A 113,927-nucleotide genomic window follows, 5' to 3' on the forward strand; every position below is an offset into this window, starting at 1 on the left:
AGACTTGATCCAAAGCCAGACCAAACGAATTCGCGATCGTGCCGACCGATACGCCATTTCGCATAATGTATATTATGTCAGAACAACGTCTTCAGGAGCATCAGTTCAAACCATTGCGTACGACAACCCAGTCAAAGCCGTCAGATGGCCGCAGTAATACATGTAGAACGCTCTACCCGTCCGCGGGATGGCCCATGACAGGTAAGCCAAACCTGCAACCGGCAGCGCAAGCAGCGGCCACAACGTCCGGTTCACCAAGCACAAGAGCACTAGCGGGATCACCAAGAGCACGACAACCGACACTGCCCTTGGCCATCGCCAGCCCGCTGGATTGCGCCAGAACAGCCAGGCACCGAGTACAACAGCCAGCCCGTTCCACCGATAGTCAACCAGGTAAGGTGCCGGCAACAGGCAGAACGCCAACACAATCCATTTTCGTTCTTCGATCGCACGAATACAGACAGCTGCCAATGCGAAGGACAAGAGAATATTGAGCGGCAGTGCCCGATTGAATGCGATCGCCGCAATCGGTGTCGCAACGAGTCCCCACAGGAACAAGCGCTTGATCAACTTGGCGACATCAGCACCCGGCTGCGCCAAATTGTAGGCAAACACCAGTGCGAACAATGGAAATGCCACCCGGCCTAGTTCTGCAATGACCGGCATATAGCCCAGGTGCAAAATCTTCAAGGTGTGGTCGCCTGTCATAAACAGCAGCGCGAGCCACTTCACCAATTCACGGCCTCCGCTTGTCATGCTATCCCTCCTTGTTCGACGACGGCTCGATGAGCTAATGCGGATTTACTGATCAACTTATCTAACTCTGGAGCTGCCAGCAGTTCTGCAGCACCGGTCACCAATCCCAGCCATTCTTTGCAGCCCTGCTATCTCACAGCCCCATTGTCTTCCTGCAACTCCCGCTTGAACGGCACATCCGGTGGCGGCCTTGCGATGGCTGGCTGATCGTTGAGATTCGGGTCGCTCAGGCCGCAGCCGCCGCCGAATTGCAGCACAGACACCACGCAGCTGATCTTGGTCGTGGTGCCGGGAATGGGAATTTCGATCTTCTTCAATCCGCGCCGCACCCATTCCTGCAACAACGTCTGGTTCGGCATCCAATACTTGTCCAGCGACGTCGGCGTGTAACCGTAGGGCGGCCGCTTGAGCCAGGTGCCGCCTTGCGCAATCTGGTCACGCGTCCAGGTGTCGGTATCGCTGCCAGGCGGGCCGCGATCGCCAGCGCCATTGCCGGCCTCGCCACCGGCAGCAACCCGCACGCTGCCGTCGTTGTTGAACATGCCGTCGCGTTTGCCATCGGCACCGGTTGCCTGCCCGGGACGGTCGCGGGTCGATTTGCTCCAGTCGTCCGCGTTGGCCGCCACATCCCATCCGCCACTGCGATCAACCGGTTTCGGGCCGGCACCGCTGCTGGCCGCCGGCTTGCTGGATGCAGCGGCCGCTGACGCCGGTTTCGCAGATTGCGCAGCCGTCTGCTGGTTTGTCTGATTAGCGGCTGACGGCGCGCTGGAAGGTGCCGGCGCCGCAGGCGATATGGGGGCCGCCGCAGCCGAAGGCGTCTGCACGACTGCCGGTTGCGCCGGGGGTGTCTGCGCCGGCGTCGGCTGTGGCGCCGGGTCCGGCACGTTCGGCAGCTCTGCAGCACGCACCGCCAACTCAGGCATGCGAACCGTGGGAACTACCTCACGTGCACGCACGGTGGGCGCGGTGACCCTAGCCTGTTCGGGCACGACGATCTCGCGCTCGCGCACGGTGGGTGCCGCGGCAGCGCGCACGGCAACGGCCGCAGTCGGTTGCTGCAGTTCGCGCACCTGTGGCCGCTCGGTCACCGTCTGGATCTCGCGCTGGCGTACCTGTGGTGCAGCCGGCTCGATCGGGCGTGGCGCCACAGTGATGGTGGGCGGCGGCGGGACGACGAAATCCGTGGTCGGCACCGGTGTTTCAGTCACCTGCAGCGGCGATTCCAGCGTGACCTGCGGCACCTGCACACGGATCTGCGGGATATCGGGCGTACTGGGTTCCGCCGCCGCAGCCACAACAGGTTCGGGCGCGACGTCCGGCACGTCGGCTGCCGGCTCCACTGGCTCGGCCACTGTGGATGCGGTGCTTGCCGGCGACGCTGCTGCTGACGACGCGGCTGCCGCAGATGCCGCCGCTTGCTGAGCGCCAGATGCCGCTGTGGCTGGCGCAGCGTCCGCGGCCGGCTCGCCTTCGCCACCGCCCTGATCTGCGGCGCCCTCGCCTACATAGGTCAGGCGCACCCGGGCCTCATCGCCCTGTTTGGTGTCGTCCGGGGCCCAGCGCACGCTGACCACCCACAGCAACAAGGCGATAAATCCCAGGTGGATCAGCCCACTGCCGAGTACCGCACCCCAGTGCAGCGGGCGCTCGTCGCGCGGGCGCGGGTCCCAGTGTTGCCACCACAGGCTGCGGAATGCCTGGAACGGACTCAGTCTTCCTGCCATGCCGTCTCGAGGTCGCGGCGCAGGACGCGCCAACAGCGCGTCCGTCAGTTGGTCGTCATCAAACCGTGCTGGCGTACCCAGCCGCCCCCGCATCCAGATGCCCCAGCCATAGGGCAACCCAGTCCGCCGATCCAGAATGAGCTTGCCCGGCATGCGCGCCAACAGCGCCTGCAGGAGATCGGCAGCGGTTGTCACCGGTGGTGCGGAATCAGGCCGCGCTGTCGCGCGGAATGTAAGGCGCGTCGCCGGTGGCGTGATCGGTCGCGTCGCGCACGGCAATCACGCCGGGCACGCGCCCCATCAAGGTCTTCTCGATGCCCTGCTTCAGGGTGACATCGGCCATGCCGCAGCCGTGGCAGCCGCCGCCGAAGCGCAGCAACACCACGCCCTCGGCCGAGACTTCCTGCACCGCGACGCGCCCGCCATGCGAGGCCAGCTGCGGGTTGATCTCGTTCTCTACCACCCAGCGCACGCGCTCCACCATCGACGCCGACTCGGCCGGTGCCTCGCCCTTGATCTTGGGCGCCTTGATGGTGAGCTGCTGGTTGCCGGTGGACTGGGTGACGTAGTCGATCTCGGCGCCATCCATCCACGGCACACTGGCGGCCACCACATACAAGGTGAAGCCATCGCAATCGATGGCCCATTCGTCGCCGGACAAGTCGGCCGGCTCGGCGAACTCGAGTTTGGCGTCTGCACGCGGGGTGCCCGCGTCCACCGCGCTCAGGCGCACGCCCATGCCGGGCACACCCTCGCGCTCGATGAGCTTGCGGAAATAGGTCTGGGCTTTGTCGGATATCTGGATCATGCGGGTTATTCTACCGCTCAATGCGCCCCCGCTCATGGAACACCGTGATCCTGGTGGGTGCTTCTGTTCGCCAATTCGCGAGGCCGCCTGTCATGACCGATCTCATCCCCCTGGAACAGGCCCATTGCCTGCCCCGCAAGGGCAGCGACCACAAGCTGGGCGAAGCCCACCTGGCCGAGCTGTTGCCCCAGGTCCCCGGCTGGGAGCTGGCCGAAGCCGGCATGGCCATCACGCGCACATTCCGCTTCGCCGACTATTACCGCACCCTCGCCTTCGTCAATGCGCTGGCCTGGATCGCACACCGCGAAGACCACCATCCGGATTTGGGCGTGCATTACGACCGCGTAGTGGTGCGCTATTCCACCCACGACGTGGGCGGGCTGAGCGAGAACGACTTCATTTGCGCGGCCAAGGCAGCTCAGCTCTTCGATCAAGGAATCACCGCATGAACCAGTATCGCGCCCTGCTTGCCGGCCTGTGCGTCGCCGGCGCCCTCGTCGGCTGCGGCAAGCCATCGCAGGAGGCCGCCACGCCCGGCGTGGCTCCCACCGAGTTGGCCGCCCTGAAGACGCCCCCGCCTGAATACTCACCGCAGCTGGCCTGTGCAGGAATCGGTGGCAAGACGGTGCTGCGTGTGGTGGTTGGCCCGCAAGGCTCCCCTACCGATGTCACCGTCGCCCAGAGCAGCGGCCAGCCGGTGTTGGATGAGGCGGCGCAGACGCGCGTGCGCGAGTGGCAGTTCAAGGCCGCCACCCGCAATGGACAGCCGGTGCCGCAGACCATCCAGGTGCCGGTGGACTTCAAGCCGCCGGTCCCCAAGCCTGACGAATGCTTCGCCATCGAAGAGCGCGCCCGCCGCGGCGGCTGACCACCACGCATCCATCATCGCGCCATGGCCATCCTGCAGCAGCGGATGGCCGAGCGCAGACACGCGCAGCTGAACTCGCCACGCACTCCGCCGGATCGCCATTCTTTTCGACGAGGTCGTTGCGTCAATGCTTGAAGTGTCATCGCACAATGTCTGGACCGCGCTTGCGGTTACTCTTGCCGCCGGCCTGGCGACCGGCCTGGGCAGTCTCATGGCCGTCTTCGCCAAGAAGCCCAACCCGCGCCTGCTGGCCTTCGGGCTGGCATTTGCCGGCGGCGCCATGGTGTTCGTGTCGCTGTCGGAGATCCTCAACAAGTCGATCGCCTCGTTCTCCACCGCCTACAACGACAAGCTCGGCTTCACCTACGGCACGCTGACCTTCCTGGGCGGAATGCTGCTGATCATGGTGATCGACCGCCTGGTGCCTAATCCGCACCAAAGCCTGTCCACCGACGACCCGCAATTTCGCGACGACAACCGCGCCTACATCCGGCGCGTGGGCCTGCTGACGGCAGTCGCCATCACCGCGCACAACTTTCCCGAAGGCCTGGCCACGTTCTTCGCAACGCTGGAAAGCCCGGCGGTGGGCATGCCGCTGGCGTTCGCCATCGCCATCCACAACATCCCCGAAGGCATTGCCATCGCCGTGCCGGTGTATTTCGCCACGCGCAACAAGTTCTATGCGTTCGGGGCGAGCCTGTTGAGCGGCCTGGCCGAGCCGATCGGCGCGGGCATCGGCTACCTGCTCCTGTCCAGCGTGCTGTCCGAGGCCGTGTTCGGAGCGGTGTTCGGGGTGATCGCCGGGGTCATGGTGTTCCTCGCGCTGGACGAGTTGCTGCCTGCCGCCAAGCGCTACGCACAAGGACACGAGACGGTCTACGGCCTGGTGTCGGGCATGGGCACGCTGGCGATCAGCCTGGTGTTGTTCCGTTATGCGGCACCTTGAGCCTGCAGCCAATTGCCAGTGCTGATGAGTGCTGCCCTGCCCCACAGCTGCCTGGTCTGCTGTTACAGGGATGCAGCGATGCCCGATACATCGCGCCAAATCGGCGCGCGCCTGACGTGCCCACGCGAACTCACGCGAGGCGCGTTCTAGCCAAGACCCACGAGAGAGGCACCGGAGGCAGCTACCGGGCTAGACCTGCTAGCCGTTCCTCAGTGACAGCGGGGGAATGGACCTCAGCATTTCATGCCGCCGCGTTTGCCATCCCGGGGCAGCGAAAGATCTGACGTTGAACCCGAAGGGTGCGCACGCGCCGCGCATCAAGCACGACGCGTGCGTACTTTCCCGTGCCAGCGAGGAACTATCGCCTCTTGCGAAGCCGCGACTCAACCCAGCCGATCCAGCGCCTCAGCCAACTCCGGCGCCAACGGTGCGTTGAGCACATACGGCGTCTTGCCGTTGTCCAGCGCGAACTCCAGCGAGGCGGCATGCAGGAACAGGCGGCGCAGGCCGACCTGGTCGCGCAGGCGCTTGTTCACCTCGGGGTCGCCGTATTTGTCGTCGCCGGCAACCGCATGACCGAGGTGCTGTGCATGCACACGGATCTGGTGGGTGCGCCCGGTCTCGATGCGTACCTCACAGTAGGAATGCCCGCCGCGACGCTCCAGCAACCGGAAGTGGCTCAGCGATGGCTTGCCGATTGCATTGACCTGCACATGCCGCTCGCCGCCCTGGCGCAGGCCGATGTGCAGCGGCGCATCCACACTCATCACCCCGTCGGGCATCCGCCCTACCAGCAGCGTGAGGTAGCGCTTGGTGATGCTGCGCCCGTCCACCCTGTCGTCTTCGCGCATCAAGGCCTGCAGCTCGGTCAGCGCTGAACGCTTTTTGGCCACGATCAATAGGCCCGATGTATCGCGATCCAGGCGATGCACCAGCTCCAGCGTCTGGTTCGGACGCAAGGCGCGCAAGGTCTCGATCGCCCCGAAGCTGATCCCGCTGCCGCCATGACTGGCCACGCCGGTAGGCTTGTTGAGCGCCAGCAGGCGCGCATCTTCGAACACGATGGCCGCTTCCAGCCGCGCCTGGAACGCCGATGGCGGCGCGGCCTTGTCGCCCTCTTCGGTGAGACGCACCGGCGGGATGCGCACTTCTTCCCCACCCTCCAGCTTGCGCTCGGCCTTGGCCCGCCCGCCGTTCACGCGCACCTGCCCGCTGCGCACCAGCTTGTAGATCAGGCTGCGTGGCGCGCCCTTCAATTGTCCCAGCAGGAAATTGTCCAGCCGCTGCCCAGTGCGGTCTTCCGGAACTTTGAGAATGCGCACGCCCACACGGTCGGCGGGAGGCTTGGGGGGCTGGGGGTCGGTCATCCGGCTCTTTATTCTGTTACACTCGGCGAGCGAGATAAGGGTTTGATTTCGTTGGAAGTTGATTGGCCAGAAGCCTGACTTCCGATGATTCCGGCACAGTGCGCAACCACCGCCCCCGGGGCGGCCATGTTAGCGGCTCACCGGCCTACCCGGCCATCGCCAGCGGTTTTTGGCCGTTGCGCTGAACATGTCCCGTGCGCTGTCCCGGTTGTCCGGACGCAGCTGCCGGCCCTGAAACACCTATAAAAAACTTAAGAGAAGCGCTCCCGCGGCCTGCCGTGGTGTTGCAGCGCTGGAAACCCTAGCCAGGCCTGTCCGCGCGTTGCGCGAAAGGCCGGCGACCCGTTCCAGAGGCGAAACGTCACGGCGTTCCGCGCGGTAGAGCGCGCGAGGAACGCAACAATGAAGCGAATGCTGATCAACGCAACGCAGGCCGAAGAGCTGCGCGTGGCGATTGTGGACGGCCAGACCCTGTACGACATCGACATCGAACAGCCGTCCAAGGAACAGAAGAAGTCCAATATCTACAAGGGTCGCATCACGCGGCTCGAGCCCTCGCTGGAAGCGGCGTTCGTGGACTATGGCGCCGAGCGCCATGGATTCCTGCCGCTGAAGGAAATCTCCCGCGATTACTTCCAGGCCGGTGTCGACCACAACAAGTCGACCATCCGTGAGCTGCTGCGTGAGGGCCAGGAAGTGGTGGTCCAGGTCGACAAGGAAGAGCGCGGCAACAAGGGCGCCGCCCTGACCACGTTCATCTCGCTCGCCGGCCGCTACATGGTGCTGATGCCCAATTCCCCGAGCGCCGGTGGCGTCTCGCGTCGGATCGAAGGCGAGGACCGTGCCGCACTGAAGGACGCGCTGGACAAGCTCGACATCCCCGACGACATGGGCGTGATCATCCGCACCGCCGGCGTCGGCCGCGATGCTGAAGAGCTGCAGTGGGATCTGGATTACCTGCTGCAGACCTGGAAGGCGATTGCCGAAGCCGCGCTGAGCAAGCCGGCGGCGTTCCTGATCTACCAGGAGTCGCGCCTGATCATCCGCGCCCTGCGCGACTACCTGCGCGCCGACATCGGCGAAATCCTGGTCGATACGCCGGAGCTGTATGCCGACGCCCAGGAGTTCATGCAGCAGGTCATGCCGCAGAGCCTGCGCAAGCTCAAGCACTACACCGACGATATCCCGCTGTTCAACCGCTTCCAGATCGAGTCGCAGATCGAAGGCGCCTACGAGCGCAATGTGCGCCTGCCGTCGGGCGGCTCGATCGTGGTCGACCAGACCGAAGCGCTGACCGCCGTCGACGTCAACTCCTCGCGCGCCACCAAGGGCAGCGACATCGAGGAAACCGCGTTCCAGACCAATCTGGAAGCGGCCGAAGAAGTGGCGCGCCAGTTGCGCCTGCGTGACCTCGGCGGTCTGGTTGTCATCGACTTCATCGACATGGCGTCCACCAAGCACCAGCGCGAAGTGGAAAACAAGCTGCAGAACGCGCTCAAGTACGACCGTGCGCGCGTGCAGCTGGGCCGGATCTCGCGCTTCGGCCTGATGGAGATGAGCCGCCAGCGTCTGCGTCCGAGCCTGGGTGAGTCCAGCCAGATCGTGTGCCCGCGTTGCGACGGCCATGGCCGTATGCGCAGCGTGGAATCGCTGTCGCTGTCGATCATCCGCGTGGCCGAAGAGCACGCCATGAAGGAGAACACCGGGCAGGTGCTGGTACAGGCTCCGGTGGAGATCGCCAATTACCTGCTCAACGAAAAGCGCAGCGCATTGCGCGAGATCGAGCAGCGCCATGAGTCGCCGATCATCATCGTGGCCGACGAGCAGCTGCATACCCCGCATTACGAAGTCACGCGCCTGCGTGAGAACGAGCTGGGCGAAGACAGCGGCAAGCCGAGCTATCAGCGCGGCACGCCGCGCAAGTTGCCGGTGCATGCGCTGACCAAGGCCCAGTTGAATATCCCGGTCGCGCCGGCGGTGACTTCGATCAAGCCGAGCCAACCGGCTCCGGTGCGTGAAGAGGCCCCTGCCCCGGTCGCCGCGGCGCCCGCCACGGCGCCGGTGGTGGCACTGCCGCTCCCCGCACCGGTCACCGGCGTGGTGGGCTGGTTGAAGCGCATCTTCGGCGGTGTCGATGCTCCGGCGGCAGCGCCGGAAGCGTCGCAGCAGCAGCGCCCGCGTCAGAACGACGCCGCGCGTGGCAACCGCAATGATCGCGGCGAGCGTGGCGGACAACGCCGCGATGCACGCAATGGCAATGGCGGTCAGCACCGCGGCAATGGCGGCAATGGCAGTGGCAACGGCGCCAACAAGGAGCGCCGCGACGAGCGTCGCCAGCCGACCGCGCCGCAAACTGGCAGCCAGCCGCAGCAGCAAGTGCAGGTGGCCAAGCCAGCGCGCAACGAGCCGCAGGCGCCCAAGCAGCCGCAGCAGGGTCAGCAACCGAAGCAGCCAAAGCAGCAGCAAAACCAGCAGCCGCGTCCTCCGCGCCAGCAGGATGGTGCGCCGGCTGAAAAGCAGCAGCGTCCCGCACGCCAGGACGATGCAGCAGTGGCACAGGCCGTGACCGCGACTGCGGCGACCGCCACCACCGCAAGCGTGGCAGCGGCCATTGCCGATACCGCCGCGCCGGTGTCCAGGACGGTGCCAACGCACGAGACCGACGCCGCACATCCGGTCGACATGACGGTGACGCCCGCCGCCTCCGAGGCAACTGCCGATGCCGCCGCCGAGGGCCATGCCCAGGACGCACCGGCAGGCGATGACGGCGCCAATGGCGAGGGCGGAAGCCGTCGCCGTCGCGGCCGTCGCGGTGGTCGCCGCCGTCGTCGTGGTGCAGGCGCCACGGGTGAAGGTGGGACCGGAGCGGATGGTCTTGAGTCCGATGATCTGGACGGCGATGCCGACGGTGATCTGGATAGCGACAACGACGATGCCGGTACGCCAGCACCGACGTCGTCCGCGCCACGCGCCGGGCAGCCCGAGTTCGACTTCGATGACGATGCCGGCACCCCGCCCGCTCGGGCCCAGGCAAAGGTTGAGCGCAGCCCGGAGCAGCAGACGCCGGTGACGCCACGTCTGGTGCCGAAGGAGCGAGCCGAAACGCAGCCGCCGGCTGATACGGCAGCGTCAGCTGCACCGTCCGTCGACAGCGCACCGACTACCCCGCAGCAGCCGGTGATCACCGCGCAGTCGGCACCGGTTGCCTCGCCCGAAGCCGCCGTGTCGTCGCAGGCGGAATCCTCGCAGGCAGCGTCGCAGAAACCCGCTGCAGCACCGCACGCCGCTTCGCCATCGATCGAGGCTGCGCCGGCACAGGAGCAGCAGCGCGCTCCCGTGCAGGACGCCCCGCGTGTTGCACCGGAGGCAGCGGCTCCGGCTGCGGCAGCGGTGCAAAGCGTTCGTCCTGAAGTGACTGAAGCCGTCTCCCCGGTGCAGCCTGCAGCACCGACGCAGCCTGCCGCGACAGCGTCGGTTGAGCCGTCGCCTGCAGCGCAGGTCACGCCGGCGCCCGTTGCGCCGGCCGAAGCTGCCGTGGTCACGGTCACGGTCACCGCACCGCATGCCGAACCGTCCAGCACGGCCGGCAAGGCCGTGGATGTCGCAGTGACCTCGACCGCCGCGGTTGCGCAGCCGGCCACCGACACCGCGCCAGCGGCGCCGGCGCGCAAGCCCTACGCGCCGGTGCAGACCACCCTGCTCGATGCGTTGGCTCCGCAATCGCCGCAAGCGGCAGCTCCGCAGGCTCAGGTCGAGACTGCTCCGGCAGCCAAGGTAGCTGAGCACTCCACGCCGGCCGCTGCTGCGGCGCCTGTGGCTGCGCAGCAACCTGCAGAGGCACGGCAGCCGACGGTGGTCGTGTCGGAAGCGTCCAAGCCGGCGGCGCCGTCTGTTGACGCTGCTGATGCAGCGGACGACAAGGACGACACCGAGGCCGCAGCGTCGAAAGACGATGCCAACAAGCCGCGTAGCGATCACTGATCGTTACGCGTGACTGACGCTGTCCTGGGCAACCCGGATGGTGGCGACAAAAAAAGCGGCCTTCGGGCCGCTTTTTTTGTGTCATCAACTGACAGTCGCAAACTGCATGGAGTTTGCAGCTGCCTGGTACGCGAATTCAAACTTCGACAGGTATTGCCCATTACCGCTTCGATCAGACCGCGCCTTGAGCGTGTCGAGAAACCACGTCGCCGTTGCCACATCGAACAAACAGAAATTCAGCGCTGTGATCAGACCGGCGAGTACCTGCACCGTCACCGCGTCGGTGAGCATTCGATCAATAGATCTGCGGCTTTACGCGTCTGCCGCTCCAAAGCCCTGTAGCTCCACAGAACGACAGCGCTCCAGGACGCTAAGCGCAGAGCACAACCAACGCTCTACCACTCGCACCAGCACAGGAACACGCCAGCCCATCTCTCAATGACTTTCCATAAAGCACGTACGTTCAAACGCGGCGCGACCACCTAAGTGAAGCGCCACGAATTGCCTCTCGATTGATCAGCCATACACCGCCGACAACACCACATCGCCTCAGCGGCGGCATGCGTTCACAGCGTACGTGCGGGATCGGTCAGGCCGTATTGATTGGCCAGTCGCGCCAGGGCGATGTTGTCCTGGATGCCGACCTTTTCGAACAGGCGCGCCTTGTGGGTATTGATGGTCTTGGCGCTGAGATTCAGGCGCTTGGCGATGTCTTCCTGTCGTAGGCCCTGCGTCAGCAGCAGCGCGACCTCAAGCTCACGTGGCGACAGCGCATCGAAGGGCGAACCGCCGCCTTCCAGGTTGGACAGCGCAAGGTTCTGCGCGATGGTGTTGCCGAGATAACGACGGCCCAGCGCCACTTCACGCAAGGCGCGCAGCAACTCGTGCGCGTCGCCGCCCTTGCCGACATAGCCGAACGCACCGGCTTCGAGCAGCCGCTTGGGCAGCGGGCCATCTTCCAGCACCGACACAATGATGACCCGCGTGCCGTAGTCGCCTTTGACGATGCGCTCGGTGATCTCCAGCCCGCTGACTCCCGGCAGGTGCAGATCGCATAACACGATGCCCGGCTTGAGCTGGCGAATCTGCGGCAGCGCCGCTTCCCCACTCTCTGCTTCGCCCACCACTTCAATGTCCACTTCCTTGGACAGGATCATCTTCATGCCGGTACGCACGAGTGCATGATCGTCGATCAGAAAAACTCTGATTGTCATCCGTGTAGTCCTCGCTGTGCGGCTGGCTGGTGCAGCCTAGCTCCGTGAATAATTCAGGGCAAGCTCGATGCGACGTATTACGTGGAAGTTAGACGCGTGTATTGCGCCAGATCCCGGCAAACCCGCGCTCAACGCGTGCTGTGCCGCGCTCCACGTGACCAGCATCGTGCCGTGACGCTTGCGTTGCAGACATCGGACAATACAGTCGTGCCCGGTCAGATTTTCCCTGCGTCTGCGCACGCTGCGCCTTCGACCAACGGACGGAGTTCCGCATCGAGGGCCACGCGCTCATCGAACACGAAACACCGCCCGTTGTAGCCCTCACCACCAACGTCCTCGAAGTACCCCAGGATGCCGCCTTCCAGCTGCAGTACGTTGTCCATGCCCTCGGCATGCATCCACAGCGCAGCCTTTTCGCAGCGGATGCCGCCGGTGCAGAAGCTCACCACCGTGGCATCGGCGAGCGCTGCACGGTGCGGCTGCAATGCCTCGGGCAGTTCGGTAAACTTGTCGATCGGCAACGTGAGTGCGCCCTGGAACGTGCCATACGCCACTTCCTGGGCATTGCGGGTATCCAGCAGCACCAGCGGGCGGCCGTGATCGTCGTGCCCCTGCTGCATCCATTTCCGTAGCATTGCAGGCGCCACCGACGGCGCGCGGCCTTGCAGCGGCGAGGCATCATCGCGGCGGAAGCTGATGATTTCCGGCTTGACCTTGACCTTGAGCCGCGCGAACGGTTGCTCGGCGCTATGGCTGTATTTCACGCGCATCTGTGCAAAGCGCGCGTCTGCATGCAGCCAGGCATAGAAGCCTGCGATCTGCTCGGCATCGCCGGCCAGAAACAGGTTGATACCTTCTTCGGCCACCAGCACCGAACCCTTCAGCGCACGCTGCTGGGCGCGCTCCAGCACGCTGTCCGCCAGCTGTTGCGGGTCTTGGATCGGGGCGAACTGATAGGCAGCGGTATTGGTGATCATGGCGCTATTTTAAGCCCGATCCGCTGCGGCAGGTTATCCGCGCAACAACAGGAACGGCAGCAATACCAGCGAGGCGATCACCAACATGCCGACCAGGGTGGCCAGCACGAACAATGGCCGCCGACGCAACAACGCGCCGAAGGTTTCCGCGGTCCCCGACGCCAGCGCCTGCTGCCGCTGTGCACGCGCATCAGCACCGCGCCGGGCCTGGTACGCATCCATCAGTGCCTTGGCTCGCGGATAGTCCGCATCCTCGCTAAGCCAGATGCCGCCGGCGGAAATGCCCCAATTGCTGGGGCGCGTTTCGTAGGTCTGCACCAGGTTGTCGCGCATCAGTGCCCGCACGTCGTCAGCTTCGTCGTCGGGGACATTGCGTAGGTTGAGCAGCAGTTTTGCCATGACGCGATGATAGCGGGAGCCAGGTGCGATAATGCGCGCCTCACTCCTGTGGATCACGCCATGCGCCTCTTTTTGACGCTTTGCGCCGCCCTGTTGCTGGCGAGCTGCGCCCCTGCCCTGCCCCCGTCCGGTGGCACCATCGCCGCGTTCGAGCGGATCGATCGCACCGTCGGCACTGGCACCGAAGCCACGCCCAATGCGTTGGTCACCGTGCACTACACCGGCTGGCTATACGACGAGAAGGCGGCCGACAAACACGGCAAGAAGTTCGACAGCTCACTGGATCGCGCCGAGCCGTTCCAGTTCGTGCTGGGTGGCCGCCAGGTCATCCGCGGCTGGGATGAGGGTGTGGCCGGCATGCGCGTCGGCGGCAAGCGGACCTTGATGATCCCGCCGGAGTTCGGTTACGGCGACAAAGGTGCCGGTGGGGTCATTCCGCCGGGCGCCTCGCTGGTGTTCGACGTCGAACTGCTTGGCGTGCAGCCGCGCTGAGCACGCACCTCATGACCGATGCAAACACACCGCGGCTCGCGGTGATTGGTGGCGGCCCGGCCGGCCTGATGGCGGCCGAGGTCGCACGCGCCGCCGGGCTTGCTGTGGATCTTTATGAAGCGAAGGGGTCGGTCGGGCGCAAGTTCCTGATCGCCGGCAAGGGCGGCTTGAACCTGACCCACTCCGATCCGCCGCCTGTCTTCGCACAGCGCTATCGCGAACGCAGCACCGAGGTTGGGCACTGGCTGCAGGCGTTCGACGCCGAGGCACTGCGCGCGTGGGCGCGCGACCTGGACGTGGAGACCTACGTTGGAAGTTCTGGCCGCGTATTTCCGATGGACCGCAAGGCCGCTCCACTGCTGCGCGGCTGGGTGCGACGACTCAAAGAACAGGGTGTGAGTTTCCATGTGCAGCATCGTTGGCTCGGCTGGGATGACGGTGGTGCGCTGCGCTTCGCCACACCAACCGGCGAGCAGGCATTCGCGGCCGATGCGGTGATCCTGGCGCTGGGTGGTGGCACCTGGCCGCAGCTGGGATCGGATGGGCAATGGGCACCCCTCCTTGAGCAGCGCGACATCGCGGTGGCGCCACTGCAGCCGGCCAATTGCGGCTTCGACATCGCATGGACGCCGCATTTTGTGCAGCGCCACGCCGGTGCGCCATTGAAGGCGGTAGTTGCCCAGTGGCAAGGGCGCGATGGTGCGACACAGGCGCTGCAGGGCGAATGCGTGATCACCGCAACGGGAATCGAGGGCAGCCTGATCTATGCGCTGTCGGCGGACCTGCGCACGCAGATCCAGACACACGGCACGGCGACGCTCTGGCTCGACCTGGTACCCGGCCGCACGCTGGAGCGGCTGCAGGCGGATCTGCAAAAGCCGCGCAACGGGCGCAGTTTCAGCGAGCACCTGCGCCGCCAGACCGGCATCGATGGCGTCAAGACCGCGCTGCTGTTCGAACACTTGGGCAAGCAGGCCGGCGATGACCTCACGCGCGTTGCGCAGACGCTCAAACAGCTACCGCTGCGTTTGCTGCGGCCACGGCCGTTGGCGGAAGCCATCAGCACGGCCGGCGGCGTACGTCTGGAGGCACTGGATGCGCAGCTGATGGCGCGTGCGCAACCGGGTGTGTTCTGCGCCGGCGAAATGCTCGACTGGGAAGCACCAACCGGCGGTTATCTGCTGACGGCGTGCTTTGCCAGCGGTCTGCGCGCGGCGCAGGGCGCGGTGCAGTGGCTGCAACGCGGCGCTACAGCCGAGCGTTGACCGACGCGCGCGGCCACACCGATTTGACGTCATAGAACACCGCGCCCGGCTTGCCGAGTGCGGCGATGCGCTGCGCATCGTAGTCGCGGTACTGCGCATGCGCCACCGCCAGGACCACGGCATCGTAGGCGCCCTCTTCCGGCGTCTCGCACAGCTGCACGCCGCCGTGGCGCAGCGCGTCTTCGGGATCGGCCCACGGGTCGCAGGTATCGACCTGCGCGCCGGCGACCTGCAGCAGCTGCACCAGCTCCAGGGCACGGCTGTTGCGTAGATCCGGGCAGTTCTCCTTGAAGGTGGCGCCGAGCACCAGCACCCGCGCCTGCGGTGGTGCAATCCCTTGCGCCGCGAGCAAGCTGCAGACGCGCTCGGCCACGTGACGGCCAACCCGATTGTTCACCTGCCGCGCGGTGTGGATCAGATCCGGGTGGTAACCCACGCTCTCGGATTTGTGCAGCAGGTAATACGGGTCCACACCGATGCAATGCCCGCCGACCAGACCGGGCCGGAACGGCAGGAAATTCCACTTGGTCCCGGCGGCTTCGAGCACATCGAGCGTGTCGATGCCGAGCTTGTCGAAGATCAGCGCCAGCTCGTTGACCAGCGCAATGTTGACGTCGCGCTGGATGTTCTCCACCACCTTGGCCGCTTCGGCCACGCGGATCGATTCGGCGCGCCAGGTGCCGGCCGTGATGATGCTGGCGTAGAGCGCATCCACCGCGTCGGCGGCGTCGGGTGTGGAGCCGGAGGTGATCTTGCGAATGTCGCGCAGCCGCCGCTGCCGGTCACCCGGGTTGACGCGCTCGGGGCTGTAGCCACAGAAGAAATCAGCATTGAACCGCAGCCCGGAGGCTTCTTCGAGCAGCGGCACGCAGACTTCTTCGGTGGTGCCGGGGTACACCGTCGATTCGTAGATCACCAGATCGCCTGGCTTGAGCGCAGCGGCAATCAACACGGTGGCACTGCGCAGCGGTTCCAGGTCCGGCTGTTCGAAACTGTCGATGGGCGTGGGCACGGTGACGATGAAGATCGTGCAGCCCGCAAGTTCTGCAGCGTCGGCGGTGTAGCGCAACTGCCCTGCAGCGGCGAGTTCTGCATCGTCCAGTTCCAGCGTGGCATCGTGGCCCTGCTGCAACTGCGCCACGCGCTGGGCATCGATATCGAAGCCCAGCGTGTCGCGCCGCTCACCGAACGCGACGGCCAGCGGCAGGCCGACGTAGCCAAGCCCGATGACGGCAATGTGCGCCTGAAGCGGGTCGAACGGCGGGGTGCGGGACATGCGGTTCCTTCGATCATGCGCGGCACGGCACCGCGCGCCAGTGCGGCGGCAGCATAGCGCAGCCGGCAACCGCCCGGTCAGCCGCTTTGCACGCGATGGAGATTCACAATCGCCCCGCAATCAGGCACGCTATCGGTCTGCCCGGGTGGCGAAATTGGTAGACGCAAGGGACTTAAAATCCCTCAGCCGCAAGGCTATGCGGGTTCGACCCCCGCCCCGGGCACACTCCCCCACGCCATCAGATTGCTTTGGAGTAGCGCACGTCCTGCTGCGAAGGTTGCAGATAGCGGTCAAAGCACATGGCAGCCAGGCGGACCAACGGCCACCCTGTTGCGGTGACATCAACGCACAGCCCGCGCACCTCCACCAGGCCATCGGCGGCAAGCACCTCCAGCGCAGCCAACGCGTCATCGAAGCAATGGCGCGCATCGCACTGGTGGCGTTGCGCCACGGCGGCCAGATCAACACGTCCGCAGCACAGTAAGGCCTGGATGACCTCCGCACGTAGCAGGTCGTCTGCACTCAGTTGCATCCCGCGGCACACGGGCAAGGCACCGCGATCGACCGCCGCTTCCCACGCAGCCAGTTCGCGTGGATTCTGGCTGTAGCTGTCGCCAACATGGCTAATCGCACTGACGCCCAAGCCGATCAGATCGGTATCGGCATGCGTGGTGTAGCCCATGAAATTGCGCTGCAGATCGCCGCGCCGTTGCGCGATCGCCAGGTCTTCGCTGGGAAGCGCGAAGTGATCCATGCCGATGTACTGGTAGCCCGCCGCCGACAACGTACGTACGGCGAGCCCGAGCAGCGCCAGCCTCTCTTGCGCGGAAGGCAACTCCTGCACATCGATCTGCCGCTGCGCCTTGAACACATGCGGCAGGTGCGCATACCCGTAGATCGCCAACCGATCTGGTCGCGCCGCCAGTACGCGGTTCAGCGTACGCGCGAAGCCCGCCTGCGTCTGCCGCGGCAAACCGTAGACCAGATCCACGTTCACCGAGGCGATGCCTGCCTGCCGACATGCAGCGATGAGTTCCAATGTCTCCTGCTCGCCTTGACGGCGATTGATCGCCGCCTGCACGTCCGGATCGGAATCCTGGATGCCTAAGCTGACCCGGTTGAATCCCAGCTGCGCCAGCGCGGCAATGTCGCCTGATTGAACAGCGCGAGGATCCAGTTCGATCGAGATGTCGCGACCGGGATCGATACTGAAACGAAAGATGCGACGCAGGCCATCAAGCAAGTCGCCAAGCAGCGCAGGCGAGAGAAAATTGGGCGTCCCGCCACCCAGATGCAGCTGCACGACCGTTCGACTGCGCTCCAGATGCTCGGCGGCGCTGGTCGCCTCGCGGAGCAGGCGCGCGACATAGGCCTGCCCCTTGGTCGCGTCGCGCGTGATGATCCGATTGCAGCCGCAGTAGAAACAGGGACTGCTGCAAAACGGCACATGCACGTACAGCGATAAGGCGCGCCCAGGGCGCTGATGCTGCGCGCGCAAGAACGCCGCCTGCAAATCCGTGGCACCAAACCCGGGCTGGAAGTGCGGCGCAGTGGGATAGGAGGTGTAGCGCGGGCCTGGGCGGTCGTAGCGTTGCAACAACGCGTAATCGAAGTTCCAACGGGCATGCGCGGCAGCGATATCGGGTTCCATGCGCGGAGCGTGCCGTACCTGCGACAGAGGCACCTTGATCAGAATCAATCTATCGTGACGTGGCGCAGGGAGTGGCACGTCCGCTGAAATCACGTTTGCCCTGCAGCGCTGTCAGCGTGTGGTGCAGCCAGCTTGCATGGCAACTGGCACATGGTTCATACCGTGCCAGTGCACAGCGCAGTGAACTTTGGATCCCGCAGTGTGCAATTGCATCGCCGCCGCTGCGCGACGCGTAGCTTATCCACGCCACGTGCAACCCAAATAAAAAAGCCATGGACCGTAAAGTCCATGGCTTGAATTTGGAGCGGGAAACGAGACTCGAACTCGCGACCTCAACCTTGGCAAGGTTGCGCTCTACCAACTGAGCTATTCCCGCGTGGAGCGATATTCTACAGCTTGTCACCGTTTTGCGCTAGCCCTATCGCCGCGTCGGAGGCAGGGAAAACACACACGATGTGGAGGCCTGGGCCGGAATTGAACCGGCGTACGCGGATTTGCAGTCCGCTGCATAACCACTCTACCACCAGGCCGAAACATCAAACCCAAGGCATCCTGCCCTGAAACAACACGACCCCGCGCACGGGGCCGCGTTTACATCTTGGAGCGGGAAACGAGACTCGAACTCGCGACCTCAACCTTGGCAAGGTTGCGCTCTACCAACTGAGCTATTCCCGCTTGGGAGGCGAAATTTTACAGTGAACGGGATAGCTGTCAACTGTTGCTTTCGACTTTTTTCGGTTTGTTGGTAATCGCGGCCTTTTCATCGGCACGCAAACTTGGCCATGCGGCCTGCAGATACTGGAAACCCGACCACAACGTCAGCAACGCGGCGATTGCCAGGGTCCAGTAACCCGCCTGGAAGATCAGGTTGCCCAGCCAGATTTCATGCGTGGGCATCTGCCCCGGCGTGACCGAATACAGCAAACAGAGCAACGCGACCATCTGTGCGGTGGTCTTGACCTTGCCGATCATCGCCACGCGCACCTTGGCACGCTGGCCGATCTCGGCCATCCACTCGCGCAATGCAGACACCGCGATTTCGCGCCCTACGATGACCGCCGCCCAGAACGCCATCCACGGCGTGGGATGCCCTTGCACGATGAGGAACAACGCCACGGCGACCATCAGCTTGTCGGCCACCGGGTCCAGAAATGCGCCAAACGCCGAATACTGGTGATAACGCCGCGCGACCCAGCCATCCAGCCAGTCGGTGATCGCGGCCAGGGCAAACACACCGGCCGAAGCGAAATTGGTCCACTTGTACGGCAGGTAGAACACCACGACCAACACCGGGATCATCACGATCCTCAGCAGTGTCAGCCACGTGGGGATGGTCAACTTCATTACGGACTCGACTCGCCTGCCGCATCGGGGAGCGCCAGCCCGTGCAGGTTAGCGTAGATTCGCGCGGCGAGTGCGGCATTGACCCCCTCCACCCGCGCAATCTCCGCTTCGCCGGCCGCCTTGAGACCGACCAGGCCGCCAAAATGCTTGAGCAGGCTGGCGCGCCGGCGTGGCCCGATGCCGGGAATATCTTCCAGCTTGCTGGTCATGCGTGCTTTCTGGCGACGTCCACGGTGGCCGGTGATGGCAAAACGGTGCGCTTCGTCGCGAACCTGCTGAATGAATTGCAGTGCCGGCGATGCGGCGCCGGGGCGCAGCTCGCGGCCATCGGCCAGGATCAGCGCTTCGTGCCCTGCCCTGCGCTCTTCGCCCTTGGCCACGCCGACCAGCAACACATTCTCGATTCCCAAATCCGCCAATGCGGCCTGGGCCTGCGCCAACTGGCCGGCGCCGCCATCGATCAGCAACACGTCGGGCAGCACGCCGTTTTCTTCCACCGCGCGACGGAACCGGCGCTCGATCGCCTGGCGCATGGCGGCGTAGTCGTCGCCGGGGGTGATGCCGGAAATGTTGAAGCGCCGGTACTGCCCACGCACGGGGCCGCTGGCGTCGAAGACCACGCACGAGGCCACCGTGGCTTCGCCCATGGTGTGGCTGATGTCGAAGCATTCCACACGCTTGACCTGCTCGGCCAGGCCAAGCATCTCGCGCAAGGCTTCGCTGCGCGCGTGCTGCGCGCTCTGGCTGGTGAGTTCGGTGACCAGGGTCAGCTGTGCATTGCGGCTGGCCAGCAACAGGTAGCCGGCACGTTCGCCACGCACGTTCCACTTCAGCGCGACCTTGTGTTCGGCCGCGGCACTCAATGCCGCCTCGATCAGCTCGGCGTCGGGGATCGCGCGGTCCAGCAGAATCTCGCGCGGCGGTGCATGCTCGGCGTAGTACTGCGACACGAACGCGGCCAGGATTTCCTCGGCGCTGTCTTCGCCGTTGGTCTTGGGAAAGAACGAACGCGTGCCCAGGTTGCGCCCGTCGCGGAAACTGAGCAGCAGCACGCAGGCCTGGCTGGATTGCGTGGCGCACGCCAGCACGTCCAGATCGGCGGCGCGCCCGTCCACGTACTGGCGGTTCTGCATGCTGCGCAGCGAGGAGAGCAGATCGCGCAGACGGGCGGCACGCTCGAATTCGAGCGCCTCGCTGGCCTGCTGCATCGAGTGCATGATTTCTTCGCCGAGCTGGTCGCTCTTGCCTTCCAGGAACATGGTGGCGCGACGCACCGCTTCTTCGTAATCCTGCGCCGCCACCAGATCCACGCACGGCGCACTGCAGCGTCCGATCTGATACTGCAGGCACGGCCGCGAGCGATTGCGGAACACGCTGTCCTCGCAGCTGCGCAGCTTGAACAACTTGTGCATCAGGTTGAGCGTTTCGCGCACGGCGGTGACGCCGGCATACGGGCCGAAGTAGCGCCCGTTCACCGCGCGGGGGCCACGGTGCAGCGCAATGCGCGGCCAGTCTTCGCGGGTCAGCAACACGTAGGGATAGCTTTTGTCGTCGCGCAGCGACACGTTGTAGCGCGGCGACAACGACTTGATCAGCTGGTTTTCCAGCAGCAGCGCTTCGGCCTCGCTACGGGTGACGGTCACGTCCATGCGCGCGACCTGCGACAGCATCGAAGTCAGGCGTGCGTTCTTGGGCGTGCCGTTGAAATAGCTGCCCACGCGCTTGCGCAACGCGCCCGCCTTGCCGACATACAGCAGGCTGTCGTCGGCCGCGTACATGCGGTAGACACCGGGTGCGGTGCTCAGGCGGGCGGCGAAGGCCTTCCCATCGAAATCAGCTTGTGGCCTTGCGCTCATTCGTCTATCGAAACATCACTCAATGCGCCTGTTGCCAGGTCGTAACGCAGCACGGCGTGCGCGTCGGTTTCGGCGATCCACACCGCGCCGCCGGCAACGGCCAGCCCGGCCGGGCCATGCAGGCGCCGCGGCAGGGCGACCGTGGTCAGCTCGCCGCCGCCCAGGCGCAGGCAGCGCAAGCGGCCATTGCCGGTATCGGCCACCCACAGCATCGGCGAATCGGCGGCCAGTGCGATTGCCTGCGGAAACTGCAGGCGCGCGGTACTGCGTGGGCCATCGTCTTCACCGAACTGCCAGGTGCCCTGCCCACCAACCAGGGTCTGCACCAGGTCGCCACGCAATTGCATGGTGCGGATCGACGACCCCAGCCCATCGCAGACGTAAGCCACCTGCTGGACCGCGGCCAGGCCTGCCGGCTGTGCGAAAGCAGCGAGATGGCCGCTGCCGTCGCGGATTTCAAGGGAGCCGGTGCCGGCGCGCGCGCTCAGCGCGGCGCGGCCCAGGTGATAGCTCCAGATGCGGTTGTCGCCGGCCATCGCGATCAACAGCTGGTTATCGGCAACCGCAAGCCCTTGCGGGTAGTTCAGCGGCGACGCGCCCGCACTGGCTAGCGGGCCTTCGATCGGCTCGCCGCTGCGCCCGGTGCCGCACAAGGTGTCGACCTGGCCGCTGCGCAGGTTGATCCGCCGCAAGGCGTGGTTGCCCGTATCCGCCACATAGAGTTCTTCGCGCTCGAGCGCCAGGCCCTGCGGGCGTCGAAATGCCGCTTCGCCCACGCCGCCATCGATGAGGTCGGCATTGCCGTGGCCGAACTGACGCAGCACGCGGCCGCTGCGGGTGCATTCGAGGATGCGGTGGTGCCCGGTGTCGGCGATGTACAGCCGGTCTTCGGTCGCCGCCAGGCCGGTGGGGAAGCGCAACGCCAGGCGCGGCTCGGGGTCGCGCTCAGCCACGCCATGCAGATCGGCATCGGACGGCGGCGGCTGGCCTTCGCACAACGCGGCCAGTGCCTTGTCGAGATCGCCGGTGACACCGACCAGCCGCTGCCGCTCGCGGCCATAGGCGTCGAGCAACACCAGGGTGGGCCAGGATTCGATCCCGAAACGGCGCCAGGTTTCCCAGTCCTTGTCGAGCAGGATCGGCGCACTGACGCCATGCCCACGCAACTGCTTGAGCGAGCGCTGCGGCATGCGTTCGCTATCGAAGCGCGGCACCTGCACCACGATCACCTGCAGCCGGCCGGGGCTGCGCGCCTGCCAGTGCGCAAGCTCGGCCAGCCGCTCCGCGCACCACACCGAGCTGGCATTGACGAACGCCAGCACGAGCGCGCGGCCGCGATGCTCCTGCAAGGTGGAGGGCCTGGCGTTGAGCCAGGTGGGAAATTCCGGCAGTTCCTGGGTGAGCTGGGCAGTCATGCAGTGATTATGCCCAAGCCCGGTCAGCCGCGGGTGAGTCTGGCCACGGTCTGGCGCGCGGCGGTATCGACCAGCCGCCAGGCCAGTTCGAACTCCTGCTTGCCGCCGGTGTACGGGTCGGGGATATCGCTGCGCTCATCCACGCCGGCCCACGGCAACCACAGCGCAACCTTGTCGCGCAGCGATGCAGGTGCAAGCCGCTGCAGATCGCGCAGATTGCTGGCGTCCGCACACAGCAGCCAATCGAAGCGTTCGAAATCGGCCAGCTGCACCTGACGCGCGCGCAATTCTGAGATGTCCACGTCGTGACCGCGTGCGCAGCGGATGGCACGGGCGTCCGGTGGTTCACCGGCATGCCAATCGCCTGTGCCGGCCGAATCCACTTCCACACGGCGTGCCAGCGGTGAGGCGTCCAGACGCGCGCGCAAGGCGCCCTCGCCCATCGGCGAGCGACAGATATTGCCCAGGCAGACGACCAACAGCCTCATGCAGACGCCAATTGCGCTTGCGCGCGCTGCAGGTCTTCCGGCGTATCGATGCCGGGTGGGAACTGCTCAGGCGTCAGCGCCACCGCGATGCGGTAGCCGGCTTCCAGCACACGCAGCTGCTCCAGCGATTCGATGCGCTCCAGCGTGCCCGGCGGCATGGCTGCGAACTGCTGCAGAAACCCAGCGCGGTAGGCGTAGATGCCGATATGCCGCAGCCAGTGATTGCCGGCCGGTACCGCATCGCGCTGGCCAGCAAAACTGTCGCGATGCCACGGAATCGGCGCACGGCTGAAGTACAACGCATCGCCATGGGCGTTGCGCACCAGCTTCACGACGTTGGGATCAAACAGGTCGTGCGCGCTGTCGACCGGCGCGGCGAGCGTGGCCATCTCCGCGCCGGAGCGCTGCAACACCTGGGCCACTGCACGAATGCCGGCAGCCGGTGCGAACGGTTCGTCGCCCTGCAGGTTCACCACACAGGTGGCCGCATCCCAGCCGGCAATCCGCGCGCACTCGGCCAGCCGGTCGGTGCCGGACAGATGCACGCTGCTGGTCATCGCCACGCGCACGCCGGCCAGGCCCTGGATGGCCTCGGCAATGCGCGCGTCGTCGGTGGCCACCCACACCTCGCGGGCACCGGCCGCCAGCGCACGGTCGGCCACGTGCTGGATCATGGGGCGATCGCCGATCAGCTGCAGCGGCTTGCCGGGCAACCGGGTGGAGGCATAGCGCGCCGGTACGGCCACCACGAAGGCGCTGGACGCGTCGTCCGACGCGATGGGAGACGCTGCAGAAACTGGTTGCACGGTGTCCTCGCTGGTTGGAAAGGATGGAGGCTGCATCGACCGGCGGTTATCTCGCTGCTGCCGAGGCGCGGCCGACGCCGTCAGGCGTCGGAATGGCGGCTGGCCAGTTTGTCGAGGCGATCGAGCAGACTCACCCAGAAGGCCGCCGGCAGCTCGGCCTTCAACGGCACGCTGTAGAGCCACTCGTCGGCGAAGGGCCGACACTTCACCGCGTCCTTTTCGGTCATCAGCACCGGCAGGCGGCTGCCGAAGCTGAAGTCCTGCGCGCGGTAGACATGATGATCGGGAAACGCATGCGGCACCACGCCGATGCCGCGTGCGCGCAGCATCGCGAAAAACCGCTCCGGGTGCGCAATCCCGGCCACGGCATGCACGCGTTGCCCAGCCAGCGAGGCAAGTGGCCGTGCACGTTTGCCATCCATGGGCTGCACGCTGTCGATGCTCAGACGCATCTGCCATTCGCCGAACCCGGCATCGGTATCGGCCACTGGCGTGGCGACCGCCGGTACCACTGCATCGCTGCCCTGGCCCAGATTCACCACGCGGAAATCGCACTCGCGCGCACGCGCTGCGGGTTCTCGCAATGGCCCGGCGGGCAGCATGCGTCCGTTGCCATAACGGCGCTGGCCGTCGACGACTTCGATTTCGACATCGCGTGCCAGCCGGTAATGCTGCAGCCCGTCGTCGCACACGATGATGTCGCAGCCGGCCTCGACCAGGGCACGCGCCGCGGCCAGACGATCAGTGTCCACGCGCACGCGCGCGCCGGTTTTCCAGGCGATCAGCACCGGTTCGTCGCCGCCGAGTGCTACTGGCGTGTCCGCATCGACCCAGCGCGCAGTCCCGGCGTCATCGCGGCCATAACCACGGCTGGCGACACCCGGGGTCCAGCCGGCCTGCTGCAGCCGGCTGACCAGGGTGATGGTGAGTGGCGTCTTGCCGGTGCCGCCAGCGGTGACGTTGCCGATCACCACCACCGGGACCGGCACGCCATGGCGCTTCAACCAGCCGCGCCGATACAGGCTGCGGCGCACTGCGGTGACCGCGCCATACACCGGCGCGAGCATGCGGGCCGGCAGCGGGATGGGCGTGTTGTCATACCAGTAGCCCGGCGTGCGGGCGCCGCGCTTGCTCATGCCTGACGTTCGCGAAACTGCATGCCGTGCAGGTGCGAGTACAGCCCGCCCAGCGCGAGCAGTTCCTGATGCGTACCGCGTTCGACGATGCGGCCCTGGTCCATCACCAGCACCTGGTCGGCATGCTCGATCGTCGACAACCGGTGCGCGATCACCAAGGTGGTGCGGTCCGGCATCAACTTGTGCAAGGCGTCCTGCACCAGCCGCTCGGATTCGTTGTCGAGTGCGGCGGTCGCCTCGTCCAGGATCAGGATCGGCGCGTCCTTGAGCATCGCGCGTGCGATCGCCAGACGCTGGCGCTGGCCGCCGGACAGGCGCCCGCCCTTGGTACCCACGTGCGACTGCAGGCCCTCTGGCAGCTGCGAAACAAACTCCATTGCATTCGCGCCCTGGATCGCGCGCTCCAGTTGCCCGGCATCGCACTGGCGCATTTCGCCGTACGCCACGTTCTCGGCGATGCTGCCGTCGAACAGCATCACCTGTTGGCCAACCAGGGCAATCTGGCGGCGCAGATCGGCCAATGCATAGGCCTGCACCGGGTGACCGTCGAGCAGGATCTGCCCGGACTCGGCCTCGTAAAAGCGTGGAATCAGCTTGATCAGGCTGGATTTGCCGCTGCCGGAGCGGCCGACGATCGCCGTGACGGTGCCCGGCTGTGCCACGAAGCTGACATCGGCCAACGCAGGATTGGCCTGCCCCGGATAGCGCGCGGTGACATCGCGGAATTCGATCAAGCCCTTGGCGCGCGTCAGCGGTACCTGCCCCTGGTCGGGCTCGTCAGGGCTGTCCAGCACCGAAAACAGGCGTTCGGCAGACGCCAGGCCGCGCTGCACCATGTTTTGCACATTGGTGAGCTGCTTGAGGCCCGGAATGATCGTCAGCATCGAGGTCATCAACACCACGAAATCGCCGGCCGTCAGGCGCCCGGCCAATGCCTGCGCGCCAGCCACGAACAACAGCGCGGACAGACCGATCGCGCCGATCATCTGCACGGTGGCGGTGGAAATGCCGCGCGTGGATTCGACCTTCATGGCCAGCCGGAGATTGCGGTCGGCCAGGCCCGAGTAGCGCTCCATCTCGCTTTGCTGCGCGCCGTAGATCTTGACCTCCTGATGGCTGGACAAAGTCTGGTCGGCGGCCTGCAACAGATGCGCGCCACTCTCCTGGATGCTGTGACTGATCCGCCGATAACGGCGCGCCACCTTGTCCATCACCCAAGCCAGCACCGGCGCCAGCACCAGGATGGTGAGCGTGACCTGCCAGCTATGCCACAGCATCAACGCCAACGCGCCGATCACCTGCAGCGACTGCTGGATCATCACCTTCACGGCGTCCACGGCGGCCTGCGCGACCTGATCCGAGTCCGAGCCGAGGCGGATCAGCATCGACGGCACCGGCTCGGAGTCGAAGCGCGAGCCCGGCAGGCGCAGATACTTGGACATGACCTTGACGCGTAGATCCCGCGCGATGCTGCGCGCAGACTTGCCCATCGCCATGTCGGTGATGTAACCGGCCGCACCGCGGATCACGAACAACAGGATGATCTGCACCGGTAGCCAGCGGCTGACTTCGGCGTTCTTGTAGATGAAGGTCTCGTCGGTGATCGGCTTCATCAAGGCCAGAAAGCCGGTGGTCCCGGCGGCCTCGATCAATGCGGCGATCAACGCGGCCACCAACAGCAGCCGGTATGGTTTTGCGAATGCCAGCAGACGCCGATAGGTCTGCCAGGACGACACCTGCGGCACGTTCTCGTTGATGGTCTTCACTGCCACGTTCCGTTCTTGCCTGCTTCCGGCGCTGTCGCAATGGCGATGCGGCGGAAACCGAGTTGGCCCAGCGCGTCTTGCGCAGTCACCACCGCCTGATACGGCGTGCGCGCGTCTGCACGCATCAGTACGGTCTGCTCGCGGTCGTCGCCGGCAACCTGGGCAATGGTCTGCTTGAGCGAATCCACATCCGACCGCAGCACTTCCTGGTCGTTGATGAAATAGCGTCCATCGGCATTGACCAGCACGCTCAGCGAACGCGGCGGCGCGCTGGTGTTCTGGTCGCTGGCAGTAGGCAACTGCAGTTGCAGCGTGGAGCGGGCGTCGAAGGTCGTTGTTACCACGAAGAAAATGATGAGGACGAGGATGACGTCAATCAATGGCACCAGGTCGATCTGTGGCTCGTCCTGGCTTCGGTCACTGCCGATGCGCATCCGTCAACCCTTCGCCATGGCGGGGTTGTCGGCCGGCACGGGCGCCGCAGCTGCGGCGCCGCCTGGCACGGGGCGGCCTTCCATCGTGTCCAGCAGCAAGGTCGCTTCCTGCTCCATCTCGATGATGTAGCCAGCAATACGCCCCTTGAAAAACCGGTGTGCCATCAACGATGGCACCGCGATGATCATGCCGGTCGCCGTGCACACCAGCGCCTTGCCGATACCGCCGGCCAGCTGGTTCACGTCACCCACGCCGTGATCGAGAATGCCCAGAAACATCTGGATCATGCCGACCACGGTGCCCAGCAGGCCAAGCAGCGGCCCCGCCGAGGCGATCGTGCCCAATGCATTCAGATAGCGCTCCATGCGATGCACCACATGGCGGCCGGTGTCTTCGATGCGCTCACGAATCAGGTCACGGCTACGCCCACGCACATCCAGCGCGGCTGCCAGCAAGGCGCCCAGCGGCGAATTGCGGCGCAGCGACTCGATATGCGTGGGGTCCAGCTTGCCCCGCGCGGCCCAGTTGCGGACTTCCTCGCCCAGACCCGGCGGACTCACCTCGTTGCGGCGCAGGGTCCACAGACGTTCCAGCACGATCGCCAGCGCGATCACGCCCAACAACAGCAACGGCACCATCGGCCAACCGCCTGCCTTGACCAGCTCCAACACGATTCGATTCCTCCGGCAACGCGGCCGCCTATTCGCTGGCCGATAGGATAGCAGCCGACCGCCGCCGTTCCGCAGCATCCCAGAGCCGTGGCTGCCAGCGGCGACGCTCGCGGACCTGCAGCCCCTCGCGGCCCAGCCAGACCCGCACCGCACCGGTCTCGGCGGTATCCAGCACCTCGGCACCGGCGCCCTGCCAGCGCTGCACGGTGTCTGCTCGTGGGTGGCCGAAACGATTGCCATGCCCGGAGGACACCAGCGCCAACCGCGCTGCGGTGGCCGCCACGAAGCCGGCATGCGAGCCATCGGCGCTGCCGTGATGCGGCACCACCACCACATCGGCGCGCAGCTGCGCCTGCCCTGCATGCAGCAGGCGGTGTTCGACGATGCTGTCGATGTCGCCTGGCAGCAGCGCACGCCCGTAGCGCGTCTCCACCAGCAGCACGCAGCTGGACTGGTTGCGCAGGTAGGGAAAGCCCGCGGTGGGATGCAGGAAACGAAACCGGACGCCCTCCCACTCCCAGCGCTGCCCGGCCTGGCAGCGGCGGCGCACATCCAGCGGCGCGCCAGATGGCGCGAGGGTATCGGCCACCGGCATTCCGGCGCGCACCGCAGCGTAGCCGCCGGCGTGATCGGCATCGGCGTGGCTGAGCACGATGGCGTCCAGCCGCCGGAGCCCCAACGCCCGCAACGCCGGCAGCACCACCCGTTCGCCGGCGTCGAATCCATCGCGGACCGCCGGGCCAGTATCGAACAGCAAGGCGTGCCGCTGGGTCCGCACCAGCACTGCCAGACCCTGCCCGACATCGAGCACCTGCAGATCGGCCTCGCCGGCTTCGGGCAGGGCACGGTCCGGCCACAGCAGCGGCAGCCACAACAGCAACGCCACTGATTTGGCCGGCGTTCCCCGAGGCATCAGCAGCCAGAATGCGCCGACCAGCGCAGCGACGAGCGCAATGGCGTCGGATTCGGGCACCCACCACAACGCCACCTGGGTGCGTCCAAGCCAGACGAATGCGGGCCAGGTCAGCTCGAAACACCAGCCAGCCAGTTGCCAGGCCCAGACGCCTGCACCCGTCCAGGCCGCTTCCAGCGCGGTGCCAAGCAAGGCCAGCGGCACCACCACGAAGGTCCACCACGGGATTGCAACCAGATTGGCCAGCGGCCCCACCAGCGACGCCTGCCCGAACAAGCTGACCGTCAACGGCAACAGGCCAATGGTCGCCACCGCCTGCGCCGACAGAAATCCGCGCAGCATCGAACGATCGTCAACCGGCAGGCACCACACCAGCCACGCAACCCCGGCGAAGCTGAGCCAGAAGCCGGCCACCAACACGCTCAACGGGTCCCACAGCAGCACCGCCAACATTGCCAGCGCCAGGATATGCGCAGTGCTGGCGCGGCGACGCAGCACACGGGCCAGCGCCACCACCGCGATCATCAACACGGTGCGCACCGTTGGTAGCGCAAGGCCGGCGAGCACTGCATAGCAGGAGGCGCCAAGCAACGCTGCCACCGCAGCGGCATGCAGCCGTGGCACGCGCGTTCCCAGGCCAGGCAAGAGGCGCCAGACCGCAGTGATCAGCAGCGCGCAGAACGCGGCGACCAGGCCAACATGGAAGCCGGAGATCGCAATCAGGTGACTCAGCCCGGTCGCACGCAAGGTCGCCCACGCGGCATCGTCGAGCCCACGGGTGTCGCCTAGCGCCAAGGCACGCAGGTAAGGCGACGCCGGCCCGGAGATGGTGTGCGCGATGCGCGCCGACATGCGCTCGCGCCATGCATCGACGCCACTGGCCGGCGTCACCAGCCTGGCCGCAGCGGGCATGCGTACATAGCCGGTTGCAGCGATGCGTTGCGCCAGCGCCTGTCGCTCGGCGTCGAACCCACCCGGATTGCGCAGACCGCGCGGCGCACGCAACTTCAGGCGCAGCTGCCAGGTGGCGCCGGCCGTCAACGCGGCGCGTGGGCCGATGGTGTCTGCACCAAAGTCGTCGTACCAGCTCACCTGCAGCAGTGCGCCACGCAGCGCTTGCGGCTGCGCCGGGTCATCAGCCAGGCGCAGCTGGAAACGCGTGCGGCGTGGCTCGGCGATGGGCAGGCCCACCACTCTGCCCTGCACCACCCATTCGCGCGCTTCATCGGCCGGCAGTAGCTGCGCCCGCAGCGCTCCAGCCGCTTGCCAGCCCATCAGCCCAAATCCTGCCACGCACACCGCGCTCAGCAACAACCAACGCCGCGGCCACCGGCGCAGCGCCGCAAGGCCGACTGCGCCGGTAAGCAGGCAACTACCGTAGACAGTGCGCGGCAGCGCCGCCGGTGACCAGGCACATGCCACCACACCCAGCAATAACGCGGCTGCGACCGCCACGGTGGCGCCAGCAAGTGGCCTCACCGCATGCGTTGCATCGTCCATGTCCATTGCCCGCGCTGCCCGATTCATTGCTCAACGTAACGATCGTCTGCCACGACGGGCAGCAGCGTTCAGCGTGTTGCCGGGTAGGAAGATGGCGCGAGAGCTTGCAGGCAAAGCAACCACTCGAAGCGCTGCATCACAGCCTTCGCTTCCGCATTTGAGCCGATGCACGCGGCCAAGCGCAGGTGAGCAGGACCGCGGATGCTTCCAGCGATCCGCGTCACGCTGCCGCCGCTGGCGCCTCGACCGTCCACACGCGCCGAAACCCGCCACGCGGCAGACCGCGCACAAACGCGGCACAGCAATGATCCGTTCTACAAACGCGCTTCATTTCGCGGTGAAATCAGGCCTGCGTTCGCCCTGATTTCATGGCCGCATCGCTATGGTGGACGCTGTTTTCGAGGAGTTCCCCCATGCGTAAAGGTACTGCACTGATCGTCGGCGTGACCGGCATCTCCGGCTACAACCTCGCCAATGTGTTGCTCGCCGACGGCTGGACCGTCTACGGCCTGGCGCGCCGCCCGCTGTCGCACGAAGGCGTGATCCCGGTAGCGGCCGATCTGCTCGATGCGGAGGCAACCAAAACTGCGCTGCAGGGGCTACCGATCACGCACGTGTTCTTCTGCACCTGGACGCGCCGCGATACCGAGCGCGAGAACGTCGAAGCCAACGGCGCGATGATGCGACACCTGTGCGATGGCTTGAGCGAGGCGCCGCTTCAGCACATGGCGCTGGTCACCGGCACCAAGCACTACCTGGGTGCTTTCGAGAACTACGGCAGTGGCAAGGCGGAAACCCCGTTCCGCGAAAGCGAACCGCGCCAGCCTGGCGAGAACTTCTACTACACCCTCGAAGATCTACTGTTCCAGCATGCGGAACAGCACGGCTTCGGCTGGAGCGTGCACCGCTCGCACACCATGGTTGGCATTGCCAACGGCAGCAACGCGATGAACATGGGCGTGACCCTGGCGGTGTACGCCTCGCTGTGCAAACACACCGGGCAACCGTTCGTGTTCCCCGGCTCGCAGACACAATGGAACAGCCTCACCGATGTGACCGATGCAGGCTTGCTCGGTCGGCAACTGGCGTGGGCCGGCCTGAGCCCGGCAGCGCGCAATCAGGCGTTCAATACCGTCAATGGCGATGTCTTTCGCTGGCGCTGGATGTGGGGCGAGATTGCGAAATTCTTCGGCCTGGAAGCGGCGCCCTGCCCGCAGACGCCCGAACCGCTGGAAGTACGCCTAAGCGACACCGCACCGGCGCAATGGGCGGAGCTGGCTGCGAAGCACGGACTGGTGGAGCCGGACGTCAACCGTCTCGCCTCGTGGTGGCATACCGATGCCGACCTCGGCCGCGAGATCGAATGCGTCAACGACATGACCAAGAGCCGCGAACTGGGCTTTCTGGACTTCTACGACAGCCGTGCCGCATTCCTGGAACTGTTCACCCGGCTGCGTGCGCAGCGAATCATTCCCTGACGAACAGGTCCTGGCTGCTTAGAGGCCGGGACGCCTTGGAAGGCTAGACGTCCGGCTACACGCTTATGGCCGGACGTGCGTGGCGACGACAGCGTCGCACGTGCTTGGCGATAGTTGGTTGGTGCTGAGTGCTTCGTGCTTGGCGCTGGGTTGTGGGTTTTGGGTGGCTAAGTGCTAAATGCTAAGTGTTCCAGAACCGTAACCCGCACAACGCCTGCCGAATTACGGTGCGATCAGGCAGCCCACGATGCAGCACACAGGCAGCCCACGATGCAGCACAAAAGACATCACCAACCGCGCAGCCATTCCCGTCCTGGCGGCAATGATGTCTACCTCAATCGCGGTATCGTGGGAGTAGTCCAGCCACGTAGGCGCATCGTTCGATGCGCTCAAAGTTCGCCCCTCAAACGGAAAGCGGAGCGGCGCGCGCAGTACGCAGATGCTGTGATCACTCGGATCTCGTAGGAGCGCGCTTGCGCGCGATGAGGCGTTACCAGGAAATCCACATCGCACGCAAGCGCGCCCCTACGGTGCCAATGAGCCGCGTTTTTTCTCGCAATGCCTGCAAGAATGCCTGCGCCCGTCTCGCCAGCCTGCTTACCACCGCATTGTTCGGCACCATTTTTGCGCACCGAACATGGCAAGAGGCCTTACACCGCCGAAGGCGCCAGTTCGCGCAACTTGCCTTGGTGCAATTCAAGAACGCGGTCCAGACGTCGCGCCAGGCTGCGATCGTGCGTCACCAGCACCAGGCTCGTACGCTGGGCGCGGTTGAGTTCCAGCATCAGCTCGAACACGGTGCCAGCCGTCTTGTCGTCGAGATTGCCGGTGGGCTCATCGCCGAGCACGCAGCCGGGCTTGTTCACCAACGCCCGCGCCACCGCACAGCGCTGACGCTCGCCACCCGACAGCTCGCTGGGCTTGTGCTCCACCCGGTGTCCCAGGCCAACTGATTCCAGCAACTGCAGTGCCTGCCCGCGCGCGATTGACACATCCTGCCCGGACAACAGCACCGGCATCATGACGTTTTCCAGCGCAGTGAATTCCGGCAACAGGTGATGGAACTGATACACGAAACCGAGCGAGCGGTTACGCAGCTTGCCCCGCTCGCCATCGGACAGCGCAGACATGCGCCGACCCGCGACATACACCTCGCCGGAGGTCGGGATATCCAGCCCACCGAGCAAGTGCAACAAGGTGCTCTTGCCTGCACCCGACGCGCCGACGATCGCCACGGTTTCGCCGGTCGCCACCGACAGATCCAGGCCATCGAACACCGGCGTACGCATCTTGCCTTCGGCGTAGGTCTTGCCGAGCCGTTCGGCGCGAATCACCGCCGCGCTCTGGTCTGCCTGCGTCTTTCCAAGCACCGACTCTGGAACATTACTCATAACGCAGCGCCTCCGCGGGCTGGGTGCGCGAAGCGCGCCATGCCGGATACAAGGTGGCCAAGAAGCTCATGACCAGAGCGACCACGGTGATCACTACAACATCCTGCGTCTGCATGTCGGTCGGCAAGCCGGTGATGTAATACACATCTTCGGGCAGCAGCTTGACGCTGAACACCGCCTCGATGGCACCCAGGATGCGCTCCAGGTTGAGCGTCAGCACGATGCCGCCGATCACCCCCATGATCGTGCCCATGAAGCCGATCAACGAGCCCTGCACCATGAACACCTGCATCACCCCGCCAGGCGAGAGCCCGAGCGTGCGCAGAATCGCGATATCGGCCTGCTTGTCGGTCACCAGCATCACCTGCGAAGACACCAGGTTGAAGGCGCCCATCGCCACAATTAGCGACAGCAGGATGCCCATGACCGTCTTTTCCATCTTCAACGAGTGATAGAGGTTGGCGTTTTCCTGGGTCCAGTCGCTCACGCGATAAGGCCCACGTAATTTCAGGGCCAGATCGCGCGCCACCGTAAACGCCTGATCCATGTCGTGCAGGCGCAGACGCACGCCGGTGACGCCATCCATGCGCAGCACGCGTGCCAGATCCTCCATGTTCACCACGGCCAGGCCACGATCGATTTCGTTGTAGCCGGCCTCAAAGATGCCGCTGACGGTGAAGCGCTTGAGCCGTGGCATCGCGCCTAACGGGGTGGCCTGGGTATCGCTGAGCAGCACCACGATGCTGTCGCCGACATCCACACCCAGCCACAGCGCCAGCTCCTTGCCGATGACGATGTTGTAGGAGCCCGGCGTCAGGCTGTCGACCGAGCCTTGCTGCATCTTCTTGGCCAGCACCGAGACCTTGGCTTCTTCGGACGGAATCACACCGCGCACGATTGCCGGTTGCTTGCGCGGGCCCTGCAGCAGCGATTCGGTTTCAATATAGGGCGCGGCACCGGCAATGCGCGGGTCTGCGCTGGCCACTTCGACCGCGTGGCGCCAATCCTGCATGGGTGCGCCTTCGGCGCTGACCGTGGCGTGGGCGGCCATCTGCAGCAGGCGGTCGCGGATTTCCTTCTGGAAACCGCTCATCACCGCCAACGTGGTGATCAGCACCGTCACGCCCAGGGCGATGCCGAGGATCGATGCCATCGAAATAAACGAGATGAAGCCATTGCGTCGCTTGGCGCGGAGATAGCGCAAGCCGATGGCAACCGGGATAGGTTTGAACATGCGGTTCAACCATGAAAGGGACGCTATGGTGCCACTAGCGACCGCTGGGACGAAATGGCACGGGCCTGAGCGGCCAGACGCAGTTCACGTCGCTGCGCGGTTGGCAGCGTGTCCGGCCAGAAATGCAGCCGCACGCGGCGGCCTCCCGGATGCGCCCATGACACCACCGCCATCGGCCCGCGCTACGTTACCTGCAGCGCATCCACGCGTTCTCCATCCACGCTGGCGGCCGCATCCGTCCACGGCACAACGAGTTGCCGCACTGGCGAGCGCAACAGCAACCAGATCGTACGGGCGCCGATCACAGCGGCATACGCAGACAAGCCCACGGCCAGCCAGACCGGCACGCCGGACCGCCAAATGGCCCACAGTGCGGCAACGGTGATCAGGCTCAACGCGCAGGCCAGCCCGCGCGAGGGGCGCCAGTCAAGCCGGCATGGCGCGGATATCGGCGATGAGGGCGGCGTTGTCGGCATCGGGGCAAGCCTCGTATCCCATGAACCAGCGCCACAACTTATCGTCTTCGCAATCCAGCAGCTGTAGGAAAACCGCGCGCTCAGCCGCAGGGGCCTGCGCCCATCGGCGGTCCAGATACCGGCCGAACAATTGGTCCAGCTCGCGCATGCCACGCCGGCAACGCCAGCGCAGTTTTTTCAGCAGTGTGTCTTCATCCATCTCTTTCTCCACCCCGCGTTGTAGCGGGCCGAAAACGACAGCGGCACCAGACCTGAGGGCCGGTGCCGCTGTGGTGACGTCCTGCCTGAGCAGGACATCAGCGCCAGGATCAGGCGCGGCGAGCCATCATCAGCTTCTTGATCTCGGCGATCGCCAGCGCCGGGTTCAGCCCCTTCGGGCAGGTGCGGGCGCAGTTCATGATGGTGTGGCAGCGATACAGCTTGAACGGGTCTTCCAGATCGTCCAGGCGCGCACCGGTGTCTTCATCGCGCGAGTCGATGATCCAACGGTACGCCTGCAGCAGGATCGCCGGGCCCAGGTAACGCTCGCCATTCCACCAGTAGCTCGGGCAGCTGGTGGAGCAGCACGCGCACAGGATGCACTCGTACAGGCCGTCGAGCTTCTTGCGGTCTTCCGGCGACTGCAGGCGCTCGCGGTCCGGCGGCGGCGGGGTCTGGGTACGGATCCACGGCTTGATCGAGGCGTACTGCGCGTAGAAATGCGTCAGGTCCGGCACCAGATCCTTGATCACGCTCATGTGCGGCAGCGGATAGATCGGCACCTCGGCCTTGCCACATGCCGCAATCGCCTTGGTGCAGGCCAGCGTATTGGTGCCGTCGATGTTCATCGCGCACGAACCGCAGATGCCTTCGCGGCAGGAACGGCGGAAGGTCAGGGTCGGGTCGATCTCGTTCTTGATCTTGATCAGCGCGTCCAGGACCATCGGCCCGCACTTGTCCAGATCGATTTCATAGCTGTCGGTGCGCGGATTGGCGTCGCCATCCGGATCCCAGCGGTAGACCTTGAAGGTGCGCTTGTTCTTGGCGCCTTGTGCAGGGTAATGCTTGCCCTTGCCGATCTTTGAATTCTTGGGGAGGGTGAACTCTGCCATAGCTGCTCTCGTTGGCTCAGGCGATGCGCGGTGCGATGGGAGACCGCAGCGTGCGCATGAAATTGAAGACGATGGATGCCACCACCGATGCGGGAGTGCAGCGGCCGGCGAACTGCCGGCGCTGCGCGTGCGTCATGCCGCGTTCGCACTGTGGCGCCACGCTGCCGCCCTGCCCTTCAGGGCCGGACGGCAGGTGCGATGCAGGAACGAAATGCGGCATCTGCATCGGCACTCAGTAGACGCGCGGCTTCGGCGGAACCACATCCACTTCCTTGCTCAGCGTGTACATGTGGACCGGGCGGTATTCGAAGTCGCACTGGCCCTTGTCGTCCACGGTGACCAGCGTGTGCTTCTGCCAGTTGACGTCGTCGCGGTCCGGGAAATCCTCGTGCGCGTGCGCGCCACGGCTTTCCTTGCGCTGCTCGGCCGAGTTGATCGTCGCCACTGCATTGAGCAGCAGGTTGTTCAACTCGTAGGTCTCGATCAGGTCCGAATTCCAGACCAGCGAGCGGTCCGACACCTTGACGTCCTCGAAGGTGGCGAAGATCTCGGCCATCTTGTCGACGCCTTCCTTCAGCGTCTTGCTGGTCCGGAACACCGCTGCGTCCGACTGCATGGTGCGCTGCATGTTGTCGCGGATCACCGAGGTCGGCGTGGAGCCATTGGCATGACGCAACTTGTCCAGCAAGCCCAGCGCCTTGTCGCAGGCATCGGACGGCAGCGGCTTGTGCGGCTGATTGGTCTTGACGGTCTCCGCGCAGCGGTTGGCCACCGCACGCCCGAACACCACCAGATCCAGCAGCGAGTTGGACCCCAGACGGTTGGCGCCATGCACCGACACGCAAGCCGCTTCGCCGATCGCATACAGACCGGGCACCACCGCATCCGGGTTGTCGCCCTGCTTGCGCACGACTTCACCGTGGTAGTTGGTCGGGATGCCGCCCATGTTGTAGTGCACCGTCGGCAGCACCGGGATCGGCTGCTTGGCCACGTCCACACCGGCGAAGATGTGCGCGCTCTCGGCGATGCCGGGGAGCTTGTCGTTGATCACTTCCGGGCCGAGATGGGTCAGGTCGAGCAGAATGTGGTCCTTGTGCTCGCCAACGCCACGGCCTTCGCGGATCTCGATGGTCATCGAACGCGACACCACGTCGCGCGAGGCCAGATCCTTGTAGTGCGGTGCATAGCGCTCCATGAAGCGCTCGCCGTTGCTGTTGCGCAGGATGCCGCCTTCGCCACGCACGCCTTCGGTGATCAGGCAGCCCGCACCGTAGATACCGGTGGGATGGAATTGCACGAACTCCATGTCCTGCATCGGCAGGCCGGCACGCATCACCAGGCCGCCGCCGTCACCGGTACAGGTGTGGGCAGAGGTGGCGCTGAAGTAGGCACGGCCGTAGCCGCCGGTGGCCAGCACCACGCCGTGGGCGCGGAACAGGTGCAGCGAGCCTTCGGCCATGTCCAGCGCAAGCACGCCGCGGCACACGCCTTCTTCGTCGAAAATCAGGTCGAGCGCGAAGTACTCGATCATGAAGCGCGCGTTGTGCGCCAGCGACTGCTGGTACAACGTATGCAGCATTGCGTGACCGGTGCGGTCGGCGGCGGCGCAGGTGCGCTGCGCAGACGGACCTTCGCCGTACTTGGTGGTCATGCCGCCGAACGGGCGCTGGTAGATCTTGCCCTCTTCGGTGCGCGAGAACGGCACGCCGTAGTGCTCGAGCTCGATGATGGCCGGGATCGCCTCACGGCACATGTACTCGATCGCGTCCTGGTCGCCCAGCCAATCGGAGCCCTTGATGGTGTCGTAGAAGTGATACCGCCAGTCGTCTTCGCCCATGTTGCCCAGCGCGGCGGAAATACCACCCTGCGCGGCCACGGTGTGCGAACGGGTCGGGAAGACCTTGGTCAGGCAGACCGTCTGCAGGCCCTTCTGGGCCAGGCCGAAGGTCGCGCGCAAGCCGGCGCCGCCGGCGCCCACCACGACCATGTCGTACTTGTGTTCTGTGATCTTGTAAGCGGACATCGAATTATGGATTCCTGTTGGGTCGCTGGCTCAGGCGATGCCTAGCGCGATACGCGCCACGGCAAACACGCTGACGATGGCACCGAGAACGGCGACAAAGCGCACGAGGGTCTGCGCCGCAAGGGCGAGCAGCGAGTTGTGCACGTAATCCTCCAGCACCACCTGCATGCCGAGCTGCGCATGCCAGAACGAGGCAATGAGGAAGCCCACCAGCAGGATCGCGTTCCACGGCTTGGCAACCGCGGCGCTCGCCGCTGCGTGGTCGGCACCGATCAGGCTCAACACGAAGATCAGGAACCAGATCGACAGCGGCACCAGCGCGGTGGCGGTTAGACGCTGCACCACGAAATGCTCGGTGCCGGTCTTGGCGGCGCCCAGGCCGCGCACATTTTTCAACGGGGTTCTATAGCGGCTCATACGGCACCTCCGAACAGCAGCACGTACGCCCAGATGGCGGCGGTCAGCACGAAGCTCAAAATCACCGACAACCAGCCGATGCTGACGAACGAGCGCACGGCATAGCCCTGGCCGAAGTCCTGCAGGATGTGGCGCAGGCCACCAAACAGGTGGAAGGCAAAGCACCAGGTCCAGCCGAACAGGAACACCTGTCCATACCAGGCTGCCGCCATGTCGCGGAAGCAATTCCAGTGGTCGGGGCCAAGCATGAGGGTCAGCAAGGCGGCGGCAATCACAAGGGCGCCGATGGACAGAACAATGCCGGTGGCTCGATTCAGGATCGAGGTCACCATCTGTATCTGCCAGCGATACACCTGAAGATGCGGGGAAAGTGGACGTTCGCGGGTCGCCATTCGCTGGGCTCGTTTTCTCGGCTGGGCGGCACTAGGCCGCTGTGGCTAAAAGCTGCTCAAAAATCGATGCAGCGTCCATTTTTTTCCCAGTCGCCGTAGCGCGTTGGCTCAGGGCCGTCGCGCCCACCAATCTCCTTGGGCAGGGGTTTCTTCTCGGGAATGTGCTCCTGAGGAGAAGGCTGCGTCTCGGAATCCTGCGCTGGGGTGGGGGTTGGATGGCCTATCATAGTGGTCTCACAACATTGCGATTTTAGTCCTCCCCTTCCATGGCTGACAACCTGAATCTTATTCCACAGGGTTTTGGCTCCCTGCACGACATGCAATACGTCCGCTTGAGCGGTTCGGATGCAGTGGCGTTCGCGCATGCCCAATTTGCCAATGACGTGCAAGCGCTGGCGATTGGGCAGTGGCAATGGAATGCGTGGCTGACAGCGAAGGGGCGGGTGATTGCCATCTTCGCACTCTTGCGTGATGAGGATGCGCAATTGCTGATGCTGTTGCCCGATGGCAACGCGGCCGAGATCGCCGCGCAGCTCGGCCGTTTCGTTTTCCGGCGCAAGCTGCGCATCACCGAGATTGCGCTGACCGCACAAGGCGCGTTCGCCGCACCCGCACGCGCGCAGGCGGCACATGCCGACGTGGCTGCGGATGCGATCGAACTGGACATGGGCAGCCCTGCCTTGCCGCGCACGCTGGTGTTGCGCGCGCCGGACACATTGGCAGCGCCTATCGATCTACCGAACATGGATGCCGCATGGCGTCGCGCAGACCTGCAGCTAGGGCTGGTGCGGTTGCCAGATGCGCAGCGCGAACAGTGGACGCCGCAACGGCTGGCGTTGGACCAGCTGCATGCGTTCAGCGTCAAAAAGGGCTGTTACCCGGGCCAGGAAATCGTGGCGCGCACGCATTTTCTGGGCAAGGCCAAACGCGCGGTGCATTTGCTGGAAACCGACGCTGCGGTTGCGCCGGGCGATGCGGTGCGTCTGGACGGCGCTGAGGTGGGCAGTGTGGTCAGTTCCGCCGAAAACCTGGCGCTGGCGGTGCTGCCGCTGGAGCTGGCAATTGGGGATGGCATGACGCTGAGCGCCGGCACCTCCCCTGCCCGACCGCTGCAGATCCTGCCCGGGCTGGCCCGCTAAGGGCAGCGATTCTGCTCCACAGGCTGGTGCGACATTTCGCCGCAGCCACTGCCATGCACGCGGCGGACTACCGTGCGCCCGGAATCGAGCGATTCAGTGCATGCGCAGCGTCTGCCGACCTCTGCACGAGGCCGGCAGCGCACTCGCGCAATGTCAGGAGGCAGAGGTCGTCAGGCGTTCGCCGCTGGCCGGGTCGAAGAAATGCAGTGCTTCGCTGCGCAAGGCCAGTCGCAGCGACTCGCCCACCGCCGGCAACGCCTGCGGGGTGACGCGGATCACCAGCGGCTGCCCGCCGCGGTCGAGATTGAGGAAGATCTCGTTGCCTACCGGTTCGATGACATCGATACGTGCATCGAATCCCAACTGCGCGTCGGCTGACGGCTGCAGGTGCTCGGGGCGCACGCCCACCACGACCTCCTGGCCCAGCCAGCGCTGATCGATCTGCGCCGCGCCCAGCGGCACGCGCCAGCCATCGGCCATCACCAGATGCAAGCCATCCTGCGCGTCCAGCCGCCCCTGCAGCACGTTCATGGCCGGGCTGCCGAGGAAGCCGGCCACGAACAAGTTGGCCGGGCGGTCATACAGCGCCATCGGGCTGTCGATCTGCTGGATCACACCATCCTTGAGCACCACGATGCGCTGGCCCAGGGTCATCGCTTCGACCTGGTCGTGGGTGACGTAGATCATGGTGGTGCCGAGCTTGCGATGCAGCTGCGCGATCTCGGTGCGCACGCTGTGGCGCAGCTTTGCATCCAGGTTCGACAACGGCTCATCGAGCAGGAACACCGCCGACTCGCGCACCATCGCGCGCCCCAGCGCCACGCGCTGGCGCTGGCCGCCGGACATCGCCTTGGGTAGCTTGTCGAGCATGGGCGTCAAGCCCAGCAACTCGGCCGCATTGTTCACCCGCTCGGCAATCACCTGCTTGGGGTGGCCGCGCAGCTTGAGCCCGAACGCCAGGTTTTCGGCCACGGTCATGTGCGGGTACAACGCGTAGCTCTGGAACACCATGGCGATGTCGCGATCCTTCGGCGCCACGTCGTTGACCACACGGTCGCCGATGCGCAGCGTGCCCGCACTGATGTCCTCCAGCCCGGCGATCATGCGCAGCAAGGTGGACTTGCCGCAGCCGGACGGCCCGACCAGTACCATCAGCTCGCCATCGGCGACTTCGAAGCTGGCCCCTTGCACGGCAACCTGCCCGTTCTCATAGACCTTGCGGACACCTTCCAACTGCACTTTCGCCATCTTTCGGCCTCAACAGGAGTGGTGCGCCCCACCCTCGGCCCTCCCGATGGTAGTGACGCCATAGCGCTTGCAAGGAAATCTCCTGCAAACGAATGCATTGGTTTATTCTGACATGTAATCGTTTTCACATGGCAACATCGATCTCGGGAGGGACCATGCCGCCACCAACTCACGCCGTCCATTTGGACAGCGTTTCTACCTGCGCCAGGCCGATCATGCCGCCGCGCAGGTACAGGTATACCGCTCCAGCGCTAACCGCTGACCGTCACTTGCTGCAACAATCGGGGATTGGGCGTCAGCGTCCATCCCCCGCTGCGCGCACGCAAGTGTCGCCAGGAACAGACGTACCGACCGCCGGCATCACCGGCGCCTTCCCGCCAAGCCGCTGATAACGATGTCTCCAGAATCTGAAACTCGGTCCATGCACAACACCCTGATCCTGTTCGGCGCCACCGGCGATCTCGCCCAGCGCTATCTCTTTCCATCCCTGCTGCGCCTGTTTGTCGACGGCCTGTTGCCGGAGGACTTCCGCATCCGTGCGCTGGCCCTGTCGCAGCACGACACCGACGCCTTCCGCGAGGTCCTGCGCCCGCGCCTGGCCCAGGCGCTGCCGATTGCCACCGCCGCGCAGATCGATGCGCTGCTGCAGCGCATCGACTACCGCTCGGTGGACCTGCGCAATGCCGAATCGGTGGCCGAGGCCGTGCGCGAACTGGCCAGCCGCCAGTGCGTAAGCTATCTGGCGATTCCACCGGGCCTGTACATCAGTACCTGCCAGGGCCTGGCCCTGGGCGGCGCGCTGGCCGCACCGCACCGGTTGATGCTGGAAAAACCGATCGGCCACGATTCGGATAGCGCCCGCGAGATCCTGCAGTCGATCGGCGCACTGATCGACGAAGACCGCGTGTTCCGTCTCGACCACTACCTGGGCAAGGCCGCGGTGCAGAACCTGGTGGCGCTGCGCTTCGGCAACACCTTGCTGGAAGCGGTGTGGAACCGGACCTACATCGAATCGGTGCAGATCCTGGTGGCCGAGAGCGAAGGCGTGGACGGCCGCGATGCCTACTATGCCCGCTCCGGCGCGCTGCGCGACATGGTGCAGAGCCATATCCTGCAGTTGCTGTGCCTGGTGGCCATGGAGCCGCCGGCCTCGCTGGAAGCCGACCGCATCCGCGACGAGAAGGTCAAGGTGCTGCGCGCCTTGCGCCCGATGACCGCCGAGCACGCCGCGCATGACAGCGTGCGTGGCCGCTACACCGCCGGCAGCATCAACGGCGAGCCGGCGCAGGCCTACCACCCGCCGGAAGGCAGCGATGTGGAAACCTTCGTCGCGGTCACCGCGCACATCGACAACTGGCGCTGGGCCGGCGTGCCGTTCCACCTGTGCACGGGCAAGCGCCTGGCCGAGCGCTCCACGCGCATCGTGGTCACGCTCAAGCCGGTGACGCATTGGTTGTTCGAGCGTCCGGACCGCCAGAACGCGGTGCCCAACCGCCTGACCTTCCAGCTGCAGCCGCAGGAAAACATCGAGCTGGGCCTGATGAGCAGCCTGGCCGGCCCGGAATGGGGTGCGATCGAACTGCAGCCGCTGGAACTGGAGCTTTCCGTGCCCACCGGCCTGCACCGCCGCATCGCCTACGAGCGCCTGTTCGTGGATGCCTTCAACGGCAACCCGGCGCTATTCGTGCGCGATGACGAGGTCAAGGCCGCCTGGGCCTGGATCGACAGCGTCAGCGATGCCTGGTCGGACGCACAGCTGCCGCTGCAGCCGTATCCGGCCGGTAGCTGGGGCCCCGAGACCGCCGCACCGTTCCTGCCCCCGGCCACCGACGCACAGGGAAACAACGCATGACCGCTCCTTCCAAGCCGGTGCTGGTTGCCGACATCGGTGGCACCAACGCACGCTTTGCGCTGGCCGACATCGATGCCTCGGTACCGCTGCTGGACGACACCTGCCGTGAGTTCGCGGTGGTCGAGTTCGGCTCGCTGGGCGAGGCCGCGCGCTATTACCTGGACCAGATCGGCGTGCAGGCCACCAAGGGTGTGTTCGCGGTGGCCGGCCGCGTGGATGGCGACGAAGCCCGCATCACCAACCATCCGTGGGTGATCTCGCGCTCGCGCACCGCCACCATGCTGGGCTTCAGCACGCTGCACCTGATCAACGACTTCGCCGCGCAAGCGATGGCGATCAGCCTGCTGCGCCCGCAGGACGTGGTGCAGGTGGGCGGCGCCAGCTGGCGCCCGGCACCGATCGAGCTGCCGCGCAACTACGGCGTGATCGGCCCGGGCACCGGGCTGGGCGTGGGAGGCCTGATCATCCGCAACGGCCGCTGTTTTCCGCTGGAAACCGAAGGCGGCCATGTCAGCTTTCCGCCCGGCACGCCGGAAGAGATTCGCGTGCTGGAGATCCTGTCCGAGCAGTTCGGCCGCGTCTCCAACGAGCGCCTGATCTGCGGCCCGGGCCTGGTCAACATCCACCGCGCGCTGAGCGAGATTGCCGGCATCGACCCCGGCCCGCTGGAGCCCAAGGACATCACCGCACGTGCCGCCGCCGGCGACCCGCGTGCCTCGCGCACCATCGATCTGTTCTGCGCCATCTTCGGCGCGATCGCCGGTGACATGGTGCTGATGCAGGGTGCCTGGGATGGCGTCTTCCTCACTGGCGGGCTGGTGCCCAAGGTGCTGGATTCGCTGCAGCATTCCGGCTTCCGCCAGCGCTTCGAACACAAGGGCCGTTTCTCCGCGATCATGTCGCGGGTGCCCTCGCTGGCGGTGATGCATCCGCATGCCGGCCTGCTGGGTGCAGCGGCGTATGCGGTGGACGCCGAACGCGCATTGCCGGGAGAGCAGCGATGAGTTTGCAGGACAACGACCGCATCAGCCTGGTGCGCTACGACGACCTCGACGAATGGACCGAAGCGGTGGCCAGCGAAATGGCCGACCTGCTGGAACAGGAAATCTCGCGCCGCGGCCAGGCGCGCATGCTGCTGTCCGGCGGCACCACCCCGGCACCGGTGTACGAATCGCTGGCGCATCGCCCGCTGGATTGGTCGCGGGTCGAAGTGGGCCTGGTCGATGAGCGCTGGCTCTCGCCACAGGACCAGGACAGCAATGCCTGGCTGGTCAAGCAGAGCTTCCTGGACCATGCACCGGCGGCCACTTTCATTCCGTTGGTGCGCCCGGGCAAGCAGTTGCCCGAGTGCGTGCATACCGCCAACTTGCAGGCCACGCATGCCGAACCGGCCTGCCTGGCGGTGATGGGCGTGGGCGGCGACGGGCATACCGCCTCGCTGTTCCCCGGCTCGACCGATCTACCCAAGGCCCTGGCCAGCCCGCAGCCGTACGCGTCGCTGGACGCCACCGGCTGCCCCGGTGCCAACCAGTGGCCGCTGCGCATCACCTTGACCCCGGCCGGGTTGGCGCCGATTCCCACGCGCCTGCTGTTGCTGCGCGGCAAGCAGAAGCTCGATGTGCTGCAGGCGGCGTTGGCAGGCGAGGACATCAGCGAATACCCGATCCGGGTCGCGCTGCAGCAGCCTGGCCCGCGCCTGCGGGTGCATTGGTGCAGTTAGTGGATGTCGGGACCCCGGGTGGGTGGCTTGGTCATGCTGATGGCGTGCAAGCACTCGCCCACGTTGCGACACCGCGGCGGCCCGCATCGCCTGATGCCGGGCTGCCATCGAACACCTTCCCCCTGTTTCTCATAGCCGGTAGCCAATGAGCCTGCATCCGAACATCCAAGCTGTCACCGACCGTATCCGCAAGCGCAGCGCGCCCTCGCGCGCGGCGTACCTGGCCGGCCTTGATGCCGCCCTGCGTGAAGGCCCGTTCCGTAGCCGCCTGAGTTGCGGCAATCTCGCGCACGGCTTTGCGGCCTCCGAGCCGACCGACAAGTCACGCCTGCGCGGCGCGGCCACGCCGAACCTGGGCATCATCACTGCCTACAACGACATGCTCTCGGCGCATCAGCCGTTCGAGCATTACCCGCAGATGATCCGCGACACCGCGCGTGCGCTCGGCGCCACCGCGCAGGTCGCCGGCGGCGTGCCGGCGATGTGCGACGGCGTGACCCAGGGCCGCGCCGGCATGGAGCTGTCGCTGTTTTCGCGCGACAACATCGCCCAGGCCGCGGCCATCGGCCTCAGCCACGACATGTTCGATGCGGTGGTCTATCTGGGCGTGTGCGACAAGATCGTGCCTGGCCTGTTGATCGGCGCATTGGCCTTCGGCCACCTGCCGGCGTTGTTCATGCCGGCCGGCCCGATGAGCCCGGGCATTCCCAACAAGCAGAAGGCCGAAGTGCGTGAGCGCTATGCCGCGGGCGAAGCCACCCGTGCCGAGTTGCTGGAAGCCGAATCCGCCTCCTACCACTCGCCCGGCACCTGCACCTTTTACGGGACCGCCAACTCCAATCAGGTGTTGCTGGAAGCGATGGGCGTGCAACTGCCCGGCGCCTCGTTCGTCAATCCCGAACAGCCGTTGCGTGATGCGCTGACCCGTGAGGGCACCGAGCGGGCGCTGGCGATCTCCGCGCTAGGCCAGGACTTCCGCCCGTTCGGTCGTTTGATCGACGAACGCGCGATCGTCAATGCCGTGGTCGCCCTGATGGCCACCGGCGGCTCCACCAACCACACCATCCACTGGATCGCCGTGGCGCGTGCGGCGGGCATCGTGCTGACCTGGGACGACATGGATCTGATCTCGCAGACCGTGCCGCTGCTGACCCGCGTCTACCCGAACGGCGAAGCCGACGTGAACCGCTTTCAGGCTGCTGGCGGCACGGCATTCGTGTTCCGCGAACTGATGGACGCCGGCTACATGCACGACGACCTGCCCACCGTGGTCGAAGGCGGCATGCGTGCCTATGCCAACGAGCCGCGTTTGCAGGACGGCAAGGTCATCTATGTGCCCGGCACGGCGACCACCGCCGATGACAGCGTGGCACGCCCGGTCAGCGATGCATTCGAATCGCAAGGTGGCCTGCGCCTGCTGCGCGGCAACCTGGGCCGCTCGCTGATCAAGCTGTCGGCGGTCAAGCCCCAGCACCGCAAGATCGAAGCGCCTGCCGTGGTGATCGACACCCCGCAGGTGCTCAACAAGCTGCATGCGGCCGGTGTGTTGCCGCACGACTTCGTCGTGGTGCTGCGTTACCAGGGCCCGCGTGCCAACGGTATGCCGGAGCTGCATTCAATGGCCCCGTTGCTCGGCCTGTTGCAGAACCAGGGCCGTCGCGTGGCGCTGGTCACCGACGGCCGTTTGTCCGGTGCCTCGGGCAAGTTTCCGGCCGCGATCCACATGACGCCGGAAGCGGCGCGTGGCGGCCCGATCGGGCGTGTCCGCGAAGGCGACATGGTGCGCCTGGACGGCGAAGCCGGCACGCTGGAAGTGCTGGTTTCGGCCGAAGAATGGGCATCGCGCGAGGTTGCACCCAACACCGCCGTGGCCGGCAACGACCTGGGCCGTAACCTGTTTGCGATCAACCGCCAGGTCGTCGGCCCGGCCGACCAGGGCGCGATTTCGATTTCGTGCGGCCCGACCCATCCGGACGGTGCGCTGTGGAGCTACGACGCCGAGTACGAACTGGGCGCCGATGCGGCCGCTGCCGCGGCGCCGCACGAGTCCAAGGACGCCTGATCCCCTTCCCTCTCTGCGATCGCCCAGGCGGTCGCCGTCTCCAGGAGTTGCAATGACGATTGCCCAGACCCAAAACACCGCTGAACAGCTGCTGCGCGACGCCGGCATCCTGCCGGTGGTGACCGTCGACACGCTGGACCAGGCGCGTCGCGTGGCTGACGCACTGCTCGAAGGCGGCCTGCCTGCCATCGAACTGACCCTGCGCACGCCGGTCGCGATCGAGGCGCTGGCGATGCTCAAGCGCGAACTGCCCAACATCGTGATCGGTGCCGGCACGGTGCTGAGCGAACTGCAGCTGCGCCAGTCGGTGGATGCCGGTGCAGACTTCCTGGTCACGCCCGGTACGCCAGCGCCGCTGGCACGCCTGCTGGCCGACGCGCCGATCCCGGCCGTGCCCGGCGCTGCCACCCCAACCGAACTGCTGACCCTGATGGGCTTGGGCTTCCGCGTGTGCAAGCTGTTCCCGGCCACCGCTGTGGGCGGCCTGCAGATGCTCAAGGGCCTGGCCGGCCCGCTGTCCGAGCTCAAGCTCTGCCCCACTGGCGGCATCAGCGAAGCCAATGCCGCCGAATTCCTGTCGCAGCCGAACGTGCTGTGCATCGGCGGCTCGTGGATGGTGCCCAAGGACTGGCTGGCGCAAGGTCAGTGGGACAAGGTCAAAGAAAGCTCGGCCAAGGCTGCGGCGATCGTGCGGCAGGTGCGTGCGGGCTGATGTTCGGGACTGCATCCCGCGTGTTGGGAAAGCCGAGTGGCTTGAGAAGGCTGGTTGGCTGACGAAAGTTGATTGGCTGAGCAAAGCTGATCAGCTGGCGCTTTAGTTTTGATTGAGGAAAGCCCGGTTTGCTGGCGCCTTGATTTCTTTGGTTGAGGAAAGCTGGTTAGCTGGCGCCTCGATTTTTTGGGTGGAGCGGCCCGCGGGCGCCGGGGCAGGACACGCCGTGAACCCATCCATGGGGGCTCTTACACGACATCCTTGTCGTGTAAGGTCCTGCCCCGGCGCCCGCGGACCACTCTTCGAATGTTCCTGTATTGGCGGAACGGAGAGCAGCGATTTCCGCGAGGCCTGCTCGGACTAGCCTTTGATGGTTGCCTCGTTGCCTCGTTGCCTCGTTGCCTCGTTGCCTTGCTGCCTGAGGCGGAGGCGGAGGCGGAGGCAGAGATCTATTTGCCTGCCGGCCAAAAATCCGACCACTTTCGGCCCTGCCGTCTTCCCTCAAGATCAGCTAGCTCAGGGCAACGACGCGCCGAAGCGGCAGCGTGACCGGGGATTGGCGGAGAGCGGCACAGGGATGTGCCGCGGCGGCGAGTCAGACAGGGATGTCTGGCGAGCCGAGGAGCCGATTTCCGGCCGCGCTGCCGCTCTCACCGAAGCCAGCAAACCACCGGCAGGCACGCTGCCTGGTCGTATTCGGGGAAACCGTACCCTTACCCCAACCCCTCTCCCGACAGGAGAGGGGCTTGAAGCCGCCCGTCCTGACTGTCCTCAAGATCAGCTAACTCACGGCGACGACGCCGCCCCTACCGACGCCGAGAAACCACCGGCAGGCACGCTGCCTGGTCGTATTCGGGGAAACCGTACCCTCACCCCAACCCCTCTCCCGACGGGAGAGGGGCTTGAAGCACCCTTGTTGCCATTCGGCGTGCAGCGATTGCCAACCGTCAGCCATCTTTGGTGACTCAAGACTCCAACGCAGCCTCCGGCGGCATCGCCTTCCGTACACCACGCGCGCGCTGCACCAATGCCGCCGCGCCGCTGCTCATGTCATCCAGGATGGCGTAGATGGTCGGCAGGAACAGCAAGCTCACCACCGTCGAAAATGCCAGGCCGCCAGCGATGGCGCGCGCCATCGGGAAATACGGCGGGCCGTCGCTGAACATGGTGGTGCTGGTCAGCGAGATCGGTACCATCGCCAGGATCGCGGTGCCCATGGTCATCATGATCGGCCGCAAACGCTCACGTGAGCCTTCGATCAACGCCTGCGTGCGCCCCATGCCACGGCGGCGCAGATTGTTGATGTGCTCGATCATCACGATGCCGTTGTTCACCACCACGCCCATCAGCACCAGGATGCCGATGAAGGACATGATGCCGAACGAGGTCCCGGTGATCCAGAACAGCCAGAACACCCCGAAGATCGAGAACAACACGCCGCTCATGATCGCCGCCGGGAACAGCAGCGACTCGAACACCGCTGCCATCACCACGTAGATCATCACCAACGCAATCACCAGATTGAACACCATCTGGCCCATCGCCTCGCCGTCGTCCTGATAATCGCCCCCGTCGAAGGTGTAGCTGTAACCGGCCGGAAACTGCATCGCCTTGAGCGGTTGCTCCATCGCAGCGCGCGCTTCAGGCACGGTGACTTTCGTGCCGAGATTGGCTTTGATGGTCAGGGTTGTCTGCCGATTGGTGCGGCCGATCTGGGTGGCGGCCGGGCGGATTTTTACATCCACCAGCGACAGCAACGGCACGCTGCGGCCATCCTTGGTGCGCACGGTGAAGCCTGCCAGATCTTCGGGTTTGCTCTGCTCGGCGCCGGCAAAACGCACCCACACCGGTACTTCGTTGTCGCCACGGCGAAACTCGCGCAGCGGCGTGCCACGCAAGGCCAGCCCGACGAAGCTCGCCACCTGCTCCGCACTAAAGCCGAACGCGGCCGCGCGCTCGCGATCCACGCGGATCGCCAGCTCGCTGGTGCGATCACCGGTATCCACGCGTACGTCGCGCAATTCCTTGCGCTGCGCCAGCAGCGGTACCACCTCGTCGGCCAACTCCTGCAGTGCCTGGGTGGAATCGCCCACCAATTGCACCTGCACGCCCTGATTGCCGCTCCCGCCATCGCCCTGGTTGCCGATGCTGTAATCGGCGCGCGCAGAACGCGGCAACTCCTTGCGAATCTGCTCCAGCAGCGGTGGCAGGTCCTTGACCTTGGTCGCGTCGAAGGTCACCACCGTGTTGCTGCCTTCCACCTCGCTAAACCACGAATAGATCTGGGTGATGTGGTATCTGGCGCGGTTGGCTTCCAGGTGGTTTTCCACCCGCGCGATCTCATCGCCCAGCTGCTCGCGCGTATAGGAGCCCTTCCACTGATACTGGATGTAGCCCTCGTTGCCGCCGTCGCCACCGAACATGTCGACCTTGGTGAGCTTCATCGGCACCAGGCTGATTGCACTGACCAGCAGGATGCCGGCCACGCTCCAGCCGCGGTGCGCCAGCGTCCAGGCCAAAACCTTGGCGTAGCGCCGCTGCAGCCGTGCGATCACGCCGCGCTCGGAGGTCACCAGCGGCGGCGTTTTCATGCGCGCCGACAGCATCGGGATCAGGCTGATCGCCACCAACCATGAGGCCAGCAACGACACCGAAATGGTGATCGCAATCTGCGCCATGAAAATGCTGATGTTGTTGGTTTCGCCAAACAGGTTCGGCACGAACACGATGCAGTGACACAGCGTGCCGGCGCTGAGTGCGATCGCCACGCTGCGCGTTCCCAACAACGCTGCCAGCTGCGGCTGGCCCGGCATGCGCTCGCGCTCCTGGTAGATGCTTTCCACCACCACCACCGCGTTGTCCACCAGCATGCCCACGGCCAACAGCAAGCCCATCATGGTCAGGATGTTGAGCGTGACGCCGACGAAGTACATGAAACCCAGCGTGATCGCAAAGCAGATCGGGATCGCCAGCGTGACCATCAGCGTGGACGGCCAGTGGCGCAGGAAGAAGAACAGCACCGTGATCGACAACAGCAGACCAACCGCACCGGCCTCGGCCAATTCCGCCAATGACGAGGTCACCGCCTTGCCCTGGTTGTCGATCACCTTGACCTGCACGTCGCGCATGGCCGGTTCGGCGCGGATGTCTTCGACTTCCTTCAATGCCGCCTTGGACACTTCCACCAGGTTGGCGCTGCGCTCCTTGTAGATGTCCAGGCCGATCGCCGGGCGCCCATCCAGGCGCCGGCCGTAATTCATGCGCGTGGGCTTGAGCCGCACCTGTGCAATGTCGCCCAGGCGCAGCCCCTTGGCGTTGAGCACCAGATCGCGCAGCTCCTGCAGGTCGCGCAATTCGCCTACCGGTTGCACGCGGATGCGCTGGCCGTTGTCGTCGATCTGCCCGGCCGAAACCGAGAAATTGAGCTTGCCCAGCCGCTCACTCAGATCGTTGAGGCTCAGGTCATGCGCAGTCAGCCGATCCGGCGCGATCGCGATCTCCACCTCGTTCGGCGGTGCGCCGGAGATTTCCACCTTGGCCACGCCCGGAATCCGCTCGATGCGCCGCTTGAACTCGCGGTCGAGCATGTCGTACGCGCCGGTCAGATCGGCCTGGCTGGCCAGCCGCACCTTGAGTACCGGCTCATCGCTGCTGGACCACTTGAAGATATGGAAGCGTTGCAGATCCTCGGGAAAATCGTCGCGAATCGCATCCAGCCGCTCGCGTGCGTCGGAGGCGGCAATGGCGATATCGCGGTCCCAATCGGAGAACTCGATGAAGATGTTGGCGCCGTCGGCGGTGGCGGTCGAGTGCATGCGCTTGATGCCGGTCATTGTCGCCAACGCTTCTTCGGCCGGCCGCACCAGGTTGCGCTCCACCTCGTCCGGCGTGGAGCCGGTGTACGGCAACTGCACGAACAGGAACGGCGCGGAAATATCCGGCAGCGCCTCCAGCGGCAGGCGAAATGCGGCGATCAGCCCCACCACCACCAGCGACACGAAGCACATGATGGTGGTGACCGGGCGACGGATGCTGAAGGCGGCAACGCTCATACCGCCTCCAGCCCGTCGCTGTGGCCGGCCGGTGCGCGCTGACGCGCCATGCGCCGGCCGCGCTCCAGGTAGTACGCATCGGCACGGCGATCCAGCAGGTCGTAGACCACCGGAATCACCAGCAAGGTGAGCAGCGTGGACACCAGCAACCCGCCGATCACGGTGATGGCCATGGGTGCGCGCACCTCCGCCCCCTCGCCCATCGCCACCGCCAGCGGCAAAAAGCCGAACAAGGTGCACAGCGTGGTCATGATGATCGGCCGCAGGCGCGAACGCGCCCCTTCGATCAGCGCCTCACGCTTGGCCACGCCTTCCTCGCGTAGCTGGTTGACCTTGTCGATCAGGATGATCGCGTTCTTGGTCACCAGGCCCACCAGCAAGATCAGACCAATGAACACCACCGCCGATACCGGCTTGCCGGTCATCAGCAGCGCCAGTACCGCGCCGACCATCGCCAGCGGAATGGTGAACAAGATGACGAACGGGTGCAGCAGCGATTCGAACTGCGAAGCCATCACCAGGTAGACCAGGAAGATCGCCAGACCGAACGCGAACAGCAGCGACTTCACCGACTGCGCCAGTTCCTCGCCCTGCCCGCCGATGTGCATGCCCACACCAGCGGCCAACGGGTCGTTACGTACCAACGTTTCCACTTCGCGCACCGCACCGCCCAGGTCGATGTCGCGCAGGCTCGCCGACACGATCGCCACGCGGGTCTGGTCGGCGCGATGGATCTCGCTCGGCCCGGTGGTCGCCACCACCTCGGCGACCGCGGCCAGGCGCACCGGTCGGCTGCTGCCCGGGTTGACGATCAACTGGCGGATCGCGTCCACGCTGGCACGGTCGCTGTGCTGCGCACGCACCAGCACGTCGATCTTGCGATCACGGAAGCTGTAGCGCGTGGCCACATCGCCGCGCACCTTCTTGACGATCACATCGGCGATCTGCCGCGTGGTCAGCCCAAGCGCACCGGCGCGCTCCTGGTCGAAGCGGATCTGGATTTCCGGGAAGCCCTCTTCCACGGTCGACTTCACGTCCGCGTAGTGGCCGTTGGCACGCAGCATCTGCTCCAGTTTCTGGCCAGCCTGCTCCAGCTCGCCCAGATCCTGACCGCGCAACTCCACTTCCAGCGGCGTGGAAAAACTAAACAGGGCCGGCCTTGCAAAATCCACCTGCGCGCCCGGATGCGCGGTCATGCTGCTGCGCAGGCGCTCAGTGGCGGCTGCCTCCACCGCGGGACTGCCGCCACCGGCCATCACCACCGTGAGCTTGCCGATGTTCTCGCCACTTTCGGTGGGGTTGGCATCCAGCCGCGTGCCGGCACCGCTCACGCCATACAGCGAGGCAATGCCCGGGTCCTTGTCGTGCGCCAGTTGCAGCTCGCGCACCAGAGCGTCGGTCTGCGCCAGCGGCGTGCCGGAGGGCAACTTCACGGTCATTTCGAAGCGATCCTGCGCCAGCTGCGGGATCAGGTCCGCGCCGAGCATCGGCACCAGCAGCACGGTGCCGACGAATGCGGCGCCTGCCAGCCCGAGCACCAACCAGGGCCGACGCAATGCCGCTGGCAGCATGGTCAGGTACCCGCGTTCGGCACGGCCATACGGCGCCATCGCGATATCGCTGGCCTTGCGCATCACCGGTGCCACCACTCGCGTAGCGCCGCGCCAGACCTTCACCACCGCCCAGGCGGCGCCGAAAAACGCATAGCGCACGCTGGCACCCGCGCCGCAGCGGCCAGCCGCTACTGGCTTGAGCCAGCGCTGCTGCGGCTGCCACTGCGGGTGGCTGGGTTCGTCCGGGAAGGCCATGGGCGGCGCGCCCTTCAGCGAGCTCAGCATCGGGATCAGCGTCATCGACACCACCAGCGAGATCGCAATGGCGATCGCCACGGTCAACGCCTGGTCACGGAACAACTGCCCGGCAATGCCTTCGACAAACACCAGCGGCAGGAACACCGCGATGGTGGTCAGGGTCGAGGCCATCACCGCCATGCTCACCTCGCGGGTGCCCACCATGGCCGCATCCAGCACGCTCAGGCCACGCTCGCGCGCCTTGGCGATGCTCTCCAGCACCACGATGGAATCGTCCACCACCAGGCCAGTGGCCAAGGCCAGCCCACCCAGCGACATCACGTTCAAGCTCAGGCCCAGCTGGCCCATGAAGAAGAACGTGGTGATGATCGACACCGGCAGCGACAGGCTGATCACGAAGGTGCTCCAGCCATCGCGCAGGAACAAGAAGATGATCAGGATCGCCAGCACGCCGCCGATCACCGCATCTTTCTTGACGTCGCTGATCGCGTGCTCGATGAAGTGCGACTGGTCCTCGATGGTGGTGATTTCCACATCGCCGGGCACGGTCGCCTTGATCTGCTCCAGGCGCTTGCGCAGCGACGCGGCGGTCGACACCGTATTGGCATCGCCCTCCTTGTAGATCGCCAATTCCACCGCTTCCTTGCCGCCCAGGCGAATGATCGCCTCGCGTTCCTTGTAGCCCTGGCGCACCTGCGCCACGTCCTTCAAGCGCACCGGCATGCCGCCGGCGATGCTGCTGGTGGACGAGGCCGAGGTGCTCTGCACTTCGGCCGCGGCCGCCAATGCCGCCTGCGAACCGGTGGACGCCGCAATGGCATACATCTGCTGCATCGCTGCATCGGCTGCGCTGCTGCTGCTGCTCTGCGTGGTCACCAGCATGTTGCGGATCTCATCCAGATCCACGAACTGGTTGACCGTGCGCACCAGGTAGCGCTGTGAACCTTCTTCCAGCCGGCCGCCGGAGATGTTGACGTTCTCTTCCTTCAACCGGGTGATGACGTTGTCGATCGGCAGGCTGAGCTGGGCCAGTTTCTGCTGGTCGATATCCACCTGGATCTCGTCTTCCAGACCACCGCCCACCTTCACCGCCGCTACGCCGGCCACCGGTTCGAGCTTCTTTTTCAAATCCTCGTCGGCATAGCGCCGCAGGCCGGTGAGCTGGCGGATGGCGTCGGTGTCTGAGGCCGGCGCCTGCTTGGGCGACAGCACCAGGCGCATGATCGGCTCGGTCGATGGATTGAAGCGCAGCAGCACCGGCGGCTTGGCTTCCAACGGCAGCGACAAGGCTTCCATCTTGTCGCGCACTTCCAGGCCGGCCTGGTCCATGTTGGTGCCCCAGGCAAACTCCAGCACCACATCGCTTTGCCCGGTGCGCGAGATCGACTTGAGCTTGCGCAGGTTCTTGACCACGCCGACCGCTTCTTCCACCGGCTCGGTCACCAGGGTCTCGATCTCCGCCGGTGCCGCACCGGTGTATTCGGTGCGCACGGTGAGCGTGGGATAGCTCAGGTCCGGCAGCAAATTGACCTTGAGGCTACGCAGCGCGATCAAGCCGAACAGCAACATGGTCACCGTGATCATCGCGATGGTGACGCGGCGGCGTGTGGCAAACGCCACCAGGCCGCCGCCCGGCGCTACGGATAGGTGCGGGTCGTGGACCGGGCCGGTGGGATGGTCGGTCATGAGCGCTTCTCGTCGCCGGCCGTTGCCGGTGCGGCAGCTGCAACCGGCTTGCGATCGGGCTGGCCGATGATCTGCACCGCGGTGCCATCGCGCAACGCCACCTTGCCGGCCGTCACGACCTGGTCGCCTTCCTTCAGGCCCTGGCGCACTTCCAGCCATGGGCCTTCGGCATAGCCCAGCTTCACCGGCACCCGGCTGGCCTTGCCATTGCGCACCACGAACACTGCCGGCTCACCGTCATCCAGCAGCGCCAGCCGCGGAATCACCAGGGCATCCTTGCGCTGGTCGTAGTCGATGCGGATGCGCCCGAACATGCCGGGCTGCAACGCCTCCGCGCCAGCCCCGAACGCGCACACCACGCGAAAAGTGCCGCTGCCCGAATCCACCACCGGCGCGATGCGGTCCACCTTCCCCAAGAACTGCTGTCCCGGCAATGCGTCGGCCAGCAACGTCACCGGCTGGCCGGACTTGAGCGTGGCCAGCTCGCGCTCGGGCACGTTGAGCGTGGCTTCCAGTTGCGAGTCGTCGACGATGCGGAAGATCGGCGTATTGATCTGCACGAAGTTGCCGGTCTTGATCGAGCGCGACGCAATCACACCGGAAATCGGCGCCTGCACGGTGGTGTACGACAGCTCCAGCGACGCCAGACGATGCTGCGCCCGGCTGTTTTCCACATCGAACTTGAGCTGGTCCACATCCGCAGCGCTGACCAATTGCTGGCCGACCAGTTGCGTGGCGCGGCGATAACTGTTTTCCAGCTTGCGCAGCTGCGCCTCGCTTTGGGCCACCGCCAGATGCGCGCGGTCCGGATCCAGCCGTACCAGCGCCTGGCCTGCCGACACCTTCTGCCCTTCCTCGACCATCACCGCCAGCGCCACGCCGGAGGTCTTGGCCACCACCTGCGCTTCGGCACGTGGCTCCAATGCCGCAGTGCCGGTGTAGCTGGCGGCCACCGCACGACGGGCTGCTTTTGCGGTTTCCACCGGCACGGCATCTGCGGCCTTCTGGCTGTCTGCCGGCTTGGCAGCACTGTCGCCAGCCTTGCAACCGCCCAGCAACAGGCTCGTGGTGATCAACAGCGCAGCGGCGCAAGTTCCGCTGCGGCCGGGCAAGAAGGAGAGTGGCGACATCGTCGTGTCCTAGTGGATGCGTGAACAGGTGTTGTAGGCAAGTAAACCACCCAAGCCATCATGTCGCCAATGCGCCAAAGGTCATGGTCTGTTCAAGATTGCCTATTCACCCGGTTTGCGTGCGACCAAATCGCAGGCATACTCGGTTCGGCCCGCAACGCCCCCACGTGCGGACGCTCATACCAGTCTTCCGGATACGAAACCATGCGCCCGCAGCCGCTCGCCGCTTGTCTCGCTCTGGTCGTCTTCCTGCCGTTTGGGGGCGCATCAGCAACACCATCGGTTCCGACACCGCCTGCCCCTGCAGCCGCGGCGCCGGCGCCTGCCACACCCGCGCCCTCGGGCAATGCCGGGAATGGTCGCCAGCTCGCGTACACCTGCCAGGGCTGCCACGGCGTGACCGGCTACAAGAACGCCTACCCGAGCTACCGCGTGCCCAAGATCGGCGGCCAGTCCGCGCAGTACCTGACCCAGGCACTGACCGAATACCGCCAGGGCAAGCGCAAACACCCGACCATGCAGGCACAGGCGCAAAGCTTTTCCGAGCAGGACATCGCCGACATCGCCACCTACCTGTCCACCCTCAAATAAGCGCCCACATGCCGAACGCCCTGTACGCTCCGCGTCTAGCCATCGCCTTGGTCGCTGCCCTGTCGTTGGCGGCCTGTTCCCAGTCCCAGGTGGAATCCACCGATCACTCTGCCGGCGATGCCGGTCATGCCAGCGGCGAGCACGGCTCGGGTTCGTCGGCCGGCCTGCCGACCGGCCGCGCCGCAGCCGGCGACAAACTCGCGCATACCAAAGGCAAGGCCACCGGCCAGAGCTGTGTCGATTGCCACGGCGCCGATGGCAATGTGCCGCTGGACCCGACCTATCCCAAGCTCGGCGGCCAGTACGGCGACTACCTTGCACATGCATTGCAGGCCTATCGCAGCGGCGATCGCCAGCATCCGTTGATGACCGCCCAGGCCACCGCGCTGAGCGACCAGGACATCGCCGATCTCGCCGCGTACTTTGGCGCGCGCCCGACGCAGCTGCGCGATCTGCACGGCGTCAACTGAGCACGGCGCACGCCGCGTCTCATTCGGCATGAAAAAGCGCTTGCGCGAACGTTAACGCATCGCTATCATTTCGTTCTCAGTTTCGTGGGGCCATAGCTCAGCTGGGAGAGCGCCTGCATGGCATGCAGGAGGTCGGCGGTTCGATCCCGCCTGGCTCCACCAAGTTCCGGACATAGGCCGTCTGGAATCGACAACCAGGTTTGATACGCGTCCCCATCGTCTAGAGGCCTAGGACACCACCCTTTCACGGTGGACACCGGGGTTCGAATCCCCGTGGGGACGCCAATCATCAAAAAGCCTCGGCATTGCCGGGGCTTTTTTCTTGTGTGCTTTGTGCAATGACGGCGCAGTGGTGTCGCACCAGCGACGCGCTTTGTGCGATTGCGTGTTGAAGCGTCTTCGATACTCGCCGGGGTCGCAAGTTCGCTCGAAGTGCGTCATTACGATTGCGCGTGCATGACCCGGCGCTGCGACTAAGAAGCAACGAGCCGCGCCGGAGTCAGACTTCACCAGGTACGCATCTGCGTGCGCCCTCGCCTTTCATGTGCAGCAAAGCAGACGATGTGCACGCTGCTGCACACGTCACCTCGCTTGTCACCGCTGCAGCGACGCAGCGACGAGAACAGCACTTGGATGCAGCGCACGAAGTTGCCCTTACTCGCTTTGCACTTGCGTTCGGGCAAGACCTACATCCTTGTGGCTGCAACCTGCCACGCACTCACTAGTGCGCCACTAACCGATGCAACTTCGCGAACGGCAACCCTTACACGAAAAGTTTCGAGATCACTGCGCATCGCAGCATGTCTGGCTAACCCGATGAGCAAAGCAGTACACACCTGACGCGCGTCGCTTGCTGACGAGATCAGCGACAAAGGGAAGCGCCGCACCAGTGCCCGACACGACACAGCGCGTAGGCCGATCAGAACGCTGGCGCGTTACCGCATGAAAAAAATGTATCCGCACCTCTTCCCAATCCTGTTTCAGATCGCTATCATTGCCGGCTCTCAGCATCGTGGGGCCATAGCTCAGCTGGGAGAGCGCCTGCATGGCATGCAGGAGGTCGGCGGCTCGATCCCGCCTGGCTCCACCAACTTTCGGACAATAGGCCGTCCGCAAGCTGACAACCGGGTTGTTCGTTTATGCGTCCCCATCGTCTAGAGGCCTAGGACACCACCCTTTCACGGTGGACACCGGGGTTCGAATCCCCGTGGGGACGCCAACGACAAGAAGCTCCGCACTGCGGGGCTTTTTTGTTGGGTGACGTTGGAGCATTGCGGATGCACTGGCCGCGCCGGGCGGCGCGTGGCGCGCACCCGGACTGTGCTCCAGTTTCCGAGCTTGGGACTAGCACGCACCCGATTCAGACGTTGCTGCGCGCCGGCGCCACTAGGGCTACTTAAAACCAGTAGCTCCGCTTCTGCGGCCAACGAATCGACTATCGCAACCAGGCGCCAGGACTTCGCTTAGTATCGCCGCGCCAATAGTAGTGCCAGCCTACATCGCGTCAGACCTGCCCGTCATCAAGTGCCTTGCGCCCCTCGTGCGTCAGATCGATATCTGCGTCTTCCGCGTGCGTCGCATAGCCGGCACGTACCGCCCAGTCGGCCTCTTCCTCGCTCACCGGCGTGGTGGCGTGAATGTCGCGAAGAATGCGCAGCTTCTGTTCTGAGTCGATCGCCATGATGGGCACCTGATCTTGAGGGAGGCCTCAAAGGTACGGACCAGGCGTGATGGCTGCGTGCCTGTGCGAACACCACTGCCCCTCCAGAATTGCTCGGGCAGCAACCGCAACAACAACTCCATGCGAGCGCCAAGCATCCATGGCGAAGCATCCCCACATATCGCAGCAGCCCGCCTGCACCCAGCCGCAAAGCGCACCGGTGCACCGGCGCACCGGCGCACAGCGGAACGTAAAAGCCCGCCTGGATGACTCCAGGCGGGCTTTTAGATGTACCGCAAGAACTTGGTGCGAAGGTGGGCAACGAAAACCCATTGATATCAACCATTCTGCGCAGGATGCCCGAAAGATACCGCCAAAGTTACCGCCACGAGGTGGCCGCTTGGGCCATCTGCAGGCAGCCGTTCCCGCCTGCAGATGGCCCCCCGCTTCCCGGAAGAAAGTTGGGATTGACCCTCTTTAGCCGACCAGACGTTGCTGGGCGATGGGCTATTCAGCGCTTGCTGCAAAGCGTGTCCAGTTCGATTTCTTGCACGGTTCCGGGGACGACAGGCAATGCAGCAGGGCGTAATGGGGCAGAAGACGTGCCATTCGAGTTGCCCAGTGCGTACTCAACGCTCATAAGCAGCTTTGCCGTGCGCTTTGCGCAGTCAAACTCAATGCGTGACACAACTCGCTGCAGAGTCCCTTGCCCAGTTCTTGCGATGAGGTGAACACCCCACTGCTGAATCCAGGCAGTCGTGATGCCTGGTGATCTGGATATCGTCTTCGAGTCGACTTGGACGGGATCTCCATATGCGGTTTCCGCAATTTTGATCCATCTTGGATCATTCACAATGATCGCCCGGCAACTCCAGCCGGGTGGGAGGGGCTTTGTACTGTAGGTGACTGGCTCGCCTTCCTTCTTGCAATTGAATACTGCCGTTTGAGCCTCGGCAACGCCGGATGCCAGCAGCCAACCAGCAATGATGAGAAAAACCGCCTTCCACATTGCCGCCCCCATATCCGCGATGATCCGCGATGATCCGCCATTCCGAGCAGGCCAACAGGCTCCGCGAATCCATATTAGCGACTTTCGCCTCCCCGGCTAGCCCTTGTACTGCTTCAAGTTCGAAAGTGCTTTCGCCTTGCCCTCATCGGTTCTCGGGCCAGTGGATCGCCCACCATGGAAGCGGCAGCGGAGCTTGCCTGGCTCTGGCTTCGCCTGGCATGGCTGGCCGTCGCGGTGGCGAGTTGCCCCGCACTTGTTGGCCCGCTGGTACGGCCTTGCGGTGATCTTCTGGTTTCCCGCTCGCCCGGAGTCATACGCATGCGCGCACGCCCGCGATGGGAGCATTAATTCCGGCAGTGGCGCCGAAGTCAAACGCGCCCGCGCGAAATGGTCAGTTAATTCCGGCGTTGGGGCCGTAGCTTTGGGCTGGCCTACTTGGCTGTACTTTACTCCGGTCAGCTCGGCCCACTCGATCAAGATGGCGTCCAGTACCGCGCTATTGGTTGCCTCAATGCTGCGGGGCCGCTCCTGCGCCTGCCGCGCCTCGAACACCGCCAGCGCCCTCCGGCCGGGCATGTAGTCGATGCGGCGCATTGTGGCCCGCCGCTCCCTTTGCAGTTTGGCCAGATGAAGCTTGTCGCCGCTCAGGTATCGGTCGTGCATCACCCACCTCCATGCAAGGGGCGCGCTGTAATTGGTCCGTGGTGGCCCATAGATCTAGCTACCGCTTGGTAGATATCTAGAAGGTGCCCGATAGCCGGGGCACCGAAGCGAGTGAAAGCTGCCCTGTAGGACCGACCACCGGGCCACACTGCCCCGATAGTCGTACCTACTGGCGCGCTCCTTGACCCGATAGCCGGGGCGCACTGCCCCAATGACCGGGGCGAGCATCGCGTTTTCATGCCACCACGCGCAGCAGTCGCACGCACTTTCGCCACATGTTTGACGGGACCACGTTGGGCTTTACATCCAGCTTGCCGCCGCATTCCTCAATGCCCATCCAGGTGAAAGCAAAAAGTGAACACCAGTGCAGGCCACCTTGCCGGGTCTGCTCAATCAATCCAGCGGCCAGCAGCTCCAACAACGCCTTGCGCAGCGTGTCCTTGGACTTCCAGCCACGCTTGTGCATGACAGACCACGCCGCGCTCTGATCTCCGTTGTTGTAGCCATTGAATTGAGCGCCCAGATCCAGCAGAAGCGCACGCGCCTTCATGGAGAGGCCGCAGAACGCTGGACTTTCCAGCACTTCGACACTAACCCGGAAAAATGCACCGCCGGACTTGCGGCCTTTGAAGCGTTCCCGTTTCCTGGCGCTCATCGCGTGCCTCCCCGTATGGCGCCAAGCGCGCGGTGGACGCTCCCAACACCGTCGAAACAAGGCCGGCTCACCGGGAACCCTCCAGCGCAGCGCGTGCTGCATCCAACAGATCGGCCGCATCCACGACGGCCCAGTGTGGCTCGTCGGTCAAGCGCGCCCATGCTTCAAGCTGGGCCTGCGCCGCTTCCATGGCCACCGCCGCCAGATACAAGGCCGCCTCCATCGTGTAGTCTCGACTCGCACCCAGCCTGCCAGCGTGTGCGCCGTGGCCCGCCTCGTGCGGGCTGCGTTGTTTATCAGGGAAGCGCATCAGCCACCTCCCCCTGCATCGCGTACTGCGCTACGCGGCTATGTGGCCGCCCTTGGTCGTCCAGCAACCGAATCAGGCGAGTCACGATGGGGTGCCCCTCCTGCCGCAACTCGAATACGCGGACGCCGGGCACGAACACGTTCAAGTCTCGCCGGGCGTCCAGCGTCGTCACTGGCCCCTTTCGCAACGCGGCCAACAGGCGCGCGCGCTGGGCAGATGCGGAAGTATCAACGATGTTCGCCTCAGGCCCGTTTTCAGCCGCCGGAGCATGCGTGTTGTTCTGGCTCATGGAGCCACCTCCTTGCCGGTGGCCTCGATCAACGCGCGAATGTCCTCGACCCGCCAGGCGGTGCAGCGCTCGCCCAGTTTGACCGGCTGCGGATAGCGGCCGGACCTCACGCCGGCCCACCAAGTGGACCGGGAGACCGGGATCAGGGCTGGGATGGCCGTAGTGTTGGTCTTGGTGTCGGCAGCACGGCCGACGATTTGGGGAAGTCGCAGGAAGCCCGTTGTGGGCAGTGGTGCAAGCTGCATATCTATGTCCGTCACCGCTCCGGGATGGGCGGCGTTGGACTCGAAAACTATGCTTTGAACCTACCTGCTAGTTGCAATTGCAGTCTTCAGCAGTGCAATTGCAGTTGCTTTCATTTTGTTCGCTTTTCCATGGCTTCTCCGACCTTTTTCAGATGCTCGCCAATGGTTCGGCCGGTCAGCTGCAACTCCGGCACAATGGCGGCTATCGTGTCGCCAGCCTTCATGTGCTGCGACAAATCCAATTTCGCATGCTTTGCAAGCGCACCGATGACGCATAGCAACGTCGTGCGCTCGCGCTCATCAAGCGGTTTGTTTGCCTTGGGGGCGATCTCCGGCACAGGCACGATAGCAGCGAGATCGGCAGCGCTGGAGCGATCACGCTCCCGCACAGCCGCGAGCAGCGAAGCAGGAAATGTGTCGAACTGCTGGGCTGCCCATTCTGCGGCAACGCTGGGAACGAAATACCTAGCAGTGCCATACATCCGCGCCGCTGAGTCCGCGTCATCTCTTGGCACGAATGCGAGCCTCTGGGAAAGAGTGCCTCTGCGGATATCGTCCTCTGCACGCAGTATCGCTATCGCTTGCTGGTCGCTTCCATTGACCCGTCCGGGATCGTTCGGCATACCGCGTTCATCGGGCACAAAGCCGCAGCACAGAGCCGCCAACTCTGCCTCGCTCCACAGGTCTTTCTTTGCCCAGTGAGGCCAGCGCTTTTCGCGTGATAGCTTGGCTTCCTTGGCAAGCTGCTTGGCCTTTTCCAAGTCGCTCGATTTCGCAGCTTCAACCTGCGCATTAAGCTCTGCCAAACTCATCGCGTCATAGCGTGCGCGCTGCTTTTCCATCGGCGTAACTTCGTTGGATCGGCCTGCCATCGCTAGATCGCGCTTCCAGCTTGCTTTATCAAGCATGGCATCCAGGCGCATGCCAGATAACGTGGGCACCGGGGGCGGGGCGAGCGATCCGAACTGGCGGCGCAACAGGTAGTCGATCAGTTTCTTTCGGTCGTAAATTTCCGGCATGGCGCACCCTTGCGCCCCTGAAATAGTCCCCACACCAGGCCGGCAGGGTGTCCGGCTTTTCGCCCCGTCGGGCTAGGTGCGGGTGTTCGATGAAAGCTCAGCCCGCCTTGGCCCGTAGCGGCACGACGTTACCGCCAGCGCACAGGCCGTCCAGATAGTCCGCCCAGGCCTGCATCATGCGCACGCGCTCGGGCAGGTACTGCGCCGCATGCGTGTATGCCTCGCGGACCTTGTTTGTTTCGGCGTGCGCCAACTGCCGTTCGATGGCGTCGGCGTTCCAGCCCATCTCATTCAGCCGGGTGGCGGCCATGCTGCGGAAGCCGTGACCGGTCATCTCGTCGCCGGAATAGCCCAGTGCGCGAAGGGCGGCATTGACGGTGTTTTCCGACATGGGGCGATTGGGGCGCAGGCCGGGGAACACATGCTGGCCGCCGCCGGTCAGGGCATGCAGATCGCGCAGGATCGCCACCGACTGACTGGAAAGGGGCACCAGGTGCGACGCCTTCATCTTCATGCGCTCAGGGCGGATGCGCCACATGGCGGCGTCCAGGTCGATTTGGGGTTCAGCCGACATACGTGTAAAAATAGCTCACAAGATTGGATTTCATCCATTGCATCAGTGAGTTAGCGGATATTTTGGCGCACCAAAACTACCCTGCCAATGCCAGTTCAGTCTCATACGGTTCCGGGACCGCCTCCACATCAATCAGGTAATCCCCGAAGCGTTTTACATGGCTGGTCACGTACGGGCTGAGGAACGCCACGTCTTCCCGCGTGATCTTCCACCCCTGCCGCATTAGAGACGTCATGATTCGGGTCTGTTCGACCACGTTGTAGAAGATGACGGCATTGGAGACCAAGTCGTTGTATTGGACGGCCTTCTCCTGCTCGACGGGGTCGTTGTCGGCAATCACCCCTTCCCCGCCGAAGAAGAAATACTTTGCGAAGCCGTTGTAGGCCTCCACCTTGTTGGTCGAGGCGGTGATCTGTTCGCGCAACTCGCGGTTGGAGATGTACTGCAGCAGGAAAAGAGTGCGCACGGCCGAACCGAGCGCCTTGAAGGCCTGGTACAGCCGGTTCTTGCGGCTGTAGTTGCCCAGCTTGCGCATCAGCGTCGAGGCCGCGATCTTGCCGGTCTTGATCGAGAGCACGACCTGCATCAGGTCTTTCCAGTGGGTCTCGATCAGATCCCAGTCAACAGTGTCCCGGAACAGCGCATCGATGTGTTCGTAACGAATGTCCTCATCGGGGCGGAAGAACTTGTATTCGCGCCAGTTGCGGATGCGCGGCATCAGCTGGATGCCTAGCAGATGCGAAAGGCCGAACACCGGCAGCGACTGCCCCTGCGTGTCAGCGTGGACGGTGTCAGGCTGGATGTCGGAGGTGTTCTTCAGCAGGCCATCGATGATGTAGACCGCCTCCCAGACACCGCACGGAATGAAGTGGCTGAACAGCGCGACGTACGTATCGGACACGTGGTGGTAGGCGATGCCGCCGTAGCCGCCATAGCGGATGTGGTACGAGGCGAGCAGATTCTGGTCGTAGAGGTCGTACTTGGTGCCGTCGGCGGCTGCGCTCTTGCCATCGCCCCAGCATTTGGGGAGTTGCAGGCCGGCGTAGCTGTTGATGATGTCCCGACAGGCCGCCGCCAGTTTGTTGGCATCCACATGCCGGCGGTTGACGAACGACAGCATGTGCGCCGAGACGGCGCCACGCAGGTGTCGGGCAGCCTGGGCCGGTCCGAGGTTGCAACCATAGGTGAAGGCGGTGAGGACGTAGCGCTCGGTCGGTTGCTCGATCTTGGCGTCCGAGCCGGACAGAGGACCGAAGTGCCGGGGCCAGCGCGTCCAGTGGGCCACATCGCACAGGATCTCGATGACGCTGCGTTCGCGCATGCGGTCGAGGACGGCGGTTTCCAGGGCACGGGCCCCGCAGCTCATCTCCTTGGCCTTGCTGCGCTTGAGTACCGGAATGCCATCCTCGCCGATGACCACTTGGCCATTCTCCAGATAGCCCTGATCGGTCAGCTCGGCGACCTGCGTCAGGCGCGATTGCAAGGCATTGACGAAGCCCACGGCCGTAGCCGGCAGCCCCACCTGCTTGCAGTAATCCTTCAACATAGGTTCGCACTGGTCCCACGGAAGCAACTGCTCGCGGTAGTCGGCGTAGGTTTCCGATCCGCGCACAGCCACGTCGCCCGATTTCAGTTCGTTGGCCAGCGATGAGAACACACAAACCTCGAACAGGCGCCGGTGGATGCGCTCTTCGCCCTGTTCGGTGCGATGGATGATGGTCTTGCGCCAGAGTTGGGTGGTGAACGCCAGATCGACCGCTTCGTCCAACCAATCGCTGCGGGTTCGTTCCTGCGTCAGGATCAGCTCGATCGCGTCGATCAGCGAGCGGTCCTCCGTGGTCGAGGCCAAGTCCAGCCTACGCACCATCCGCAGGATGGTGGAGCGGTGACTTTTATAGAACGGCCAAAGCAGCGGCAAGTGATTGTCGCCACTATGCGCCGCAATGGCGTTGCAGTCGGCCTGCAACGTCTGCACGCCACCATGGGCGTTGACCAGGCGGCGGATTTCACGCCCCGCCTCGGTGTCGCCGCGATGATGGTCGAGGACGCGGACCACATCCGACATCGTCGCCACGATCGCTTCGGTCTTCTCGCGATAGCGCGCCCTCAGCCGCTCCAGTTCCTCTCGGCCCCGGTTGTGGATGTTCCCCATGCGTTTGATGAACATCTCCGCGAGATCGTCGCGCGTCTGGACCCGGGTCCGGTGGATCAAGCACACCAGTACCGCGTAGCGCTTGGCGGGCCGAAACTTGCGCAGCTCGGAAGCATCCAATGCCCGCGCCTCGGCAGCGAAGTGCTTGCGCTTGACCTCCGGGATGCCCGCCAGGTGCAACTCGCTGCCGACCAATTCGTCCAGTTCGGCGATATGGTCGATCAACTCCTGGAAATGCTGCAGCGAAGAGCGCTTGGGTAGGCGCTTGATCGCGTGCAGCGGGCTCTTCTGACGCCCCTGTTCGACCTGCAGGAGGCCTTCAAGGCGCTGTTTTTCATCGATGGTCAGTCGAGCCTCGATCTGAGCGAAATAGCGCCCGTTGACCAGCGTGCGAATGCGCCGGGTCAGGCGATCCAGTGTGGAGAACGCCGGCAGCTCGACGCGATCACGCACGAGCTGTTCGATGGCTACATTGATCAGGTCCGCCGGGTTATCCATCACCGCAGCGGCTTCGTATACCGCGCGTGCCGCAATCTTCAGCCCGCCGTCGCTGTAGGCCCGGACCTGCAGGAATTGTCGGATCCGGCGGTAGTAGCGATAGCGCGAGGCGTTGGCAAGATTCGCTGGCTTGACCTGCACGCGCAGTTTCAGCGCGCTGCGGATATGGCGCACCACCGCCGGCGGGACTTCGTCCAGCATGGGGAAGTACCCCAGCCGTTGGAAGGTCTTGAGCAGGATCGTCAGCGTCAGGCGGTGCGCAGGCTGCCGGGTGTACTCGGCAACGAAGGCCACCTCAGCGTCGGTTGGCGTGTAGGCCGCAACCAGTTCGCGGACGACCGGGTTGCGCTTGAATTGCGGGTATGCGGTCCGTTCGATCGACGCCATCCAACCCCTCAGGTCGTTGCAGGCCTTGGCAGCGCGGGCGCTTCCGGCAGACTGGCTTCGATGCGCTGGCGGGCGAACGGATCGGCCCCGTCGATGTAGCGCATCGCCGACTGCACGTCTCGCCAGCCGACGTACTCCATCAGCGCCTTGACGTCCCAGCCGTTGGCGTTGGCCCAGCCAGCGAAGCCGCGGCGCAGCGAGTGGCCGCTGTAGTCGTTGGGAGAGCTCAGCCCGGCCTCGCGGAAGATCCGCCGTAGCAGGCGCACCAGGCTGTTGGGGTGGAGCGGGGCGGCGGCAATCCCGCCCCACTGGTTGACCGCGCGAAACAGTGGCCCCTCGTGGAGGGCGGCTGCCATGACCCAGGCCATGGTGGCAGCCACCGGGCACCAGCGCGACAGCGCCGGGACCTTGTAGGTGGTGCCGGCGTGCTGGCGATCGCTCTTGCTGTGCGGCAGGAAGCAGGTCATGCCTTCGCCCGGCACCAGGCGCAGGTGGTTCACCTGGAGACGGGTGAGTTCATCGCCGCGGAAGCCGCGCCAGAAGCCGAGCAGCAGCAAGGCGCGATCGCGCAGATGCCGCAGTTCTGCGGCGCGATCGCCGCGAGAGTGGGCCGCAGCCGCAGCGTCTTCCAGCCATGTCGTGACCTGGCCCAGCTGGGTGAGTTGCAGGGGCGTGGCGCGTTTTTCGACGCTAGGGTGAAGAGCTTGGATGCCCTTGAGCACTTGGCGCACCACGGGCGCCCGGGTTGGGTCGACAAAGCCGTGCACCTGGTGCCACTGCGCCAGTGCTGCGAGCCGGTGCCTGAGTGTGTTGAGCGCGAGTTGCCCGGCATAGGCGGCAAGGTAGCGCGCCACGTTGTCGGCGGTGGCCGGCAGGTGGCCGCCCCACTCGACCTCGAAATGGCGGGTTGCCGCAGCGTAAGCGCGTTCGGTGTTGGGTCGGGTGGCGGCTTCCAGGTACTGCCCAACGCTGATCATCGGCCCCTCCCAGTCGCCCGATGGGCCGGGGTGTACCGGCCCGCGTGCGAGCATAGTCGAAAAATCGGGATTAGGCGGGATAATTCTAGATTATCCCGCGTGAGTTCAACGCGCACCGACGGTCCGTTTTGGTGCGTTGAGTAGTATGTAATTACATGGTATGTAATACGTTACGAAATACGTGGAGTGACGGATGGCAAGGTCCGGGTTGTACAAAAGCGATGTGCAACGCGCCCGCGATCGCCTGCGCGCCACGGGCACGCATCCGTCCGTGGACGCGGTCCGGGTGGCGCTGGGCAACACGGGGTCCAAGACCACCATCCACCGCTATTTGAGGGAGTTGGAAGAGGAGGAAGGGCAAGGCGTTGGCGCGAAAATGGCCGTGAGCGACGCACTTCAAGACCTCATCGCCCGCCTCGCCGAGCGGTTGCACAGCGAGGCCGACACGGTCGTGGCGCAGGCCCAGGCGCGCTTCCAGGCGCAGCTGCAGGAACGCACCCAAGCGCTGGAGCAGGCCCGACACGAGGCCGGCTCACTCATGACGCAGCTGCAACGCTGCGAGACCGCGCTGCAGGCCGAACGCGAGGCGGGCGACGCTGCCAGGAGCGAAGTGGCCCGCCGCACCACCGAACTGGCGCAGCTGGAGGAACGGATCTCCGGTCTGACCGTTCGCGTGGCCGAGCACGACGCCCATGCGAAATCCTTGGAACACAAGCACGAACACGCCAGGGAAGCCCTGGAGCACTACCGCGCCTCGGTCAAGGACCAGCGTGAGCAGGAACAGCGCCGGCACGCGCACCAGGTGCAAGAGCTGCAGGTCGCCCTACGGCAGGCCAACGAGGCGCTGACCGCCAAGAATCACGACCTGATGCAGCTCAACCGAGACAACGGCCAGTGGCTGGAACGCCAGACCCGGCTGGAGCGGGAACTGGCGCAGGCACGCCAGCGGGCCGACGCCCAGCAACGCGAGCACGACGCGCTGCGCCTGGCGGCCGCCGAGCACCAAGTCCTGCAGGTGCGCTGGACCGGCGATGTGCAAGCGCTGGAAAGCGTGCGCACCGAACTGGCTGCGGCGCGGACCGATCTGATCGAAGAGCGCCAGCGCCGGGAACACGCCGAAGCGGACACCATGCGGGCCACGGTACGTCTGAGCACGTTGGAACAACTCCTGGCGCAGCTGCGGCCAGCGCACTCCGTTGGCGAACTCGAAAACGCCATCGCAGCCGGTGCAATGCCCGCAGGCAAATGATCAGCCGCTTGGCGAAGGCTCGGGAATCCTCCGCGTCAGTGCCTTCGTCGTCCCAGCCAGGATTTCGGTGAGGCGGAGCGAATCGGCGCGCTCCCCGCCAGACTTGCTTCTACAGTCATTGCAGGAGATCAAGATGGGGCTATGCAGTTCAAAGCCGAGCGTGGTGGGTTCACCCGTAGCGGGTTCACCTGAGCATTATTTAACCCACACCGCAGAGCAGACCACGCCTTCTACGCCTTCATCCCCCGAGGCGCCCATGTCACCCAGCCTGCATGGCTTGGTGGCACTCGGCTCTTCGAGAACGAGACGGGGTCGCTTCCGGCAGCCAACCCTACAGCCGCACGAAGTTCAGCAGGCGGCCTACCAGCTTGGTATGCGCCTCAACGACAGACCCATCGAAGATGCGCGCGACCGCCAACGCCTTGCCGACGCCACAGCGACGGTGCACGAGACACGACTCGCCTTGCACCGTGGTCGAGGCAATGTCGATAGCGATCTGCGGCTCAGCAACGGACGGAGCGCTACCTACAGCTCCCTGTCTTACTGTCTCGGTGAAAATGACGAAAATTTACTGGCAGGCAGCGCGCTGGCTGCCGGGGCAGGCAACTGTGATCACAATGCAGGGATTAACACACGTCGGCATGCGGTTCGCATGGAGGATGGCGGGCAGATGATGACTGTACGCGACTATGAGCAGACCCACCTCTATGCGCTGTACCAGCCACCAAGCTCGGCAGAGGCGGAACAATCCACTGTAGTCCTCGACTCGTGGGGCGACGGCCCGGCCGTTCTACTAAGGGATTCGCACTGGGCCGAAACGTACGGAACATCCACCAATGTAATTGAACGCTTCGACAAGCGCGATGCAATCGACGCGCTTGCCAGGACAAACGCATTCAGAGCCGAGATCGAGGATCCGCAAACTGATCTCCATGCGAATGCGCGCGACCTGGAGACAGCATTTCTAGCCAACCCCGCACCCGGCGATATCTTTTCCGCGATGCCGGTCATCGCGCCCGAACTGGCCCAGAGCACGCGTCAAAGGCTGCAAGAGTACTCACCGCGGACGCGTCAAGCTCTAGCCGCCGATGCTGCGCGGCAGGCCTATGGACTGGATAACGCACAGCCCATCTCGCCGCGCACAACTGCTGCGATCCTTGAAGATGCAGAGCGCCTGGATGCCTTGGGTCGCCCCCCCTTGAGTTGGTGACGATGGATCAAGCCGGATGAGCGTCGGCACGTCCATGATGCCACCGTAGGGCGCTTGGGCGCGCTACGCGCCCAAGCGCGGCCAGGACATGCGCGGTGCTATAGGCCGGACCTGACACGTCGCCAACGTGTGGCGAGAGGTGGACGCCGAATTGCGGCTCTCCGTGTTGGACCTGGTGGCGCACGTGCAGCAGTAGCCCAGCATGAGGGTCAGCAGGGCGTCGTGAGGAATCCTTAGCTGACAGGGAGTTAGCTCACTTTTGGCTGTGTTTTACACGAATCCCTGCCGACCCTCAGGTAGTGGATGAGCCGATGGAAGCGCCTTTTTATCCGGCAACTTCATGTTTTCACAAGAGAAATCGGATTCTGCGAGTCATTTTTACACGTATGTCGGCTGAACCCCGATTTCCTCCCATTCGGCCGCGCGCAGTTCGCCAGGGCGAACGAACACCAGCGGGGCCAGCTTCAAGGCCGCATGGGTCACCGGCTGCCCGCTGAACCCGTCAATGGCGCGCAATAGCTGGCCGATCTTGGCCGGCTCGGTTACAGCGGCATGGTGGCGCGCCTTGGCAGCTTTGAGCGCGCCCCGCAGGCTGGCGGTGGGATCGATCTCCGCCTTGCCTTCCAGCATGGCGTAACGGAACACCTGCCCTGCCTTGATCTTTGCGCGGGCGGCTGTTTCCAGCTTGCCGGTGGCTTCGATCTTGCGCAGGGCGTCCAGCAGCTCGCGGGGCGTGATCTCGCCGACAGGGCGGGAACCGATCTCGGGAAACAGGAAGGTTTCCAGCAGCCAGCGATTCTTCTCCGCCGTGACTCGTGCGACGGTCTGGCGGGCCATCCACTCCCGGGCCACCAGCTCGAACGTCTCGCCAGCGGCATCCACCAAGGCGGCCCGCTCCTGCTTGGCCTGCTTCCGTTGCTCGCCGGGGTCCACCCCAGCAGCCAGCAGCTTGCGCGCGGCGTCGCGCTTCTCCCGCGCATCGGCAAGGCCGGTATCCGGGTAAGTGCCCAGGCTCAGGGTGTTGCGCTTGCCCGTCACCGGGCGCCGGTAGTCCCAGCGCCACCAGCGGGCGCCATCCGGCCGCATAAGCAGGTACAGGCCGCCACCATCACGCAGTTTGAACGGGACAACTCCGGGCTTGGTCTTGCGGATGGCGGTATCTGTCAGCGGCATGGCGGTAACTTTCGGCCTTGGCGAGCGGTAACCACCGCTGTTACCGCCAAAGCTACCGCCACTTACCGCCGGATTTCAACGCATGTCGCTGGACGCAGTTGGACCAACAGACACAAAAAAACCCGCCAAGTTGCGGGTTTTGTTGAAGTTTCTGGACGCTACTGGACATCCTGAAACGATGCACTGGTGCCGAAGGTGGGACTCGAACCCACACGCTTTTAAGGGCGGCGGATTTTGAGTCCGCTGCGTCTACCGATTCCGCCACTTCGGCGTGGCCGCGCAGTATAGCGAGTTGTCAACGAAACGAACAGTGTCAGGAATTGCCTGACGAATTCATCTGCCAGCAGCATCAGCAACGCGGCGCTCAGCCTGGGCCGATATACTCACCGGCTACCGTGAAGGAGTAAGCAATGTCGGCGTTGCGTGGAGTTCGGGTACTCGTGGTCGAAAACGATGACATGAATGCCATGCTGCTCGAAATGCAGCTGATCCAGGCGGGTGCGGCCGTGGTCGGGCCGGTGGGTGAGGTCGACGACGCGCTGCAGCTGATCGAGGCCGATGCGCCGGATACTGCCGTGCTGGACTATCGCCTGGGCAACGGCCAGACCAGCGAACCGGTTGCGCGGCGGCTCACCGAACGCGGCATTCCCTTCGTGCTGGCCACCGGCGTGGCCAGTGCCAGCATCCCGCACGGGTTTGAACGCGGGGTCATCCTGACCAAGCCGTACATGTCCGACGAGCTCGTCGATGCCCTGGCCAAGGCGCGCCAGCGCAGCGGTGCCAGCAGCTGACGCATTGTCAGCGGCGACGTTGTCACTAGAATCACTGCATCCAGGGCTGACAGGTGGGATGCACCATGGCCATCGCCGCGCCGGCCATTGTTGAGTTGCTGCCAGAGCATCGCGAAACCACAGCGCTATTGCCGCATGCGGACGAAAGCGCCCTCGCCCTGCTGAGCGAAAGTCCTGCGCTGTCGACCGCGCTTTCGCTTTGCCTGCATGCACAGGTGCCGATGGTGCTGGTGTGTGGCGAGGCCTCGCACTGCCTGTACAACGATGCCTGCATCCCGCTCCTCGGTGCGCTGCATCCGCGCGCCTTCGGCCAGCCGCTCGCTACAGTTACCGCCCAACGCCTGGGGCTGGCGGGGGCGACAGACAGACAGCAGCACCCCGAGCCATCGGCATGGTCGTGCAGCCCGGTGCTCGAAAGCGGCAGGCCGTTGGGCCAGCTGTATATCGCCGCCCATCCGCGCGGACAGCCGTCGCAGTGGCACGGCAATACGCTTGCGGCAACAACCCTGGCTCTGCCGTCGCTCATAGACGAACGCAGCCACGACAGCTTTCTATTGCATCTGGAAGATGCCCTGCAGCATGTCTCCGAACCGCGCGCGATCGTGGACACCAGCGTGCGCCTGCTCGGCGAGCATCTGCGGGTCAACCGCTGCGCATTCGGCCTGGCGGCGGAGGACCACAGTGTGATGCACGTGATCAGCGACTACGTGCAGGACATGCCTAGCCTCAAGGGAGATTTTCCGTTGGAAGCCGCGCAGGGGCTGCGCGATGCGCTGCTGGAGAACCGCACCTGGTTCACCACCGACGCGATGGCCCCCGGCGCGCCGGACTACGTAGTCGAGCACTACCGGCATTCCGGCCTGCGCGCGTCGCTGGCGATTCCGTTGCACAAGCATGGCCAACTGGTGGCGGCAATCGGCGTGCATCAACGTGCACCGCGGCAGTGGGCCTCGACCGACATCGAACTGGTGCGGCTGGTGGTGGCACGGTGCTGGGAATCGATGCAGCGGGCCAAGGCGCAGCGCCAGTTGGCGGCCAGCGAGGCGCGGCTGCGGCGGCTGGCCGACACGGTGCCGCAGATCATCTTCATCGCCGATCCGGCAGGCCAGCCGGACTATTTCAATCAACGCTGGTACGAATACACCGGCCTGAATCCAGACACGGCGGCCAGCGCCGCGTGGCAGCAGGCACATTCGGCCGCAGGCTTGCGCATGTCCGGCCAGGCGTGGGCACTGGCGCTCAATGGCGAGCGCGCCTACGAGATCGAATGCGAGCTGCGCCGCCACGATGGGCAGACCCGCTGGCACCTGGCGCGTGCCCTGCCCGTCCGCGACGAACACGGACGCATCAGCGAGTGGATCGGCACCTACACCGATATCCACGACCGCCGCGGGTTCGAGCACAAGCTGCGCGAAAGCGAGGCGCGCTTCCGCGCATTGTGCGAGACGGTGCCGGCGATGATCTGGATGGCGGACGTGGACGGCAACTGCGTCTACTGGAACCCGCAATGGTATGAGTTCACCGGCCAGGGCGAGGAACAGGCCCTGGACCAGGGCTGGTGGAATGCGATGCATCCCGATGATGCGGCGCGTGTGCGGCATGCCTTCGAGCAGGCGCTCGATGCACGCGGCGCGTTCATCGCCGAATACCGCATCCGCCGCCACGATGGGCAGTACCGCTGGTGTATCGACACCGCGTCGCCGCACTTCGGCAGCGACGGGCGCTTCCTGGGCCACATCGGTTCGCTGACCGATATTTCCGACCGCAAGCGGATCGAAGATGCCACCGCATCCGACCGCGCGATCCTGAGCCTGATCACGACCGGTGCGCCATTGACGGTGGTGCTCGATGCCATCGCGCTGAGCGTGGAAGCGCGCGGCGAAACACCGCTGCATTGCGCAGTGATGGTGCTGGATGAGGAGCACCAGACCTTGCAGTTTGCGGCGGCCCCGCATTTGCCGCGCGATTACAGCGGCGACTTCGAGAATGCGCCGATCGGGCCGTCTGGCCCGCCGTGCGCGCGCTCGGCCCATAGCGGCCTGCAGGTGATCTGCGAGGACATCGCCAACGATCCGCGCTTTGAAGACCACCGCGCGCTCTCGGCAGCGATGGGGATTGCCGCCTGCTGCGTCACGCCGATTCTGGGCAGCAATGGCGCCGTGCTGGGCACGCTCAACATCTATTACGCGCAACCGCATCTGGCCTCGCTGCGCGAACAGGCCATGGCACGCTCGGCCTCGCATCTGGCCGGCATCGTGATCGAGCGCACGCGCGTGGATGCCAATCTCAAGGCCTCGCTGCAGGCTGAAACCGCTGCACGCAATCAGGCCGAACACGCCAGCCGGGTCAAGGATGAGTTCCTGGCCACGCTCAGCCACGAACTGCGTACGCCGCTCAACGCGATCCTGGGATGGTCGCGCCTGATGCAGGCCGATGCCTTCGAGCCAGCCAAGCTGGGCAAGGGACTAGTGGTGATCGAGCGCAGTGCGCGCGCGCAAACGCAGATCATCGACGACCTGCTGGACATGAGTGCGATCCTGTCCGGCAAGATCCGCCTGCAGCCCGAACACTTCGACATCGCCGGGCTGGCGCGCAGTACCGTGGAATTGATGCAGCCTACCGCACAGGCGCGCCAGATCCGGCTGGAGCTGGATGCGCCGCTGCAAGGCAGCCTGTGGTTCTTCGGCGATGCCGGACGCCTCCAGCAGGTGCTGACCAACCTGATCAGCAACGCGCTCAAGTTCACCGCACCCGATGGCGATGTGCGCGTGAGCCTGGAGGTGGAAGAGCAGCGCCTGCGCCTGTGCGTGCGCGACACCGGGATCGGCATCGCCGCCGATTTCCTGCCGCATGTGTTCGACCGCTTCCGTCAGGCGGATGCCGGCACCACCCGCCGCGTGGGCGGATTGGGGCTGGGGCTGTCGATTTCGCGCCAGCTGATCGATCTGCACGGCGGCAGCCTGGGCGCGTCCAGCGCCGGCGAAGGCCATGGCGCGACGTTCACCGTGGTGCTGCCGTTCCAGCACGGCGTCAGCGACCAGCGTCCCGCACCAGAGCCTGCCCACGCCGGCCCGCTGCCCACCGCCGCACATGGCCGGCTCGATGGCGTGCGCCTGCTGCTGGTGGACGATGACCAGGACTCACGCGAGGCGGTAATGCATTTCCTGATGCTGGCCGGCGCGCAGGTGCAGGCCGCCGGCTCGGTGGATGCAGCGGAAGCGCACCTGGCCGCGGCGCATTACGACGTGCTGGTGAGCGATATCGCCATGCCGCTGCGCGATGGCTACGACCTGATTCGCAGCGTGCGCTCGGGCCGGCCGGAACTGCCACGGCACATCCGCGCGATTGCCCTCACCGCCTACGTGCGCGAAGAGGACCGCGACCGCGCCATCGTGGCTGGCTTCGACGCGCACATGGGCAAGCCGGTGGAGCCACCGGGGCTGATCGACCTGATCGAACGCCTGGTGCTGCCCGCCGGTGCGGTACGCACCGACCCATCCGCCTGAACAACGCACCCTGGCGCGGGCCAGGGTGCGTTGTGATCAGCTGCGTTTGGCGCGCGCGAAGGCGTCGGCCAATGCGTTGTTGGCGGGCGGCGCGCTGGTCCGCGGCTTGGCAGTGCCGGCTGCCGGGCCGCGCCCGCCACCACCGCTTCCGTCGCGCCGCCCCTGCCCCGCGCCACGTGTGTCGCGTGACTGCGCGGCCGCGTCGGCCGGTGGCGGCGTATCCGATAACCGCCGGGTCAGCGCGATGCGTTTGCGCGCCACGTCCACTTCCAGCACCTTGACCTTGACGATGTCGCCGGCCTTGACTACGTCGCGCGGGTCCTTGACGAAGGTGTCCGACAGCGCCGAGATGTGGACCAGGCCATCCTGGTGCACGCCGATGTCGACGAATGCGCCAAAGGCCGCGACGTTGCTGACCACGCCCTCCAGGATCATGCCGGGCTTGAGGTGCTTGATGTCCTCGATGCCCTCGGCGAACTGCGCCGCCTTGAATTCCGGGCGCGGGTCGCGGCCGGGCTTTTCCATTTCCTTGAGGATGTCGCGCACGGTGGGCACACCGAATTGCTCGTCGGTGAACTGCTCCGGCTTGAGCGCGCGCAGGAAGCTGCCATCGCCCAGCAAGGCCTTGATCGGCTTGCCGGTGCTGCTGACGATGCGCTCCACCACCGGATAGGCCTCCGGGTGCACCGCCGACACATCCAGCGGCTCATCGCCGTCGGCAATGCGCAGGAAGCCGGCGCATTGTTCGAAGGTCTTGTCGCCCAGGCGCGGGACCTTGAGCAGGTCCTTGCGGCGCTTGAACGGGCCGTTGTCGTCGCGATGCTGCACGATGTTTTCCGCCACCGTACTGGACAGGCCCGATACGCGTGACAGCAAGGCCGCCGAGGCGGTATTGACGTACACGCCCACCGCGTTGACGCAGTCTTCCACGCGCGCGTCCAGCGCCTTGGCCAGGCGATATTGGTCCACGTCGTGCTGGTACTGGCCCACACCGATTGCCTTGGGCTCGATCTTGACCAACTCGGCCAGCGGGTCCTGCAGGCGCCGCGCGATCGACACCGCACCGCGCAGCGAGACATCCAGGTTCGGGAATTCCTTGGCGGCGAATTCAGATGCTGAGTACACCGATGCACCGGCTTCGCTGACCACGATCTTCTGCAGCTTGGCGCCCTCGCACAGGGCAATTGCCTCGCCGGCAAGCTTGTCGGTCTCGCGGCTGGCAGTACCGTTGCCGATCGCGATCAGCTCCACGTTGTGCTGCAGGCACAGCTTCTTGAGCGTCTGCAACGACTGGTCCCACTGCCGCCTGGGTTCGTGCGGGTAGATCGTCTCGGTGGCTACCAGCTTGCCGGTTGCGTCGACCACGGCGATCTTGCAGCCCGTGCGGATGCCCGGGTCCAGGCCCAGCACCACGCGCGGGCCGGCGGGCGCCGCCAGCATCAGGTCCTTGAGGTTGTCGCCGAACACGGCAATCGCCTCGGCCTCGGCCTTTTCGCGCGCCTGGTTGAACAGGTCCAGCAGCAGGTGCATGTGCAGCTTGGCGCGCCAGGTGAGCCGGCAGGCATCGAGCAACCAGCGATCGGCCGGGCGGCCTTCGTTGGAAATGCCGGCACTGCGCGCCACGCGGCCTTCGGCGTACTGATGACCGGCGTCGGCGTCGGCGTCGGTGCCCGGGTCCAGATCCAGGTACAGAAATTCTTCGCGGCGTGCCCGGAACAAGGCCAGCAGGCGATGCGAGGGAATCCTGGCCAGCGATTCGGCGTGGTCGAAGTAGTCGCGGTATTTGGCACCGGCCTCTTCCTTGCCCTCAGCCACGCGCGCACGGATCACGCCGTTGTCGTTCAACCAGCTACGCAGTTCGCCGACCAGCGCGGCGTCTTCGCCCCAGCGCTCCATCAGGATCGCGCGGGCGCCTTCCAGTGCGGCCTTGACGTCGGCCACGCCCTTGTCGGCATCCACGTAGGCCGCTGCGGTGGTGTCCGGCGCCTGGGTGGGGTCGCCCAGCAAGGTGTCGGCCAGCGGTTCCAGCCCGGCCTCGCGCGCAATCTGCGCACGCGTGCGGCGCTTGGGCTTGTACGGCAGATACAGGTCTTCCAGGCGCGACTTGGTGTCGGCAGCGACGATTTCGCTGCGCAGTTCGTCACTGAGTTTGCCCTGCTCGCCGATGCTGGACAGGATCGCGGCGCGGCGGTCTTCCAGTTCGCGCAGGTAGGTCAGGCGCGTTTCGAGGTTGCGCAGCTGGGTGTCGTCCAGACCGCCGGTGACTTCCTTACGGTAGCGCGCGATGAACGGAACGCTGGCACCTTCGTCGAGAAGGGCAATGGCGGCGCGCGCCTGGGCGGGTTGGGCACCGATCTCATCGGCGATGGTGCGGGCGATCTGCTGGGCAAGCTGGGTGTCGTGCATGGCGGCGCGGTTGGAACCGCTTCACTGTCAAAAATGCATTTTCGCAGTGCCGGGGCGCCGCGGAAACCCGTTGACAGGACCGCCGTAAACCTATGCCGACGTGCTCAGCTGACGCGGCGTGCGTAATGGGTGGCGGCGCGCTCGACCAGAATGCTTTCGTGCAGCGATTCCAGCGCCATGACGCGGATCTTGCCCACGTCCTTGAGCGGCACCATGCGCTCCACATACACCTCCGGACCGGCCTCAGTCATGGTGCGCGACTTGCTGAAGCCGTACGGCACCACACCCTTATCGCCATCCTTGCTGCCACCGACGTACAGGACAATCGACATACCCTCACCCTTTTCTGCTGCTGTTGCTGCGTTGACGGCGCGAGCATAGCGAGCACGCCGTGAGGAGCTTTTCCACGCACGTTAACGCCGGCTGTTTGCGATTTGGTGACCGCGCGATGGCGGCTGCACGCGTCACGGCCGCTTCACCCCGCTTGATCGTCCAATCCAGTTCCGCCCGCTCACCGACACCGCATGAAGCTCAAAAGTGGTTATCCGTTCTGGTCGATCCGCAACGGATTGATGCGTCCCTATCCGCGCCTGGAGCAGGACACCCACTGCGAGGTGGCAATCATTGGCGGCGGTGTGACCGCGGCATTGATCGCACACGAGCTGCTGCGCCACGGCCATGAGGTGGTGGTGATCGAACAACGTGAGATCGGCTGGGGCAGCACCTCGGCCAGCACTGCGTTGCTGCAATACGAGATCGACACGCCGATGGTGGATCTGGCGGCGCAGTACGGTATGCCTGCCGCCGCGCTGGCCTATGGTGCGTGCGCAAAAGCGATCCTGGATCTGCAGGAGCTTTGCGATGGCCTGGGCGGCTGCGACTTCACGCGCCAGGACAGCCTGTACTACGCCAGCCGTGCGCGGGATCTTAAGGATCTGCAGCGCGAACTGGACGCACGCAAGACACATGCGCTGCCGGTGGAGTGGATCGCCGGTGACGCGCTGTGGCACGACTACGGCGTGCGTTCGGAAGGCGCTATTCTCAGCCGGCTCGCCGCCAGCGTGGACCCCTACCGCCTGTGTTACCGGTTGTTCGCAGAATGCGAGCAGTACGGCGGCCGCATCTACGACCGCAGCCCCATCGCCACCCTCCAGGCGCATGACCAGCATGTCGATCTGCGCACCCAGGACGGGGTCAATGTGCGCGCGCGGCACGTGATCATGGCCGCAGGCTATGGCAACCAGCAGTGGCTGTCGCAGCGGGTGGCACGCAACCGGAGCAGCTATGCCTTCGTCACCGACCCGCTGCACGACACCGATGTGGGCGCGCTCAAGCACACCATGATGTGGGAGACCGCGCGCCCCTACCTGTACGTGCGCACTACCGCCGATGGCCGCGTGGTGGCCGGCGGCGAAGACGACAGCATTGATATTCCCGCGCGCCGCGACGCACGCGTGCTCAGCAAGACGGACACGCTGCTGAAGAAGATCGCCAAGGTGATGCCGGACGTGCGGCTGCGGCCGGTGTTCGCCTGGGGCGGCACGTTTGCCGAAACCGCCGATGGGCTGCCGTTCTTCGGCACGCATTCCGAGCACGGCCCACGTGTGGCCTTTGCCATGGCGTATGGCGGCAACGGCATCACCTACAGCGCGATCGGCGCCGGCCTGCTACGTGCGCAACTGGAAGCCCGCGCTCACCCGTTGTCGGACTTGTTCGGCTTCTCGCGACTGGGCTGAGACCACCACGGCCACCAACCGTGGCCGTGCATTGCGTAGGCATCTGCGGCGCGCTCCAGCGGGTTGCGCACGTGGATGCCGCCGCACAGCAGGTATACCGGAAGAAACAGCGGGCCGAGCAGCATGTATTGATACACATGCGCGCGCTCGTGGTCGCCGAGCCGCACTGCTGGGTGCACGCAGCGGCCGGCGGCATGCGCATAGGTGGCGCATTGCAACTCCAGCGATGCGCCCTTCAACAAGATGACGTTGCCCAGCGTCATCGCCCCGCCCGGCCCCCATGGCCAGGCATGGAAGACCACTGCGCGCTCAGTGGCTGACCAGCGCGGCCGCGCGCCAAAACAGGCCCCCAGCCCACCGATCGCCAGCCCGATCAGCGTGTTCGGCAACGTCCACAGCGCACCCAGCACCTGCAGCGCGCCCAGCCAGCGCGGGACGCGGCTCAGTCGGCCTGATTCGGGATCAGCAGCCACAGGATCAGGTAGACCAGGATGCCGGGAAATGCAGCCGAAGCGATCGACACGATCACGAACAGGATGCGCAGCAGGGTCGAGCTCCAGCCGAAGCGGCGCGCGATGCCGCCGACGACGCCGGCGATCATGCGGTCGTTGAGGGAACGGGACAGTGCAGTGGTGGTGGACATGAGCAGCCTCCTGGAACGTGTCTCACAGTGTAGGCAGGCCAGCTACAGCGGATCGTGAGGGCACGCGTGCGTGGTGCAGCCTACCCCGTTGCATTCACTGCGTCAGCCGTTGCCGCCACGTGCCTGCAACCAACGATGGATCGCCACCGGCACCTCGCGCTGCGCACGGCCGGAGACGTAGATGCCGATGTGCCCACCGCGAAAGCTCAGCTCGGTGTAGTCCTCGCTGCCCACCAACCCACGCAGGGCGCGCGAGGCATCGGGCGGCACTAGGTGATCGTGCTCGGCATAGATGTTGAGCACCGGCATGTCGACAGCGTGCAGATCCACCGCCTGCCCGCCGATACGCACATCGCCGGTGACCAGACCATTGCGCTGGTAGAACTGGGTGACAAATTCGCGGAACGCTTCGCCGGCCAGGTCGGGGGAATCGAAGATCCATTTTTCCATGCGCAGGAAGTCCTCCAGCGCCTGCTTGTCGTCGAGGATGTCGAGCAGCCCCACGTACTTTTGCAGGTTGAGCCGGAACGGCTTGAGCATCAGGTAACTGGCATTCATCAGATCCGCAGGCACATTGCCCATGGTGTCGACGAACAGATCCACATCGACCATGCGCGCCCAGTTGGAGAGCATGTTGTCGGGAGTGTGGAAATCCACCGGCGTGACCATGGTGATGAGATTGCGGATCTTGGCGCGCTCCAGCGCGGCATAGCACAGCGCAAACGTGCCGCCCTGGCAGATGCCGAGCACGTCCACCGCCTCCAGACCCGACGCCGCACGCAGATGGTCCACCGCGCCATCGATGTAGCGCAGTAGATAGTCTTCCAGCGTGAGATAGCGTTCGGAGCGGTCCGGATACCCCCAATCCAGTACGTAGACGTCCTGGCCGTGACCGAGCAGGCCCTTGACCAGCGAGCGATCGGCCTGCAGGTCCACCATGTACGGCCGGTTGACCAGCGCATAGACGATCAGCAACGGCGTACGCGCCACCGGCGCGGCATCGCCGACGAACCGGTACAGCACCACCTTGCCGTCGCGCCAGACTTCCTGCCGTTCGGTGACGCCGTAATACACGTCTTCCACGCCGGGCAGCAGCTTGAGCCCTTCGCGCAGCTTGCGCTGCATCGACAAGGTCTCCTGCATCAGGTCCTCGGCACTGAATCCCAACGGGCCCTTCATGGCTTGCCTCCGCGCGGCGCGCGCGCCGGTGCCTTGGAAGTCTTGGTGGCCTTCTTTGCAGCCGGCGGCGTGTTGGATGCTTTCGGTCTGGATGTCTCTGGCGCAGCTGCTGTCTTGCGCGTAGCGCGCGTGGTTGGTGCGGTCTCAGCCTTTGTTCTTGGCTTGGCCGCCGCACGTGCCGGTGCGCTGGCAGCGGCGGCGGGCGGCGGGCCCGCATCAGGCTTGGACGCGGACGCCGCAGCCGGCTTGGCCTGCGCGGTGGGCGCGCCACGCAGCATGCGACGCACCGCCCGCTCCAGCTCGGCAATACGCCGATGCGCGGCATCCATCTCGGAACGGGTCGGCATGCCGAAGCGCTCGCTCACCTGTTCCACTTCCTGTTGCAGGGCCGCGCGCAGCCGCATGTGCGCATTGGCAAAGCCGCCGTAGACCTCGCGGAACTGATCCGACAACGCCACGTCCGCATACGATTCTTCAGCCGCTTCGATCCACAGATCGAACAAGGCGCGCGCGCTGGTCAGCTGGCTGCCACTGGTTTCGTGTTCGCTCAACTTGCGTTCGAAGCGCGCAAACGCCTGATCGATCGCCGCCTTGAGCTGCTCGGCATAGGCCTGCGACTGCGCCTGGTAATCCTGCTGCGCGCGGGCCAAGGTTTGCCAGCGAGATTGATGATTGCGATTGAGGCCGAAGGCCGGCATCTCCAGCCAGGCGGCATTGTCTTCGCGCCAGCGCTGCAACGCCTGCGCGGCTTCCTGCAACCACGGATCGAAGCCGCCCTTGCTGCCGCCACGCAGCGAGCCCAGCGTCCATTGCATCAGCTGCTCGCCCTGCCCTTGCACGGCATGCCGCCAGGCATCGGAGACCGCGCTGGCGGAGGTATCGCGCCCGGCGAACTGCGCGGCGACCTGCTGCATGGTGCCGTACCAATCGCCGGCCTGGGTGCGGAAGCGGTTGATCGCCTCCTGCGCCTGCGGGGCGGCCTGCGTGGGCAACACCTGCGACCACCAGTCGACCGCCTTGCGCCAGTCCTGCGGCGTCTCGCCAGCCGGGCCCGGCGGCGGTTGCGCGGCGGAAGCGGACTGGCCGTGGCGCATGGCATCTCCCCAGGCACTCCAGTATTGGCGCGCCTTGTCTTCGAAGTTGCCGTTGTCCGAACCGCTGGTTGTCATCGTCCACTCCCGTGGCTGGTCCACCCAGCCATCCTACCGCGTGTGTTCCGGCGCACCGGTCAGGGCTTGGGGATGCGCAGCGTCTTGCTGATCATCAGCGAGCCGGACACCGCGAACAGCAGCACCAGCGGGTGGAACTGCCACGGGCCGAGCTGCCACTGTCCCCACCACAACGTCTGACCGATATGCCCGGTGCTGGCCGCCACCGCCAGCAGGATCACCAGCACCAGGCTGGTGGGGATCGGTGTGCCTTCGAAATACGGCACCTTGTCGGCCTCGCCGGCGATCTCTTCGGCGGTCACGTTGTAGCGCGCCAGCCGGCTCACGCCGCAGCAGACGAAATAGCTGAGCACCAGCCAGTCCCAGCCGCCGCGCATGCCGCAGGCATAGCCGAGCGCGGCCGGCGCCACGCCGAACGAAATCACGTCGGCCAGCGAATCCAGTTCGCGGCCCAGCGTGGAGGACGCCTTGCGCCAGCGCGCGACGTGGCCGTCCAGCGCATCGAAGACGAAGGCCAGCGGAATCAGCGCCATGCCCAGCAACAGGTCGCCGCGGTGGCCTTCCTGCAGAAACCGCATGGCCGCAAACACCGCCCCGGTGCCGCAAAAGGCGTTTGCCAGCGTGAACCAGTCTGCGAGTTGAAAGTCGCGCAGCATCGAAAAATGGCGTTTCATGCGGAACCTGAGGGCATCGAGGCGCAAAGGGTAACGCGCGCGCGACGCGCAGGCGACCGTTTCAACATGCTCGGCTACCCTGGCGGCCACTGGCACCGTTTCAGTGCCGCATTCCACGAGGACACCCGATGCGCAGCATCCTGATCACCGGTGCCGGCAGCGGCATCGGCGCCGGCCTGGCCACCGTTCTTGCCGCCGACGGCCACCACCTGCTGGTGAGCGACGCCGACCTGGCCGCGGCCGAGCAGACCACCCAGCAGGTGCGCGCGGCCGGCGGATCGGCCGAGGCCTTGGCACTGGACGTCACCGACGAGCACAGCATTGCCCAGGCACTGGCGGCCGCCTCGCGCGCGCCCGAGGTGTTGGTCAACAACGCCGGCCTGCAGCACGTTGCGCCGCTGGAGGAGTTCCCGATGCAGCGCTGGGCGCTGCTGGTGGACGTGATGCTGACCGGTGCCGCACGTCTCAGCCGCGCGGTGCTACCGGGCATGCGGGCGGGCGGCTACGGGCGCATCGTCAACATCGGCAGCATCCATTCGCTGGTGGCCAGCCCTTACAAAAGCGCCTACGTGGCCGCCAAGCACGGGCTGATCGGGCTCTCCAAGGTGCTCGCGCTGGAAACCGCCGACTGCGACATCACCGCCAACACGCTGTGCCCCAGCTACGTGCGCACGCCACTGGTGGAGCGGCAGATCGCCGACCAGGCACGCGTGCGCGGCATTGCCGAAGACGCGGTGATCCGCGAGGTGATGCTCAAGCCGATGCCCAAAGGCGCCTTCATCGAGTACGACGAACTGGCCGGCACCGTGGCCTTCCTGATGTCGCACGCGGCGCGCAATCTCACCGGCCAGGCCATCGCCATCGACGGTGGCTGGACCGCGCAATGAAGCCCTGGCGAAATTTTCACCAGGGCTCTTGACAGCCAGATGGGGCAAGGCCTGAACACGGTTGTCCACAGACTTGCGCAGTTTTCATCCACAGGGGATGTGGAGAAGTTGGCAAAGCCGGTGCGGTGGGCTTCACAGTTCGGCCGTCAGTGACGGCTAAGCGCAGTGACCGACGTTGCCTGATTGCACCGTAGACCGGGCGCCGCCCTCACACGCGCGAATACGACCACGACTGCATGCGCCCGTCCCGATACGGCATCACGCCATGGAACGGGCGTGGGTCGCCATCGAACACCAGCGGCAGGAAGTTGCGGTCGCCCTCCCACATCGGCAGCTGGTCCATCTGCGCAATGGGGACCCATTCCAGGGTGCCTTCGGGGTTGGAGGTCTGCGGCGTACCGTCGAAGCTGTGGATCAGGAACACGAATCCCAGCCAGTCCTCCCCCTGCTGGCCGAAGCCCGGCCAGCTGATGGTGCCGCGCAGCTGCATCTGGCCGCATTCCACACCGGCTTCCTCGCGGATTTCGCGGCGCATGCAGGCCAGCACATCTTCATCGGCTTCCAGTTTGCCGCCGAGCCCGTTGTACTTGCCCAGGTGATGATCCCCGGGGCGGGCGTTGCGATGGATCATCAGTACGTGGGTGCCATCCGGCGACAGCAGGTAGCCGAGCGTGGCGACAATTGGGGTGTGCGGCATGGCGAACGATCAGACACGAAGCACATCAGTATGACCGAAGCTGCGCGCCGCGCAGCGATCAGCTGATGGCGGGCTGCGCGTTGGCGCGCGGCGGCGCGACGTAGTCAGTGTCCAGACGCAGCGTGGCGACGCCATGGCCGCGCTCGGCCAGATAATCCAGCCACTTGCCCAGGAACGTATTCATGCGCATGCGGTGGCTGATGAGCTCGGCAGGCGGCGGGAACATGCCCATGGTGTCCTGCCAGCGGCGGCCGACGTAGCAATGCGTGGTTTCGGCCTGGCGCGCATCCCGATACAGACGTACGTATGCGGACGGGTCCGGTTCACCGGTGACCGGGTCACACAGGTCGTAGGTCAGCCGCAATTCCACCGTGTAGCGGTGGCATTCGATCACGTCCAGCCGCAGGTCCAGGCCGTCGCCGATCGAGGACACATACGAACCCGGAGCGAGGTCGGCCGGCGCGAACAACCGGGTGAGGTGCTGGAAGTTTTCCGCATACAGCCCCATCAGCCAGCCGAACCGGCTCAACTTGGGGATGCGTTCGAGTTTACTCAGTGCTTGCGCCATGCATCGATCCTACACGCTGGGCTGCCGCACGGGCAGCATTGACGGCGGCCGAAGGCCGGGCCACTCTTGGCGGAGCACTGCCCCGCCCGCTTCAATACGTCACCGGGTGCCGACCGGCCATACCACGCCGCATTGCTGCAGTAAGCAGACAGTGGCGGCCTGCCCGCTTCACCAATCCCGAATCCCGCCGCACCGAGCCCCGCTCCTAGAACATCTCGCGCTGCAGGCCGAGCGTGGACAGCACCTTGCTGGAGATTTCCTCGATCGAGGTGTTGGTGGTGCTGAGGGTTGGAATCCGTTCCATCTGGAACATGCGCTCGGCTGTGGCCACCTCGCGGCGGCACGTCTCCGCTGCGCTGTAGCGCGAATTGGCACGCCGCTCCTGGCGAATCTGTTGCAAACGCTCCGGGTCGATGGTCAGCCCGAACAACTTGCTGCGGTAGTTGCGTAGCCGCGGCGGCAAGCGTTCGCTTTCGAGGTCTTCTTCGGTCAACGGATAGTTGGCGGCGCGGATGCCGTAATGCAAGGCCAGGTAGATGCAGGTGGGCGTCTTGCCTGCGCGCGACACCGCCACCAGGATCACATCCGCTTCGTCGTAATTGAGCGCGATGCCATCGTCATGGCTGAGTGCGAAGTTCATCGCATTGATGCGGCGGTGATAGGTCTCGAAGTCGACCATGCCGTGCGCGCGACCCACGCGCGAATGACGCGGCGCGTTGAGCTCACGCTCCAGCGGTTCGATAAAGGGAGCAAACACATCCAGCATCAATGCGCCGCTCTCGGCCAGGATCATGCTCAACTGTGGATCCACGCACGAATTCACCACCACCGGCCGCACCTGGTAACGCTCGCCTGCCGCGCGCACACGCAGTGCTGCATCGCGCGCTTTGTCTGCATCATCGATGAACGACATACGGTCGGTGACAAAGTTGAACCCGCTGAACTGCGTGAGCAGGCTATGCCCAATCGTTTCAGCGGTGATACCGGTTCCATCGGACACGTAAAACACCGGCCGGATTGTTGACATCGACTCCACCTCTTTGAACTAGTGTCCAAAACTTACGGGTTCATGCTTGTGCAGGCTCCGCTGTGCACTGCATCATAGCGGCTTCTTCCTACGGTCGCGGCCATTCAGCCCGCTCGGGCGATGGCCATACGGAGCATCGCGCTTGAACGAGAATATCCTGTGGTTGCATGAGCTACGCCTGGTCGATCTGGCCCGCGTAGGCGGTAAAAATTCCTCGCTCGGCGAGATGATCGGCAACCTGGCCGGGTTGGGTGTTTCGGTTCCCGGTGGATATGCGACCACTGCCGAAGCATTCAAGGACTTCATCGCGCACAACGATCTGTCCAAGCGCATTTTCGACAAGCTGGAGACGCTGGACGTTGAAGACGTCACCGCGCTCACGGTCGCCGGCAAGGAGATCCGCGGCTGGGTGATCGACGCCCCGCTGCAGCCGGAGCTGGACCGCGACATCCGCAGCGCCTACGAAAAACTCTGCGCCGACAACGGCGGCGGCGAAGTGGCCGTGGCAGTGCGTTCGTCGGCAACCGCCGAAGACCTGCCCGATGCCTCGTTCGCCGGCCAGCAGGAAACCTTCCTCAATGTGACCGGCGCCGACGACGTGGTGCACAAGGTCAAGGAAGTATTCGCCAGCCTCTACAACGACCGCGCGATTGCTTACCGAGTGCACCACGGCTTCAAGCACGAAGATGTGTTCCTGTCGGCCGGTGTGCAGTTGATGGTGCGCTCGGGCGTGGGTTCGTCCGGTGTGTTGTTCACCCTGGACACCGAGTCCGGCTTCCGCGACGTGGTGTTCGTGACCTCCAGCTTCGGCCTGGGCGAAATGGTCGTGCAAGGCGCGGTCAATCCGGACGAGTTCTACGTCTACAAGCCCACGCTCACTGCGGGCAAGCCGGCAATCCTGCGCCGCTCGCTCGGCAGCAAGGCAATCCGCATGGTGTATTCGGATGTGCCCGGTGAACGCGTGCGCATCGAAGACACGCCGGTGGAGCTGCGCAACACCTTCTCGATCAGCGACGAAGATGTGCAGGAGCTCTCCAAGCAGGCGCTGGTGATCGAAAAGCATTACGGCCGCCCGATGGATATCGAGTGGGCCAAGGACGGCGTGAGCGGCAAGCTGTTCATCGTGCAGGCGCGCCCGGAGACGGTGAAGTCGCGTAGCCATGCCACCCAGATCGAGCGTTTCTCGCTGGAAGCCAAAGACGCCAAGATCCTGGTCGAAGGCCGTGCAGTGGGCGCCAAGATCGGCAGCGGCGTGGCACGCGTGGTGCGCTCGCTGGAAGATATGAACCGCGTGCAGGCGGGCGACGTGCTGATTGCCGACATGACCGACCCCGATTGGGAGCCGGTGATGAAGCGTGCCTCGGCCATCGTCACCAACCGCGGTGGCCGCACCTGCCACGCGGCGATCATCGCGCGCGAACTGGGCGTGCCGGCGGTGGTGGGTTCGGGCAATGCCACCGACGTCATCAGCGACGGCCAGGAAGTCACTGTGAGCTGCGCCGAGGGTGACACCGGCTTCATCTATGAAGGCTTGCTGCCGTTCGAGCGCACCACCACCGACCTGGGCAACATGCCGCCTGCCCCGCTCAAGATCATGATGAACGTGGCCAACCCGGAGCGCGCATTCGACTTCGGCCAGCTGCCCAACGCCGGTATCGGCCTGGCGCGTCTGGAGATGATCATCGCCGCGCACATCGGCATCCATCCCAACGCACTGCTGGAATACGACAAGCAGGACGCCGATGTTCGCAAGAAGATCGACGCCAAGATTGCCGGCTACGGCGACCCGGTGAGCTTCTACATCAACCGTCTGGCCGAGGGCATCGCGACGCTGACCGCGTCGGTGGCGCCGAACACGGTGATCGTGCGGTTGTCGGACTTCAAGTCCAACGAGTACGCCAACCTGATCGGCGGCTCGCGTTATGAGCCGCACGAAGAGAACCCGATGATCGGCTTCCGCGGCGCCAGCCGTTATGTCGATCCGTCCTTCACCAAGGCGTTCTCGCTGGAGTGCAAGGCGGTGTTGAAAGTGCGCAACGAGATGGGCCTGGGCAACCTCTGGGTCATGATTCCGTTCGTGCGCACGCTGGAAGAAGGCCGCAAGGTGATCGAGGTGCTGGAGCAGAACGGGCTCAAGCAAGGCGAGAACGGGCTGAAGATCATCATGATGTGCGAGCTGCCGTCCAATGCGCTGCTGGCCGATGAGTTCCTGGAGATCTTCGACGGCTTCTCGATCGGCTCCAACGACCTGACCCAGCTCACCCTGGGCCTGGACCGCGATTCCTCGATCGTGGCGCACCTGTTCGACGAGCGGAACCCGGCGGTGAAAAAGCTGCTGTCGATGGCGATCAAGTCGGCGCGGGCCAAGGGCAAGTACGTGGGCATCTGCGGCCAGGGGCCGTCGGATCACCCCGAACTGGCCGAGTGGTTGATGCAGGAAGGCATCGAGTCGGTATCGCTGAATCCTGACACCGTGGTCGATACCTGGCTGCGCTTGGCCAAGCTCAAGAGCGAGGGCTGATGGGAATGGTGGGTGGAGTGTTGGCGGCGGCTGCGGGAGCGGCCGCCGCAAAACCGGCGGCAGCGAAGTCGCCGGCCTTTGACTGGAGCAACCTCAATTGGGCGGAGTACGCGCTCAATTGCGGATTGGCATTACTCATCCTCGTGGTGGGCATGTGGCTGGCCAAGCAACTCAGCCAGTGGCTGCACCGCGCACTGACGCGGGCACGGATCGAAATCACGTTGGCCAACTTCCTGCGCAACGTGTCCTATGCGTTGTTGCTGGTGCTGGTGTTCGTGAGCGCACTGAGCAAGATCGGCGTGCCGCCGACCTCGCTGATTGCGGTGCTCGGCGCGGCCGGTCTGGCAGTGGGTCTGGCATTGAAGGACTCGCTGTCCAACATCGCCGCAGGCGTCATGCTGATCGTGCTGCGGCCGATGCGCGATGGCGACCACGTGGTGATTGCCGGCCAGGAAGGCATCGTCGATGAGATCCGGATCTTCCAGACCCGGATCAAGGCATTCGATGAACGCATGATCACGCTGCCCAACAGCACCATCACCACCGCGCCCATCATCAACTACAGCACCCTGCCGACCCGCCGCCTGGAGGTCACCGTGGGCGTCGGCTATGGCGACGATTTGAAGAAGGCGCAGCAACTGCTGCTGCAGATTGCCAAGGACAACCCGAACGTCCTGGACACACCGGCGCCGTTCGTCCAGGTCACCAACCTGGGCGAAAGCACGGTGGATCTGATGCTGTTTGCCTACGCCAGCAACGGCAATTTCGGCGCGGCCAAGAGCACCACGCTGGAGCAGATCCGCGACCAGCTGCTGGAAAACGGCTTGAGCATCCCCTACCCGCAGCGCGACCTGCACGTGTATCACCACGATGCCGATGGCAAGCCGATTGCCGAGCTGCTGCGCAAGGGCGTCACCGACGATGGCGATCTGACCAAGGGGCCGCCGCTGGCCCGTTGAGCCTGCATGGGCACGCGGTGCAGTGAGTCAAACGCAAAGGGCCGCATCGATGATGCGGCCCTTTGCGTTACTACAGTTTTGCGATTGCCAGATGCGCGGTATAGCGATTCGCTGGCCGCACAAATGCGGGAGCCTCGCAGCCGTGTTCCCGGTTGGGAACCTCAGTTCTGCACACCGCCGCCGTTATCGCCACCCAGCGTGCCCATGAATTGCCGGTAGTGCCGCAGCTCGTCGATGGAGTCGCGCACGTCGCTCAGCGCCGTATGCGCCGAACTCTTGGCAAAGCCGGAGGCCACTGCCGGTGCCCAGCGCCGCGCCAGTTCCTTGATGGTGGACACGTCCAGGTTGCGGTAATGGAAATAGCGCTCCAGGCGCGACATCTGGCGGTGCAGGAAACGGCGGTCCTGACAGATCGAATTGCCGCACATCGGTGAAGCGCCAGCGCGGATCCATTCGCCCAGGAAGGCCACTGTCTGCGCCTCGGCTTGCGCGTGGGTGACCTGGCTGTCGAGCACGCGTTGCCACAGGCCGGAGCGGCGGTGCTGGTTGCGGTTCCACTCGTCCATCGCTTCCAGGGTTTCCAGCGAATGGGCAATGGCCAGTTCCGGCCCCTCGGCGAGCACGTTCAACTGCGCATCGGTCACGATGGTGGCGATCTCGATGATCGAATCGCGATCGGTATCCAGGCCGGTCATTTCCAGATCGATCCAGATCAGTCGGTCGTTGCCCGCAACGTTGTCTGCCATATCACCGTCCTGTGGAGGGCCGTTGCCGGCCGGGTGCTGAAAGGGCGCGCATCATACCGCGGCCATGCCGATCAGGGCACGAGCGGCGGCTTGCCACGCTTGGCGCGAAAGTAATTGGTCAGGCGCAGCCCGGCCTCGGCGGCCAGCACCCCGCCGCTGACCTGCACGCGATGGTTGTGGCGTGGGTCGGCGAGCAGGTCGAACACGCTGCCGCACGCGCCGGTCTTGGGGTCGCTGGCGGCAAACACCACCCGCGCAATGCGCGCATGGATCATCGCCATGGCGCACATTGCACACGGCTCCAGCGTCACGTACAGCGTGCAGCCGATCAGGCGGTGGTTGGCCAGCCGCCGGCCGCCTTCGCGCATGGCCATGATCTCGGCATGCGCACTGGGGTCGTGGCTGGCGATGTTGAAGTTCCAGCCCTCGCCGAGCAGCGCGCCGGTGGGATCCACCAGCACCGCGCCGACCGGAATCTCGTCATAGTCGCGCTCGGCGCGTTCGGCCAGCCGCAAGGCGTGAGTCATCCATTGCTGGTCGATTTGCAGGTGTGCGTCTTGCGCGTAGTGATCGGGCGACACGCTCACGGGGTGCGGTTGCCCTGCCGCTCCAGGAACGCGGCAAAGGCGGCGACGGTGGCTTCGCTGACGTGGTGTTCGATGCCTTCGGCGTCACGCCGCGCGGTGGCCTCGTCGATACCCAGCGCAAGCAGGAAGCGCTCGACGATCTGGTGCCGCTGCCGGCTGGAGGCCGCCAGCGCTTCGCCGGCCGGGGTCAGAAACACGCCGCGATACGGCCGCTGCACCACCCAGCCATCGCGCACCAGGCGCTTGAGCATCTTGGCCACGGTGGGCTGCGCCACGCCCAAACGCGCAGCGATATCGACCTGGCGCGCCTCGCCACCGTCGACCAGCAGATCGGAGATCAGCTCGACATAGTCTTCGACCAATTCGGCACGGCGCGCCTCGCGCACCTGGCGGAAGCTCTCCATGTGCACCTGCGCATCGATCAATACCGGTGCGGACGCGTCCAGCTTTTCGCTCTTGCCCACCCTTGTCCTCGTCATCGCCTCGGCGCAACTGCCGGGATGCGTAGTGTGAAGCACGGCGCCGATCAATACGATTGAGATTGCCAATGCTCAACAGCATAGCACTTGCTATATCATCGGCCGCGTCCCGTCTTTCCGCCCGCCCATGTCCAGCGAGATCGTCCCGAACGCAGAACCCATTCGCCCAGCCGATGGTGGACTGGGTGCCGCTCACGCCAGCGTCGCCGTGCCCAAGGGTGGCCACTGGTGGTTCCGGTTGCTGGCGTTTCTGGGCCCTGGCTACATGGTCTCGGTCGGCTATATGGACCCGGGCAACTGGGCTACCGACCTGGCGGGCGGCTCGCAGTTCGGTTATCTGCTGCTGTCGGTGATCCTGCTCTCCAACCTGATGGCCATCGTGCTGCAGGGGTTGTCGGCACGGCTGGGCATCGCCACCGGCCTGGACCTGGCGCAGGCCTGCCGCGCACGTTACCCGCGCGGCATCAACCTGGCGCTGTGGGGGCTATGCGAGCTGGCCATCATCGCCTGCGATCTGGCCGAAGTGATCGGCACGGCGATCGCACTCAAGTTGCTGTTCGGCATTCCGCTGACACTGGGCGCCATCATCACCGCGCTGGACGTGGTGTTGGTGTTGTTGCTGATGAACCGCGGCTTCCGTGCGCTGGAAGCGTTCGTCATGGCATTGCTGCTGGTGATCTTCGTGTGCTTCGGCATCCAGATCGCGCTGGCGGCGCCGCCGATCGCCGCAGTGCTGACCGGCTTCATCCCGCGTGCCGACGTGGTGACCAACCCGCATGCGCTGTATCTGGCGATCGGCATCATCGGTGCCACCGTGATGCCGCATAACCTGTATCTGCACTCGTCGATCGTGCAAACGCGCGCATATCCGCGCACCGATGCAGGCCGCCGTTCGGCACTGCGCTGGGCAGTCACCGACAGCACCGTGGCCTTGATGTTCGCGTTGTTCATCAACGCAGCCATCCTGATCCTGGCCGCGGCGGTGTTCCATGCGCAGGGCCGCACCGATGTGCAGGAGATCGAACAGGCGCATGCGCTGCTGGCACCGATGCTCGGCGTCGGCCTGGCCTCGACCCTGTTCGCAGTGGCGTTGCTCGCCTCGGGCGTCAATTCGACAGTGACTGCAACCTTGGCCGGGCAGATCGTGATGGAAGGTTTCCTGCGCCTGCGCTTGCCGCCGTGGATGCGTCGCCTGCTCACCCGCGGCATCGCCATCGTGCCGGTAGTGGTGGTGACCTGGCTGTATGGCGAAGCCGGTACCGCCCGCTTGCTGGTCTTGAGCCAGGTGGTGCTGTCGATGCAGTTGCCGTTCGCGGTGATCCCGTTGGTGCGCTTTGTCGCTGACCGCGGCTTGATGGGCGCATTGGTGGCACCGGCATGGCTGGTGCGCATTGCCTGGGTGATTGCCCTGGTGATTGTTGGCTTGAACCTCAAGCTGCTTTGGGAATTCGCGTTGGGGTGAGAGGCAAGCGGGCGGCGGCACTGCGCACGCTTGTGCTTGCACGTGCCCGTGTTGCAGATGTTGCTGAAAGTGCACTGCACCTGCGCTGCACCGCCCTGCACTGGCGATGCGGTCCAACGCATCGAGATGCAGCCTGTCGCGAGATGCAGCCACGCCAGTGCGCACGCCGATGCAATCTCGCGCGCCGCGCGCACGCTTTACTGGCGGCAGCATCGGCGCCGGCGGCCTGCCGCCTACCCGCAATCGTCTTCCTGGTCGCAGTGGCGAACTCAGCCGTTGGCGCAACCGGTGCGCTTCCCCACCAAGGAGTTTCCATGCATCCGTTCGAGCCGTCTCCGGCCGATTCCGGGCGACGCAATTTTCTCGTTGCCGGCACGGTCGCGGTGGCAGCGTTGTCGCTGCCCGCCTTCGCCAGTGCGGCAACTCCCGCGCGTGCGTCATCCATTTCCCCGACCCATCCCACCTCTCACGGAGCTACACCGATGTCGAACTTTGTCACCCGCCCCGATAGCGCCAAGATCTTCTACAAGGACTGGGGCAAGGGCCAGCCCGTCGTGTTCTCGCATGGCTGGCCGCTCAGCGCCGATGCCTGGGATGCGCAGATGCTGTTCATGGGTCAGAACGGCTTCCGCGTCATTGCACATGACCGCCGCAGCCACGGCCGTTCCAGCCAGACCTGGGACGGTAACGACATGGACACTTACGCCGATGATCTGGCCGCGGTGATCGAGGCGCTGGATCTGAAGGACGCCATCCTGGTGGGCCATTCCACAGGCGGTGGCGAAGTGGCGCATTACGTCGGCCGCCATGGCAGCAAGCGCGTGGCCAAGGTGGTGCTGGTGGGCGCGGTGCCGCCGCAGATGGTCAAGAGCCCGACCAACCCGGGCGGCCTGCCGATCAGCGTATTCGACGGCATCCGCGAAGGTGTTGCCAAGGACCGTTCGCAGTTCTACCAGGACCTGACCACCCCGTTTTTCGGTGCCAACCGCGACGGCAATAAAGTCACCCAGGGCATGCGCGATTCGTTCTGGCTGCAGGGCATGCTGGGCGGGCACAAGGGCCAGTACGACTGCATCAAGGAATTCTCGGAAGTGGATTACACCGCTGACCTGAAGAAGATCGATGTGCCGGCGCTGGTCGTGCATGGCGACGACGATCAGATCGTGCCGATCGATGCATCGGGCAAGCTGTCGGCCAAGATCATCAAGAACGCCGAGCTGAAGATCTACGCCGGTGCGCCGCACGGACTGCCGGTGACCCACGCCGACCAGTTCAACAAGGATCTGCTGGCCTTCGCCAAGGCGTGATCCAGTTGATTGCGTGAAAAGCCGGCTCGCGAGAGCCGGCTTTTTTTATGGATCCTCTTGGGGCACTTGGTCTGGATCACTGCCATCGCGGCAGCAGAGCATGCGCTTTGGATTAGATAGGCAGGTAACCAATCGCCTGTTCTGGATCGTCGGCATTGTGTTGATCGCCTCGTGGGTGGTGGCGGTGGTGTTTACGCCGTATCTGGGCGTCAAGCTGCTGCTGGATCTGAAGAAGATCGAAGGCTGCCACGCCGCGATGTACGACACGCCGCGCTACCGTTTGGTTGCAGGCCAATCTGGGTTCTGGTGGCGAAGAATGCAGGCGCTGGGACATCGCGGTTGCTTCAGCCTCTGCCCTGCCTTTGCCGGAATCGGCATATTGATTACGCATACCTGTACCAGCGGCATGATCGAGCATCAGCGCACACCCTGGATCACGCGCTCACTTGCAACTCAGCAATCCGAGATGATCCCAATCAGGCTATCACCTCGTCCAGATGCCGGTAGCCGGCCTGCGAGGCAACTCCGTCCGCGCCGGACTGACAGTGTGCCCACCTGCGATTCGCCCACAAGGCGCAGGCCACACGCACCAGAACGCAATGGCCTGACGGCGCCATATCGCGCTGCAAAGCACGCTTTTCTCGCGTGCACGTCATTGATCTAAGATCGCCTGAGCGTGACCGTGCTCGGTAGCAGCACACATCCGACAAAACACAACGGGCGCCCCTACCAGGCGCCCGTTGCACGTTTTGCGATCTGCATTCGCCGCGCGGCTAACAAGCCCGGCAAACAGACTCCAGTCGCCTGCGGATCAAATATCCGAATGCGTATGCGGCGGCACCGCCGCACCACCGCCGCCCACAAAGTGGCGCACGAGCGGTGCGCGCTCGCCCTGATGCAGGGCACGAATCTGCTCCTGCAGCTGGCGGTCGTCGCCGGTTACGCGCTCGTGCTGACGCAGGTGTTCCAGCCACGAGGCCACGATGAAGTATTCCAGCTGCACGCCGGGCGTGGCGGCGTCCTCGGCCACGCCCCACACCACCGCGCCGTCGCGGCGGCGTGCACTGCCCAGCTGTGTCACCAGGCGCACAAACTCTGCACGTGCGTCATCGGCGATGCGGTATTCCACGGTCACCAGCACCGGGCCACGGTCGTGTTCGACACCATCGGCCTGCGCCGGTACGGGCCAGTGGCCCGCCGGTGCGAGATCGAGCTGCTCGGTACCGGCAATGCGTGCGCGCTTGACCAGCAGTGCGGCAATCACTGCACCGGCCGCGGCAATCTGCAGTGCGATCGCGATCGACGTGCGTTGCGCCAGCGCACCCCACAACAACGAACCGCTGGCCATGCCGAGCGAGAACACCACGATATACAGCGACAGCGCACGGGCGCGCACCCAGGCCGGTACCGAGGTTTGCGCAGCGATCTGCAGCGACGACAACACGGTGATCCAGGCCAGGCCGTTGACCACCATCACCACACACAACACGCCAATCTGGCGCGAGAGCGCCAACCCCAGCAGCGAGGCTGCGCAGATCAACGTGGCGACGAACACCAGCAGGTCGCGGTCATAGCGTGCACGCAAGCGCGGCAATACCAGCGCACCACTGATCGCGCCAATGCCGATGCAGCCCAGCAACAGACCGTAACTGCCCGCGCCCAGCTGCATGTCGCGGCGGACCACCAGCGGCAACAAAGCAGTCAGCGCGCTGGCGAACAGGAAGAAGCCGGCCGCCTTGATCAACACCGCCTGCAGACGCCCGGCGCGCGCCGCATAGCGCAGACCGGCACGCAGGCCCGCACCAAAGCTCTCCGGCGGCAATGCGGATGCCTGCGTCTCGCGACGCCAGCGCCACAGCACCCACATCATCAAGCCGAAGGTGAGCCCATTGAGCAGGAAGGCCCATGGCGGGCCGAACTGCGCCACGATCAAGCCGCCGATTGCCGGCCCGATCGACCGCGCGATATTCATGCCGATCGAGTTGAGAGCCACTGCCGAGGCCAGCAACGGGCGCGGCACCAACTCCGAGACGATCGCCGCTTGCGCCGGCATTGCCATCGCCGCGCCCATGCCCATGGCGAAGGTCAGCGCGACCAGTACCCACGGGGTGAGCAACTGCAGGTGCGACAGCAGCGCCAGCGACGCGGCCACCAGCAGCATCCAGCCCTGGGTGAGCATGAGATAGCGGCGGCGGTCGACGATGTCGGCCAAGGTGCCGGCGGCGAGTGCGAACAACACCACCGGCAAGGTGGTGGCCGACTGCACCGCCGCCACCATCAGCGGCGAACCGGTCTGTTCGGCCATCACCCAGGAGGCGGCCACATCGTTGATCCAGGTGCCGATGTTGCTGCCTAGGATGGCGAGCCACAGGGCACGGAAGATCGGTTGGCGCAGCGGTGCCCAGGCACCGGCGTCAGCCGGTGGGATCGAAGCGGTTGTCATTGCCACACTCCAGAACGGAAAAACGCGCGATCCTGCCAGGTGCGCGCGACGGACACTGCACACGCCTTCTCAAGGTTGCAGACCTGCGCTGCAACGCTGCGCTGACCTCTCGCCGCAGCCAGGCGCTGCTGCGGCCTTAAAACGCGAAACATGCGCATCCCAATGCCCCCCAGAAGCCGCGCAGATCGTCGCTGGGTGCGGCATGGTGGGCGGCATGCCCATGTGCGCCGTGGGTGCGGCAGCCAGGGCCATGCGCATGCGCCACGCTGGCCAGCCCGCTCACCGCACCGCCCACGTGATAGCCGCCAAAACGGTTGACCGGCGACCATTCCGGCATTGCCGGCGGCAGGCTGGGCGCCAGTGCAGCGAAGTCGCCGTCACCGTGCACCACGGCACCGCCCAACACGGTCAGCACGCTGGTGATATCGGCGATGGCGGCATCGTCGACGCGGAAATAGTCATCCGACAACACGATGAAATCGGCCAACTGACCAGGCGCCAAGGTGCCCTTCTTGTCTTCATCACCGGAGAACCAGGCACTGCCCTGCGTCCACAAGCGCAAGGCCTGTTCGCGTTCGAGCAGGTTCTCGTCGCCATACAGTGCCAGCCCGCCGACGGTGCGGCCGGTGACCAGCCACGACAGCGCCACCCACGGGTTGTAGCTGGCCACGCGCGTGGCATCGGTGCCCGCGCCCACCGGCACACCGGCCGCCAACATGCGCCGCACTGGCGGCGTATGGCGCGCAGCCTGCACGCCGTAGCGCTGTACGAAGGCTTCGCCCTGATAGGCCATGCGGTGCTGCACCGCGATGCCGCCGTTCAACGCGCGGATCCGATCGATGTTGCGTGGCGTGATGGTTTCGGCGTGATCGATGAACCAGTGCAGGCCATCGAACGGCATGTCCGCGTTGACACGCTCGTAGACATCGAGAATGCGCGCGATGCTTTCGTCATAGGTGGCGTGGATACGGAACGGCCAGCGTTTTTCCACCAGCAGGCGCACCACCTGCTCCAGTTCCGGTTCCATCTCCGGCGCAAGCTCGGGGCGCGGCTCACTGAACTGCTCGAAGTCGGCCGCCGAGAACACCAGCATTTCGCCGGCACCGTTGTGGCGCAGCAGATCGTCGCCCTTGCGGACCGGCAACACCTCGGTCCAACCCCGGAAATCGGCAACTTCCTTGCCCTTGTTCTGGGTAAACAGGTTGTAGGCGATGCGCACGCTCAACTGCCCGGCCGCATGCAACTGCTCGATGACCTGATAGTCCTCCGGATAGTTCTGGAACCCGCCACCGGCGTCGATGACCGAGGTGATGCCCAGGCGGTTGAGCTCGCGCATGAAGTGGCGCGTGGAGTTGGCCTGGTATTCGATCGGCAGCCGCGGCCCTTTCGCCAGGCTGGCATACAGGATCAGCGCATTCGGCTTGGCCAGCAGCAGGCCGGTGGGATTGCCGAGCTTGTCGCGCTCGATGCGGCCACCTGGCGGATCCGGCGTGGTCTTGTCGTAACCACATGCACGCAACGCCGCGCGATTGAGCAAGGCGCGGTCGTACAGATGCAGCAGGAACACCGGTGTATCCGGCGCGATCGCGTTGATTTCATCCAGGGTCGGCAGGCGCTTTTCAACGAACTGATGCGCGGTGAAACCGCCGACCACGCGCACCCACTGCGGCGCCGGCGTGCGGTCGACCTGCGCCTTGAGCAATGCCATGGCATCGGCCAGCGAGCGCACGCCGTCCCAGCGCAACTCCAGGTTGTAGTTCAACCCGCCGCGAATGAGATGCGTGTGGCTGTCGTTGAGCCCGGGCACCACGCGTCGCTGCTGTGCATCGATGACACGCGCCTGCTTGGCCATGGCCATGATCTGCGCGTCGTCACCCACTGCCACGATGCGGCCATCGGCCACCGCCAGCGCAGTGGCGCTGGGTTGGCGCGGGTCAAGCGTGGTGATACGTGCATTACGGAGAATGAGATCGACCATCGGAGGCGTCCTGTTGGCAGTCAACGCAGCAGGCGCAATGCCCAGTGCAAGGCCGGCGGCGGCACCCTGCAACAGCTGGCGCCGGCCGGCATCGTGGGAATCAGTGGGCGTACTCATGACGCGTGCCGCCGACGCAGGCCGTCCAGCGACCACGCGCCACCGCCGGCGCAGACCAGCGCCAGCAAGACCAGCGCCCACATCAGCGGGTATTCCATGCCGCCATGCATCCAGAACCAGCCCTTGGGAATGGCAATCACCACGGTGGTGGCAATGAACGCCGCGGCCAGTGCCGCGCTGGCGCGCGTCCACAGCCCGATCAGCACCGCCACTCCAGACAGGCTCTGCACCAGCGCCAACAGCAGCGGCAGTGGCGCCGTCGCTGGCAGCCCGAACTGCTGCAATTCCGCAGCAAAACCGGCAAGGCCGGGGCCGTTGAACCAGCCCAGCAACTTGCCCAGGCCATGCGGCAGCAGAAACCCGCCGCCAGCCAGCCGCAGCATCAACAGCGCCGCGTCCAGGCCCGGCGAGCGTGCCGGTGCGTGGCTGTTCAATGTCCGCCTTCCTGCGCGCCGAACATGGTCTTGGCGTATTGAATGCCGATGCCGTAGCCGCCCGCATGCGCACGTGCGATGCCGGTGGTGAGGTCGTAGGTGTCGCTGCGCGCCCAATCGCGCTGCAGTTCCAGCAGGTACTGCACGCTGGTGATCGGTGCTGCGCCGGCCTGCACCATTCGCGCAATGGCGCGCTCGTGCGCTTCATCGCTGACATCGCCGCAGGCATCGGTGATCACGTAGACCTCAAAGCCCTGTTCGATCGCCGACAACGTCGGCCCGACGATGCACACGCTGGTCCACAAACCGGCGATCACCAGGCGGCGCTTGCCGATCGCGTTGATGCGGTCGATCACGCCCTGGTCTTCCCAGGCATTCATGCTGGTGCGGTCGAACACCGGCTCGCCGGCGAAGATCTCCGGCAGCTCTGGAAACAGCGGGCCGGAGAACGACTTCTCCGCCACCGTGGTGAGCACCACCGGCACCTGGAAGCCCTTGGCGGCCTTGCCGATCAGCGCCACGTTGTTGCGCAGGGCCGAGATGTCGATGGTGTGGGTGGCAAACGCCATCTGCGACTGGTGGTCGATCAGGATCAGGGCGTGGTCGTTCGGCGACAGCAGGGACTTGCCGGGGACGGCGGTGGCGGTGGTCATCGGTGGTGCTCCAGGAGTGGTGAGAAGGAAGACGTGGCAGCCCGCGGCGCACTGGCCGGCGTGCTGTGTGCGGTAGTGCAGACGGTCTGCGCGGCAAAGCGCGCCGGCGTGCAGCCGGTGGCATGGCGGAAACTGCGGACGAAATGGCTTTGATCGAAGAAGCACAGCTCGCTGGCGATCTGGCTGATCTTGTGGCGGCCTTCGCGCAGCAAGGCCTGTGCGCGCTCAATGCGGCGGCGGCGCAGATATTCCATCGGACTGGCGCCGACCACGTCGCGAAACACACGCGCAAAATGGAAGCGGCTCATGCACGCGGCCGTGGCCAGATGGGTCACCGTGATCGGTTCGCACAGATGCGTGTCGATGTACTGCATGGCTCTTGCCACCGCACGGATGCGCGGTGCTTCAAGTGCGTTGCATGCGTGGGGCGCGGTGCGGCAGTCGACGGCAATGCCACGTGCCATGCGGCGTCTCCGTTGGGGGTGCGGCCATGGTGCGGTGGGCAGGTGCGCGCTCCCACCCCAGATGGTGAGGTCAATCGCCCCCTCTTTCGGGGGGGCCGCCGCAGTGACCTGTGTGCAGGATCGACACGCGTTGGCGCGGTTCGCGCGCAGCAGGGAGCGCCGATGCAGCCGCGTGCAGGCCACGCCGCACGGCGCGGCACACCGCCCAGACTCATCGGTCACGCACCACGCCAAACAAGCGGACGCGGCCGACCACACCCATGCACTGCGCGATACTCCAACCGTGCCGCGTGCGCTCATGCCCGCGGGAGTTGCAAGCCGTCACCGCCCTACTCCACTGCGCAGTGCGCGTCCTCCCCCGAAAGAGGTGGTGGTGCTTCCCCCGATCTCGTCCGACAATGCTGCGATGCCGCATGAGCCCGTCAGCTACCCCGCTTCGTCGTTACGCCTGCGCGTTACGCAGTGGGTCACGCTGGCGTGCTGTTGGCTGCTGCTGTGTGTACCGGCATGGGCGAGCGGGATCGCCGCAACACGCGACGGCGTGCTGCAGTTTCACCACACCGCCTGGAGCACCGAGCGCGGCGCACCGGCCGACATCTGGGATATCGCGCAGGCCGATAACGGCCCGTTGTGGCTGGCGACCGGTTTTGGCTTGTTCCAGTTCGATGGTGACCGCTTCGCACGTGTGCCGCCGCCCAATGGCGAGGCGTACGCATCGCACAACATGACCGCGCTGACACTCGCACCGGACGACACCGCGTGGATCGGGTATTTCGGTGCCGGGATCGACCGTCTCGCCGACGGTCACCTCACCCACTTCGCACCAGGCAAGGACCTGCCCAGCGGCATGGTGTTCAAGCTGGAGCGCGATGGCAGCGGGCGCCTCTGGGCCGCAATCGATGGCGGCTTGTGCTGGTTCGATGGCACGCGCTGGCACCGTGCCGGTGCCGACTGGGGCTACCCGGCCGCACGCGCACAGTGGTTGCTGCGCGACCGCCGTGGCGTGCTGTGGGTCAGCGACGGCACCCAGCTGCTGCGCCTGCCCGCAGGCGGCAAGCGCTTCGAACCCAGCGGGCAGCCGGTCGGCCCGTTCACCACCATGGCCGAGAGCCCCGATGGCAGCGTCTGGGTCGCCGACCCGTATCGCGGAATCTTTGCATTGACCGACGCGCGCGGGCAGCTGCTTCCCGCCGCAACACGCGCGCAGCCGCGCTTTGCCGGGCTGTTTGCGCGCCGTATCCGCTTCATGCGCGACGGCGCGCTGTGGGGCACGGACTACGCGGCCGGTGGTGTGTTCCGGATCGCCACGCCGCTGGCGCTGGCGCCGGTGCTGGAACATGTAGGCACGCTGCAAGGCCTGACCTCGGCAACCGCCGGCCCGTTGCTGGAAGACCGCGAAGGCAACCTCTGGGTCGGCACCAACCTGGGCTTGAATCGCTTCCGCCACCGCGCGCTGTTGCCATTGGCCGCATTGCTGCCCGGCCCGGCCACCGCGGTGGAGATGTTCACCAGCCGCAGCGGCGCAGCGCCGGGGCCGCTGGTTGCCGCATTGCGCGACAACCGCCTGCTCGCACTGACGCGCCTGCGCATCGATCGGATGCAGCACGGCGGTGCAGCCGGCACGCTCGCTGTGCCGAACACGTTACGCAGTTGGGTGTTGGCCGAACACGCGCTGCTGCGTCTGCAGGGCGGCCTTGTGCAACCAGTCCCATTACCGCTGGGCGTTGCGCCCGGCGAAATACGTGCGTTGCTGGTCGATGCGACGGGCCAGCCGCTGGTGTGCCCGGATGCGCGTGGGCCGTATCGCTACGACAGCACCGGCTGGCAACCGCTGGCCGGCGTGCAGGAAACCCCATGCTCGGTGCTGGCGCGTGCGCACGATGGCGCACTGTGGATCGGTGACGTCAAAGGGGAGCTGCGCTTGCTTCGTGGCAATCGCGTGCGCCGCTATAGCGCAGCGGACGGTTTGTCGGTCGGCCCGATCACCGCCCTGTGGAGCAGCCCCGCGCTGACCCTGGTGGCCGGCGAAGCGGCGGTGGCCGTGCTCGGACCCGATGGCCGATTCCGCACCTTGCCCGACCAGGCCAGCCCGCTGCTGCAGGGGGTCACCGGTATCGTGCAGGACGCCGCCGGCGGGGTCTGGTTGAACGGCAATCGCGGCGTGGTGCACCTGAGCCTGCAAGCGTTGACGCAGAGCGTGCAGACCGGCCTGCCGGCGCCATCGCTGCGCCTGTACGACACCATGGATGGCCTGCCCGGCATCGCCCAACAGGCCACGCCGGTTCCCAGCGCGCTGGCCGCAGCCGATGGCCTGCTGTGGTTTGCCACCAACCAGGGCCTGGCCTGGCTCGACCCCAGCCAGACCTATCGCAATCCCACCGCGCCCACGGTCGCCATCACCGAGGTGGTCGCCAACGATCGTCCGTATCCGCTGCAGGCCGCGCTGCGCCTGCCCAAGTGGAGCGACCGCCTGCGCATCGGCTACGAAGCGGTCAGCCTCACCCGCCCCGAGCGCGTGCGCTTCCGCTACCGGCTGGATGGCGTGGACGCTGCCTGGCAGGACGCCGGCAATCGCACCGAGGCGTTCTATACCAACCTGGCGCCTGGCCGTTATCGCTTCGAGGTGGCCGCCGCCAACAACGATGGCGTGTGGAATGCACGTGGCGACGCCCTCGACGTCGCCATCGAACCGGCGTTCGTGCAGACCTGGCAATTCAAACTGTGCTGCGTGCTGGCCGTGGTCGCGGCCCTGGCGGTGGCGTGGCGCTTGCGCACCCGGCATGTGGCCGGACGCCTGCGTGCGCGGTTGGAAGAGCGCTACCGCGAGCGCGAGCGCATCGCCCGCGAGCTGCACGACACCCTGTTGCAAGGCACACAGGGGCTGATCCTGCGGCTGCATACCGCTAGCCGCTCGCTGGCCTGGGATGACCCCCGCCGGCAGGAACTGGAAAAGACCGTCGAACTGGCCGAGCGCGCCCTCATCGAAGGGCGCGACCGCGTCAACGGCTTACGCGACACCCACTCGCTGCGCACCGATCTGGCCGGCGCGTTGCAGCAGGCGCGCGAAACCACCATGCCGATCCCCACCGCAACCCTGGACGTGCTGGTCAATGGACGCCCGCTCGTCTTGCGCGCGCTGGTGGCCGACGAACTGTTCCAGCTCGGGCGCGAAGCGCTGAGCAATGCCGACCGGCACGCCCGCGCAAACAAGATCGTCCTGGAACTGCGTTACGGTTCACGTGACTTCGTGCTGCGCATCCGCGACGATGGCTGCGGCCTGACGCCGGACGTACTGCACGGCCACGCCCGCACCGGGCACTGGGGATTGACCGGCATGCAGGAACGCGCGCGGCGCATCGGGGCACAGATGCAACTGTGGTCGCGGCCCGGCAGTGGAACCGAAGTGCAGATCGTCGTCCCCGCGCGCGCTGCGTACGCTCGACCACCCAAACGCTGGTGCTGGCCCTTTCAAAACGCACGACCCACGGAGACTCCCCATGGCTGATACGACACGACCGACCGCGGTGCTGGTGGTGGACGATCACCCACTGTTGCGTGACGGATTGAGCGCCATGCTGGGCGCCGAGCGCGACATGCAGGTGGTGGGCGAAGCCGAGGATGGCGAACAGGCTGTGGACTACTACACCCGCCTGCGCCCGGACGTGGTGCTGATGGATCTGCAGATGCCACGCGTGGACGGCGTGCAGGCGATCCAGCGCATCCGCCAACTCGATCCCATGGCCAAGGTCATCGTCCTGACCACCTATACCGGCGATGTGCGTGCCGTGCGCGCCCTGCAGGCCGGTGCCTGCGGGTATCTGCTCAAGAGCGCGTTGCGGCGCGAACTGGTGGACACCATCCGCGACGTGCGCCGCGGTCAACGCCGCCACGTGCCCGCCTCGGTGGCCGAGAACATCGCCGCGCACGTGCTCGACGACGCCTTGTCCGCACGCGAGACCGAGGTGCTGAACCTGGTCGCCACCGGCTGCTCCAACAAGCAGATCGGCAACGCGCTGGGCATCTCCGAAGAAACCGTCAAGGCGCACATGAAGAACATCCTGTGCAAGCTCGGCGTGCGCGACCGCACTCACGCGGTCACCGTTGCGCTGCGTCGCGGGATCCTGTCGCTGGAGACCTGAGGGCGCCACAGCCACTGGCGGACGGGCGCCGCCCGCCTGCCCCGCTCACCGCGCCGGCGCACGCGGCAGCAAACAGTGCAGCGGCGCCCAGCTACCCTCATCCGCGCCTGGCGCCCCTGCCAACAGACCACACCTTGCCGACCGCACGCCCGCTGAGTGCGACGCGCTCGACCATTCTTGAACGCGAGGCGAAGCCGCCGGCGACACGGCGCTGCCAAACCGATCGGCTTCGGCTATCGTATGCACCGCCAGCGGCTCGGGGAGCCGCTTCAGCATCTTGTCCGGCAGCCGATAACGGCTACGTCCGACCGCCGCACCGTGCTGCGGCGGTGCTCGACTCAATCATTTAAACGCGTTCAGGGGAATTGCGATGCTTCGTCACTCTTTGCGGGTGCGCCTGCTGTTGCCGGTGCTGGCCTTGGTGCTGGTCGTGGTGGTGGCACTGACGGTCATTCTGGCCATTACCGAGGCCAACCGGGTCAAATCGGAAACCGCAGACGCCATCGAGCGCCAGTCGGTCTCCCTGCAGACCCTGTTCTCGGTCACCCGCGCGATGATGCTCGATCGCGTCAATTCCTCCATGCGCCAGCTGCGCAAGGAAGCCAACGCCCAGGGCGCGCCCAGCGTGGGCAATGACGTCCGCGTGGCCGACCGCAACGCCAACGACCTGTTGCTGGGCCAGAAGTCGCAGGCCAACGTGTTCGACATGCTCGACGACGTCACCGCGATCCACGAAGGCACCGCAACGCTGTTCTCGCGCACCGGTGACGACTTCGTGCGCATCTCCACCAACGTCAAGAAGGACGACGGCAGCCGCGCCATCGGCACCGTACTCGATCCCACCGGCCAGGCCGCCGCCAAGCTGCGCAACGGCGAAAGCTTCTACGGCGTGGTCGACATCCTCGGCAACCCGTATGTCACCGGTTACGAGCCGATCTTTGCCGGCAACGACAAGCGCGTCATCGGTGCCTGGTACGTCGGTTACAAGGCCGACACCCAGGCCCTGGAAAACGTGGTCAGCAGCCGTCGCGTGCTCGACTCGGGCTTCATCGCCATCTTCGACAGCAAGAACACGCTGCGCTTCCAGTCCACCACCGGCGCCACCACCGACACCGCCACCATCGAGCGGATCGTCAAGGAAAGCCCGAACGATTGGGTCGTCACCAAGCAGGAAGTGCCGGACTGGGGCTTCACGCTCGTCTCGGCCTACCCCAAGAGCGACGTCAACGGCGTCATCGTGCGCCAGTCGCTGTGGATCGCCGGCATCGGCCTGCTGGTCTGCGCGCTGTTGCTCGGCTTGCAGTGGGCCTTGATCTGGAATCGCGTGTTGCGGCCCATCCAGCACTTGACCACCGTTGCCGAAGAACTGAGCCTGGGCAAGTGGAACCACACCATTGCCGAGGTCAACCTCAAGGATGAAATCGGTACCCTGGCGCGCGCCATTTCCCGCCTGTCCAACAGCGTTCGGTTGGCCATGGAACGCCTCAGCAAGCGCTGAGCCGTGCTGTATAACTCCGCACCAGATGATGCAAGGAAGACGCCATGTCCACTGAATTCCGTCCGCTGATCGAGGTCCTGCGCGAGCTCAAGGCGCTGGCGCTGAAGAAGGCGTCCGGCTTTCTGTTCGTCGTCACCGAGGAGAACCACTCCTGCATCATCCGCATCAATGCGGGGCAGATCGAAGAAGTGGTGTTCCGCATGCTGCGCAATGATGAGGCTGTGCAACGCCTCACCATGGTCGGCGCCGCCAAGGCCCGTTTCCAGGTCGACCCCGGCGCCGGCATGGGCAAGCCTTCGCTGCTCAGCGAGGACTCGCGGCAATGGCTGATGGGCGGCTTCGAACAGGACCTGGGCGGTGCACCCGCCCCGGTGCGTGCACCGGTTGCCGCCGCTCCGGCGCCGGCACCTGCGACACCCCTGGCAACGTCCGCACCGGCATCCGTCGGCAACGGCGCAGTCCCGGACGACGCGGTCCGCCAGGCACTGGAACGCGTCGCGCTGAATTACCTCGGACCGATCGCCGGCATGTTGTGCGACGAAGCCTGGGATGCCTCCAGCGACATCGAACAGGTGCTCAGCCAGCTCGCCGCCAACCTGGCCACGCCGCAGGAAGCGCAAAAGTTCATGACCGACGCCCGCGTGGCACTGGCCAAGGTGCGTTGACGCCCGCGTTCAACGTAACCCTGCAACAAGCCGCGCAGTGCGCGGCTTTTTTTTGCGGCGGCATCGTGCGGCCTGATTGCCAGCGATGGAACTGACAGACATAAAAAAGGCGCCTTGCGGCGCCCTTTTCGTTCGATCTCGCGAGCAGAACCAACTCACTCCCACTCAATCGTCGCAGGCGGTTTACCGGAGATGTCGTAGACCACGCGCGAGACGCCGCGCAGTTCGTTGATGATGCGGTTGCTCACCGTGCCGAGGAAGTCGTATGGCAGGTGCGCCCAATGCGCGGTCATGAAGTCGATGGTTTCCACCGCGCGCAGTGCGATCACCCATTCGTAGGCGCGCGCATCGCCCACCACCCCCACTGACTTCACCGGCAGGAATACCGCGAATGCCTGGCTGGTCTTGTCGTACAGATCGGCCTTGCGCAGTTCGTCGATGAAGATCGCATCGGCCTTGGCCAGCAGCTCGGCGTATTCGCGCTTCACCTCGCCCAGGATGCGCACACCCAGGCCCGGGCCCGGGAACGGATGGCGATACACCATCGTGCGCGGCAGGCCGAGCTCGACGCCGAGACGACGCACTTCGTCCTTGAACAATTCGCGCAACGGCTCGACCAGGCCCAGCTTCATGTGCTCAGGCAGGCCACCCACGTTGTGGTGGCTCTTGATCACGTGCGCCTTGCCGGTCTTGCTGCCGGCCGACTCGATCACGTCCGGATAAATCGTGCCCTGCGCCAGCCACTTGGCATTGGCCAGCTTGTTGGATTCTTCGTCAAAGATATCCACGAACAGGTTGCCGATGATCTTGCGCTTGGCTTCCGGGTCGCTCACGCCTTCGAGCTTGGTGAAGTAGCGGTCGGCCGCATTGACGCGGATCACCTTGACGCCCATGTGCTCGGCAAACATCGCCATCACCTGGTCGCCTTCCTGCCAACGCAGCAGGCCGGTGTCGACGAACACGCAGGTCAGCTTGTCACCGATCGCCTTGTGCAGCAGCGCCGCGACCACCGACGAATCCACACCGCCGGACAACCCCAGAATCACTTCATCGTCGCCCACCTGCTCGCGCACGCGCGCAATCTGGTCATCGATGATGTTGGCCGCGGTCCACAGCGTCTGGCAGCCACACACGTCCACCACGAAGCGCCGCAGCAAGGTCTGGCCCTGCAGCGTATGCGTCACTTCCGGGTGGAACTGCACGCCGTACCAGCGCTTGTCTTCGTTGGACATCGCCGCCACCGGAATACGGTCGGTCACGGCAGTAATCGTGAAGCCCGGCGGCACCTGCGACACGTGGTCGCCGTGGCTCATCCATACATTCAGGCGCGAAGCACCGGCGTGGTCGGTCAAGCCAGAGAACAGTGCATCGGCCGCCACTACATCGACTTCGGCATGACCGAACTCGCGCTGATCGGCCGCCTCGGTGGCGCCGCCCAACTGCGCAGCCAGTGTCTGCATGCCGTAGCAAATACCGAACACCGGCAAACCGCTGTCGAACACTTCCTGCGGCGCAACCGGCGCACCCGGCAAGGTGGTCGACTCCGGCCCGCCCGACAGGATGATGCCCTTGGCACCGAACCCGGCGATTTCGGAAGGATCGTGATCCCAGGCCCAGATCTCGCAGTACACGCCAATTTCGCGAATACGTCGCGCGATCAGCTGGGTGTACTGCGCGCCGAAATCGAGGATGAGGATCTTGTCGTTATGGATGTTGGTCATTGAGAGCCGGGAATCGGGAATCGGGAATCGGGATTGGAGAATCGCAACAGCAAACGCGGCGCCAGCCGCTGTCGGACGAGGAAGCGGCGGGCTCTTACGATTCCCGATGCGCGATTCCCCATTCCCGCGCGCTGGTTTAGCCAGCGCGATAGTTCGGCGGCTCTTTGGTGATCTGCACGTCGTGCACATGGCTTTCGCGTTGACCGGCGCCGGTGATCTTGACGAACTTCGGCTTTGTGCGCATTTCCTCGACCGTGGCGCAGCCAACGTAGCCCATGGTCGCGCGCAGGCCACCGATCAGCTGATGGATGATGCCGCCCACCGGGCCGCGATACGGCACCCGGCCCTCGATGCCTTCGGGCACCAGCTTGTCGGCGTCGGAAGCGTCCTGGAAATAGCGGTCCTTGGACCCCTTCTCCATCGCGCCCAGGCTGCCCATGCCGCGGTAGCTCTTGTAGCTGCGCCCCTGGAACAACTCGACTTCGCCGGGTGCTTCTTCGGTGCCGGCCAGCAAGCCGCCGACCATCACCGTGGACGCGCCGGCCACCAGCGCCTTGCCGATATCGCCGGAGTAACGGATACCGCCATCGGCAATCAGCGGGATGCGGTCCTGCAGTGCTTCGGCCACCATGTCCACCGCGGTGATCTGCGGCACACCCACACCGGCCACCACACGTGTGGTGCAGATCGACCCCGGGCCCACGCCGACCTTGACCGCGTCGGCGCCGGCATCCATCAGCGCCAGCGCAGCATCGCCAGTGACGATATTGCCGCCGATCACCTGCAGGTGCGGATAGGTTTTCTTGACCCAAGCCACGCGGTCGATCACGCCCTGCGAATGGCCATGCGCGGTATCGACGATCACCACGTCCACGCCCGCAGCAGCGAGCAGTTCGATACGTTGTTCGGTATCGCCGCCCACACCCACCGCCGCGCCCACCAGCAAGCGCTTGGCGTCGTCCTTGGCGGCGTTGGGGTTATCGGTCTTCTTCTGGATGTCCTTGACCGTGATCAGCCCGCGCAGCTCGAAGCTGTCGTTGACCACCAGGATCTTTTCGATGCGGTTGCGATGCAGCAGCTCGAGCACTTCCTCATCGCTGGCGCCTTCGCGCACAGTGATCAGGCGATCCTTCTTGGTCATGATGTGGCGGACCGGATCGTCGAGCTTCTTTTCGAAGCGCATGTCGCGGCTGGTGACGATGCCAACCAGTTCGCTGCCATCCACCACCGGCACGCCGGAAATGTTGCGCGCGCGGGTCAGCGCGATCACTTCGCCGATGGTGGTGTCCGGGCTCACCGTAAACGGCTCGGTGATCACGCCGGACTCGAACTTCTTGACCTTGGCCACCTCGGCCGCCTGCTGCGCCGGGGTCAGGTTCTTATGGATGATGCCGATGCCGCCCAGCTGGGCCATCGCCACCGCCAAACGGTGTTCGGTCACCGTATCCATGGCCGCGGACAAGATCGGCAGTTTGAGGCGCAGGTCGCGTGTCAGCCGAGTTTCAAGGCTGACGTCCTTTGGCAGGACAATGGAATGCGCGGGGACGAGCGAGACGTCGTCGTAGGTAAGAGCTTCAGCCTGGATGCGGAGCATCGGCGGACCCGAGTTTGGGGAAGCGCGACATTTTACCCTGAAAGCGGCCGCGAAGACACTGCGGCAGCTGAGTGCCGCCGCAATGCTGCGTTACGCGGACGGCTCAACCAGCCGCATCGGCCGCCTCGAGCGTGTTCTGCATCAGCGTGGCCACCGTCATCGGCCCTACCCCGCCCGGCACCGGGGTGATCCAGCCAGCGCGCTGCGCCGCGGCCTCGAACCCCACATCGCCGACCAGGCGTCCATCGTCCAGGCGGTTGATGCCCACGTCGATGACCACCGCGCCAGGCTTGACCCATTCGCCCGGAATCAGCCCCGGCCGGCCCACCGCCACCACCAGGATGTCGGCGTTACGCACGCTGGCTTCCAGCACATCCGGCGGGGTGAACTTGTGGCAGCTGGTCACCGTGCACCCGGCAATCAGCAGCTCCAGACCCATCGGCCGGCCCACGTGGTTACTCACCCCGACGATGGTGGCGTTGCGCCCGCGCACCGGCTGGTCGGTATGCGCCAGCAAGGTCACGATGCCGCGCGGGGTACACGGCCGCAAACCGAATTCGCGCAGCGCCAGATGCCCGACGTTCTGCGGATGGAACCCGTCCACATCCTTGCGCGGGTCGATGCGCTGGATCAGCCGGTTGGCATCGGGAATGCCTGGCAGCGGCAACTGGATCAGGATGCCGTGGATCTTGGGATCGGTGTTGAGCTGGTCGATCAACGCGGCCAGCTCGGCTTCGGTGGTGCCTTGTGGCAGGTCGTAGTCGAAGGCCTCGATGCCCACTTTTTCGGCCGCACGGCGCTTGTTGCGCACATACACCGACGAAGCCGGATCGCCGCCTACCAGCACCACCGCCAGCCCGGGCCGGGTCTTGCCCGCCGCCAGGCGCGCATCCACGCGCAGCTTCAGACCGTCGAGCAATTCCTCGGCAATGCGGCGACCATCGAGGAGGCGGGCCGGAGCGAGGGCAGCTGGCGCGGGAGCGGTCATGGGGCGTCAGGTGTAGAGTCGAAGGCCGTCTATTGTCCCCGATTCCGCCATGACCGACACCACTTCGATCGAAGCCGCCGCGTTCCGCCGCCTGCTGCAGCATCTCAACCAGGACCGCACCGACGTGCAGAACATCGACCTGATGATTCTTGCCGGCTTCTGCCGCAACTGCCTGGGCGACTGGTACCGCGAAGCCGCCGAGGCGCAAGGCCAACCCATGAGCAAGGAGCAGGCGCGCGAAGCGGTGTACGGCATGCCATTTGCGCATTGGAAACAGCAGCACCAACAGGAAGCGACACCGGAACAGCTGGAAGCCTTCGCGGCGGCGCAGCGCAAGCACGGCTGAGCGATGACAGCCGGCACGTTATGTGCTGGCCGTTCTGAATCACCTTAAAGCGGCCGACGAAACGTCGCGAGCAATCGTCAAGGCGGGTGCGAAGAAACCTAAGTGCCTCGGGCAAATGCAGATCCCGAGCACCGGCCGCGCCCGCCTGCCAGTTACGCGGTGATTTGACCGCTGTGTTTAGTCCCACTCAGCCGTTTCTTCGCGCAACTCCTGCGGCAGCGCATCGCGATTGAGCGTGCGGCTCTCGCGCTTGGGCGGGGTAAAGGGCGTGGGCTTGGGCACGGTCGGCATGATGTTGCCGTACATCAGCCCTGCCCCGGCGCGCACATTGCCCGCGGCAATTTCCAGCTCCAGGCGCTCGGCATCGCGGCGCCGGATCTCGCGCGCAATCGTGCGGGCCTCATCCTCGTCCACGCCCAGTTCGACCAGGGCCACTTCGCCGAACGCGACCGCCGACTCGAAGGTTTCGCGGATCTGGTAGTCCACGCCAGCAGCAATCAACTCCAAAGCGTGTTCGCGATCAAAGGAACGCACCAGCAATTTCGCGTGCGGGAACTCGCGCGTTGCCAATTCGACGATGCGATTGGCCGCCTCGCGGTTGTCAACGCACACCGCAATCGCACGCGCGGTATGTGCACCGGAGGCATGCAACACATCCAACCGGGTGCCATCGCCGTAGTAGATCTTGAACCCGAATTCCTCCGCGCTCTGAATCATCTCGATGTCGTTGTCGATGATGGTCACGTCCACATCGCGCGCCAGCAGCGACTGGCTGGCCACCTGACCGAAGCGCCCGAACCCGATGATCAATACGCTGCCGGTCTGGCCGCTGGCTTCCTCCACGCCATCCAGCGACACCGCCGCTGCCGGCGTCAGGCGCCGCTGCAACAGCACGAACAACGGCGTCAGTGCCATCGACAACACCACGATCGCGGTAAGGCTGGCATTGACCTGCGCGTCGATGACACCGGATGCGGACGCCGCCGCGAACAACACAAACGCAAACTCGCCGCCCTGCGCCATCAGCACGCCACGATCCAGCGCCTGCCGGTGATCGCTGCGCATCAGGCGCGCCACCGCATAGATGCACACCGCCTTGCCCACCATCAACGCCAGCACGCCGACCAGGATCAAGCGCCAGTCCGCCGCGACCACGCGCAGATCCAGGCTCATGCCGACACCCAGGAAGAACAGACCCAGCAGGATGCCGCGGAACGGTTCGATGTCGGCTTCGATCTGATGGCGGAAGGTGGATTCGGACAACAGCACACCGGCCAGGAACGCACCCATCGCCATCGACAGCCCGCCGACCTGCATCAACAACGCGGCGCCGAGCACCACCAGCAGCGCGGCGGCGGTCATCACCTCGCGCGCCTTGCTGGCGGCCAGGATGCGGAACAAGGGATTGAGCAACCACCGGCCGGCCACCAGCAGTCCAACGATGCAGGCCAGGCCAATGCCAATGCCCTGCCAACGCTGCGAAGCGGCTTGCGGGTCGCCACTGGCGCCCATCCAGGCCACGATCGCCAACAGCGGCACGATCAGCAGGTCCTCGAACAGCAGGATCGCCACGATCTTCTGCCCCGATGGCAGCGCCACGTCGCCGCGCTCGGCAAGCAACTGCATCACCACTGCAGTGGAGGTCAGCACGAAACCGGAAGCGGCCACGAAGGCCACCGGCGGCGCAAAGCCGAGCAGGATGCCGATGCCAGTCAAGACCAGCGCGCACACGCAGATTTGCACCGTACCCAAGCCAAAGATTTCAGAACGCAAGCTCCACAGATGCGAGGGCCGCATCTCCAGCCCGATCACGAACAGGAACATCACCACACCCAGTTCGGCCACATGCAGGATCGCCTGCGGGTCATCGAACAGGCCAAGCCCGAACGGCCCGATCGCCAAGCCGGCGGCCAGATAGCCGAGCACCGAGCCAAGGCCCACCCGTCGAAACAGCGGGATGGCGACCACTGCAGCGCCCAGCAGGGTCACCACGTTGATCAGTTCACTGGATTCGGCAGGCTGGCTCATGCCAAGGATTCTAGCGGCACGTGGCGGCCGCTGGCCTGCACGTGCTTGCGCATGTGACGCGCGATATGGATGGCAGCGATCTCAAGCATGGCACCACTCTTCGCTGACGCGCGGACCCAAAACGACGAACGGCGCCCAATGGCGCCGTTCGTTGCAACACTGCTAGCCGAACACTCAACCGCGTGCGTCGGCCGCGGCCAAGGCGCTGCGAATGATTTCCTTGGCCGGCGCGCCATGCTTCTCGTGCTCGAGCGCAAAGTGCACCGTGGCCTCGATCAAACCGATGTGCGCGCCGCAGTCGAAGCGACGGCCCTCGAAACGGAACGCGTCGACCTGTTCCTGCTTGAGCAGCTCGGCGATCGCATCGGTGAGCTGGATCTCGCCACCTGCACCGGCGCCCGTGGACTCCAGGT

The 113,927-nt window shown here is 65.2% G+C and carries 97 protein-coding genes, 9 tRNA genes and 3 pseudogenes (1 of these 109 running past the window's edge); 36 read left to right on the forward strand and 73 right to left on the reverse strand.

Annotated elements, in window-relative coordinates; translation table 11 throughout:
• Nucleotides 1-105: 105 nt before the first annotated feature.
• The 3 genes from ACD584_RS14495 to ACD584_RS14505 form a co-directional block, all read right to left on the reverse strand.
• A complete protein-coding gene (locus tag ACD584_RS14495) occupies nt 106-756 on the reverse strand; it encodes a TraX family protein (RefSeq protein ID WP_011037233.1) in 651 nt (216 codons plus the stop codon).
• A gap of 128 nt (nt 757-884) precedes the next feature.
• On the reverse strand, nt 885-2,678 hold the full coding sequence (locus ACD584_RS14500) for a transmembrane repetitive protein (RefSeq protein ID WP_175611454.1): 1,794 nt from the start codon (nt 2,676-2,678) through the stop codon (nt 885-887).
• Between the two features lie 13 nt (nt 2,679-2,691).
• The gene (locus ACD584_RS14505) at nt 2,692-3,291 is read right to left on the reverse strand and encodes an NfuA family Fe-S biogenesis protein (protein WP_014507816.1); all 600 of its coding nucleotides are present in this window, start codon (nt 3,289-3,291) and stop codon (nt 2,692-2,694) included.
• A 92-nt stretch (nt 3,292-3,383) separates the two neighbouring features.
• Between ACD584_RS14505 and ACD584_RS14510 the strand changes: the two genes are divergently transcribed.
• The 3 genes from ACD584_RS14510 (at nt 3,384) to zupT (ending at nt 5,105) form a co-directional block, all read left to right on the forward strand.
• Nucleotides 3,384-3,740 carry a 4a-hydroxytetrahydrobiopterin dehydratase gene (locus tag ACD584_RS14510; protein WP_076035724.1) on the forward strand — a complete coding sequence of 119 codons (357 nt, stop codon included), beginning with the start codon at nt 3,384-3,386 and terminating at the stop codon, nt 3,738-3,740.
• Complete coding sequence (locus tag ACD584_RS14515; RefSeq protein ID WP_012438456.1) at nt 3,737-4,159, forward strand: energy transducer TonB; 423 nt, start codon at nt 3,737-3,739, stop codon at nt 4,157-4,159. Before ACD584_RS14510 ends, ACD584_RS14515 begins: the two co-directional genes overlap by 4 nt.
• Before the next feature lie 127 nt (nt 4,160-4,286).
• Complete coding sequence (zupT, locus tag ACD584_RS14520) at nt 4,287-5,105, forward strand: zinc transporter ZupT (protein ID WP_076035723.1); 819 nt, start codon at nt 4,287-4,289, stop codon at nt 5,103-5,105.
• A gap of 383 nt (nt 5,106-5,488) precedes the next feature.
• On the opposite strand, the gene ACD584_RS14525 is transcribed toward zupT, so the two are convergent.
• Nucleotides 5,489-6,472 (reverse strand): RluA family pseudouridine synthase, encoded by a 984-nt coding sequence (locus tag ACD584_RS14525; RefSeq protein WP_011037239.1) that lies wholly within the window; start codon nt 6,470-6,472, stop codon nt 5,489-5,491.
• 402 nt (nt 6,473-6,874) lie between these two features.
• On the opposite strand from ACD584_RS14525, the gene rne reads away from it, so the two are divergent.
• On the forward strand, nt 6,875-10,453 hold the full coding sequence (gene rne / locus ACD584_RS14530) for a ribonuclease E (protein ID WP_076035722.1): 3,579 nt from the start codon (nt 6,875-6,877) through the stop codon (nt 10,451-10,453).
• 84 nt (nt 10,454-10,537) lie between these two features.
• Here the strand turns inward: rne and ACD584_RS14535 are convergent, their stop codons facing one another.
• The 4 genes from ACD584_RS14535 to ACD584_RS14550 all read right to left on the reverse strand — a co-directional run bounded on the left by ACD584_RS14535 (nt 10,538) and on the right by ACD584_RS14550 (nt 13,043).
• Nucleotides 10,538-10,744: a hypothetical protein gene (locus ACD584_RS14535; RefSeq protein WP_076035721.1), complete on the reverse strand. Its 207-nt coding sequence runs from the start codon at nt 10,742-10,744 to the stop codon at nt 10,538-10,540.
• Nucleotides 10,745-11,019: 275 nt separating this feature from the next.
• Nucleotides 11,020-11,667 carry a response regulator gene (locus tag ACD584_RS14540; RefSeq protein WP_040941286.1) on the reverse strand — a complete coding sequence of 216 codons (648 nt, stop codon included), beginning with the start codon at nt 11,665-11,667 and terminating at the stop codon, nt 11,020-11,022.
• 215 nt (nt 11,668-11,882) lie between these two features.
• Nucleotides 11,883-12,644 carry a sulfurtransferase gene (locus ACD584_RS14545; RefSeq protein ID WP_076035720.1) on the reverse strand — a complete coding sequence of 254 codons (762 nt, stop codon included), beginning with the start codon at nt 12,642-12,644 and terminating at the stop codon, nt 11,883-11,885.
• A gap of 33 nt (nt 12,645-12,677) precedes the next feature.
• Nucleotides 12,678-13,043: a DUF6164 family protein gene (locus ACD584_RS14550; RefSeq protein WP_012438461.1), complete on the reverse strand. Its 366-nt coding sequence runs from the start codon at nt 13,041-13,043 to the stop codon at nt 12,678-12,680.
• A 60-nt stretch (nt 13,044-13,103) separates the two neighbouring features.
• Here ACD584_RS14550 and ACD584_RS14555 point away from each other — a divergent pair, with 60 nt between their 5' ends.
• Nucleotides 13,104-13,535 (forward strand): FKBP-type peptidyl-prolyl cis-trans isomerase, encoded by a 432-nt coding sequence (locus ACD584_RS14555; RefSeq protein WP_016944902.1) that lies wholly within the window; start codon nt 13,104-13,106, stop codon nt 13,533-13,535.
• A gap of 11 nt (nt 13,536-13,546) precedes the next feature.
• A complete protein-coding gene (locus ACD584_RS14560; protein WP_076035719.1) occupies nt 13,547-14,800 on the forward strand; it encodes a TIGR03862 family flavoprotein in 1,254 nt (417 codons plus the stop codon).
• Here ACD584_RS14560 and ACD584_RS14565 read toward each other — a convergent pair.
• Complete coding sequence (locus ACD584_RS14565; protein ID WP_076035718.1) at nt 14,784-16,076, reverse strand: nucleotide sugar dehydrogenase; 1,293 nt, start codon at nt 16,074-16,076, stop codon at nt 14,784-14,786. The two genes, ACD584_RS14560 and ACD584_RS14565, sit on opposite strands and share 17 nt — an antisense overlap.
• Nucleotides 16,077-16,215: 139 nt before the next feature.
• Here ACD584_RS14565 and ACD584_RS14570 point away from each other — a divergent pair.
• Nucleotides 16,216-16,299 (forward strand) — tRNA-Leu (locus ACD584_RS14570).
• 15 nt (nt 16,300-16,314) lie between these two features.
• Here the strand turns inward: ACD584_RS14570 and hemN are convergent.
• The 14 genes from hemN to ACD584_RS14640 form a co-directional block, all read right to left on the reverse strand.
• Entirely contained in the window at nt 16,315-17,727 is a 1,413-nt protein-coding gene (hemN, locus tag ACD584_RS14575; protein ID WP_076037679.1) for an oxygen-independent coproporphyrinogen III oxidase, read from the reverse strand.
• A gap of 300 nt (nt 17,728-18,027) precedes the next feature.
• Nucleotides 18,028-18,103 (reverse strand) — tRNA-Gly (locus ACD584_RS14580).
• Between the two features lie 80 nt (nt 18,104-18,183).
• Nucleotides 18,184-18,257, reverse strand: a tRNA-Cys gene (locus ACD584_RS14585).
• A gap of 69 nt (nt 18,258-18,326) precedes the next feature.
• Nucleotides 18,327-18,402, reverse strand: a tRNA-Gly gene (locus ACD584_RS14590).
• A 36-nt stretch (nt 18,403-18,438) separates the two neighbouring features.
• A complete protein-coding gene (gene pgsA / locus ACD584_RS14595; protein WP_011037265.1) occupies nt 18,439-19,071 on the reverse strand; it encodes a CDP-diacylglycerol--glycerol-3-phosphate 3-phosphatidyltransferase in 633 nt (210 codons plus the stop codon).
• Nucleotides 19,071-20,927 (reverse strand): excinuclease ABC subunit UvrC, encoded by a 1,857-nt coding sequence (gene uvrC, locus ACD584_RS14600; protein WP_076035717.1) that lies wholly within the window; start codon nt 20,925-20,927, stop codon nt 19,071-19,073. The genes pgsA and uvrC overlap by 1 nt, the downstream gene beginning before the upstream one ends.
• Nucleotides 20,924-22,342 carry a hypothetical protein gene (locus tag ACD584_RS14605; RefSeq protein WP_175611453.1) on the reverse strand — a complete coding sequence of 473 codons (1,419 nt, stop codon included), beginning with the start codon at nt 22,340-22,342 and terminating at the stop codon, nt 20,924-20,926. The genes uvrC and ACD584_RS14605 overlap by 4 nt, the downstream gene beginning before the upstream one ends.
• 23 nt (nt 22,343-22,365) lie before the next feature.
• A complete protein-coding gene (locus tag ACD584_RS14610) occupies nt 22,366-22,830 on the reverse strand; it encodes a low molecular weight protein-tyrosine-phosphatase (RefSeq protein ID WP_076035715.1) in 465 nt (154 codons plus the stop codon).
• Nucleotides 22,827-23,636: a 3-deoxy-manno-octulosonate cytidylyltransferase gene (gene kdsB, locus ACD584_RS14615; RefSeq protein WP_016945342.1), complete on the reverse strand. Its 810-nt coding sequence runs from the start codon at nt 23,634-23,636 to the stop codon at nt 22,827-22,829. The genes ACD584_RS14610 and kdsB overlap by 4 nt, the downstream gene beginning before the upstream one ends.
• 80 nt (nt 23,637-23,716) lie before the next feature.
• The gene (gene lpxK / locus ACD584_RS14620; protein WP_076035714.1) at nt 23,717-24,772 is read right to left on the reverse strand and encodes a tetraacyldisaccharide 4'-kinase; all 1,056 of its coding nucleotides are present in this window, start codon (nt 24,770-24,772) and stop codon (nt 23,717-23,719) included.
• Nucleotides 24,769-26,538, reverse strand: coding sequence for a lipid A export permease/ATP-binding protein MsbA (gene msbA, locus ACD584_RS14625; protein ID WP_070691440.1), 1,770 nt, complete (start codon nt 26,536-26,538; stop codon nt 24,769-24,771). The genes lpxK and msbA overlap by 4 nt, the downstream gene beginning before the upstream one ends.
• Entirely contained in the window at nt 26,535-26,972 is a 438-nt protein-coding gene (locus ACD584_RS14630) for a biopolymer transporter ExbD (RefSeq protein ID WP_076035713.1), read from the reverse strand. Before ACD584_RS14630 ends, msbA begins: the two co-directional genes overlap by 4 nt.
• Nucleotides 26,973-26,975: 3 nt before the next feature.
• Complete coding sequence (locus ACD584_RS14635) at nt 26,976-27,644, reverse strand: MotA/TolQ/ExbB proton channel family protein (RefSeq protein ID WP_070691437.1); 669 nt, start codon at nt 27,642-27,644, stop codon at nt 26,976-26,978.
• A gap of 28 nt (nt 27,645-27,672) precedes the next feature.
• A complete protein-coding gene (locus tag ACD584_RS14640; protein WP_076035712.1) occupies nt 27,673-30,063 on the reverse strand; it encodes a DNA internalization-related competence protein ComEC/Rec2 in 2,391 nt (796 codons plus the stop codon).
• 407 nt (nt 30,064-30,470) lie between these two features.
• Here ACD584_RS14640 and ACD584_RS14645 point away from each other — a divergent pair, with 407 nt between their 5' ends.
• The gene (locus tag ACD584_RS14645; protein WP_076035711.1) at nt 30,471-31,535 is read left to right on the forward strand and encodes an SDR family oxidoreductase; all 1,065 of its coding nucleotides are present in this window, start codon (nt 30,471-30,473) and stop codon (nt 31,533-31,535) included.
• A 650-nt stretch (nt 31,536-32,185) separates the two neighbouring features.
• Here the strand turns inward: ACD584_RS14645 and lolD are convergent.
• From lolD to ACD584_RS14695, 10 genes and pseudogenes are all read right to left on the reverse strand, one after another.
• Nucleotides 32,186-32,926: a lipoprotein-releasing ABC transporter ATP-binding protein LolD gene (gene lolD, locus ACD584_RS14650; RefSeq protein WP_029217234.1), complete on the reverse strand. Its 741-nt coding sequence runs from the start codon at nt 32,924-32,926 to the stop codon at nt 32,186-32,188.
• Nucleotides 32,919-34,160, reverse strand: coding sequence for a lipoprotein-releasing ABC transporter permease subunit (locus ACD584_RS14655; protein ID WP_014507840.1), 1,242 nt, complete (start codon nt 34,158-34,160; stop codon nt 32,919-32,921). Before ACD584_RS14655 ends, lolD begins: the two co-directional genes overlap by 8 nt.
• Nucleotides 34,161-34,183: 23 nt before the next feature.
• A pseudogene (locus tag ACD584_RS14660) lies at nt 34,184-34,636 on the reverse strand (hypothetical protein).
• Complete coding sequence (locus ACD584_RS14665; protein WP_014507842.1) at nt 34,587-34,835, reverse strand: succinate dehydrogenase assembly factor 2; 249 nt, start codon at nt 34,833-34,835, stop codon at nt 34,587-34,589. The pseudogene ACD584_RS14660 and the gene ACD584_RS14665 overlap by 50 nt, the downstream one beginning before the upstream one ends.
• A gap of 109 nt (nt 34,836-34,944) precedes the next feature.
• A complete protein-coding gene (locus tag ACD584_RS14670; protein WP_011037280.1) occupies nt 34,945-35,727 on the reverse strand; it encodes a succinate dehydrogenase iron-sulfur subunit in 783 nt (260 codons plus the stop codon).
• Between the two features lie 16 nt (nt 35,728-35,743).
• Entirely contained in the window at nt 35,744-35,953 is a 210-nt protein-coding gene (locus tag ACD584_RS14675) for a hypothetical protein (protein WP_076035710.1), read from the reverse strand.
• Between the two features lie 6 nt (nt 35,954-35,959).
• Nucleotides 35,960-37,750 carry a succinate dehydrogenase flavoprotein subunit gene (sdhA, locus tag ACD584_RS14680; RefSeq protein ID WP_012438231.1) on the reverse strand — a complete coding sequence of 597 codons (1,791 nt, stop codon included), beginning with the start codon at nt 37,748-37,750 and terminating at the stop codon, nt 35,960-35,962.
• A 30-nt stretch (nt 37,751-37,780) separates the two neighbouring features.
• Nucleotides 37,781-38,167: a succinate dehydrogenase, hydrophobic membrane anchor protein gene (gene sdhD / locus ACD584_RS14685; RefSeq protein ID WP_014507844.1), complete on the reverse strand. Its 387-nt coding sequence runs from the start codon at nt 38,165-38,167 to the stop codon at nt 37,781-37,783.
• Complete coding sequence (gene sdhC / locus ACD584_RS14690) at nt 38,164-38,559, reverse strand: succinate dehydrogenase, cytochrome b556 subunit (RefSeq protein WP_076035709.1); 396 nt, start codon at nt 38,557-38,559, stop codon at nt 38,164-38,166. Before sdhC ends, sdhD begins: the two co-directional genes overlap by 4 nt.
• A gap of 56 nt (nt 38,560-38,615) precedes the next feature.
• A complete protein-coding gene (locus ACD584_RS14695) occupies nt 38,616-38,924 on the reverse strand; it encodes a DUF1674 domain-containing protein (protein WP_308507412.1) in 309 nt (102 codons plus the stop codon).
• On the opposite strand from ACD584_RS14695, the gene ACD584_RS14700 reads away from it, so the two are divergent.
• Nucleotides 38,826-39,698 (forward strand): folate-binding protein YgfZ, encoded by an 873-nt coding sequence (locus ACD584_RS14700; protein WP_076035708.1) that lies wholly within the window; start codon nt 38,826-38,828, stop codon nt 39,696-39,698. The genes ACD584_RS14695 and ACD584_RS14700 overlap by 99 nt on opposite strands.
• A 153-nt stretch (nt 39,699-39,851) precedes the next feature.
• On the opposite strand, the gene ACD584_RS14705 is transcribed toward ACD584_RS14700, so the two are convergent.
• Complete coding sequence (locus ACD584_RS14705) at nt 39,852-40,946, reverse strand: ABC transporter ATP-binding protein (protein WP_012438229.1); 1,095 nt, start codon at nt 40,944-40,946, stop codon at nt 39,852-39,854.
• A 421-nt stretch (nt 40,947-41,367) separates the two neighbouring features.
• Between ACD584_RS14705 and zwf the strand changes: the two genes are divergently transcribed.
• The 5 genes from zwf to ACD584_RS14730 all read left to right on the forward strand — a co-directional run bounded on the left by zwf (nt 41,368) and on the right by ACD584_RS14730 (nt 47,292).
• Nucleotides 41,368-42,798 (forward strand): glucose-6-phosphate dehydrogenase, encoded by a 1,431-nt coding sequence (gene zwf / locus ACD584_RS14710; RefSeq protein ID WP_075285661.1) that lies wholly within the window; start codon nt 41,368-41,370, stop codon nt 42,796-42,798.
• Entirely contained in the window at nt 42,795-43,802 is a 1,008-nt protein-coding gene (glk, locus tag ACD584_RS14715; RefSeq protein WP_011037288.1) for a glucokinase, read from the forward strand. Before zwf ends, glk begins: the two co-directional genes overlap by 4 nt.
• A complete protein-coding gene (pgl, locus tag ACD584_RS14720; protein WP_076035706.1) occupies nt 43,799-44,518 on the forward strand; it encodes a 6-phosphogluconolactonase in 720 nt (239 codons plus the stop codon). Before glk ends, pgl begins: the two co-directional genes overlap by 4 nt.
• Before the next feature lie 145 nt (nt 44,519-44,663).
• Entirely contained in the window at nt 44,664-46,580 is a 1,917-nt protein-coding gene (edd, locus tag ACD584_RS14725) for a phosphogluconate dehydratase (RefSeq protein ID WP_042599164.1), read from the forward strand.
• A 52-nt stretch (nt 46,581-46,632) separates the two neighbouring features.
• On the forward strand, nt 46,633-47,292 hold the full coding sequence (locus tag ACD584_RS14730) for a bifunctional 4-hydroxy-2-oxoglutarate aldolase/2-dehydro-3-deoxy-phosphogluconate aldolase (RefSeq protein ID WP_016902600.1): 660 nt from the start codon (nt 46,633-46,635) through the stop codon (nt 47,290-47,292).
• Between the two features lie 965 nt (nt 47,293-48,257).
• Here the strand turns inward: ACD584_RS14730 and ACD584_RS14735 are convergent.
• Genes ACD584_RS14735 through ACD584_RS14745 form a run of 3 tightly spaced genes read right to left on the reverse strand, consistent with a single transcriptional unit; the run spans nt 48,258 to nt 55,971 of the window.
• Complete coding sequence (locus ACD584_RS14735; protein WP_076035705.1) at nt 48,258-51,344, reverse strand: efflux RND transporter permease subunit; 3,087 nt, start codon at nt 51,342-51,344, stop codon at nt 48,258-48,260.
• Nucleotides 51,341-54,841, reverse strand: coding sequence for an efflux RND transporter permease subunit (locus ACD584_RS14740; protein WP_076035704.1), 3,501 nt, complete (start codon nt 54,839-54,841; stop codon nt 51,341-51,343). Before ACD584_RS14740 ends, ACD584_RS14735 begins: the two co-directional genes overlap by 4 nt.
• A complete protein-coding gene (locus tag ACD584_RS14745) occupies nt 54,838-55,971 on the reverse strand; it encodes an efflux RND transporter periplasmic adaptor subunit (RefSeq protein WP_162277140.1) in 1,134 nt (377 codons plus the stop codon). The genes ACD584_RS14740 and ACD584_RS14745 overlap by 4 nt, the downstream gene beginning before the upstream one ends.
• Nucleotides 55,972-56,175: 204 nt before the next feature.
• Between ACD584_RS14745 and ACD584_RS14750 the strand changes: the two genes are divergently transcribed.
• The 6 genes from ACD584_RS14750 (at nt 56,176) to ACD584_RS14775 (ending at nt 58,251) form a co-directional block, all read left to right on the forward strand.
• A complete protein-coding gene (locus ACD584_RS14750; protein ID WP_070691409.1) occupies nt 56,176-56,562 on the forward strand; it encodes a cytochrome c in 387 nt (128 codons plus the stop codon).
• An 8-nt stretch (nt 56,563-56,570) separates the two neighbouring features.
• The gene (locus ACD584_RS14755) at nt 56,571-57,032 is read left to right on the forward strand and encodes a cytochrome c (protein ID WP_043877747.1); all 462 of its coding nucleotides are present in this window, start codon (nt 56,571-56,573) and stop codon (nt 57,030-57,032) included.
• Nucleotides 57,033-57,118: 86 nt separating this feature from the next.
• A tRNA-Ala gene (locus ACD584_RS14760) sits at nt 57,119-57,194 on the forward strand.
• A gap of 47 nt (nt 57,195-57,241) precedes the next feature.
• A tRNA-Glu gene (locus ACD584_RS14765) sits at nt 57,242-57,317 on the forward strand.
• 729 nt (nt 57,318-58,046) lie between these two features.
• A tRNA-Ala gene (locus tag ACD584_RS14770) sits at nt 58,047-58,122 on the forward strand.
• Between the two features lie 53 nt (nt 58,123-58,175).
• Nucleotides 58,176-58,251, forward strand: a tRNA-Glu gene (locus ACD584_RS14775).
• A 285-nt stretch (nt 58,252-58,536) separates the two neighbouring features.
• Here the strand turns inward: ACD584_RS14775 and ACD584_RS14780 are convergent.
• The 11 genes and pseudogenes from ACD584_RS14780 to ACD584_RS14830 form a co-directional block, all read right to left on the reverse strand.
• Nucleotides 58,537-58,713, reverse strand: a complete 177-nt coding sequence (locus ACD584_RS14780) for a hypothetical protein (protein WP_011037297.1) — start codon at nt 58,711-58,713, stop codon at nt 58,537-58,539.
• A gap of 490 nt (nt 58,714-59,203) precedes the next feature.
• Entirely contained in the window at nt 59,204-59,701 is a 498-nt protein-coding gene (locus ACD584_RS14785; RefSeq protein WP_139328342.1) for a surface-adhesin E family protein, read from the reverse strand.
• A gap of 96 nt (nt 59,702-59,797) precedes the next feature.
• Complete coding sequence (locus ACD584_RS14790) at nt 59,798-60,364, reverse strand: HGGxSTG domain-containing protein (protein ID WP_053054266.1); 567 nt, start codon at nt 60,362-60,364, stop codon at nt 59,798-59,800.
• A gap of 235 nt (nt 60,365-60,599) precedes the next feature.
• Complete coding sequence (locus tag ACD584_RS14795; RefSeq protein ID WP_053054265.1) at nt 60,600-61,019, reverse strand: hypothetical protein; 420 nt, start codon at nt 61,017-61,019, stop codon at nt 60,600-60,602.
• Nucleotides 61,020-61,086: 67 nt separating this feature from the next.
• The gene (locus tag ACD584_RS14800) at nt 61,087-61,230 is read right to left on the reverse strand and encodes a hypothetical protein (protein WP_169789561.1); all 144 of its coding nucleotides are present in this window, start codon (nt 61,228-61,230) and stop codon (nt 61,087-61,089) included.
• An 85-nt stretch (nt 61,231-61,315) separates the two neighbouring features.
• On the reverse strand, nt 61,316-61,618 hold the full coding sequence (locus ACD584_RS14805) for a helix-turn-helix domain-containing protein (RefSeq protein WP_053054264.1): 303 nt from the start codon (nt 61,616-61,618) through the stop codon (nt 61,316-61,318).
• Nucleotides 61,615-61,863 (reverse strand): AlpA family transcriptional regulator, encoded by a 249-nt coding sequence (locus ACD584_RS14810; RefSeq protein WP_053054263.1) that lies wholly within the window; start codon nt 61,861-61,863, stop codon nt 61,615-61,617. The genes ACD584_RS14805 and ACD584_RS14810 overlap by 4 nt, the downstream gene beginning before the upstream one ends.
• A gap of 110 nt (nt 61,864-61,973) precedes the next feature.
• Nucleotides 61,974-62,882, reverse strand: a complete 909-nt coding sequence (locus tag ACD584_RS14815; RefSeq protein WP_076035703.1) for a hypothetical protein — start codon at nt 62,880-62,882, stop codon at nt 61,974-61,976.
• Nucleotides 62,883-62,979: 97 nt separating this feature from the next.
• Nucleotides 62,980-63,456, reverse strand: a complete 477-nt coding sequence (locus tag ACD584_RS14820; RefSeq protein ID WP_372357304.1) for a tyrosine-type recombinase/integrase — start codon at nt 63,454-63,456, stop codon at nt 62,980-62,982.
• A 76-nt stretch (nt 63,457-63,532) separates the two neighbouring features.
• Nucleotides 63,533-66,493 carry a Tn3 family transposase gene (locus tag ACD584_RS14825; protein WP_076035702.1) on the reverse strand — a complete coding sequence of 987 codons (2,961 nt, stop codon included), beginning with the start codon at nt 66,491-66,493 and terminating at the stop codon, nt 63,533-63,535.
• Between the two features lie 20 nt (nt 66,494-66,513).
• Nucleotides 66,514-67,470 (reverse strand): annotated as a pseudogene (locus ACD584_RS14830) (site-specific integrase); the annotation flags it as partial.
• 193 nt (nt 67,471-67,663) lie between these two features.
• On the opposite strand from ACD584_RS14830, the gene ACD584_RS14835 reads away from it, so the two are divergent.
• Both ACD584_RS14835 and xopE read left to right on the forward strand, forming a co-directional pair.
• Nucleotides 67,664-68,719: a DNA-binding protein gene (locus ACD584_RS14835; RefSeq protein WP_076035700.1), complete on the forward strand. Its 1,056-nt coding sequence runs from the start codon at nt 67,664-67,666 to the stop codon at nt 68,717-68,719.
• Between the two features lie 133 nt (nt 68,720-68,852).
• Nucleotides 68,853-69,929 carry a XopE/AvrPphe family type III secretion system effector gene (gene xopE, locus ACD584_RS14840; RefSeq protein ID WP_076037677.1) on the forward strand — a complete coding sequence of 359 codons (1,077 nt, stop codon included), beginning with the start codon at nt 68,853-68,855 and terminating at the stop codon, nt 69,927-69,929.
• 378 nt (nt 69,930-70,307) lie between these two features.
• On the opposite strand, the gene ACD584_RS14845 is transcribed toward xopE, so the two are convergent.
• Both ACD584_RS14845 and ACD584_RS14850 read right to left on the reverse strand, forming a co-directional pair.
• Nucleotides 70,308-71,102 (reverse strand): integrase arm-type DNA-binding domain-containing protein, encoded by a 795-nt coding sequence (locus ACD584_RS14845; protein WP_228438024.1) that lies wholly within the window; start codon nt 71,100-71,102, stop codon nt 70,308-70,310.
• A 184-nt stretch (nt 71,103-71,286) separates the two neighbouring features.
• Nucleotides 71,287-71,373, reverse strand: a tRNA-Leu gene (locus ACD584_RS14850).
• A gap of 139 nt (nt 71,374-71,512) precedes the next feature.
• Between ACD584_RS14850 and ACD584_RS14855 the strand changes: the two genes are divergently transcribed.
• Nucleotides 71,513-71,893 (forward strand): response regulator, encoded by a 381-nt coding sequence (locus ACD584_RS14855; protein WP_029216977.1) that lies wholly within the window; start codon nt 71,513-71,515, stop codon nt 71,891-71,893.
• A gap of 95 nt (nt 71,894-71,988) precedes the next feature.
• Nucleotides 71,989-75,399 carry a PAS domain S-box protein gene (locus ACD584_RS14860; RefSeq protein WP_372357306.1) on the forward strand — a complete coding sequence of 1,137 codons (3,411 nt, stop codon included), beginning with the start codon at nt 71,989-71,991 and terminating at the stop codon, nt 75,397-75,399.
• A gap of 36 nt (nt 75,400-75,435) precedes the next feature.
• Here the strand turns inward: ACD584_RS14860 and ACD584_RS14865 are convergent, their stop codons facing one another.
• Together ACD584_RS14865 and ACD584_RS14870 are read right to left on the reverse strand one after the other, a co-directional pair.
• Entirely contained in the window at nt 75,436-77,805 is a 2,370-nt protein-coding gene (locus tag ACD584_RS14865; protein WP_076035697.1) for a Tex family protein, read from the reverse strand.
• 104 nt (nt 77,806-77,909) lie between these two features.
• Complete coding sequence (locus ACD584_RS14870; RefSeq protein WP_042599220.1) at nt 77,910-78,137, reverse strand: hypothetical protein; 228 nt, start codon at nt 78,135-78,137, stop codon at nt 77,910-77,912.
• A gap of 192 nt (nt 78,138-78,329) precedes the next feature.
• On the opposite strand from ACD584_RS14870, the gene ACD584_RS14875 reads away from it, so the two are divergent.
• A complete protein-coding gene (locus tag ACD584_RS14875) occupies nt 78,330-79,541 on the forward strand; it encodes an FAD-binding oxidoreductase (protein ID WP_076035696.1) in 1,212 nt (403 codons plus the stop codon).
• Here ACD584_RS14875 and ACD584_RS14880 read toward each other — a convergent pair.
• From ACD584_RS14880 to ACD584_RS14900, 5 genes are all read right to left on the reverse strand, one after another.
• Entirely contained in the window at nt 79,499-80,014 is a 516-nt protein-coding gene (locus tag ACD584_RS14880) for a hypothetical protein (RefSeq protein WP_076035695.1), read from the reverse strand. The genes ACD584_RS14875 and ACD584_RS14880 overlap by 43 nt on opposite strands.
• Nucleotides 79,984-80,184 carry a PspC domain-containing protein gene (locus tag ACD584_RS14885; protein ID WP_011037304.1) on the reverse strand — a complete coding sequence of 67 codons (201 nt, stop codon included), beginning with the start codon at nt 80,182-80,184 and terminating at the stop codon, nt 79,984-79,986. Before ACD584_RS14885 ends, ACD584_RS14880 begins: the two co-directional genes overlap by 31 nt.
• A 102-nt stretch (nt 80,185-80,286) precedes the next feature.
• Nucleotides 80,287-81,363, reverse strand: a complete 1,077-nt coding sequence (locus ACD584_RS14890) for a class III poly(R)-hydroxyalkanoic acid synthase subunit PhaC (RefSeq protein ID WP_076035694.1) — start codon at nt 81,361-81,363, stop codon at nt 80,287-80,289.
• Nucleotides 81,360-82,532, reverse strand: coding sequence for a class III poly(R)-hydroxyalkanoic acid synthase subunit PhaE (gene phaE / locus ACD584_RS14895; protein ID WP_076035693.1), 1,173 nt, complete (start codon nt 82,530-82,532; stop codon nt 81,360-81,362). The genes ACD584_RS14890 and phaE overlap by 4 nt, the downstream gene beginning before the upstream one ends.
• A 59-nt stretch (nt 82,533-82,591) precedes the next feature.
• Nucleotides 82,592-83,206 carry a phosphatidylcholine/phosphatidylserine synthase gene (locus tag ACD584_RS14900; protein ID WP_014507867.1) on the reverse strand — a complete coding sequence of 205 codons (615 nt, stop codon included), beginning with the start codon at nt 83,204-83,206 and terminating at the stop codon, nt 82,592-82,594.
• A 128-nt stretch (nt 83,207-83,334) separates the two neighbouring features.
• Here ACD584_RS14900 and ACD584_RS14905 point away from each other — a divergent pair, with 128 nt between their 5' ends.
• The gene (locus ACD584_RS14905; RefSeq protein WP_076035692.1) at nt 83,335-84,093 is read left to right on the forward strand and encodes a 3-hydroxybutyrate dehydrogenase; all 759 of its coding nucleotides are present in this window, start codon (nt 83,335-83,337) and stop codon (nt 84,091-84,093) included.
• A 208-nt stretch (nt 84,094-84,301) separates the two neighbouring features.
• On the opposite strand, the gene ACD584_RS14910 is transcribed toward ACD584_RS14905, so the two are convergent.
• The 3 genes from ACD584_RS14910 to ACD584_RS14920 all read right to left on the reverse strand — a co-directional run bounded on the left by ACD584_RS14910 (nt 84,302) and on the right by ACD584_RS14920 (nt 86,385).
• Nucleotides 84,302-84,790 (reverse strand): 8-oxo-dGTP diphosphatase, encoded by a 489-nt coding sequence (locus ACD584_RS14910; protein WP_076035691.1) that lies wholly within the window; start codon nt 84,788-84,790, stop codon nt 84,302-84,304.
• A gap of 58 nt (nt 84,791-84,848) precedes the next feature.
• The gene (locus ACD584_RS14915; RefSeq protein WP_014507870.1) at nt 84,849-85,358 is read right to left on the reverse strand and encodes a DUF1249 domain-containing protein; all 510 of its coding nucleotides are present in this window, start codon (nt 85,356-85,358) and stop codon (nt 84,849-84,851) included.
• 205 nt (nt 85,359-85,563) lie between these two features.
• The gene (locus tag ACD584_RS14920) at nt 85,564-86,385 is read right to left on the reverse strand and encodes a pyruvate, water dikinase regulatory protein (protein ID WP_011269676.1); all 822 of its coding nucleotides are present in this window, start codon (nt 86,383-86,385) and stop codon (nt 85,564-85,566) included.
• A 142-nt stretch (nt 86,386-86,527) separates the two neighbouring features.
• Here ACD584_RS14920 and ppsA point away from each other — a divergent pair, with 142 nt between their 5' ends.
• The gene (gene ppsA, locus ACD584_RS14925; RefSeq protein ID WP_076035690.1) at nt 86,528-88,906 is read left to right on the forward strand and encodes a phosphoenolpyruvate synthase; all 2,379 of its coding nucleotides are present in this window, start codon (nt 86,528-86,530) and stop codon (nt 88,904-88,906) included.
• Nucleotides 88,906-89,865: a mechanosensitive ion channel family protein gene (locus ACD584_RS14930; RefSeq protein WP_070691391.1), complete on the forward strand. Its 960-nt coding sequence runs from the start codon at nt 88,906-88,908 to the stop codon at nt 89,863-89,865. The genes ppsA and ACD584_RS14930 overlap by 1 nt, the downstream gene beginning before the upstream one ends.
• Nucleotides 89,866-90,026: 161 nt before the next feature.
• Here ACD584_RS14930 and orn read toward each other — a convergent pair whose 3' ends face one another.
• From orn to mntR, 3 genes are all read right to left on the reverse strand, one after another.
• Entirely contained in the window at nt 90,027-90,611 is a 585-nt protein-coding gene (gene orn / locus ACD584_RS14935; RefSeq protein WP_012438217.1) for an oligoribonuclease, read from the reverse strand.
• A gap of 71 nt (nt 90,612-90,682) precedes the next feature.
• Nucleotides 90,683-91,198, reverse strand: coding sequence for a tRNA adenosine(34) deaminase TadA (gene tadA / locus ACD584_RS14940; protein WP_076035689.1), 516 nt, complete (start codon nt 91,196-91,198; stop codon nt 90,683-90,685).
• On the reverse strand, nt 91,195-91,662 hold the full coding sequence (gene mntR, locus ACD584_RS14945; RefSeq protein WP_014507874.1) for a manganese-binding transcriptional regulator MntR: 468 nt from the start codon (nt 91,660-91,662) through the stop codon (nt 91,195-91,197). The genes tadA and mntR overlap by 4 nt, the downstream gene beginning before the upstream one ends.
• A gap of 142 nt (nt 91,663-91,804) precedes the next feature.
• On the opposite strand from mntR, the gene ACD584_RS14950 reads away from it, so the two are divergent.
• The 3 genes and pseudogenes from ACD584_RS14950 to ACD584_RS14960 form a co-directional block, all read left to right on the forward strand.
• Complete coding sequence (locus ACD584_RS14950; protein ID WP_076035688.1) at nt 91,805-93,139, forward strand: Nramp family divalent metal transporter; 1,335 nt, start codon at nt 91,805-91,807, stop codon at nt 93,137-93,139.
• 482 nt (nt 93,140-93,621) lie between these two features.
• Nucleotides 93,622-94,446: an alpha/beta fold hydrolase gene (locus ACD584_RS14955; RefSeq protein ID WP_076035687.1), complete on the forward strand. Its 825-nt coding sequence runs from the start codon at nt 93,622-93,624 to the stop codon at nt 94,444-94,446.
• 133 nt (nt 94,447-94,579) lie between these two features.
• Nucleotides 94,580-94,723, forward strand: a pseudogene (locus ACD584_RS14960) (AcrB/AcrD/AcrF family protein); the annotation flags it as partial.
• 534 nt (nt 94,724-95,257) lie between these two features.
• On the opposite strand, the gene ACD584_RS14965 reads toward ACD584_RS14960, so the two are convergent.
• The 5 genes from ACD584_RS14965 to ACD584_RS14985 all read right to left on the reverse strand — a co-directional run bounded on the left by ACD584_RS14965 (nt 95,258) and on the right by ACD584_RS14985 (nt 100,535).
• A complete protein-coding gene (locus ACD584_RS14965; RefSeq protein WP_076035686.1) occupies nt 95,258-96,889 on the reverse strand; it encodes an MFS transporter in 1,632 nt (543 codons plus the stop codon).
• 136 nt (nt 96,890-97,025) lie between these two features.
• Nucleotides 97,026-98,867, reverse strand: coding sequence for an amidohydrolase (locus ACD584_RS14970; protein ID WP_175611782.1), 1,842 nt, complete (start codon nt 98,865-98,867; stop codon nt 97,026-97,028).
• Nucleotides 98,868-98,980: 113 nt separating this feature from the next.
• Nucleotides 98,981-99,418: a DoxX family protein gene (locus ACD584_RS14975; RefSeq protein ID WP_076035684.1), complete on the reverse strand. Its 438-nt coding sequence runs from the start codon at nt 99,416-99,418 to the stop codon at nt 98,981-98,983.
• Entirely contained in the window at nt 99,415-100,071 is a 657-nt protein-coding gene (locus ACD584_RS14980; protein ID WP_042599234.1) for a hydrolase, read from the reverse strand. Before ACD584_RS14980 ends, ACD584_RS14975 begins: the two co-directional genes overlap by 4 nt.
• Entirely contained in the window at nt 100,068-100,535 is a 468-nt protein-coding gene (locus tag ACD584_RS14985; protein WP_057672335.1) for a helix-turn-helix transcriptional regulator, read from the reverse strand. The genes ACD584_RS14980 and ACD584_RS14985 overlap by 4 nt, the downstream gene beginning before the upstream one ends.
• Nucleotides 100,536-100,941: 406 nt before the next feature.
• On the opposite strand from ACD584_RS14985, the gene ACD584_RS14990 reads away from it, so the two are divergent.
• From ACD584_RS14990 to ACD584_RS15005, 4 genes are all read left to right on the forward strand, one after another.
• Nucleotides 100,942-104,040: a sensor histidine kinase gene (locus tag ACD584_RS14990; RefSeq protein WP_076035683.1), complete on the forward strand. Its 3,099-nt coding sequence runs from the start codon at nt 100,942-100,944 to the stop codon at nt 104,038-104,040.
• Nucleotides 104,033-104,674, forward strand: a complete 642-nt coding sequence (locus tag ACD584_RS14995; RefSeq protein WP_011037326.1) for a response regulator transcription factor — start codon at nt 104,033-104,035, stop codon at nt 104,672-104,674. The genes ACD584_RS14990 and ACD584_RS14995 overlap by 8 nt, the downstream gene beginning before the upstream one ends.
• 370 nt (nt 104,675-105,044) lie before the next feature.
• Nucleotides 105,045-106,172 carry a Cache 3/Cache 2 fusion domain-containing protein gene (locus ACD584_RS15000; RefSeq protein WP_076035682.1) on the forward strand — a complete coding sequence of 376 codons (1,128 nt, stop codon included), beginning with the start codon at nt 105,045-105,047 and terminating at the stop codon, nt 106,170-106,172.
• 44 nt (nt 106,173-106,216) lie between these two features.
• Complete coding sequence (locus tag ACD584_RS15005; RefSeq protein WP_076035681.1) at nt 106,217-106,837, forward strand: hypothetical protein; 621 nt, start codon at nt 106,217-106,219, stop codon at nt 106,835-106,837.
• A 155-nt stretch (nt 106,838-106,992) separates the two neighbouring features.
• Here ACD584_RS15005 and guaA read toward each other — a convergent pair whose 3' ends face one another.
• The 3 genes from guaA to folD all read right to left on the reverse strand — a co-directional run bounded on the left by guaA (nt 106,993) and on the right by folD (nt 111,140).
• On the reverse strand, nt 106,993-108,558 hold the full coding sequence (gene guaA, locus ACD584_RS15010) for a glutamine-hydrolyzing GMP synthase (RefSeq protein WP_070691377.1): 1,566 nt from the start codon (nt 108,556-108,558) through the stop codon (nt 106,993-106,995).
• 136 nt (nt 108,559-108,694) lie between these two features.
• On the reverse strand, nt 108,695-110,152 hold the full coding sequence (gene guaB, locus ACD584_RS15015; protein ID WP_076035680.1) for an IMP dehydrogenase: 1,458 nt from the start codon (nt 110,150-110,152) through the stop codon (nt 108,695-108,697).
• 103 nt (nt 110,153-110,255) lie between these two features.
• Complete coding sequence (gene folD, locus ACD584_RS15020) at nt 110,256-111,140, reverse strand: bifunctional methylenetetrahydrofolate dehydrogenase/methenyltetrahydrofolate cyclohydrolase FolD (RefSeq protein ID WP_011037331.1); 885 nt, start codon at nt 111,138-111,140, stop codon at nt 110,256-110,258.
• Between the two features lie 49 nt (nt 111,141-111,189).
• Here folD and ACD584_RS15025 point away from each other — a divergent pair, with 49 nt between their 5' ends.
• Nucleotides 111,190-111,486 (forward strand): DUF1244 domain-containing protein, encoded by a 297-nt coding sequence (locus ACD584_RS15025; protein WP_011037332.1) that lies wholly within the window; start codon nt 111,190-111,192, stop codon nt 111,484-111,486.
• A gap of 177 nt (nt 111,487-111,663) precedes the next feature.
• Here the strand turns inward: ACD584_RS15025 and ACD584_RS15030 are convergent, their stop codons facing one another.
• Nucleotides 111,664-113,514 (reverse strand): monovalent cation:proton antiporter-2 (CPA2) family protein, encoded by a 1,851-nt coding sequence (locus ACD584_RS15030; RefSeq protein WP_076035679.1) that lies wholly within the window; start codon nt 113,512-113,514, stop codon nt 111,664-111,666.
• A 174-nt stretch (nt 113,515-113,688) separates the two neighbouring features.
• Nucleotides 113,689-113,927 carry the 3' portion of a UTP--glucose-1-phosphate uridylyltransferase GalU gene (galU, locus tag ACD584_RS15035; protein WP_012438207.1) on the reverse strand. The gene runs 655 nt beyond the window's last position, so the window shows 239 of its 894 coding nt (coding positions 656-894); the start codon falls outside the window, past its right edge — the gene reads right to left on this strand; it ends in the stop codon at nt 113,689-113,691.

The sequence above is a fragment of the Xanthomonas sp. NCPPB 2922 genome (assembly GCF_041520885.1).
In the GTDB taxonomy this organism is placed as follows: domain Bacteria; phylum Pseudomonadota; class Gammaproteobacteria; order Xanthomonadales; family Xanthomonadaceae; genus Xanthomonas; species Xanthomonas campestris.

What these genes read in the sequence shown, in the direction of transcription:
- ACD584_RS15030 (WP_076035679.1), bottom strand. Translation starts at nt 113,514, where the DNA reads ATGAGCCAGCCTGCCGAATCCAGTGAACTGATCAACGTGGTGACCCTG.
- ACD584_RS14755 (WP_043877747.1), top strand. Translation starts at nt 56,571, where the DNA reads ATGCCGAACGCCCTGTACGCTCCGCGTCTAGCCATCGCCTTGGTCGCT.
- ACD584_RS14540 (WP_040941286.1), bottom strand. Translation starts at nt 11,667, where the DNA reads ATGACAATCAGAGTTTTTCTGATCGACGATCATGCACTCGTGCGTACC.
- ACD584_RS14735 (WP_076035705.1), bottom strand. Translation starts at nt 51,344, where the DNA reads ATGAGCGTTGCCGCCTTCAGCATCCGTCGCCCGGTCACCACCATCATG.
- ACD584_RS14885 (WP_011037304.1), bottom strand. Translation starts at nt 80,184, where the DNA reads ATGTCCACCACCACTGCACTGTCCCGTTCCCTCAACGACCGCATGATC.
- ACD584_RS14970 (WP_175611782.1), bottom strand. Translation starts at nt 98,867, where the DNA reads ATGGTCGATCTCATTCTCCGTAATGCACGTATCACCACGCTTGACCCG.
- sdhA (WP_012438231.1), bottom strand. Translation starts at nt 37,750, where the DNA reads ATGTCCGCTTACAAGATCACAGAACACAAGTACGACATGGTCGTGGTG.
- ACD584_RS14810 (WP_053054263.1), bottom strand. Translation starts at nt 61,863, where the DNA reads ATGCAGCTTGCACCACTGCCCACAACGGGCTTCCTGCGACTTCCCCAA.
- pgl (WP_076035706.1), top strand. Translation starts at nt 43,799, where the DNA reads ATGAGTTTGCAGGACAACGACCGCATCAGCCTGGTGCGCTACGACGAC.
- ACD584_RS14855 (WP_029216977.1), top strand. Translation starts at nt 71,513, where the DNA reads ATGTCGGCGTTGCGTGGAGTTCGGGTACTCGTGGTCGAAAACGATGAC.
- edd (WP_042599164.1), top strand. Translation starts at nt 44,664, where the DNA reads ATGAGCCTGCATCCGAACATCCAAGCTGTCACCGACCGTATCCGCAAG.
- ACD584_RS14780 (WP_011037297.1), bottom strand. Translation starts at nt 58,713, where the DNA reads ATGGCGATCGACTCAGAACAGAAGCTGCGCATTCTTCGCGACATTCAC.
- ACD584_RS14875 (WP_076035696.1), top strand. Translation starts at nt 78,330, where the DNA reads ATGAAGCTCAAAAGTGGTTATCCGTTCTGGTCGATCCGCAACGGATTG.
- ACD584_RS14610 (WP_076035715.1), bottom strand. Translation starts at nt 22,830, where the DNA reads ATGAGGCTGTTGGTCGTCTGCCTGGGCAATATCTGTCGCTCGCCGATG.
- ACD584_RS14545 (WP_076035720.1), bottom strand. Translation starts at nt 12,644, where the DNA reads ATGATCACCAATACCGCTGCCTATCAGTTCGCCCCGATCCAAGACCCG.
- phaE (WP_076035693.1), bottom strand. Translation starts at nt 82,532, where the DNA reads ATGACAACCAGCGGTTCGGACAACGGCAACTTCGAAGACAAGGCGCGC.
- ACD584_RS14990 (WP_076035683.1), top strand. Translation starts at nt 100,942, where the DNA reads ATGCCGCATGAGCCCGTCAGCTACCCCGCTTCGTCGTTACGCCTGCGC.
- ACD584_RS15000 (WP_076035682.1), top strand. Translation starts at nt 105,045, where the DNA reads ATGCTTCGTCACTCTTTGCGGGTGCGCCTGCTGTTGCCGGTGCTGGCC.
- ACD584_RS14905 (WP_076035692.1), top strand. Translation starts at nt 83,335, where the DNA reads ATGCGCAGCATCCTGATCACCGGTGCCGGCAGCGGCATCGGCGCCGGC.
- ACD584_RS14845 (WP_228438024.1), bottom strand. Translation starts at nt 71,102, where the DNA reads ATGCCGCTGACAGATACCGCCATCCGCAAGACCAAGCCCGGAGTTGTC.
- ACD584_RS14740 (WP_076035704.1), bottom strand. Translation starts at nt 54,841, where the DNA reads ATGACCGACCATCCCACCGGCCCGGTCCACGACCCGCACCTATCCGTA.
- ACD584_RS14515 (WP_012438456.1), top strand. Translation starts at nt 3,737, where the DNA reads ATGAACCAGTATCGCGCCCTGCTTGCCGGCCTGTGCGTCGCCGGCGCC.
- ACD584_RS14980 (WP_042599234.1), bottom strand. Translation starts at nt 100,071, where the DNA reads ATGACCACCGCCACCGCCGTCCCCGGCAAGTCCCTGCTGTCGCCGAAC.
- ACD584_RS14495 (WP_011037233.1), bottom strand. Translation starts at nt 756, where the DNA reads ATGACAAGCGGAGGCCGTGAATTGGTGAAGTGGCTCGCGCTGCTGTTT.
- ACD584_RS14700 (WP_076035708.1), top strand. Translation starts at nt 38,826, where the DNA reads ATGGCTGACAACCTGAATCTTATTCCACAGGGTTTTGGCTCCCTGCAC.
- ACD584_RS14865 (WP_076035697.1), bottom strand. Translation starts at nt 77,805, where the DNA reads ATGCACGACACCCAGCTTGCCCAGCAGATCGCCCGCACCATCGCCGAT.
- guaA (WP_070691377.1), bottom strand. Translation starts at nt 108,558, where the DNA reads ATGACCAACATCCATAACGACAAGATCCTCATCCTCGATTTCGGCGCG.
- ACD584_RS14870 (WP_042599220.1), bottom strand. Translation starts at nt 78,137, where the DNA reads ATGTCGATTGTCCTGTACGTCGGTGGCAGCAAGGATGGCGATAAGGGT.
- ACD584_RS14730 (WP_016902600.1), top strand. Translation starts at nt 46,633, where the DNA reads ATGACGATTGCCCAGACCCAAAACACCGCTGAACAGCTGCTGCGCGAC.
- pgsA (WP_011037265.1), bottom strand. Translation starts at nt 19,071, where the DNA reads ATGAAGTTGACCATCCCCACGTGGCTGACACTGCTGAGGATCGTGATG.
- ACD584_RS15005 (WP_076035681.1), top strand. Translation starts at nt 106,217, where the DNA reads ATGTCCACTGAATTCCGTCCGCTGATCGAGGTCCTGCGCGAGCTCAAG.
- ACD584_RS14670 (WP_011037280.1), bottom strand. Translation starts at nt 35,727, where the DNA reads ATGGCAGAGTTCACCCTCCCCAAGAATTCAAAGATCGGCAAGGGCAAG.
- ACD584_RS14645 (WP_076035711.1), top strand. Translation starts at nt 30,471, where the DNA reads ATGCGTAAAGGTACTGCACTGATCGTCGGCGTGACCGGCATCTCCGGC.
- sdhD (WP_014507844.1), bottom strand. Translation starts at nt 38,167, where the DNA reads ATGAGCCGCTATAGAACCCCGTTGAAAAATGTGCGCGGCCTGGGCGCC.
- ACD584_RS14605 (WP_175611453.1), bottom strand. Translation starts at nt 22,342, where the DNA reads ATGACTGCCCAGCTCACCCAGGAACTGCCGGAATTTCCCACCTGGCTC.
- lpxK (WP_076035714.1), bottom strand. Translation starts at nt 24,772, where the DNA reads ATGAGCAAGCGCGGCGCCCGCACGCCGGGCTACTGGTATGACAACACG.
- ACD584_RS14910 (WP_076035691.1), bottom strand. Translation starts at nt 84,790, where the DNA reads ATGCCGCACACCCCAATTGTCGCCACGCTCGGCTACCTGCTGTCGCCG.
- ACD584_RS14930 (WP_070691391.1), top strand. Translation starts at nt 88,906, where the DNA reads ATGGGAATGGTGGGTGGAGTGTTGGCGGCGGCTGCGGGAGCGGCCGCC.
- ACD584_RS14820 (WP_372357304.1), bottom strand. Translation starts at nt 63,456, where the DNA reads ATGTCGGCTGAACCCCAAATCGACCTGGACGCCGCCATGTGGCGCATC.
- ACD584_RS14835 (WP_076035700.1), top strand. Translation starts at nt 67,664, where the DNA reads ATGGCAAGGTCCGGGTTGTACAAAAGCGATGTGCAACGCGCCCGCGAT.
- glk (WP_011037288.1), top strand. Translation starts at nt 42,795, where the DNA reads ATGACCGCTCCTTCCAAGCCGGTGCTGGTTGCCGACATCGGTGGCACC.
- ACD584_RS14630 (WP_076035713.1), bottom strand. Translation starts at nt 26,972, where the DNA reads ATGCGCATCGGCAGTGACCGAAGCCAGGACGAGCCACAGATCGACCTG.
- ACD584_RS14920 (WP_011269676.1), bottom strand. Translation starts at nt 86,385, where the DNA reads ATGTCAACAATCCGGCCGGTGTTTTACGTGTCCGATGGAACCGGTATC.
- ACD584_RS14550 (WP_012438461.1), bottom strand. Translation starts at nt 13,043, where the DNA reads ATGGCAAAACTGCTGCTCAACCTACGCAATGTCCCCGACGACGAAGCT.
- ACD584_RS14555 (WP_016944902.1), top strand. Translation starts at nt 13,104, where the DNA reads ATGCGCCTCTTTTTGACGCTTTGCGCCGCCCTGTTGCTGGCGAGCTGC.
- lolD (WP_029217234.1), bottom strand. Translation starts at nt 32,926, where the DNA reads ATGAGTAATGTTCCAGAGTCGGTGCTTGGAAAGACGCAGGCAGACCAG.
- zupT (WP_076035723.1), top strand. Translation starts at nt 4,287, where the DNA reads ATGCTTGAAGTGTCATCGCACAATGTCTGGACCGCGCTTGCGGTTACT.
- ACD584_RS15025 (WP_011037332.1), top strand. Translation starts at nt 111,190, where the DNA reads ATGACCGACACCACTTCGATCGAAGCCGCCGCGTTCCGCCGCCTGCTG.
- zwf (WP_075285661.1), top strand. Translation starts at nt 41,368, where the DNA reads ATGCACAACACCCTGATCCTGTTCGGCGCCACCGGCGATCTCGCCCAG.
- ACD584_RS14825 (WP_076035702.1), bottom strand. Translation starts at nt 66,493, where the DNA reads ATGGCGTCGATCGAACGGACCGCATACCCGCAATTCAAGCGCAACCCG.
- ACD584_RS14890 (WP_076035694.1), bottom strand. Translation starts at nt 81,363, where the DNA reads ATGAAGGGCCCGTTGGGATTCAGTGCCGAGGACCTGATGCAGGAGACC.
- ACD584_RS14955 (WP_076035687.1), top strand. Translation starts at nt 93,622, where the DNA reads ATGTCGAACTTTGTCACCCGCCCCGATAGCGCCAAGATCTTCTACAAG.
- ACD584_RS14965 (WP_076035686.1), bottom strand. Translation starts at nt 96,889, where the DNA reads ATGACAACCGCTTCGATCCCACCGGCTGACGCCGGTGCCTGGGCACCG.
- rne (WP_076035722.1), top strand. Translation starts at nt 6,875, where the DNA reads ATGAAGCGAATGCTGATCAACGCAACGCAGGCCGAAGAGCTGCGCGTG.
- ACD584_RS14565 (WP_076035718.1), bottom strand. Translation starts at nt 16,076, where the DNA reads ATGTCCCGCACCCCGCCGTTCGACCCGCTTCAGGCGCACATTGCCGTC.
- uvrC (WP_076035717.1), bottom strand. Translation starts at nt 20,927, where the DNA reads ATGAGCGCAAGGCCACAAGCTGATTTCGATGGGAAGGCCTTCGCCGCC.
- folD (WP_011037331.1), bottom strand. Translation starts at nt 111,140, where the DNA reads ATGACCGCTCCCGCGCCAGCTGCCCTCGCTCCGGCCCGCCTCCTCGAT.
- ACD584_RS14640 (WP_076035712.1), bottom strand. Translation starts at nt 30,063, where the DNA reads ATGGACATGGACGATGCAACGCATGCGGTGAGGCCACTTGCTGGCGCC.
- ACD584_RS14655 (WP_014507840.1), bottom strand. Translation starts at nt 34,160, where the DNA reads ATGTTCAAACCTATCCCGGTTGCCATCGGCTTGCGCTATCTCCGCGCC.
- ACD584_RS14815 (WP_076035703.1), bottom strand. Translation starts at nt 62,882, where the DNA reads ATGCCGGAAATTTACGACCGAAAGAAACTGATCGACTACCTGTTGCGC.
- orn (WP_012438217.1), bottom strand. Translation starts at nt 90,611, where the DNA reads ATGGCAGACAACGTTGCGGGCAACGACCGACTGATCTGGATCGATCTG.
- ACD584_RS14665 (WP_014507842.1), bottom strand. Translation starts at nt 34,835, where the DNA reads ATGGATGAAGACACACTGCTGAAAAAACTGCGCTGGCGTTGCCGGCGT.
- ACD584_RS14535 (WP_076035721.1), bottom strand. Translation starts at nt 10,744, where the DNA reads ATGCTCACCGACGCGGTGACGGTGCAGGTACTCGCCGGTCTGATCACA.
- ACD584_RS14510 (WP_076035724.1), top strand. Translation starts at nt 3,384, where the DNA reads ATGACCGATCTCATCCCCCTGGAACAGGCCCATTGCCTGCCCCGCAAG.
- ACD584_RS14750 (WP_070691409.1), top strand. Translation starts at nt 56,176, where the DNA reads ATGCGCCCGCAGCCGCTCGCCGCTTGTCTCGCTCTGGTCGTCTTCCTG.
- ACD584_RS14695 (WP_308507412.1), bottom strand. Translation starts at nt 38,924, where the DNA reads ATGCGCGAACGCCACTGCATCCGAACCGCTCAAGCGGACGTATTGCAT.
- sdhC (WP_076035709.1), bottom strand. Translation starts at nt 38,559, where the DNA reads ATGGCGACCCGCGAACGTCCACTTTCCCCGCATCTTCAGGTGTATCGC.
- ACD584_RS14900 (WP_014507867.1), bottom strand. Translation starts at nt 83,206, where the DNA reads ATGAAACGCCATTTTTCGATGCTGCGCGACTTTCAACTCGCAGACTGG.
- ACD584_RS14505 (WP_014507816.1), bottom strand. Translation starts at nt 3,291, where the DNA reads ATGATCCAGATATCCGACAAAGCCCAGACCTATTTCCGCAAGCTCATC.
- hemN (WP_076037679.1), bottom strand. Translation starts at nt 17,727, where the DNA reads ATGGAACCCGATATCGCTGCCGCGCATGCCCGTTGGAACTTCGATTAC.
- ACD584_RS14805 (WP_053054264.1), bottom strand. Translation starts at nt 61,618, where the DNA reads ATGAGCCAGAACAACACGCATGCTCCGGCGGCTGAAAACGGGCCTGAG.
- guaB (WP_076035680.1), bottom strand. Translation starts at nt 110,152, where the DNA reads ATGCTCCGCATCCAGGCTGAAGCTCTTACCTACGACGACGTCTCGCTC.
- ACD584_RS14560 (WP_076035719.1), top strand. Translation starts at nt 13,547, where the DNA reads ATGACCGATGCAAACACACCGCGGCTCGCGGTGATTGGTGGCGGCCCG.
- ACD584_RS14675 (WP_076035710.1), bottom strand. Translation starts at nt 35,953, where the DNA reads ATGCAGATGCCGCATTTCGTTCCTGCATCGCACCTGCCGTCCGGCCCT.
- xopE (WP_076037677.1), top strand. Translation starts at nt 68,853, where the DNA reads ATGGGGCTATGCAGTTCAAAGCCGAGCGTGGTGGGTTCACCCGTAGCG.
- ACD584_RS14795 (WP_053054265.1), bottom strand. Translation starts at nt 61,019, where the DNA reads ATGAGCGCCAGGAAACGGGAACGCTTCAAAGGCCGCAAGTCCGGCGGT.
- ACD584_RS14995 (WP_011037326.1), top strand. Translation starts at nt 104,033, where the DNA reads ATGGCTGATACGACACGACCGACCGCGGTGCTGGTGGTGGACGATCAC.
- ACD584_RS14915 (WP_014507870.1), bottom strand. Translation starts at nt 85,358, where the DNA reads ATGGCGCAAGCACTGAGTAAACTCGAACGCATCCCCAAGTTGAGCCGG.
- ACD584_RS14705 (WP_012438229.1), bottom strand. Translation starts at nt 40,946, where the DNA reads ATGGCGAAAGTGCAGTTGGAAGGTGTCCGCAAGGTCTATGAGAACGGG.
- ACD584_RS14790 (WP_053054266.1), bottom strand. Translation starts at nt 60,364, where the DNA reads ATGCACGACCGATACCTGAGCGGCGACAAGCTTCATCTGGCCAAACTG.
- ACD584_RS14985 (WP_057672335.1), bottom strand. Translation starts at nt 100,535, where the DNA reads ATGGCACGTGGCATTGCCGTCGACTGCCGCACCGCGCCCCACGCATGC.
- ACD584_RS14525 (WP_011037239.1), bottom strand. Translation starts at nt 6,472, where the DNA reads ATGACCGACCCCCAGCCCCCCAAGCCTCCCGCCGACCGTGTGGGCGTG.
- ACD584_RS14785 (WP_139328342.1), bottom strand. Translation starts at nt 59,701, where the DNA reads ATGTGGAAGGCGGTTTTTCTCATCATTGCTGGTTGGCTGCTGGCATCC.
- ACD584_RS14950 (WP_076035688.1), top strand. Translation starts at nt 91,805, where the DNA reads ATGTCCAGCGAGATCGTCCCGAACGCAGAACCCATTCGCCCAGCCGAT.
- ACD584_RS14745 (WP_162277140.1), bottom strand. Translation starts at nt 55,971, where the DNA reads ATGTCGCCACTCTCCTTCTTGCCCGGCCGCAGCGGAACTTGCGCCGCT.